The sequence below is a fragment of the Streptomyces sp. NPDC058198 genome (assembly GCF_042882605.1).
Classification (GTDB): domain Bacteria; phylum Actinomycetota; class Actinomycetes; order Streptomycetales; family Streptomycetaceae; genus Streptomyces.
Map to the genome: position 1 here is coordinate 56,055 of NZ_JBHVVP010000003.1, position 114,458 is coordinate 170,512.

Genomic DNA, 114,458 nt, shown 5'->3' on the forward strand with positions numbered 1-114,458 from the left:
GGTCGATGGTCTCCGCCCGGTAGACGACGACGTCCGGACGGCGGTTGGTGAGTGGAACGTCCTGAAGGCGGACGTCGAAGTCCGTGTCGGCGTTCCAGTCCGGGCCTGCGGCGGAGTCCAGGGCATTGGCCAGGATCCGGGCCAGCCGATTGTGCCGCTTGGACGCGCTCGGGCTCACGACGACCATCCCGTCCACGATCTCAATGCCGACACACTGCTCCTCGGACCAGGAGTCGTACTGTTCTGCGCTGATCTGCAAGTGCATCCATGCGGGTGCGACCATCTCGGCGGTCATGGCGTACCTCCTTCGAGGATGCTCGTCAGTTCCGGTGCCGCCCGGCTCAGCCTACTGTCCGGCGTGCCCGATTCGGGTGAGAGCGGAGGCCCCGTCTCTGCGCCAGTGCGCTGACAACCCGGTCGACCGGTGAGGGCACATTCTCTGGTTGAGGCCTGATCTACCAGGCTGCTGGGCGTCGCATGAGAGGGTGATTACCGTGAACCGCTTGGGTGGCACGACCTCGCCTTATCTGCTTCAGCATGCCGAGAATCCGGTCGACTGGTGGCCCTGGGGGCCGGAGGCTTTCGAGGAAGCGCGGCGGCGTGATGTACCCGTTCTGCTGTCGGTCGGCTACTCGGCGTGTCACTGGTGTCATGTCATGGCGGGCGAGAGCTTCGAGGACGAGGCGACCGCCGGCTATATGAACGAGCACTTCGTCAATATCAAGGTGGACCGCGAGGAGCGGCCGGATGTCGACGCCGTCTATATGGAGGCCGTGCAGGCCGCCACCGGGCAGGGTGGGTGGCCCATGACCGTGTTTCTGACGGCCGACGGCGAGCCCTTCTACTTCGGTACGTACTTCCCGCCCGCGCCCCGGCACGGCATGGCTTCCTTCCCGCAGGTTCTGGAAGGCGTGACCGCCGCGTGGACCGGGCGGCGCGAGGAGGTCGCGGAGGTTGCCGGGCGGATCGTACGGGAGCTGGCCGGGCGGTCGCTGGCGCACGGCGGGGGCGGGGTGCCCGGCGAGGAGGAGCTCGCGCAGGCGCTGCTGGGGCTGACCCGGGAGTACGACGCGCAGCGGGGCGGGTTCGGCGGGGCGCCCAAGTTCCCGTCGTCGATGGTGGTGGAGTTCCTGCTGCGCCATCACGCGCGTACCGGCGCCGAGGGTGCGCTCCAGATGGCCGCCGACACCTGCGAGGCGATGGCCCGCGGCGGGATCTACGACCAGCTCGGCGGCGGGTTCGCCCGCTACTCGGTGGACCGTGACTGGGTGGTGCCGCACTTCGAGAAGATGCTCTATGACAATGCTCTGCTGTGCCGGGTGTACGCGCATCTGTGGCGGGCCACCGGCTCCGATCTGGCGCGGCGGGTGGCGGTGGAGACCGCGGACTTCATGGTGCGGGAACTGCGCACACCCGAGGGCGGGTTCGCCTCGGCGTTGGACGCGGACAGTGATGACGGCGGCGGGAAGCATGTCGAGGGCGCCTTCTACGTGTGGACGCCGGAGCAACTGCGCGCGGTGCTGGGGGAGTCGGACGCGGAGTTCGCGGCTCAGTACTTCGGGGTGACCGAGGAGGGCACGTTCGAGGAGGGTGCCTCGGTGCTCCAACTCCCGCAGGACGGCGGGGTGGCGGATGCCGGGCGGGCCGAGTCGGTGCGGCGGCGGCTGCTCGCGGCGCGCGAGGAGCGGCCGCGGCCCGGCCGGGACGACAAGATCGTGGCCGCCTGGAACGGTCTCGCCATCGCCGCGCTTGCCGAGACCGGCGCGTACTTCGACCGGCCGGATCTGGTGGAGCGGGCCACGGAGGCCGCCGATCTGCTGGTGCGGGTGCACCTGGACGACGCGGCGCGGCTCGCCCGTACCTCGAAGGACGGCAGGGCCGGCGCCAACGCGGGTGTGCTGGAGGACTACGGCGATGTCGCGGAAGGATTCCTGGCGCTCGCGGGGGTCACCGGCGAGGGCGCGTGGCTGGAATTCGCCGGGTTCTTGCTGGACATTGTTCTCGACCGGTTCGTGGGGGAGGGCGGGGCGCTGTTCGACACCGCCGATGACGCCGAGCGGTTGATCCGCAGGCCGCAGGATCCGACGGACAATGCCACGCCGTCCGGCTGGACGGCCGCTGCCGGGGCGTTGCTCTCGTACGCCGCGCACACCGGCTCGGAGCGTCATCGCGACGCCGCCGAAGGGGCGTTGGGCGTGGTGAAGGCCCTGGGGCCGCGGGCGCCGCGCTTCATCGGCTGGGGGCTCGCGGTCGCCGAGGCGCTGCTGGACGGGCCGCGTGAGGTCGCCGTCGTGGGGCCGGCGGGCGACGCGGGGACGGCTGAGCTGCACCGTACGGCGCTGCTGGGTACGGCCCCCGGCGCGGTGGTCGCGGCCGGTGCGGCGGGCAGCGACGAATTCCCGCTGCTGACGGACCGTCCGCTCGTCGACGGGCGGCCCGCCGCCTATGTCTGCCGGCAGTTCGTGTGTGCGGCTCCGACGACCGAAGTCGGCGTACTGAGGGGCGAGTTGGCTGTTTTCGAGTAGGGCGTGGCCGGTTTCTGACCGGTGGAGAATCGGACTGAAACGCAGCATTCACCCAATCGGCCCTACGGTCGTCACAGGTCCCCCTTATTGTCTTCACAAGAGGCACAACGGGTGCGCATGGGGGACCTGCGCGCAGGGGGATGACGGGTGAGCCGGCGGCCGGGGGGCCTGCCGTCGGTTCGCCCTGGCCGAGGGGGGCCTTGTGTTCACGTCCGTGTTCATCGCTGCCGTTTCACTGGCGCTTTTCTGGATGGCCGCGTTCACGCTCTGGTGGCAGATGCACGCCTGGCGTACACCCGAGACGCTGGCCGCCACCAGATTCGACCGGCCCGACGGCGGCCGGGAGAGATCGTTCTCCCTGCTTCTGCCCGCCCGGCACGAACAGGCCGTGCTGGAGCACACCGTCGAACGGCTGCTGGAGTCCAGCCACACCGACTTCGAGATCATCGTCATCGTCGGACACGACGACCCGGAGACGGCGGCGGTCGCCGAGCGGGCCGCGGCCCGTGATCCCGGCCGGGTCAGGGTCGTCGTCGACACGCACGAGGCGAAGAACAAACCCAAGGCGCTCAACACCGCGCTGCCGTACTGCACGGGTGAGGTCGTCGGGGTCTTCGACGCCGAGGACCAGGTCCATCCCGAGCTGCTGACCCATGTCGACCACGCCTTCCGCTCCACCGGCGCCGATGTCGTCCAGGGCGGCGTCCAGCTGATCAACTTCCACACCAGCTGGTACAGCCTGCGCAACTGCCTGGAGTACTTCTTCTGGTTCCGCAGCCGGCTCCATCTGCACGCCCAGAAGGGCTTCATACCGCTCGGCGGCAACACCGTCTTCGTACGGACCGATGTCCTGCGCGAGGCCGGCGGCTGGGACCAGGACTGCCTGGCCGAGGACTGCGATCTGGGCGTACGGCTCTCCAGCACCGGCAAGAAGGTCGTCGTCGCCTACGACTCCGACATGGTGACCCGCGAGGAGACCCCGGGCTCACTGATGTCCCTGCTCAAACAGCGCACCCGCTGGAACCAGGGCTTCCTTCAGGTCTACCGCAAGAAGGACTGGCGCCAACTGCCCACGCGCGGACAGCGGATGCTCGCCCGCTACACCCTGATGACTCCGTTCCTGCAGGCGTTCACCGGTTTGATCATCCCGTTGAACGTGGGCATCGCGCTCTTCCTCGACGTACCGGTGACGATCGCGTTCGTGACGTTCCTGCCGCTGGTCACCGCCATGGTCACCTTCGTCTTCGAGATCGTCGGGCTCCATGACTTCGGCAGGCAGTACGGACTGCGGGTCCGGCTCACGCACTACCTCAAGCTCATCGTCGGCGGCCCCTTCTATCAGGTGCTTCTCGCCGGCGCGGCGATCCGTGCCGTCTGGCGTGAGCAGCGGGGACGCAGCGACTGGGAGCTGACCAGTCATGTCGGCGCGCATCTCATCCGAGAGGACGTCCACGCGTGACCTCCACCCTCCCCGCGGTGACGACGGAGCTCGAACCGGCCGTCACCGCGCGGCCCGGTCATGCTCGGGCCGGCCGGGTTCCCAGCGGCAGACACCTCACGGTCCGGCCGGTGGTGCGATTCCGGAGCTCACGCGCCGATCTGGTGCTGTGCGGGGTGCTCCTCGTCGCGATCCTGCTGGTCCAGGGCTGGAACATCCAGCACTATCCGACGCTCAGCGACGACGAGGGCACCTATCTCGCGCAGGCCTGGGCGGTGCGGGAAGGCAAGGGCCTCGCCCACTACACGTACTGGTACGACCATCCGCCGCTCGGCTGGATGCAGATCGCCTTTCTGACCTGGCTGCCGTCACTCTTCTCGCCCGAGTCGATGACCGTCGCCCCGATGCGGTTCTCGATGCTGCTGGTCAGCGCGGCCAGCGCGGTGCTCCTCTACGTGCTGGCCCGGCGGCTGTGGCTGCCGCGCTGGGCGGCCGGCCTGGCCATGGTCCTCTTCGGGCTCTCCCCACTGTCCGTGGTGCTCCAGCGGGAGATCTTCCTCGACAACATCGCCGTGATGTGGCTGCTGCTCGCGTTCTGCCTGGCGGCCTCGCCCAGCCGTCATCTCTGGCACCACTTCGCGGCCGGACTCGCGGCCGCCGTCGGGGTGCTGACCAAGGAGACCATGCTGGTCGTGCTGCCCGCGCTGCTGGTGACGATGTGGCGGTTCGGCCATCGGGACACCCGGAAATTCGCGCTCACCGGCGCGATCACCGCCTGCGCGCTGACCGGGCTCTTCTATCCGCTGTTCGCCCTGCTCAAGGGCGAGTTGCTGCCGGGCGCCGGACATGTGTCGCTCTGGGACGGGATCACGTACCAGATGAGCCGTCCCGGCTCCGGCTTCGTACTCGACCCCGGCAGCGGTTCGTACGGCGTCCTCCAGTCCTGGCTGTACTACGACCGGGTGCTGCTGCTGGGCGGTATCGCCGGAGCCGCCCTGCTGATGGTGACCTTCCGCTGGTCGGTCACCGCGCGGGCGCTGGCTGGCCCGGCGCTGGCCGTACTGATCCTCACCGCCGTCGCCCTGCGCCCGTCCGGCTATCTGCCCGCGATGTATGTCATCCAGGGACTGCCGTTCCTGGCGCTGGTGCTGGCGGGCGGCGCGGCGAGCGTCACCCACGCCGTACTGCGCAGACGGCGAGGCCCCCAGGAGGGGCGGACGCTGACCACCGTGCGCTGGACGGTCCTGGTGGCGCTGGCCGCCACCGCGGCCGTGTATGTGGCGCCGCGGTGGTACGACGGCAACCGCACCGCGCTGACCGCCGACGCCAACGCGCCCTACCGGGCGGCTGCTTCCTGGATGGCGAAGGAAGTGGCGGACCCGTCCCGGGCCCGGGTGCTCGTCGACGACGCGCTCTGGCTGGACCTGGTGCACTCCGGGTATGAACCGGGTCTCGGCGCGATCTGGTTCTACAAGGCCGACCTCGACCCGGCCGTGACGGAGACGATGCCGGGCGGCTGGCGCGACCTGGACTATGTGGTCGCCTCCCCGACCGTACGGCGCGACGCGCGCGACCTGCCCACAGTGCGGGACGCACTCAACCATTCGACCGCCGTCGCCGTCTTCGGCGAGGGTGCGGACCGGATCGAGATCCGGCAGATCGTGGGAGGCGAACGATGAGCATTCTTCCCCCCATCGGTGCCGGGGAGCTCGGCGATCCGGACCTCGAAGCGACCGCGGTGGCCGAGCCGGGAGCCGTCACCGTCATCATCCCGACCTTCAACGAGTCGGGAAACATACGGGAGTTGCTGCGGCAGCTGACCGACGCCGTACCGGCCAGGCTGCCCTGCGAGGTGCTCTTCGTCGACGACTCGACGGACGACACCCCCGAAGTGATCGCCGCTGCCGCGCAGGACTGCCCGTTCCCGGTCGGTGTGATCCACCGGGACACCCCGGAGGGCGGCCTCGGCGGGGCCGTCGTCGAGGGGCTCAGGGCCGCCGGATCCGACTGGATCGTCGTCATGGACGCCGACCTCCAGCATCCGCCCGCCCTCGTCCCTGACCTGGTCGCGGCCGGTGAGCGGGAATCCGCGGACCTCGTCGTCGCCAGCCGCTACCTCGCCGGCGGAAGCAGAGCCGGGCTGGCCGGCGGCTACCGCGTCGCGGTCTCGCGCGCCGCGACCTGGCTGACCAAGGGGATCTTCCCGGGGAGGCTGCGCGGGATCAGCGACCCGATGAGCGGCTTCTTCGCGATCCGGCGCTCCGCGGTCAGCTCGGAGGCGCTGCGCCCGCTCGGCTACAAGATCCTGCTGGAGCTGACGGTGCGCTGCCGGCCCGAGTCGCCGGCCGAGGTGCCGTTCGTCTTCCGCGACCGGTTCGCGGGCGAGTCCAAGTCGACGGCGCGGGAAGGGCTGCGGTTCCTGCGCCACTTGGTGGAGCTGCGCACGGCCGCGCCGCTCGCCCGGATGATCGCCTTCGGACTGATCGGGCTCACCGGCTTCGTACCGAATCTGCTCGCGCTGTACGGACTGACGGCGCTGGGCCTGCACTATCTGCCGGCCGAGGTGCTGGCCAACCAGTTCGGCGTGGGATGGAACTTCCTGCTGATCGAGGTGCTGCTCTTCCGCAGCCGGCGGGCGCACCGGCACTGGGCGGACCGGGTGGGCCGGTTCGCGCTGCTCGCCAACGCCGATCTGCTGCTGCGTATCCCGCTGATCGCGCTGTTCGTCTCCCAGTTCGGCATGGGGGTGCTGACGGCGACCGGGTGCGCGCTGCTGGCGACGTTCGTGCTGCGCTTCGTGGGGACGGAAGCGCTGGTCTATCTGCCGAAGCGGGGCCGTGAGCCCGGCCGGACGCGTGCCGGGGTGCGGCCGGGGAGCCCGGAGACAGGCGACCGTGGCGACCGTGTCGAGAAGGAGGTCAGCCGGTGAGACGCTTCCGTACATCACCTCTCCGTACGTCACCTTTCCGTGCCGCGCCTGCGCGGCGCCGGCGTCGTACCGCGCTGCTCGCCGTCGCCGCGCTGACCGGCGGGCTGCTGCTCAGCGCGCAGCAGCCGGCCGTGGCCGGGGCGAACCTCGTCAAGAACCCCGGCTTCGAGACGGCGGGCACCGACGGGATGCCGTACTGCTGGGAGCGGTCCGGATGGGGCGACAACGACTTCACCTTCGCCACCGTCGCCGACGCCCACTCCGGCGCCAAGGCGCTCAAGGTCGAGCTGACCCGCAGGACCGAGGGCGACCGCAAGGCGCTGATCACGGAGTCCGCGGCGTGCGCGCCCGGTGTGGTGGCCGAGCGGCAGTACGACCTGTCGCTCTGGTACCGGTCGACGACCCCGGACGCGGCGATCACGCTCTTCCGGCATGACACCACGACGGGCTGGCAGTACTGGACCGACCTCAAAACCCTGGACCTGAGCGCCGGTTACCAGCGGGCCGAGGTCCGCACCCCGGTCGTCCCGCCCGGCACCGACCGGATCAGCTGGGGCGTTTCGGTGTACGGCACGGGCAGTGTGACCACCGACGACTACGGCATGGAGGAGGTCGCCCCGCCGCCCGTCGAGCCCGAGTGCACCGGGACCACCGAGGAGTGCGCCGACGGAAAGTGGGAGGTCCTGCCGACGGAGAATCCCGTGCGCTCGATGCACTCGGTGGTGCTCCACAACGGCAAGGTGCTGCTGATCGCCGGCTCCGGCAACGACCCGGAGATGTTCGAGGCCGGTACATTCACCTCCGCGGTGTACGACCCCGAGGACGGTTCGTACCGTACGATCCCCACCCCCGACGACATGTTCTGCTCCGGCCATGTCCAGCTGTCCGACGGCCGGGTCCTGGTGATGAGCGGCAACAAGGGTTATCCGTCGGCGGACGGCACCCTCGGCTACCAGGGCTACAAGGACTCGTACCTCTTCGACCCCGCCACCGAGACGTACAGCAGGACCAATGACATGAACGACGGCCACTGGTACCCGTCGGCCACGATCATGGGCAATGGCGATGTGATGTCCTTCGGCGGGCTGCGCGAGGACTCCACCGGTTCGGTGACCGCCGACCGCTGGTCGGCCGCGCAGGACAAGTGGCTGCCCGCCTGGCAGGTCAACCAGACCTGGTCGTACTGGGGTCTGTATCCCGCGATGATCCTCTTGCAGGACGGCCGGCTGTTCTACACGGGCAGCCATTCCTTCGGCAACGGCACCCCGGGGACGGGGTCCTCGGTCTACGACTACGACGCCAACACGATCACCGATGTGCCGGGGCTGCGGAACAAGGACGAGCGCGACCAGTCGGCGAGCGTGCTGCTGCCGCCCGCGCAGGACCAGCGGGTGCTGACCATGGGCGGCGGCAACATCGACTCCAACCCGGAGGCGAACCGGCTCACCGACCTCATCGATCTCAAGGAGCCCAACCCCCGCTACACGCCGGGCCCGCCGCTGCCGCAGGGCACGGTCGACCTCGGCAACGGCCCGCAGCCGCAGACCGGGGAGCAGGGCAAGATGTACGGCTCGGCGGTGCTGCTGCCCGACGGCAAGGTGCTGGAGACCGGGGGCGGGCTGCACAACCGCGCCAACACCGTCTACGAGTCCTCGCTGTTCGACCCGCTGACGGACACGTTCGACCCGGTGGCGGTGGACCCCGAGGCGCGCGGCTACCACTCCTCGGCGTTCCTGCTGCCGGACGGCCGGGTGATGACGACGGGCGACAATCCGGGCAACGGCTCCTGGAACCACAAGGTGTCGCTCTACACCCCGCCGTATCTGCTCAAGGGGCCACGGCCGGAGATCACGTCGCTGTCCGGCAACCAGTGGCAGTACGGCGACACCCAGCGGATCACCGTCGACCGGCCCATCGCCAAGGCGGAGCTGATCCGGCCGGCCGCGGTGACCCACTCCTCCGACCCCAACCAGCGGTTCGTGGACCTGCCGCTCTCCGTCGACGGGAACACCGTCGATCTCAATGTGACGAGCAATCCCAACCTGGCGCCGCCCGGCTGGTACATGCTGTTCGCGGTCGACGCCAACGGCGTTCCCTCGGTGGCGCGGTGGGTGCACCTGGGCGGCCCAGCGGCGCTCGCCGGGCAGCCCGGGGAGTCGGGGCAGTCGGGGCAGTCGGGGGAGTCGGCGCATGTCCATGACTTCGCCGGGGACCTGGCGAAGACCCCGAGGAAGCCGCGCACGGAGCGGACGTCGGAGCCGGTGGGCCCGCAGGTCGCGGGCTGCGACCGGCACTACGGCCCGGCGGGCGTCTGCGTCCCCACGGTCTTCCCCGCGACGGTGAGGGCGACGACGAAGGCCCGCTGTGCGTGGCTCGCGGCGAACGACTACGGACGGCTGAAGCTCAACGGCAAGGACGATCCCCTCCGGCTCGACCCGGACCGGGACGGCACGGCCTGCGGGAAGGGGGACCTGAAGCGGGCCAAGGGTTGAGTGCCCCGACCGGACAGGAGTTGGTGTTCACGGCGGCCGCGGCTGACGCGGCGGTCGTGGACACCCGCACTTCATCGCGATGCCGGGTGCCGGTCATTTCTTCCGCTCCGGGTGTTCCCGGTCACCGCTCTACGATGCGATCGTGGTCGACAGCGCGATGGGGGGCGTTGATGTCCGACATGAATTCCGGTTCCGGTTCCGGTTCCGGCCGGCCCGGGCTGCGGGGTATGGAGCGGCTTTCGCGGGAGCTGCCGTACGGGGTGGAGCTCTTCCATCTCCGGCCCGAGGGCAGTGTGCTGTTCGCCGACCGCGACGGGGCGCGCGAGCTCGGGCCGCGGGAGGAGTTCCTCCGCTTCATCGACGAGGGGCAGTTCGCCCACTACCTCGTCGGTGACGCGCGGACCTCGCCCGAACGGCCGTCCAACGCCACCTTCAAGCTCGGGGTGGTGGGTCCGCGCAGCGCGTTCACCCCGCACGCGCACGGCGGCGAGCACATCGTGCTCAGCCTCGGCCACGCCGCCTGCGGTCTCTACGACGCCCCGCGCGGCCGGGTCACCGAGATCAGGCTCTTTCCCGGGGCGATGATCCGCATTCCCGAGATGATGCCCCACTCCTTCGCCAATCGCGGGGCGAAGCCGCTGAACATCCTCGCCGCCAACACCGGCTTCGGTATCGATCACGAGGACTACGCCATCACCGCCGAGGAGGCCGAGCGCCGCGCCGCGCCTGATGCCGTGGCCGACGGCCGCAGTGCTCTCGGCACCGTCGACCGCGTCGCCACCGACTACGGGCTGCTCGCCGCCGCGCTGCGCGACATCGAGCGGATCCAGCGCGTCAGGGGCGTCGGCGCCACCTCCGTGAAGGAGCGCCTCGCCGCCGGGCTGCGCCGCGTCGCGGCCGCACTGGAGGGCCCCCGATGATCTGTCCCCACTGCGAGCGGAATCTGCTCCTCAAGGAGCGGCCCGGCCGCGTCTGCTCCAAGTGCGGGCGGCGGTACGCCCTGGATCCCAAGACCAACTCACTGCGGCTCAGCGACGCACGGATCAAGCGGCTCGTCGAGAAGCTCACCGACGGCGGACAGCTGACGATCTCCGTCAACCAGCTCTGGGCGGCGGCGGCACGCACGACACAGAAGGCCGGGAAGTCGATCGCGGGGGGCATCGGCTGCACGGTGTTCGGGGTGCCGGTCGCCGTCGCCCTGATCGCCGCCGGAGTCTCCATCGGTGGGGCGGCCGTCGTGCTCGTCGTCCTCGGCGCCCTGCTCCTCGTGTCCGTCGTCGGCGCCGTGGTCTCGACCGTGAGCGACCGGCGCGCGCTGAACGAGAGCACGCTGAGCACCTTCCGCACCACCCTGCTGACCGACTGGAAGCAGATCTACGGTTCGCTGCCGCCCGGGGTCATCGAGCACTACACCGCCCCGGCCGTCCAGCAGCCGGAGGGCGCGCATGTCGCGCTGCTCTGCCACGACAAGTCCATCGCCGCCTGCCTGATCGCCAACGAGATCCCGCAGCGGTACGGAGTCGCCGTCGCCACCGAGATCCAGCAGCTCCCTGACGCCGTGCCCGTCATCGTCCTGCACGACGCGAGCCCGGCCGGCTGCCAGCTGCCGCTGCGGACCCGCGCGGCGCTGCCGGGCCGGAGAGTCGTCGACGCGGGGCTGCCGCCGCGCGCCGTGATGAACGCGAAGGGCGCGGTGGCGGTACGCCGTCCCAAGCCCGCGCCGGACCTCATCGGGCGGCTGCGCGACAGCGGCACGCTGACCGAGGCCGAACTCGCCTGGCTGGCCAAGGGCTGGACGGTCCTCCTCATCGCCGTGCCGCCCGTCAGGCTCATCGCCGCCGTCGTCAGGGCCGTCGAACGCGTCGGTGCCACGACCGACCCCGACCGGCGCAGGGCCGAGGCCGTCGGCTTTCTCACCTGGCCCGGAGAGAGCGGCCGATGACCGCGCGCACGACCGCCGGCCTCGGCGACCGTCTCCTCGGCCGCGCCCTCAGCATCGCCGTGGCCCGCGCGGGCGCGCCTGGCCGGATCCGGTTCACCGAGCGGCAGCTGTACTACGAGCTGTGCCGCGTCCTGCGCCCGCCGCACGCCGTGCCGCGCGCGGTTCCGCTCACGCCGGCCCCGCCCGTACGGTACGAGCGCTTCGCGGAGGCGCTGCGCCGGAAGGGGGAGGTGCCGGGGCTGCTGACGCCCGTTCCCGCCGGTACCACGGGTGCGCGGCGCGAGTCCCGGGCGCCTCAGGAGCCCGATCTCTACGACTACGGGCTGCCCCGGCTGCTCGTCTGCCAGAGCCGCTCCGTGGCCCGGATGCTCCTCGCGAACGATGTGCATCTGGAGGCCGCCTGCCCGGTGTTCGCCTCCGACGACCTGCCGCTCGACCCCCGGCTGGTGGCCGGGCTCGGCAGCGTCGAGGGCGCCACCGTGCACGTCCTGCACGACGCGAGCGTGGCCGGGATCGCCCTCACCGCGCGGGTGCGCGCCGACGTCCTGGGTGTCCCCGGCGTCCCCAGTGGCCCCGGTGTACGGGTCGCCTCGATGGGTCTCGTACCCCGGCACGCCGCCGCGCTGCACCTGATCTCGGTACGTGGCCCGGCACCGGAGGCCGGCCGGGACACCCTGCCGTCCGCGCTCGAACCGCGCGAGCTGGAATGGCTGGCCGGAGGGCGTTTCGCCGAGGTGGAATCCGTCCCCCCGGCGCGTCTGCTGCGCACCGTCCTGCGCCTGGTGCGTGGACCGAGGACACCCGGCCACTCCCGGTGGACCGGGCTCCGCGAGCTGCGTACGGCGGGATTCATGACATGGCCGACGAACCAACCAGGCGACAGAAGGACACGAGGCGATGAACCGGCCACGGTCGATCCCGTACCGAGATGAACTGCTCGCCGACGGCAGCGTGCACCGCAGGTACGAGGACGGGCACGAGGAGTGGCGGCGGCGCGACGGCGGCACCCGGGTGCACTGGCAGGACAACCGGGGCGCTTCCGGCACCGACGAAGCGCTCGGCCGGCGGATCATCAAGCGCCTGCACGCGGACGGCACCGCGACGTACGGCCGGGACATCGGCTACGGACGTACGCTCTGGGGCCAGGGCGAGACGGTGCTCGTCAACAGGACGTCGTTCGGCGGCCGCATGGGCGTGCTGCTGGGCGGACTCGGCCTGGTGACCCTCGCCGTCACAGTCGCCCAGTATCCGCCGGTCAGCCTCAGTCCCGAGGAAGAGGAGGAGCTGCGGCAGCAGGCGGCCCAGAGCTCCTCCTCCGGTGGTGACGGGGGCGGCGGGGACGCCGGCGGCGGTGATGGGGGCGGTGACTGGGACTCCGGTGACGGCTGGAACTCCGACGACGGCGGCGGCTGGAGCGACGACGACTTCGGATGAGCCGCGAGGAGTGAGCCGTACGGCGTACGACTGTTGATCGGCAGGAGGAGGGTGACCATGGCGCGGTTCAGCGCCTGCCTGGCGGCGGACCCCGAGCGGGCCAGGGACCAGCTGGCGGCGACGGGCGCCTCCGTACGCCCCGACGGCCCCGCGCTGGCGCTGATCGAGGACGAACCGGGCCACGCCACCGGGCCGTTCACCGCGTACGGACGCACCGCCGTCGGCGAGGTCACCCTGCACAACCGGCCCGAACTGCTCGCCGCGCTCGCCGGGGCCGGCGCCCCCGCCCCGCCCGACTGCCCGGACGGCGAACTGCTGCTGCGCTGCTGGGCGCGGCTCGGCCCGGCCGGGATCCGCGCGGCCGAGGGCATGTTCGCGCTCGCCGTGCGGGAGAACGACGAACTCGTCCTGATCCGCGACCATATGGGCGCCCGCACCCTCTTCTACGCCCGCGCCGAGGACTGCTGGGCCGCGTCGACCTCGCTCCGCGCCCTGCGCCGCTGGCCCGCGCTCGGGACAGGTCTGGAACTGGCCGCCGTACGCTCCTTCCTCACGTTCGCCTACCTCCCCGGCGAGGAGACGCTGCTGCGCGGAGTGCGCGAAGTGCTCCCCGGGCGCTGTCTGCGGCTCTCGGTGGACGGAGCCGTGGCGGAGGAGCACTACTGGGAGCCGGAGGAGCGGATCGAGGACGACGGAGCGCCGCCCGAGATCTACGCCCTGCGCCTGCGCGGGCTGCTGGAGGAGGCGACGGCGCGGCGGCTGCCGGCGGCCGAGGCGGTGGGCGTACTGCTCTCCGGCGGCGTCGACAGCTCGCTGGTGACCGCCCTCGCCGCCAAGCTGCACGCGCATCCCGTGCACACGTACTCGATCAGCTTCGGCGACGAACTCCCCAACGAACTGGGCTACTCGGGTCTCGTCGCCACGCACTGCCACACCCGGCACCGGGTGCTCACCGTGTCGGGCGCCGCCGTCGCCGCGCGCCTCGCGGAGGCGGCCGCGCTGCTCGACAGCCCCGTGGGCGATCCACTGACCGTGCCCAATCTGATGCTCGCCGAGGCCGTGGCGGGCGACGGGCTGCGCGTCGTGCTCAACGGGGAGGGCGGCGACCCGGTGTTCGGCGGGCCGAAGAACCTGCCCATGCTCGTCCAGGAGATGCACCGCGACGACGTGGCCGGCGGGGACGCCGACGACGCGCGCGAGACCGCGTATCTGCGCTCGTACCGCAAGTGCTTCACGGATCTGCCCGAACTGCTCACCGCCGAGGCGCTGGACGCCCTCGCCACCGCGCCGCGTCCGCAGCGGTTCGTCACCCCGTATCTGCGGCCCGGGGCCAGGGACGGCCGGATGGACCATCTCCTCAACCAGCTGCTGCACTGCAATCTGCGGACCAAGGGCGCCCACCACATCCTCACCAAGGTCGAACGGCTCACCGCCTCGCGGTCCATCCAGGGCCGCTCCCCGCTGTTCGACCGCCGGGTGGTGGACCACGCCTTCGCCACACCGCCACGGTGGAAGCTGAACGGCGCCGTGGAGAAGTGGGTGCTGAAGGAAGCCGTACGGGACCTGCTGCCCGGGACGGTCGTGGACCGGCCGAAGAGCGGGATGCGCGTACCGGTGCAGCAGTGGCTCGGCGGGCCGCTGCGCGAGCTGGCCGGCGATCTCCTACTGGGCCGGGAGGCACGCGCCCGCGGGCTCTTCCGGCAGGACACCGTGCGCTCGTGGATGCGCGGTGAGGGCGCGCTGCTGCCCAGGCAGGGCGGCAAACTGTGGCTCGTGCTCACCTTGGAACTGTGGCTGCGCGCCTACGACGTCAGCTGATGGAGGCCCCGTTGGACACCTCGCAGAACCCCTCTCCCGCGATGCCGTCGGACCGGCCGGCGGGCACCGTCCCGCTCATCGACCCCCGTACGGGCCGGGTGCGCGGCAGCTCCGCCGTCGCCCGGGAGCGGGAGGTCGGCGCCGTGGTCGGCGCGAGCCGCCGGGCCTTCCCCGGCTGGCGGGCCCTGACACCGAGGGAACGGTCCCGGCGGCTCGACCGCCTCGCCGCTCTGCTCGAGGAGCACGCCGCCGCGTACGCCGCCCTGGAGCGGGCGGGCACGGGCAAGCCGGCGGACGAGGCGGCCGGTGAGGTGGAGCAGGCGGCGGACCTGTTCCGCTTCTACGCCTGGGCGGCGCGCACCCAGTCGGCTCCGGCCGCGGGAAGCTTCGTCGCGGGCCATGAGAGCTGGGTGCGCTGGGAGCCGATCGGTGTCATCGGGGTGGTCGTCCCCTGGAACTACCCGCTGATGATGGCCACATGGCGCTGCGCGCCCGCCCTCGCCGCCGGGAACACGGTCGTGGCGAAACCGGCGGAGACGACCCCCGACTCGCTGCTGCTGTTCGCCGACCACGCGCGGGAGGCGCTGGGCGAGGACGTCGTACGGACGCTCCCCGGCGACCGGGAGACCGGGCGTCTACTGGTGGCGAGCGAGGTGGACATGGTCGCCTTCACCGGAAGCGCGGCGGCCGGAGCCGACGTGGCGGCCCGCGCGGGCACGAAGCGCGTCAGCCTGGAACTGGGCGGCAACAGCCCAGTCATTGTCCTGCCGGACGCGCCCGAGGACACCTGGACCGAGCTCGCGCGAGCGACCACGTACAACGCGGGGCAGAGTTGCGCCGTCCCCGCGCGGGTGATCACGCTCCGCGAGAACTACGACTCCGCCGTGGCCCTGCTCACCGACGCGATGCGCGAGCGCCGGGCGGGCCGGGACTTCGGCCCGCTCAACAACGCCGACCAGGCGGCGCGGTACGACCGGATCGTGGCGGCCTCCGCGGCGAAGGTGACGGCGACGGCCGAGATGACCCTCGGCGAGGGCGAGGAGGGCGGCTTCTGGCGCCCCGCGTGTGTGCTCGCGGATCTGCCGGACGACGATCCGGCGGTGGTGGGGGAGGTGTTCGGCCCGCTGCTGACGGTGCAGGCGGCCGAGAGCGTCGAGGACGCCGTCGCCCTGGCGAACGGGGTGCCGCAGGCGCTGGCCGCGAGCGTGTGGACGCGGGACGTGGCGGCGGGACTCGACCTCGCCGGGCGACTGAACGCGGGCGAGGCCTGGCTCAACTGCCATCTGGTCCAGACGGCGGAGCTTCCGCACGGCGGCCGGGGCTCCTCGGGCCATGGCACGGACCTCAGCACGCTGGCGCTGCACGAGTACCAGCGCCCGAAGACGATCACGGCGCGCGTGCGGCTCGCGCCCCGGTTCCGGTGACGCGGAGGCTGATCCGGCGCCCCCTCGGACCGTGCGGCCTCGGACCGTGCGGCCTCGGACCGTGCTGCCTCGGGCCGCACTGCCTCGGGGCGTGCCCCCTCAGACCGTGCTGATCGTGGCGAACGCGCCCCACAGCACGGGGGAATGCTCGACCGTACGCAGCTCACGCCAGGCGGTCAGGCGCTCCCGCTGCCAGTCGTTGTGGGCGAGCACGGCGTCCTCCCGCTCGTGCGCGGAGTCGATCGCGCAGACCGCGTCCTGGAGCGGGCGGGCCACCGGGTCGGCGCCCGCGAGCCGGTGGAAGGCCAGGTCGGTGGGGAGCGTCCAGCGGCCCGCGGTGACGGTCTCCGCGCCGCCGTGGATCATCGCGGTGGCCAGCCCGAGCGCCTCGCCGAACCGCAGATCCCCGCCGCTCTCACAGGCGATGAGAGCCACCCGGCTGGGAATCGGCCACCGGGTCCTGCCCGGCTCCGGGACGGCGTCGGGGTCGGCAACGTTCCGGTCGGTGTCGGCGTCGAGTCCGTAGGAGCCCAGCAGCAAGTCCTTTGCGGACAGCGGGCGGTGGGCCCGTACCGGCGCGGCGAAGCCGATCGTGTCCGCCGTGCAGGCCAGGTGCAGCTGGGCGTTCTCGCTCAGCCCCGTGCCGGGCGCCGCGGCGGTCACATGGCCGACGTACAGCAGCCGCGCCGCGCCCGCGCGAAGCGCCGAGCCCAGCCACTCCCGGTCCAGATCGGTGCGGCGGAACGCCTCGACCGGCTCCTGTACGGCGGGCCGCCAGCGTCCCTCGGCCGCGTACCCGGCGACCATCCGGGCGACCGGCGCGTCGGCCGCCATCCGCCCCAGCACCGAGCCGAGACCGGAGTCCGCCCGGAACCCCGGCACCCGCGGATCGAGGACGCCCACCACGGGCAGGTGCCGGGTCGCCGCCCAGGGACGGGACGGCCTGGCGGCGGCGTGCACGACGCTCACCGGCGCCAGGAGGCTGATGTCCGCGATCTCCACCAGCCGCACCTGCGGATCGGGTGCCAGCAGCTCCCACGGGACCTGCGCCACGCGCGGCGACGGCTGGATCCGCAGATGCGGGCGTACCCCGCTCCGGTACAGGTCGTACAGCTGCTTGGCCAGGCCGTACGGCAGGAAGGTCCGCGCCAGCCTTTCGGCCAGGGCGAGTTCACTCTCGTACGAGGCGAAGGCTCCGGCCGTCAGCGCGTGCCCGAGCGCCTCGCCGGGCAGCGCGTCGTCCAACGCGTTCAGTGTCTCGGTGAGTTGGGCCTGCGGGACGAGCCCGATGCCCGTCGCCGCCATGTCGTGGGTCCACCGCCAGGAGATGTAGAGGTCCCCGGCGTCCGCCATCCGGACCAGCGCCGTCGGCTGCGCCGCCACGCCCTCCTGCCGCCAGGACCGCCCCCGGGGGCTCGCCGCGCTCACCATGTCGGCACCACCCGGGTGTCCCGGACGCGGCCGCCGTACCGGGCCTCCGCCTGGGCGATGTACGGGTCAAGCGCCACCGCGCCGGCCGGGTTCAGCGCCAGCCGCGGCGGCGGGGAGACCCGCAGCCCCACGCTCGCCGCGACATCGGCGAGGGCCGCGCCGAGCTGGAACGTGTCCATGGAGTCCCCCTGCGCGTCAGTTCCGGGACCGGGGTCCGGGAAGGTCAACGGCCCCAGGAACTGCGGGGGTTCCAGTGTCGGGCCGCCCGCCGCGCCGTCGCCGGCGGAGGTGTCCATCAGCGGGGTTCCCGCGCACTGCGATTCGATCAGCTCGCCCACCAGCCCCGCGGCCCCGGCTCTGACGGCGAGCCGGAACGCCAGCCGCATGGCGGGCGCCGCGATCTCGCGGTTCCACCGCTCGCGCTGCGCGCCGTTGGCCAGGGTGAACCGCACCGCGTCGATGGCGAGCGCCGCCGGCACGGCCAGTCCGACGGCCCGGCCCAGCAGCCCGGGGTCGGGGGCGGAGCCCGTGGACAACCGGTCCTCCAGCAGCGTGGCGTGGAAGAAGTCCGCCTGGGCGCAGCGCAGTCCGGACCGGCTCGCGGCGAAAGCCGCCACGGCCTGCGCGAGTTGGGCCTCGCTCTCCTCGTAGCGGCCCTCGGCGTGCAGGACGGCCGCGAGCCGTACCCGCACCTCCGCGGCGGCGACCACCGCCCCGCACTCCTCGAACCGCGCCACGCCCTGGACGTACAACTCACCGGCCCCGGCCGGATCCCCGCGCAGCGCGGCCAGCAGCCCGAGCAGGTCGAGGCCGATGCCCGACTGGTGGCTCATCCCGGCCCGGTCGAAGAACGCCTGCCCGGCGGTGAGCAGCGGCTCCGCCTCATCGAGGCGGCCCGACCGCAGATAGATCTGGGCCAGGCTCTGCCGCGCCTCGGCGACCCCGGCCGGGGTGTCCGCCGCCTGGAACGCGGTGACCGCCTGGTGCGCGAAGTCCTCGGCGAGCTCAGGCCGGCCGGTCGCCAGGCCGATCGCCGACAGATTCATCAGCGGGCGCCCCGCCAGCTCGGGCTGATGCCTTAGGACCACATCCAGGGACTCGGTCGCCAGCTCGTTCGCCCTGGCCCACTGCTCGCGCTGGATCGTGAGGGCGGTGAGCGAGACCAAGCAGCTGATGAGCAGATCGGCGGTGTCCGGCCCCAGGAGCGTGGTCTCGTCCGCCGGGGAGGCCAGCAGGGCGCGGGCCTGCTCCAGCGCGGTGTGCGCCCCGTCGAAGTCCCCGCTGTGCAGCAGGGGGTGGGACAGGTTGACCAGTGCGGAGGCGCGGAGCACGGTGACGGCCGCGGTGACGGTGACATCACCGGCGACCACCTCGGCCAGCAGGTCGCACAGCCCGAGCGCCTCGCGGAACGAGGCGACCGCCGCCGGGTGATCGCCCAGCCGGTCGGCCGCGCTCGCCCGGTTGATCAGGGCCTGGGTCCGTACGTCGAGGGTACGGGCGAAGGGCGCGGCGGCCTCGACGGCCCGGTCGAACAGGCCGTGGGCGGCCGGGTATTCGCCACGGAGGAAGGCGTCGTTGCCCGCGTCGATGAGCGCGGACATCCGCGCGATCTCCTCGGGGCCAGGTTCGTCGCGGGAGGCGGAGGTCATCAGAAGTCCGTGTCGTCGGACGCCGCCGCGATCTCCGCGCGGAGCAGCGAGCCGGGGTAGTCGGCCGAGTCCCCGGCGCTGGTCCCGCTGGCCATGGCCCTGGCCCTGGCGAGTCGGCTCCGGGCGAGGTCCCGTACCCGCGCCCGTACCGCCTCCTGCGCCGCCGGGTCGTCGGGCGGTCCCGGCGTACCGAACCCCGGCAGGTAGATGTCGACGGCCAGCCCCGCGCCGCGGGGGTCGGGACCTCCTGTCCCCGCGTGGTCGAAGGGGGCGTCACCCAGCCAGGAGTCGGCCACCAGGCGCAGGCCGAAGTCGAGCTGATCGGCCGCCCCGCTGACGGCCGCCCGGGGCGTCAGCAGCGGGTGCGCCGGGGGCGGTCCGGGGGCGGCGACGACGGCGACGGTGACGGTCGTGCGCGCGTCGGCCCGTACGACCACCCAGGACACGGCCCGCTCGGAGGCGTCGACCAGCCCCGGCGGGTAGCGGCGCCAGTCGGAACCGCCCGTGCCACGGGCGAGCGTCAGGCCGCCTTCCGGGTCCGCCGTCGCGGACGCCGGGCCGGCGGCGAGCGCGTAGTCGGTCGCGCGGGGCGTGACGTCGGCATCAGCGTCCGCGTCGGCGTCGGCGTCCGCGCGGGTGTCGGCGTAGGACCGGACCGGCGGGTGCGAGTCGGTCGTCTCTTGTGCGGCGAAGAGCAGATCGCACTCCTCGGTCAGGTCGCCGATGTCCTGGTCGAGCAGCCGCTCGTCCAGCGCCGGGATGGAGTCGATCAGCGACGCCGGCCACCAGCGCGCCGCCCAGTGCGCGAACGCCAGCCGGCGGGCGCTCGCCACCAGCCCCGGCAGCGCGGGCGCCGCTTCCGCTTCCGCTTCCGCGACGGCCTGGGCGGGCGCCGCTTCCGTGACCGCCTCATTGGCGTCGGCCAGAGCCAGCGCGACCTGTTCGCCGTAGACGGCCCAGACCCACTCCTGGGCCAGGCCGACATCGTCGAGCACCGCCGCCGGGGCGGCCTCCAGGGCCAGAACGCTCCAGGTCAGATGCCCGCCGGCCACGTCCAGCACCGCCACGTCCACCCCCGGCGCGGAGTCCAGGACGTTCGGCGCCGATCCGCCGCCGCTCCCGTCCGGGGCCAGCGGGGTGATGACATGCAGCCGCCCGCCCTCGGCGCGCCCGATCCGTACGGCGCCGGCCATCAGCCCGTCCCCTCCTGGGCGAGGTGGACGCTGAGCGCGTGCCTGACCCGGCTCCGGTGGTCCAGGATCACCGAGCGGGCCACGCCGTCCAGGACGTCCCACAGTTCCTCGACAGGGCCCATCGATGCCTCCCGTACATCGCGTCCGTGCAGCCGCACCCACAGCCGCCGCAGATAGGCCCGCCAGGGCGTACGCAGGTCCTCCGCGATCCGCGCGAGGGGCTCGGCGACGGCGTCCCGGCCGGTACGGGCGCCCGGGTCAACGGCGAGCCGGCGGGCCTGGAGGACGTACGCCTCGCGGCGCCAGCGGCTGTTGACCGCCCGGTGCGCGCCCGTCCCGGCGTCGTCGCCTCCCGCCGCACCCGTGTCAGCGCCGGTTTCACCCAAGGGGCGCAGCCCCAGGGCGAGTTGGGCGCCCACGGTGGCGGCGACGCGCAGCGACTCGTCGGTCAGCGCCCAGGGGGCGCAGCTCCGGTGGATCTCCCGCCGGACGAGTTCGGGAACGGGCGCGAGGCCGGCCCGGTCGCTCGACGCCTGCAACACGGTGAAGACCCGCTCGTGGACCGTACGGTCGAACGGCAGCCCCAGGGCCGCTTTGGAGGCGGAGCCGCCCAGCCGGGGCATGACCGGTATTCGATGGGCCGTCAGACCCATCTCCCTGGCGGGTCGTTCGGGCTCCGGCGGCGTACCCCACAGGGCGCGCCCCGCCGCCGTACCGACGCGCTCGTCGACCAGCCGTACCAACGCCGCCTCGCCCCTGGCCCGGTGCTCTCCGAGGTCCCCGCCCTGGGTACGGGAACGGGGCCGCCCGGCCGGACAGGCGTCGAGGACGTCCCGTACCCCTGCCGGCGTTCCGCCCTCCAGCCGCCCAGGGGCGCGGTCGGACCACGCCGCCTCCAGGGCCGCGGTCAGCCCGGCGGTGTGCGCGGGGTCGGTGAGGTACTCCCTGAGCGCCCGCGTGGTACGGCCCTGGGCGGAGCCGTGCACCTCGCGCAGCGCGTCCTCGGCGGTCCGCCGGCCGGTCGCGGGCTCGGGCGGCCCCGCGGTGGCGGCGAGTTCGAAGCAGAGCTGGAAGTACAGGTCCTGCGGGTTTCCCTCGGTGATCCGCAGCCCCCTGCGCACCTGTTTGAGCAGAGTGAACCAGGCGGCCGTGGAGCGCAGCACGTCCGCCGCCGCGTGCGTCAGCGTGGCCAGCAGCGCCGCTCCCTCGGCGGTCACCAACGGGCCCGCGCACTGCGGGTGGAGGACGGGCCGGATCACCAGCGGATCGAGGATGAGCTTCACCGTCCGGCTGAGCGGCCCTCCCTGGGCCCCGCTCAGCGGGCCGACCCCGTCGAGCTCGCGCCACACCTCGTCCACCACCATCGCCCGGGGCCGTGCGCCACGCGCCCCGGAATCCGGCGTCCGCACCCCTGGATCGGGCGTGCGCGGACCGGCCGCTCCGTGCGCCTCCGGCGCCTCCACACCTCTCCGCATGGCCTCAGGCTAGGGGCGGGTGCTGGGAGTGCCAAACCTGGGATTGGTAGGCCCGGCGCGGTTCCTACTGTCCCCGTATCGGCCGGTCGGCGACGGCTACGGCCCCCAACGGGAAGGACGGACCATGAAGAAGCTCATCCGGATCGCGGCGCTGCTGTTCCTCTTCGGCTCGATCGGCTACTACCTCTGGCAGGGGTTCACCCGGCCCGTTGACGAGGGCTTGGAGTTTCTCGCCTGGGTCGGCCCGCAGATGATCGCGCCGATCATCGCCCTCACCGTGACGCCCATCGCGTTCGCCTTCACCGGCGACAGCGTGATGGCGGCGCTGTCCGGCCGGAACAGCGCGGCGTTCCGCAACGCCCTGGTCGGCGTCGGGACCGTCACCGCCACGCGTCCCACCGGGATGACGCTCAACGACCAGCCGGAGCTGCGGATCGACCTGATGGTGGAGGGCGCGGACGGCGGCGTGTTCCCCTCCTACGCCAGGGCGGTCGTGCCGATGACGGACGTGGCCATGATCAAGCCAGGCACGGTGCTGCCGGTGCGCTATCTGCCGGGCCGTACCGACCGGGTGGAGCTGGACCGCTCCGGCGACTTCGCCCAGGCGCAGGGCGCCCTGAACGAGGCGATGATCCGGCAGGGCGTCACCACCCGGGAGAACCTGGAGATCGCGCAGCGCGGGGTGGCCGCCCAGGCCGTGGTGCGCTCCCTGGAGGTTCCCGGCGAGATCCGCAACGGCAACCCGAGGCTCGTGGTCGGTCTGGGGGTCACCCGCCCCGACGGCTCCACGTTCACGGTCGAGGTGGTGAAGTACCTGCCGCCGCGCGCTGTTCAGCAGGTCCAGGTGGGCCGCGTCGTGAGCGTGCACTACCTCCCGGAGAACGAGTCCGCGCTGGTGTTCGCCCTTCCCGCCAACTCGTAAGTACGGTGTCCGGCCCGGGACTTCAGAGGCGCAGGCCGCCACCGGGACTTCAGAGGCGCAGGCCGCCTTCGAGGCTGTCCAGTGCCTGGTTGGCCAGGGCGAGCAGATCGTCCTGGCAGCCGCGCTCGCCCCAGTAGAGGGAGACCTCGCGCAGGGCGCCCAGCACGGCCGCGACGGAGATCCGCAGCCCCAGGTCACCGGCTTCCCTGCCGGTGCGCTCCGCGAGCACATCGGTGAGCAGCTTCGCCGTCACCGACATGGTCTCGGTCATCCTGGCGCGGACCGCCGGGATCTCGGCCATCAGCGTGGTGCGCTGGACCAGCTCGTCGTACTCGCCGGTCAGGAGGGCCTCCAGCGCCTCGACCAGGGTGAAGCGCAGAGCCGCCAGCGGAGGTTCGCCGGCCGGCCGGGACCGCAGTACGGACACCATGACCGGGCCGTACTCGTCGGTGAGGACGATGTCCTCCTTGGCCGGGAAGTAGCGGAAGACGGTGGAGGGGGAGACCTCCGCCGCCTCCGCGATCTGCTCGACGGTCGTCGCCTCGTACCCCTGCTCGGAGATCAGCCGGTAGGTGGCCCGGCGGATCGCGCTCCGGGTCTTGAGCTTCTTGCGCTCGCGCAGCCCCAGCTGGGGCCGCTGTTCCGCGAGAGGGAGATGAGAGAAGACGGCCATGGTTCTCATTGTCCGGTATTCGGCAGCGCCGGAACCACGCGGTTTCGGTCGCGGAACCGGCGGCCGCCAGGTCCTGTCCGGTCAGGAGTGCTGATAGGCGACGAGCGAGATGCCGACGAAGTGCACGACGAAGGCGGCCAGGGTGAAGGAGTGGAAGACCTCGTGGAAGCCGAACCACCGCGGTGACGGGTTGGGGCGCTTGAGGCCGTAGATCACGCCGCCGGCGCTGTAGAGCAGCCCGCCGACGACCACCAGCACGAGTACGGCGATTCCGCCACTGCGCAGGAAGTCGGGCAGGTAGAAGACGGCGGCCCAGCCCATCGCGATATAGCAGGGGGTGTAGAGCCAGCGCGGGGCGCCGACCCAGAACACCCGGAAAGCTATGCCCGCCGCGGCGGCCGCCCACACCGCCCACAGCAGCGTCCTGCCGGTCGTGTCGGGCAGCAGCAGCATGGTCAGCGGCGTGTAGGTGCCCGCGATGATCAGAAAGATATTGGCGTGGTCGAGCCGGCGCAGCACGGCCTCTCCGCGCGGGCCCCAGGTGCCGCGGTGGTACACGGCGCTGACTCCGAACAGCAGGCAGGCGGTCAGGACATAGATCCCGCAGGCGACCCGGGCGCGGGTGGAGTCGGTCAGCACGATCAGGGCCAGCCCCGCGATCAGCACAGCGGGGAACATCCCCGCGTGCAGCCAGCCGCGCAGCTTCGGTTTGACCGGGCTGGGCAGCTGGATCTCGACCGGTCCCCCTTCCGGCTGCGGGGAGTTCGCGAGCGAGTCGGATGCGGCATGCGTCATGTCTTCATGCTACCTACGGAACCGTAGGTAACGGTCCTGCGCAAATCGGCGCGCGCGGCGACGGTGTGCGGCGCGAAATGTCGCGTGAACGCCGTGTCTGTGCCTCCTGGATGACGCCTGCCCGCAGCCCGTGTGCGGCCGGAGTGGCGATGCTCACGTGTGAGGTCCTCTGGACATATGGGCGCAGGAGTCGGATGATCAAATGAGTGCGGTCGGCACCGGATGAGCGGGCTACGAAGCATCCGGGTCGCAGCCCCCAAGGGGCATAAAACCAAAAACCCCTCATCAAGGAGCAATCGTGGCGCGCGACATCGCGGCTCCCACCACCGTCCCCACCAACCACCAGGAGTTGATCTCCTGGGTAGACGAAATCGCAGCAATCACGCAGCCGGACAGGGTGGTCTGGTGCGACGGTTCCGAGAGCGAGTACGAGCGCCTGTGCGGGGAGCTCGTCGCCAAGGGAACGTTCAAGAAACTCGACCCCGTCAAGCGGCCGAACTCCTACTACGCCGCCTCCGACCCCTCCGATGTGGCGCGCGTCGAGGACCGCACCTTCATCTGCTCCGAGCAGGAGGAGGACGCGGGCCCGACCAACCACTGGAAAGCCCCGGCCGAGATGCGCGAGATCTTCACGGGTGACGACGGCGTCTTCCGTGGTGCGATGCGTGGGCGGACCATGTACGTGGTGCCCTTCTGCATGGGCCCCCTCGGCTCACCGCTCTCCGCGATCGGGGTCGAGATCACCGACTCCGCGTATGTCGCGGCCTCCATGCGCACGATGACCCGGATGGGACAGCCCGTCCTCGACGAGCTGGGCACCGACGGCTTCTTCGTCAAGGCCGTCCACACCCTCGGTGCGCCGCTGGCCCCGGGCGAGACCGACGTCCCGTGGCCCTGCAACTCCACGAAGTACATCTCGCACTTCCCGGAGTCCCGCGAGATCTGGTCGTACGGTTCCGGCTACGGCGGCAACGCCCTGCTGGGCAAGAAGTGCTACGCGCTGCGCATCGCGTCCGTCATGGCCCGTGACGAGGGCTGGCTCGCCGAGCACATGCTGATCCTCAAACTCACCCCGCCGCGGGGCGAGTCCAAGTACGTCGCGGCCGCCTTCCCGTCGGCCTGCGGCAAGACCAACCTCGCCATGCTGGAGCCGACCATCTCCGGCTGGACCGTGGAGACCATCGGCGACGACATCGCCTGGATGCGGTTCGGCGAGGACGGCCAGCTGTACGCGATCAACCCCGAGGCGGGCTTCTTCGGTGTCGCGCCGGGCACCGGCGAGCACACCAACGCCAATGCCATGAAGACCATGTGGGGCAACTCGGTCTTCACCAACGTGGCGCTCACCGACGACGGCGACGTCTGGTGGGAGGGCATGACCGAAGAACCGCCCGCGCACCTCACCGACTGGAAGGGCAACGACTGGACACCGGAGTCCGGTACGCCCGCCGCCCACCCCAACGCCCGTTTCACCGTCCCGGCCGGCCAGTGCCCGATCATCGCGCCCGAGTGGGAGGACCCCACGGGCGTGCCGATCTCGGCGATCCTCTTCGGCGGCCGCCGCGCCTCCGCCGTACCGCTGGTGACCGAGTCCTTCGACTGGCAGCACGGCGTCTTCCTCGGAGCCAATGTCGCCTCCGAGAAGACGGCGGCCGCCGAGGGCAAGGTCGGCGAGCTGCGCCGCGACCCGTTCGCCATGCTGCCGTTCTGCGGCTACAACATGGGCGACTACATGGGCCATTGGGTCAAGGTCGGCCAGGACAAGGACCAGTCGAAGCTGCCGAAGATCTACTACGTGAACTGGTTCCGCAAGAACGAGGCGGGGAAGTTCGTGTGGCCCGGCTTCGGCGAGAACAGCCGCGTACTGAAGTGGATCGTGGAGCGGCTGGAGGGCAAGGCCGAGGGCGTCGAGACCCCGATCGGCATCCTGCCGACCAAGGAAGCCCTGGACACGGACGGCTTGGCACTCTCCGGGGCCGAACTGGACTTCCTGCTCTCGGTCGACAAGGAGGTCTGGCGCGAGGAGGCTTCGCTCATCCCCGAGCACCTCAACACCTTCGGTGACCACGCGCCCAAGGAGCTGTGGGACGAGTACCACGCGCTCGTCCAGCGCCTGGGCTGATCCCGCGCCCCCGGAGCCGCGACGCACAACCCTCTTCGCGGCTCCGGGGGTTCGCTAGGCAGAATTGCTGTCGGTGCGAGCGAAAATGCCCTTCAGAAGCCCCGTGGACTGACCGACCTCGATCAGATGACCGTCGGGATCGCGCAGATAGCAGCGCACTTCGGCGATGCGGTCGATCGGCGGGGTCAGGAACTCGGCGCCCTTGGCGCTCCATTCGGTATAGCAGGCTTGGATGTCGGCGACCCGGAGGTTCATGAAGCTGGAGACGGTATTCAGGTCGTGGGGCGTGACCAGCGTGACGTCCGGCTTGTCCGGGGTGGGTCCGCCGCCCGGGTTCATGATGATCCAGCTGTTGGCGAGCTTGATGATGCAGGGATTCTCCGCGAGGACTACCTCGCCGCCGAGCACCTCGCTGTAGAAGTCCCGCGAACGCGCCACATCACCCACCGTCAGGAAATGCGTCAGCAGAATACCTTCGCTGGGTGCTGGAAGATCTTCCCTTTTCATGAATGCCTCTCTTCGCCGTCCGCGGTACCGATTCATTGTCGGTATTCGTGTGCGAAGAGATGAGGGGCACGCCGCTCGCCGGGGCGGGATATCCCCCGATGCCGATGCCGATGCCGATGCCGATGCCGGATGGGTGGCACCCGGTCCGCGCGCCTCCGCGGCCTGCGGACCGGGGCCGTCAGTGGGCGCCGACCAGTCGCTGGTCCCGGAGGTCCGGGAGTGCGGCGGTGTGCGCGTCCATGCGCTCGGCGGAGAGGATCGCGGCGGCCGTGTCGGCGCGTGAGGCGGCGACGACCAGGGCGCGGCCCGCGAGCGCGAGGGCGCGGCGGTGCAGGTCGGCCGGGGCGGCGCCGGTGAGTCCCGCGTGGCGCGCCGGCGGGGTGCCACGGAGCCTGGCTATCTGCCCGGCGATGCTCTCGGCGGCCTCGTCGAGCCCGAGCTCGTCCGTGACGGCGAGGAGCGCGGAGAGATGTCCGGCGAGCTGGATGTCCAGCTCTTCCTCGCGGCTGCGGTGCGGGAAATCGGCGTCGGCCATCGTGTGGAGCGACTTCGTGCGGATCGGCTCGTACATGGGATGGCCTCCTGGCGTCGTCAGGAGACCATCCTACATTGGATCCAGTCTAAAGTTGAGTGGAGTCGGGATTGGATTCCTCGCGGGGCCGGTGCGCGGCGCCGTTACGGCTGGGAGTAGCCGTCCAGGAAGTTGCCGATCCGGGTCACCGCGTCCGCGAGATCCTGCGCGGCGGGCAGCGTCACGATCCGGAAGTGATCCGGCTCCGGCCAGTTGAACCCCGTACCGTGCACGACCATGATCTTCTCGGACCGCAGCAGGTCGAGCACCATCTGCCGGTCGTCCTTGATCTTGAAGACCTTCGGATCGAGGCGCGGGAAGAGATAGAGCGCGCCCTTGGGCTTGACGCAGGTCACGCCCGGGATCTGGGTCAGCAGGTCGTACGCGGTGTTGCGCTGTTCCAGGATCCGGCCGCCGGGCAGCACCAGATCCTTGATCGACTGCCGGCCGCCGAGCGCGGTGGCCACCGCGTGCTGCGAGGGCATGTTCGCGCACAGCCGCATATTGGCCAGGATCGTCAGACCCTCGATGTACGAGGCGGCGTGCGCCTTCGGGCCGCAGACCGCCAGCCATCCGGAGCGGAACCCGGCCACCCGGTAGTTCTTGGAGAGCCCGTTGAAGGTGAGGGTGAGCAGATCGGGCGCGACGGCGGCGGTCGGGGTGTGCGTGGCGCCGTCGTACAGGATCCGGTCGTAGATCTCGTCGGAGCAGACGACCAGGTGGTGGCGGCGGGCGATCTCGGTGAGCGCGCCGAGCATCTCGTCGCCGTACACCGCACCCGTCGGATTGTTCGGGTTGATGATCACGATCGCCTTGGTCCGATCGGTGATCTTCCGCTCGATGTCCGCGAGGTCCGGCATCCAGTCGGCCTGCTCGTCGCACCGGTAGTGCACGGCCGTACCGCCCGCGAGCGAGACGGACGCGGTCCACAGCGGATAGTCGGGGGCGGGTACGAGCACCTCGTCGCCGTCGTCGAGCAGCGCCTGCATCGACATCTGGATCAGCTCGGAGACACCGTTGCCGAGGTAGATGTCCTCGACGTCCAGCTCGATGCCCTTGGTCTGGTAGTGCTGCATCACCGCGCGCCGCGCGGACAGCAGCCCCTTCGCGTCCCCGTAGCCGTGCGCGTCCCCGAGATTGCGGAGCACGTCCTCAAGGATCTCGGGCGGGCACTCGAAGCCGAAGGCCGCGGGGTTGCCGGTGTTGAGCTTGAGGATGCGATGGCCCGCTGCTTCCAGCCGCATCGCCTCATCGAGGACCGGGCCCCGGATTTCGTAACAGACGTTGGCGAGCTTCGTCGACTGGATGACCTGCATGGCGGCCACCTTACGGGGGCGCCACCGGCGCCGCGCGGTGTCTTCCGCCACGCGGACGCCCCGCCGGACAGGACCTACGCCGACCGGGGCATCCGGAGGTCAGCCCGCCACCGCGCGCAGGGCGCCGGGGCGGCGGCCGGTGAGGGTGTCCAGGGCCGCGGAGGTCGCGTCGTCGGCGGGGAGATGGACCACCAGGTGCTGGCCGTCGGCGTCGGGGAGGGAGAGCGTCTCGTGGATCAGCCGCAGCTCGCCCGCGCCGGGGTGGGCCAGCCGCCGGCTGCCCGCGTGGGCGAGGATCACGGGCGCGGCGGTCCAGCGGTCCGTGAAGGGGGTGCCGGCGGTGAGGGTCAGCTCCTGGACGAGCACCGCGAGGTGGGAGTCGTCGGGGACGGAGTCCGTCTTGAGGCGGGCGACCAGCTCATCGGCGTCGCGGGACCAGTCCGGATGGGCGGTGCGGGCGCGCGGGTCCGTGAACAGGTACCGGACGATGTTCGGCGTGGGGGAGTCCAGCAGACCGAGGGGGCCGACGAGCTGCTCGTACCCGGTGGTGAAGGCGAGCACATCGGTCAGCCGGTTCAGCAGAACGGCGGGCGTCGGCTCCAGCCGGTCGAGCAGGGCGCGCATGGTGGGCCGCACCACCCGCGCCGGCGGCCTGCCCGCGCCCGGGCACAGCTTGAGCGTGTCGTTGGTGGCCTTGACGGCGTGCAGCAGGGCGAAGCGTTCGTCGGCGGTCAGCCGCAGGGCGTCGGCGAGCGCGGCGAGCACCTGCGGGGACGGATTGCGGTCCCTGCCCTGTTCGAGCCGGGCCAGGTACTCGACGCTGATCCCGGCGAGCGTGGCCAGCTCGGAGCGGCGCAGACCCGGGGTACGGCGCCGGCTGCCGGACGGGAGCCCGGCCTCGGCCGGCGTCACGGCCTCGCGGCGGGTGCGCAGGAAGAGGCCCAGATCGTTGTCGCTCACCGTACGCAATGTACCGGCGTGTACCGGCCCGGGGCCCGCCGGATCATAGCCCTGCCACTACTAGCCTCGGCCCGGTCTTCCTCGGCGCGGACTTCCACGGCAGGTTGGGCCGGGGCTCACCGGCGATTTCTGCCTTTCCGCCGCTCGCGGCCCCTCTCCGCTCTTCCATGTACGTCCTCCGAGGGGTCTTCCGTGTTCATCGCCTACGCCGTTGTCGGCATCCTGCTCGCCGCTGCCCTGACGTTCTCCGCACTCGCCACCTTCACCCGGCAGGAGAAGGTCGTCGGCTCGATGTCCGCGCTGGGCGTGCCGGACACGTGGTTCCCCCGGCTCGCCACGCTCAAGGCGCTGGGCGCGGTGGGCCTCCTGGCCGGGCTCTGGGTGCCCCTGATCGGAGCGGCCGCCGCGATCGGCGTGATCCTCTACTTCATCGGCGCCGCGATCACGCACCTGCGCGCCAAGGACTACGCGATAGCCCCCGTCGTGGTCCTCGCTCTGCTGGGTGCGGCGGCACTGGTCCTGCGCCTCGCCTCCGCCTGACGGGCGGTCTCCGGCCCGCGCTCAGGCGCCGCGCCGGACCGACCGCCCGGCCAGGACATCCGTACGGCGGCCGTCCTCGATCACGAAGCGGCCGTCGATCAGTACATGCGGGATTCCCGTCGGCAGGGTGCGCGGGACGTCGAAGGTCGAGCCGGCCGCGACCGTGTCCGGGTCGAAGAGGACCAGGTCGGCGCGGTAGCCCTCACGGATCAGGCCGCGGTCGGTGAGGCGCAGGCGGGCGGCCGGGCGGGAGGTCAGGTGGGCCACGCACTCCTCCAGGGTGAGAACGCCCAACTCCCGTGCGTACCGCCCCAGATACTGCGGGAAGGTGCCGTAGGCGCGCGGGTGCGGCTTGGCGCCCTGGAGGATGCCGTCGCTGCCGCCCGTGTGGACGCGGTGGCGCATGATCTGCCGGACGTTCTCCTCGTGGCCGACATGCTGGAGGATCGTCGAGCCGAGCGCGTCGTCGATCAGCAGCCTGCGCGCGGTCACCCACGGAGCCTCACCGCGCCGCCGCGCCGATTCGGCCACCGTCCTGCCGATATGGTCCGCGAGGCCCGGGGCGGTCACCCCCGAGATCTCGATGGTGTCCCACTCGATGGGCACGCCGTGGCAGCCGTCCGCGCCGATGACCTCCATGTGGTGGCGGATCTTCTCGGCGGCGCTCTCGTCGCGGAGCCGCTCCAGGATCGCGTCGGGGCCGCCCTCGCTCGCCCAGCTGGGCAGCATCGCGACCAGCGTGGTGCAGCCCGGGGTGTACGGATAGGTGTCGAGGGAGATGTCCGCGCCCGCGTCCAGCGCCGTGTCGAGCAGCGCGAGCAGCTCGGGAGCCCTGCCCTTGTTCACGCCGAAGTTCATGGTGGCGTGGGCGAGATGGAGCGCGCAGCCCGCCCGCTGAGTGAGCGTCACCATCTCCTCGTATGCCTGGAGCGCCCCGGCGCCGTACGAGCGGTGGTGCGGGCAGTAGTAGCCGTCGTAGTCCGCCACCACCCGGCACAGCTCGGTCAGTTCGGAGTCGTTCGCGTACATCCCCGGCGTGTAGGTCAGCCCTGAGGACAGACCGACCGCGCCCTGTTCCATGGACTCGGCCACCAGCCGCTTCATGTGGGCCAGTTCGGCGTCCGTCGCGGGCCTGTCGTCCCAGCCGACCGCGTACATACGGACCGTGCCCTGCGGGATCAGATAGGCCGCGTTGACCGCGATGCCCCGGCCGTCGAAGCCGTGGTCGAGCCGGTCCAGATACTCGCCGACCGTGCGCCAGTCGAAGTCGATGCCGGACCCGTCGCCGTTCCAGCCGGTGATCGCCTGCCTGACCTGGGCGAGGGTCGCGTCGTCGACGGGCGCGTACGACAGGCCGTCCTGACCGATCACTTCGAGGGTCACGCCCTGCGCGGCCTTCGCCGAGTGGTCGGGGTCGCGCAGCAGCGCCAGATCGCTGTGCGCGTGCATGTCGATGAAGCCGGGGGCGAGGGCCAGCCCGGCGGCGTCGAGGACGCGGGCGCCGCTGAGGCGCGCGCCGCCGGCTTCCCGCCGTATCCCGGAGATACGGCCCGCCGTGACGCCGACATCGGCCCGGTACGACGCCCCGCCGGTGCCGTCGACGACGCGTACGTCGCGCAGGACGAGATCCATGGCCGGCCCCCTCAGAAGAACGTACGGACGAAGTCGATGACCGTGCCGTCCGCCTCCACCAGCGGGATCAGCTGCCACTTGTCGAACGACGTACACGGATGCGAAAGCCCCATCCCGACCCAGTCGCCGACCTCGAGATCCGCCTCGGGCGTGGTGGCGAGCCAGCCGTGCTGGTCGGACAGGCGCGTCACCGTGACACCGGCGGCCGGGCGGATCTCGCCGGTCCTGCCGTCCCGTACGACCTGGGCCTCGGGCAGATCCAGGTCGTACGCCGCGTCCCGCTTGCCGGCGTTGACGAACGCCTGGGCGTCGGAGGGGCGGGAGACGACCTGCGCCCAGAGCCGGAAGGCGGGCTGGAGGGAGCCCTCCTCGGGGACGCGGTTGAAGGGGGTGAGATGCCGGTAGTGGCCGTCGTCGTGCGAGACGTACGCGCCGGAGCGCAGCAGCTTCAGTACGGGACGGGACAGGGCGGGGATCTCGGCGAAGACGTCCGCCACCGCGTCGAACCAGGCGCTGCCGCCCGCGCTGATCACGATCTCGTCCTGCGCGTCCGTGAAGCGGCCCGCCGTGTCGAAGTCGGCCGCCAGCGCGGTGAGCCGGCGCAGCCAGGCGCGGACGGTGTCGCTGTCGGCGGCCGGCACCTCGCCCTCGTAGCCGGCCACTCCGGCCAGCCGCAGGGTGGGCGCGGCGGCGACCGCGTCCGCGACGGCGGCGCACTCGGCTTCCGTACGGGCTCCGGTACGGGCGCCCTCGCCCGCGCCCAGCTCGACCACGACCTCCACCGGGCGGGCGGCGCCCGCGGCCCTGAGCGCCTCGTCCATCAGCTCGACGCCGCGCACGGAGTCGACGTAACAGAGGAAGCGGAAGCCGGGGTCACTGTCCAGCTCGGTGGCGAGCCAGCGCAGCGCCGGCGCGTCGACCAGTTCGTTGGCGAGGAAGATCCGCTGGATCCCGAACGCGCGGTAGACGCGGGCCTGGTGGGGTACGGCTGCCGTGATGCCCCAGGCGCCGTACGCCAGTTGGCGGGCGAAGAGCTGCGGCGACATGGAGGTCTTGCCGTGCGGGGCGAAGGCGAGGCCGTGGCGCTCGGAATAGGTCTCCAGCAGGGCGAGATTGTGCTCGACCGACTCGGCGGACAGGGCGAGGACGGGGGTGGTGAAGCCGCCGGTGAAGAGGGAACGGCGCTCGGCGGCGAGCGCGCCGACCGTCAGGCCCTCGGCGTCCGGCGGGAGCGCCTTGAAGCGGTGATCGACGGTCTCGTCGGTCAGCCGCCGGTCGCGTCGCTCGTCCGTCCGTCGGTCCGCGGCCATGGGAGCCTCCCCTAGTCAGTGGCGTTGCAGCATTTGCAACGCCCATTGCGCATATCGCTCACCGCTGTCTAACATCCGAGCCGACACCGGGTCAATGGTGACCCTTTCCCCGATCGGCCGAGCGGCGAGGAGCCCCAGAGTGACCGGAACCGTAGACGTGGACGCCCACCCGCGCGTGGATGTCGTCTGCCTCGGTGAGTCCATGGTCACCTTCCTGCCCTCACGGCCCGGCCGCCTCGCCGACGTCCCCTCCTTCGCCCGTACGATCGGCGGCGCCGAATCCAATGTCGCCTGCGCGCTGGCGGCCGCCGGGCACACGGTGAAGTGGGTCAGCCGGGTCGGGGCCGACGGCTTCGGTGATCACCTGGTCGACGCGGTCGCCGCGTACGGCGTCGATACGTCGGGCGTCCGGCGGGATCCGGACCGGCCGACCGGTATCTATTTCCGTACGGCGACGGACCGCGCCACCGACGCCCATGAGGTCGCCTACTACCGGGCGGGCTCCGCCGCCTCCGCCATGTCCCCCGGGAACATGCCGAACGAGGACCTGTGGTCGGGGCGCGTCCTGCATGTGTCGGGCATCACCGCCGCGCTCTCGGACGACTGCCTCGCCCTGATGCGCGAGCTGACCCGACGCGGACCCGGCCGCCCGCCGGTCTCCTTCGACGTCAACCACCGCCCGGGGCTGTGGCGGGACGGGTCGGGCGCCGGCGTCCTGCTGGAGCTGGCCCGCGGCGCCGACCTGGTCTTCGTCGGCGAGGACGAGGCGGCGGAGGCCTGGGACCTGCACGGCGCGGACGCGATCCGCGCGGCGCTGCCCGAGCCGGAGACGCTCGTGGTCAAGCGCGGCAGCGCGGGCGCGACGCTGTACACGCGGGAGGCTCCGGCGGCGACGGACCGCGACCCCGTCAGCTCCGTGCCCGCGCCGCACGCCGCCACCGTCCCGTCCGTGCCCGCGCTCCGCATCGACACCGTCACGTCCGTGCCCGCGCTGCGCGTGGACGTCGTGGCACCCGTCGGCGCCGGCGACGCCTTCGCCGCCGGCTTCCTCTCCGCGACCCTGCGCGGCCTGCCCGCCGCCGCCCGGCTGCGGCACGGCCACCTGATGGCCGCCGCCGCCCTCACCGTCCCCGGTGACCTCGCAGCGCCGCCCTCCCGCGCCCACGCCGACCGCCTCGCGGACCTCGACGCCGACGCCTGGGGGACACTTCGTCTCGGCCCCGGCTGGACGGCGGCCACGGAGCAGGAGGTACGTACCCCATGAGCCAGACAGTCGACCGGGCGCTGAGCATCCTGCCGCTGCTCGCCCGGGGCCCCGCCGACCTCGGGCAGGTCGCCGACCGGCTCGGCGTCCACAAGTCCACCGCGCTCCGGCTGCTCCGTACGCTCCATGAGCACGGGCTCGTCTACCGCCAGCAGGACCATCGCTACCGCCTCGGCGCGCGACTGTTCGCGCTCGCCCAGGAGGCCGTCGAGAACCTCGACGTACGCGAGATCGCCCACCCCCATCTCGTGGCCCTCAACGGGCAGTGCGGCCACACCGTCCATCTCGCGGTGTACGAGGAGCACGAAGTCCTCTACATCGACAAGGTCGAGAGCCGCTACCCGGTCCGGATGTACTCCCGGATCGGCAAGCCGGTCGCGATCACCGTCGCCGCCGTCGCCAAGCTGCTGCTCGCCGACCTCCCCGAGGCCGAGCGCCGCGCCCTCGCCGAGCGGCTCGACTTCCCCCTGTACACGCCCCGTTCGATCCCGAACGCCGCCGCCTTCCTCACGGAGCTGGCGACCGTACGCGAACAGGGCTGGGCCGCCGATCTCGGCGGCCACGAGGAGTCCATCAACTGCGTCGCGGCCCCCATCCGCGGTGCGCAAGGACGGGTCGTCGCCGCCATGTCGGTCTCCGCGCCGAATGTCGTCGTCACCGCCGAGGAACTCCTCACCCTGCTCCCGCTGGTGCGCCGCACCGCCGACGCGATCAGCGGGGAGTACTCCGGAACCACCCACCCCAAGGAAGCTTCATGAGCGACAAGACCCCCAAGACCGCGCTGACCCCGGCCACGCACACCGCCCCGCCCGCGAAGTTCTCGCACGGCGTCCGCAAGGGCAACATCCTCCAGGTCGCCGGCCAGGTCGGCTTCCTCCCGGCCGTCGAGGGCCAGGCGCCCACCCCGGCGGGCCCGACCCTGCGTGAGCAGACCCTCCAGACCCTGGCCAACGTCAAGGCGATCCTCGAAGAGGGCGGCGCGAGCTGGGACGACGTCATGATGGTGCGCGTCTACCTCACCGACGTCGACCACTTCGCCGAGATGAACGCGATCTACAACACGTACTTCGAGGAGCAGGCGCTGAAGGAAGCGCCCTCCGCGCGTACGACGGTCTATGTCGGCCTGCCCAAGGGGCTGTTGATCGAGATCGACGCGCTGGCCGTCCTCGGCTGACCCCTCTCTCAGGGAACCCGCGGCGCTGAGTCTGATCATTTAGTCGACGATCTTCGAGCAGACGTAGCCTTCGCCCCCGTCGACCTCGTACCAGGAGTAGCGGGTGGTGTCGTTCTGGTACCGGCGGCAGGAGACATCGCTCTCGTCCGACGGCATCGCGTGGTAGCCCGTGATCTGCATGACGTACGAATATCCCTCGGGGACGGTGTCGGCGCCGCAGCTCCATACGGTCCGGAGATTGCCGTCGCCGGCCCCGTCGCTGTCGGCCTTGGCGATGAAGCACTGGCCGACCTCGTACCGGCGGGTGAGGCAGAGCGTGGTGACGACGCTGTCGTCGCCCACGTTGCTCCACATCTCCTCGTCGGCGTCCGTATCGCACTCCCAGTCGGAGTCCGAAGTGGCGAACGCGACGCGGTTGTAGGCGTCGGCGGCGTCGCAGTCGACGCGTTCCGGTGCGGGGTCGTTCCAGCCCAGGCGTCCGTCGTCGTGCGAGCTGAGACAGTCTCCGGTGTCCACGGCCAGGAAGGCGAGGTCCGTCTCGTTCGGGGTGGGTGCGGCCGGTGTGGGGGCGGGATCGGTGTAGGAGCTGTAGGAGGAACCCCCGCTGCTCGACGAGCCGCTGGTGGAGTCGTCGGCGTCCCAGGGCTGCCAGATGAACATGAGGACGGCCACGCCGACGAGGAGCCAACCCCAGCCCGAGGACGACTTCTCGGCGGTGGCCGCGGGCGTCGTCGGGCGGGGGTTGGCGGAGGCGGTCCGCCTGGTGGAAGAACCGGCGGTCTGCCCTGCGGAAGAACCGGCGGTCCGACCGGCGGAGGCACCGGCGGACGAACCGCTGGAAGAACCGGCAGCGGCGCGTGGTCCGGCGGCGGGACCGGGCCGCGCCTGCCCCTCCCGCTCGGCCCGTTTCCGCGCGGCGCTTTCCTGTTCGGCCCGCGCCTCGGCCCGCTCGCGGGCACGCCGCTCCCGCTCGGCCCGCCGCTCGGCGCGTTCCCGTTCCGCCCGGTCGTGCTCGCGGGCGGCCCGCTCCTGCTCCCGGGCGGCGCGCTCCTTCTCCTGTCGCTGTTTCTCTTCCTCTTCTTCCTGTCCGGCGGCGCGGGTGTACTGCCGGGTCGGTCCGGGGCCCCGTACCCCGCGCGTACGGTCGTCCGCGGCCGGGTCGTCCGCGTGCGCGCCCTCCGCGCCGGCGCCCGGCTCCGGGCCCTCCCGCAGCGTCCGCCCCTGCCGGTCGTACTCCTCGATCAGCGCCGTCCAGCGCGGTGGCAGCCATCTGCTGCCGCTCTCCGACACCGGAAGACCGACGAGGCCCGATTTGAACTGGGCCAGTACGTCCGCGGGTTGGGGCCTGCCGGCCGGGTCCGCCGCCAGGCAGGAGCGGATCAGCTGGTTCAGCTCGCGCGGCAGCCCGCTCAGGTCCAGCTCGCTCCGCGACACCCGGGCCAGCAGCCCCAGGGTGTCGCCGTCCGGGGCGTACGGCGGCCGGCCGACCGCCAGATGGAAGAGGGTCGCGCCCAGCGAGTAGATGTCGGAGGCAGCCGTGGACGGCTCGCCCCTGGCCTGCTCGGGGGAGGTGAAGGCGATGGTGCCGAGGGTGAGGCTGGTGCGGGTGAGGTCGCTGGCGTGCGAGATCCCGAAGTCGATGACGCGCGGGCCGTTCAGCGGGAGCAGTACGTTCGGCGGCTTGATGTCACGGTGGACGATGCCCTGGCCGTGCAGGGCGACCAGCGCGGCCGCCACCCCCGCGCCCACCCACCGCACCGCCGAGGCGGGCGGGTGACCGGCCGTCCGCACCAGTTCGTCGAGGGACGGCGCGGCGATGTATTCGATCGCCATCCACGGGCGGGCCGCTTCGGCGTCGGCGTCCAGCACCCGCGCCGTATAGCCGCTGTCCACCCGCTGGGCCAGCGCCACTTCGCGGGCGAACCGCCTGCGGTCGGTGTCACTGACGAGCCCTTCGGCGAGCAGGGTCTTGACCGCCACCAGCCGCCGGTCGGCGGAGCGCGCCAGATAGATCCGGCCCATTCCGCCCGAACCGAGCCTGCCGATGATCCGGTACGACCCCAGGGTCGCCGGATCGTCCTCGCCCAGCCGCATGATCTTTACCCCGGACATGCCCCAGCTCCCCCCGCCGTGCCCCTGCCCCCCGCTGCCCCGACGTGTCTCCCGACGTCGCGCCGCGGTCCCCTGGTGCCCTGAGCTTCCCACGGTCCCGCCGTGTTCGCCGCGCGATGGATAACACGCTCGGCGCCGCCGCCCCGTTCCCGCCGCGGATCCGGAATTCACGAGGCATGGTTGCCCGCTGCCCCGCATGCGTCAACAATGCGCATGACAAAAACGAAGGTACTTCGTTCACAGAGGGGATCCCCCACATGAAGAAGCCTCTCCTTGGTGCGCTTCTCGCCGTCCTGCTCCTCGGAGCGGGGGCGGCGCCCGCGGTGGCGACCAGTCACGACGCGGGCGCGCCGGCGCTCACCACCACGGCCGAGAGAGCCCCCCAAGTCAAGGTCAAGGCGGTCGACTTCGCCGGGACGGTGGCGCTCAGCAACTGTTCCGGCTCTGTCGTCCGTACCCCGGCGTCGCAGCCGAGCGACCCCGCGCTGGTCCTCTCCAACGGCCACTGCCTGGAGAGCGGCTTCCCCGCGGCCGGCGAGGTCATCGTCAACAAGCCGTCCTCCCGCACCTTCACCCTGCTGAACTCGGCGGGCACCGGCGTCGGAACCCTGCGCGCGAGCAAGGTCGCGTACGGGACGATGACCGACACCGACGTCTCGCTCTACCAGCTCACCACCACCTACGCCCAGATCCAGAGCACGTACGGGATAGCGGCGCTGGAGCTCAACGCCGCCCGCCCGGTGCAGGGCACCGCCATCAAGGTGGTCTCCGGCTACTGGAAGCGCATCTACAGCTGCAACATCGACGGTTTCGCCTACCAGTTGAAGGAGGGCGCGTGGACCTGGAAGGACTCGGTGCGCTACACCTCCTCCTGCAACACGATCGGCGGGACCTCGGGCTCGCCGGTGATCGACAACGCCACCGGCAAGGTCGTCGCCGTCAACAACACCGGTAACGAGAGCGGCGGGCGCTGCACGGACAACAACCCGTGCGAGGTCGACCAGAACGGCAATGTCACCGTGCGCCAGGGCATCAACTACGCCCAGGAGACCTACGGGATCGTGGCGTGCGTCGCCGCGGGCAACCAGATCGACCTGTCCCGCGCGGGCTGCACCCTGCCCAAGCCGTAACGGCCAGCAACCCGGACAGCGGCGCCGCCGGGAAGGCGGCGGCGCCGCGCGGTCATGGCACAGGCCGGTCACGGGGGTGGGCCTCGTCCATACTGGTCGGCGAAAGCGCCGACAGGGCGGCGAGCGAGGGCCGGGGAGGCCGCACATGGTGCACATGGACCGGAACAGCGGACGGGACAGCGACATACCGGCCCCGCCCCCTCAGCCGGGCTTCGGCCCGCCGCCCGCGGCCTACGCGCCGCAGCAGCCGCATCCCGCGTATGCCGCCCCGCAGCCTCACCCCGCGTACGCCGCCCCGCAGCAGCAGTCCTATCCGGGGTACGGCCCGCCGCAACCGCAGTACGGCGCCCCGCAGCCGCCCGCCGGGCCCGACTTCCTCGCGACCGACCGCCGCAACGCCGTGGTGGTCGACGCCGCCGGTGTGTCCTTCGAGGCCAACGGCGCGACCGCCGAATTCGCCTGGCATCAGATCCGTACCGTCCACCACAAGGCGGGCAACCACGGCTATGCCCTCATGGTGGCCGTGGTGCTTCCCGACGGCAGGTTCTACGAGTGCGTGGTGAACGCCCGTAGCCGGTCGAAGCTTCAGCAGTGGCTGGCGCAGCTCGGCCCCGTCCTCGCCATGTATCTCGCGCGCAGCGGACGGTAGCCACCCCGGCCCCGCCACCGAACCCTCACCGACGGCCCTCTTGCGCGATCACTGACACCGGGATTTGGTGACGTGAGTCACGTACGGGGACGAGCGGGAGGCGAAGAAACGCATGGCAGGAACTACGGACACCGGCATGGACGAGGCCGTCTCCCGTCCACGCAAGTCGAGTTGGACCTATATCGGCCCCGGCATCGTCGTCGCGGCGACCGGCGTCGGCGCGGGCGATCTGGTCGCGACGCTCATCGCGGGCAGCAAGTTCGGCTACACCCTGATGTGGGCCGCGGTCATCGGCTGTGTCGTCAAGATCTCTCTCGCCGAGGCGGCGGGCCGCTGGCATCTCGCCACCGGACGCACCCTCTTCGAGGGCTGGCGCAGCCTCGGCCGGTGGACCACCGGGTACTTCGCGGTGTACGTCCTCGTCTGGGGCTTCGTCTACGGCGCCACGGCCATGTCCTCCAGCGCCCTGCCGATCGTCGCGCTGTTCCCGGACGGCCCCGGCCTCAAGACCTGGGCGGTCATCACCGGTCTCATCGGCCTGGTCTTCGTCTGGTTCAACCAGTACGCCGTCTTCGAGAAGGTCATGACGGTCCTGATCGGCGTGATGTTCGTGGTGGTCGTGTATGTCGCGATCCGGGTCGCCCCTGACCTCGGCGCCGCCTTCGCGGGGCTCGCCCCGGTCCTGCCGGACGGCTCACTGCTCTACACGCTCGGTCTGATCGGCGGCGTGGGTGGCACGATCACCATGGCGGCGTACGGATACTGGGTCAACGCCAAGGGCTGGACCAACTCCGGCTGGATGAAGGTGATGCGCCTGGACAACCGGGTCGCGTACATCACCACCGGCCTCTTCGTCGTCGCCATGCTGATCATCGGCGCCGAGCTGCTGCACAGCTCTCATGTCGCCCTCACCACCGGCGACCGCGGCCTGATCGACCTCGGCACCATCCTGGAGGACCGCTTCGGCCCGGCCACCGCGAAGCTCTTCCTCGTCGGCTTCTTCGCCACGTCCTTCTCGTCGCTGATCGGCGTCTGGCACGGCGTGAGCCTGATGTTCGCGGACTTCGTGGAGCAGATCCGCAAGGAGCGCGTGGGGCTGGCGGCGGACGAGGGCACGGGGGCGGCGAAGGAGGTCGCGGCCGGCGAGCGGGAGCGCTCGGTGCCGTTCCGCGCGTATCTGCTCTGGCTGACCTTCCCCCCGATCTCGCTGCTCTTCCTCGACCAGCCCTTCGGTCTGGTCGTGGTCTACGGCGTGCTGGGGGCCTTCTTCATGCCGTTCCTGGCGCTCACCCTGGTCTGGCTGCTCAACTCCTCCCGTACGCCCGCCGAATGGCGCAACGGCATCCTGAGCAATGTGATGCTCACGGCGGCGGGACTGCTGTTCGTGGTGCTGTGTGTCCAGCAGGTACGGGACATCCCCTGGTAGAGGAAGAAGCTGGGGCAGACACACGGCAGCGCCGTCGGGTGGGGTTTCGACGGCGCTGCCGGCCCTGTGGGGGGCTTGTTCGACCGGCCGCTGTCCTGGCCGGTCGGGTCTGGTGCGTTCGTGCGGTGCGGTTGCTGCAGTGCGGGTTGGCTACGGAAGGCCGTGGACGTGCGCGCCCACGGCGTCGGACCAGGCGTTGCCCGCGGCCGCGTCCCAGTTGGTCGACCAGGTCATCGCGCCCCGCAGGCCCGGGTAGGTCTTGGCGGGCTTGAAGGAACCGCAGTTCGTGCCCCGCGTCAGACAGTCCAGGGCGTTGTTCACGACCGAGGGCGCCACATAACCGCTGCCCGCGCCGCTCGGCGAGGCCGGTACCCCGATGCCGACCTGCGACGGGTCGAGGCCGCCCTCCAGCTGGATACAGGCGAGCGCGGTGAGGAAGTCGACCGAGCCCTGCGAGTAGACCTGACCGTCACAGCCGAGCATCGAACCGCTGTTGTAGTACTGCATGTTGACGACGGTGAGGATGTCCTTGACGTTCAGCGCGGTCTTGAAGTACTCACCGGCCGTCGACTGCATGTCGATGGTCTGCGGCGCCATGGTGAGGACGAATCCCGGGCCCGCCTTTGACGCGAGCGACTCCAGCGCCTGCGTCAAATAGGTGGAGTTGAGGCCGTTCTCCAGGTCGATGTCGACGCCGTCGAAGCCGTACTCCTGCATCAGCGCGTACACCGAGTCGGCGAAGGCGGCGGCGGAGGCGGAGTCATTGATGGAGACTGTGCCCTTCTCGCCGCCGATGGAGATGATCACGGACTTGCCGGCGGCCTGCTTGGCGGCCACGTCGGACTTGAACTGGTCGACGCTGTAACCGCCGAGGCCGGCCGAGTCGAGAGCGAAGGTGACCTGGCCCGGTGTGCCGGTGGCGTCGGCGAAGGCGACCGCGATGATGTCGTACTGGTCCTGGACCTCGCCGAGCGTCTGGACGGTCGCGCCGTTGTTGAAGTTCTGCCAGTAGCCGGTGACGGCGTGAGCGGGTACGGCGGCGGGCGCGGCGGCCGCTGTGGGGGCGGGCCCGGTCACCGTGCCGGCCGCCTGGGCGGCGGGTATCGCGAGTCCGGCGGCGGTGAAGACGGCCGCGACGGCCAGAGCGGCTTTCAGCCTGCGGGGACGTACGTTCCTCTGCACTGCATGGCCTCCGTGGGGGGAGTGTGCACGCCGCACCGCGCAGTGACGCACTGCGTGGACGCACGGCGTGTGAGGGGGTTTCGGGACGGTGGCCACCGTTGGTCCTCCAAACTGGTCCAGACCATTGTTCTTGTCAAGGGCCCGCACGGGATCCCGGTGGATCCGCTCCCGTGACGGCCTGTCCGCCCCACCAGCGGTGCGTCGGGTTCCGCGGCAGCGCCGCCGGGGGAGCGGCGGCGCTGCCGGTATGAGGTGCCTGTTACGGCAGGCCGTGGACGTGCGGTCCGACGGCGTTGGACCAGGCGTTGCCCGCCGTCGCGTCCCAGTTGGTCGACCAGGTCATCGCGCCACGGATACCGGGGTAGGTCTTGGAGGGCTTGAAAGAACCGCAGTTGGTGCCCCTGGCGAGGCAGTCCAGCGCGTTGTTCACGACCGAGGGCGCCACATAACCGCTGCCCGCGCCCCGCGTGGAGGCGGGCACTCCGAGGCCGACCTGCGAGGGGGCGAGGCCGCCTTCGAGCTGGATGCAGGCGAGCGCGGTGAGGAAGTCGACGGAGCCCTGCGAGTAGACCTTGCCGTCACAGCCGAGCATCGAACCGCTGTTGTAGTACTGCATGTTGACGACGGTGAGGATGTCCTTGACGTTCAGCGCGGTCTTGAAGTACTCGCCGCCCGTCGACTGCATGTCGATGGTCTGCGGGGCCATCGTCAGCACCAGTCCCGCGCCGGCCTTGGCGGACAGCTGGCGCAGGGCCTTCGTCATGTACGTGGAGTTGAGGCCGTTCTCCAGGTCGATGTCGACACCGCTGAAGCCGTACTCCTGCATCAGCGCGTAGGCGCTGTTGGCGAAGGCGGTCGCGGAGGCGTCACTGTTGACCGCGACGCTGCCCTTCTCGCCGCCGACCGAGAGGATCACGGACTTGCCCGCGGTCTTCTTCGCGGCGATGTCCGCTTTGAAGTCGGCGACGGAACCGTAACCGACGGCCGGGTCGAGATTGAAGGTGAGCTGGCCGGGCGTGGCCGTCGCGTCGGCGAAGGACACGGCGATGATGTCGTACTGCGACTGGACGTCACGGAGCTTCTGGACGGCCGCGCCGTTGTTGAAGTTCTGCCAGTAGCCGGTCAGCGCGTGCTTCGGCACCGCGGGGTTGCCCGGGTTCCCGCCGCCGCTCTCGGCGGTCTTACCGGTCACCGCCGAGGACTTCGCGGACTCGCCGGCCGCGTTGGTGGCGCTCACCTGGAACTGGTACGAGGTGTTGGCCGCCAGCCCGGTCACGGTCGTGGAGGCGCCGCTCGCCGACTGGATCTTCGCGCCGCCCTGGTAGACGTTGTACCCGGTCGCCCCGGACACCGCGCTCCAGTTGAGCGTGACGGACGAGGAGGTCACGGACCCGACCGCGAGCCCGGCGGGCGTGCCGGGCACCTGGGGCTGCGGGTCGCCGCCGCCACCGCCGTCGGGGCCGAACACGGACACGTCATCGGCGTAGTACGCGCTCTGCCCGTACCACCCGTGCGTGTAGACGGTCACCGACCTGGTCGAGGCGCCGGTCCTGAAGCTGGTCGTGAGCTGCTTCCACCCGGAGCTGTCCGGCGTCCAGGCCGACACATCGGTCGTCCCGGTTCCTTCGGCCCCGAGATACGCGTACCCGCCCTGCACCCAGGCGCTCAGCGTGTACGTCGAGTTCGGCTGCACGGCCACGGCCTGTGTGCACTTGGCGTTGTCCTGCCCGGCGGGCGTGGCCCGCAGCGCGGCGGCTCCGCCGTGCACGGGCGAGCCGACCGTGGCGCCGCTGCCGGCGGAACAGGTCCAGCTGCCGAGCCCGGACTCGAAGCCCGCGTTCTTGGCCACGTTGATATCGGCGGCCTGCGCGGTCCCGACCAGCCCGGTCAGACTCAGCGCACCGGCGGCCACCACAGCCACCGCTCCGCCGATCCAGGTCCTTATGCGTCTTCTACCGCCTGGTGCACGTTCCACTTGCTGCCTCCGCTGGGGTTTCGGGGAAGGAGGTACTCGAGAGGGGGAACGGTGGCCACCGTCGGGCGTAAAACTGGTCCAGACCAATCGAGTTGTCAAGACCTGTGGCACAAGGCCGTATACGAGAAGGCGTCGCCGCCGCCTCACTCCTCCTGGAGCCGGTCCGCCGCGTAGCCCGCCACACAGCCCACTACCAGTACCGCGTTCGACATCAGCAGGCCCTCCGCCGCGAGGCCGTCCCACTGGAGCGACATGTTGAGGGCCTGGGCCGCCACCGGGACGGCGAAGGCCGCCGCCAGGTGCTGGAGCGGGGCGTCACGGAAGGGATCGCGGTGCAGGCGGCCGGCGGCCCAGGCCGCGAGCGCGATGCACACGGCGTTCGGGAGATGGATCAGCAGCAGCCGGCCGAGGAACGTCTCCAACCTGTCGTCCGAGGCCAGATAGTCGTAGACCAGCGTGGCCTGGAGATACTCCGTGAAGAGCAGGACGACGATGCCGGCCGCCCAGGCGCGCACGAGCGCGAACACCGCCGCCCCACGCCCCTCGTCCCGCTGGGCGGGCGCCCCCGGGTAGTCGTACCGCGTCATTGCCCCTGTCCTCCGATCAGATCGTTGTGTGTCAGGCCGGCGCGCGTCGCGTCGGCGCGCATCAGATCACCGTGAACGCGAACACCGCTGCGAAGCCGGCGGCCGCCAGCCCGCAGCCCGTCACCAGCAGCGCGTACTGCAGCACCGGTGACCAGCTGCCGCGGCCCGCGACCGTCGCCGTACGTTCGGGGTCGGCCGGGTCGTACGCCACCGTGACCTCGGAACCCACCCGTACCGAGCGGGTGGCCAGGTCCTCGAACTCGATCCTGCGTCCGTCCTGGGCGCTGAAGGTGAACACATGGCGCTGGGCGTCGGAGCGGTTGAACGGCTCGGTCTCGATCCGTACGCACACACCGGGCGCCCGGCCGCCCGCCCGCAGCGCCCGCGCCACCGCGGCCAGCCGGCGGGCGTAGTGGACCGCCAGCCAGCCGAACAGCAGGACCATGCCGACGAAGAAGACGTAGTCACCACCGGGAATCTCCATCGCGGCCGCCTACCTCACCGTGATCGAGTCGATGATCTTCTTCAGGTCGCCGTCGCTGAGCTTCCCCTTGGCCGCGTCGACCCGTACCGCGTACGCCTTCTCCGCGGAGTCGAGCCCAGCGATGATCACGCCCTTGATCCGGGAGCCCTTCTCGGTGAACTCGAAGTCGATGCGCCGGGCCTCCTCCGTGCCGTCGGGGCCTGCGACCTGGATGTCCCGCTGCTCCTGGAGCGTCGAGCCGAGAGCGATCCCCGCCTCGGCGCCGATCGCCGCCTCCTCCACCGAGTCGGCGTTGGTGAAATCGAGCTGGACCGTGATCATTCCGACGTCCTTGCCGCCCTCGGAGAGGGTCGCGGCCGCCGCGTTGTACTTACTGCGCCCGTCCGCGCTCTGCGGTGTGAAGGCCGGCGGGTGCGCGACCGTGACCGCCGAGGTCTTCAGCGTGCCCCAGCCCTCGGGCACCGTGCCGCCCGCGGAGTCCGCACCGCAGCCGGCCGTCAGCACGACGGCTGCGGAGGCGGCGGCCGAGGCCAGCCATCCGGTCATCTTCTTGCTGCTCATGGCGTGTGTGCTCCTGTCGCCCGGGTCAGTTCGCACAGTAGCTGTACGGAACGTAGCTGCGGCTGTCCCCGTGGGGGGCGCCCAGGAACTGCGCCTTGTCGAGGGTCTCTTCCTTCTTCTCCGTGGAGACCGAGAAGCCGAGGCTCAGTCCCAGGTTCAGCTCGAAGCCGTACTCCGCCGCGTCCGTCGCACCGGCGTAGTTCGTCCGGCTCGACAGGCCCTCGTCGAAGAGCAGCTGCCCGAACGGGTCGTCCGCGCCGGGCCGCTTCGTCGGCGCGTGGTCGTCGAACATGTAGGTGAAGGGCGCGGCGTTGTCGCCGCTGCCGTCCAGCCACTCCTGGGCGGTCCTGCGCTGCTGGTCGCCCGCCGCGCCTGGCGGGATGACCACGGAGTTGGTGACGACCTCGATGCCGGTGGACTGGTCGCCGCCCTTCACCCCGCCGCTGCCGCCGCGCTTGTCGTCGCCGCTCTTGCCGTTGTCGCCGCCGACCTTGACGCCGTCCTTCGTGGCGCCGGTCTCGACCGTACGGGTCATGTCGATACGCAGCAGCTCGCCGGTCTTCTTGTCGTGGGTGACCGTGATCGTGCCGGTCCGGGTGGTGGACGCGGACGACTCGCCGCTGAGGGGCCCGGCCTCGTAGCCGACCTTCGAGCCGTACTCGATGGCCGCGCTGTACGTGTACGCCTTGGTGCCCTTGAAGTCGTTGTCGGTCCAGGTCGCCTCGGGCGAGAACTTGAAGTTGCCGCCGAGCGTGGCGCTCAGCTTCTTCTCGTCGCCCGCCGACAGCTTGAGCCCGCCGGCCGCGCTGGCCTCAAGGCCGACCTTGCCGTAGCTGATGTGGCGGTTGCCGAGCTTGTCCTCGATGCGGTCCCGCAGCTTCTCCTCCTCGGCCATCGGGCCCTTGCCGAAGAGGTAGAGGATGCCGTTGCCGAGCCCGCCGCCCCGGGAGTTGGCGTGCCGGTTGGCCAGCTCGTACGTCTTCAGGTCCTCGATGTCGTCACGGAAGGACGCGGCCTCCTCCTCGCTGTCGAAGACCCAGGTGTCGCCGTTGGTGACCTTGATCCCGGCGCCGAGTTCGACCTTGTCGGCGCCGAACTTGCCTATCTTCGCGCCCGGTTTCCAGTCCTTCTTGGCGGCGACGGAAGCGGCGTCGGTGAAGGTCATCGTGACCTGCTGGTCGTTCTCGTCGACCTTGCCGTCCTTGTTGACGTCGGTCTTCGCCCTGAAGGTCTGCTGCTGGAAGCCGTATTCCTCGCCCCACTCGATGAAGAGGACCTTCGCCTTGGCGCCGGCCTTGTCGCTGATCGAGGAGATCTGGCAGAGGGGCGGCTCGAAGTCGGCGTCGGTTCTGGGGGCGGCCTCGTTCCCGGTCCCGCCGGAGCCGCAGCGGCCGCCGTCGATCACGCAGCGGATCTTCTGGCCGAGCGCATCACCGATGCCCGTCGTGCCCACCGCTCCGATGATCGCGACGACGACCACCACCATGCCGATGTACTCGGTGGCTGTGGTGCCCCGGTCCCGTCTCATCTGCTGTCCCCCTTGATGACCGCGTGCCTCTCGCACGCTCGATCGGAAGGGAGCGTACGGACAGGGCGGCCTCCCTCGCGTGGGCCCGTGGACCCAACCCGGACCCAAAGCGGCGTAGTTGTGTCAGGAGTCCCGCCCGATGAGTCATCAATTGAAACGTGAGTAAACAGCTGACTGCTTCGCCCGTTTTCGGTGGCGTCCTACCCGCGTGGACTGTTGCACTGAGAGCTGAAAGGTGTTCTCTGCACCGTAGGACGTGGATAAAGTGCGTGGGGCAGGTGCACGGAGCAGGAGAGATCTGCGGTCGCCGGGACTCCGGCGGCCGGAGCTGAACGGGGAACCAGCGTGCCGACCGCGATTGCTGTCACCAGCCCTGATCTGGTGTTACCACCGACGGATCAGCAGACGCCGACCGCGGCGCTGCTCCAGTCCCCGGACGCCCAGCCGTTGGAGGCCGCGCTCGCGGACATGCAGGTGCTTCTCGAACAGCACGGCTATGTCGTCGCCCTCTACCCGGCCAGCATCCCGGTGGCGCACCAGCGCCGGCTGCACACCATCCGGTCCGTCATGGAGAGCGACCGCATCGCACTGCTGAAGCTCGACCTGCCGCCCCTGGGTGTCGCCGTACTCGTGCGCCAGATGCGGCAGTTGTCCATCTGTGACTTCAGCCCGGGAGTCGTCGCCTCGGCGGCTCGCCTGCTCTCGCACTACATATACGCCGGAGCGCTGCTCAGCTCCGTCACCAAGCTCGACCGCGTTCCGGTCAGCCTCAAGACACATGCCAAGTCCTGGGTTCCCGGCTCCCAGTTCGCCGTACTGGCCAACCCCGTACCGCAGTTGGTCAAGATCGGCGGCGGAGAGCTCGCCGGTCCCGAGTTCGGTACGCAGCTGCTGATCGCCAAGGGGCAGTTGCAGTCGGAGTGGGTCAGCGAAACCCTGGCCCCCGCCTGGCGGGTGCAGGGCGTGCAGGAGGCGGCCCTGCCGGCCGGGTCGCCCCGTTGGTGGGGCACCAACAAGATGGTCGAGTTCGCCGCCTTCCTGCCGGACATCTCCGTCATCTACCAGCTGGTCTCGTCCGTGCGACGGGAATCGTGCTCGTGGTGCGGTATCGAACTCATAGGCGACCGCTGTGGGTTCTGCTCGGCCCCGCTCCACCCCGCCGAGAACCAAACCGACGCTCCAGGTGTCCTGAACCAGGGAGCCCCCATGCATCACGGCTCGTAAGCGACGACCGGTACCGCTCTCCGGACCGCTCACCCCGTCCGGACCGGCCGCCGCGGCTCAGGCACTTCGCACACCACGTTCCGATCTCTGTCCGCTCAGTCAACGCTTCTGAACGAGGTCTTCCCGCTCATGAATTCACGTCAGCGCCGTGGCGTCATACTTCTGCTCCTGTCAGTTCTCTGCGCCTTTGGTGTGTTCGCCGGCGTCCTGTCCGTGATCAGTGACGTGAACTCCAAGGTGGGTCCGGAGGTGACGGCGTACCGCATCAAGTCGGACGTGGCGCCGTACACGTCCCTGGACAAGGGCCAGTTCGAGAAGATCTCGATGCCGAAGCGCTGGCTGTCGGAGAACGCCGTCACGGACCTGTCAGTGGTGGAGGGCAAGATCGCCGTCAACCAGCTGAAGAAGGGATCCCTGCTCCAGGACGACATGGTCGTCCCCAGGCCGAAGATCGGGAATGACGAGCAGGAGATCGCCATCATGATCGACGCCGCGACGGGGGTCGCGGGCAAGATCAGGCCGGGTTCCTCGGTGAACATCTTCGCGACGTTCGCCGGCAGCAGGGAAGGGGAGGCGGACCAGTCGCGGATCATCGTCGCCAACGCCCGGGTCATCGATGTCGGCCGCCTCACCGCGCTGGAGCCCAACGAGGAAGACCGCGGTCAGCCCACCAACGCCGTACCGATCACCTTCGCGCTGAACACCACGGACGCCCAACGCGTCGCCTACGCCGAGTCCTTCGCCGAACACGTACGGCTGGCCCTGCTCTCCGACGGCAGCCCGACCACGCTGCGCCCGGGCGAGGGTACGTACGAGCTGAGCGAAGACAAGAACAAGTGAGGGCGGTATGACGACACGCATCCTCTCGGCCGTCGGTGACGCCGACGCGGCCCGGTCCATCACCACGCTGCTCAGCCAGCTGCCCGACGCCGAGCCCGCGAGCCCGGTGGGCGACTCGACGACGCTCCTCGACACCCTGGCCCGGCTGGCGGGCGAGTCGATCGACGAGCTGCCCGAGGTCGTGCTGGTGCACGAGCGGATCGGACCGGTTCCGGCGCTCGAGCTGATCCGCGAGGTGGCCCTGCGCTTCCCCGCGGTCGGGGTCGTACTCATCACCACGGACGCCAGTCCCGGGCTCTTCTCCGCCGCCATGGACTCGGGCGCGCGCGGGCTGATCGGGCTGCCGCTCAGTTACGAGGACCTGGTGACCCGGGTCCAGGCCGCGGCCAACTGGTCCATCGGGGTACGGCGCCATCTGGGCCAGGGCAGCGACGCCTTCACCGGCCCCGGCGGCACCGTGGTCGCCGTCGCCGGCGGCAAGGGCGGTGTCGGTACGACGGTGGTGGCGGTCCAACTGGCCCTGGCCGCCCACGCGTCGGGCCGGACCACCGCACTGGTCGACCTGGACCTCCAGTCCGGTGACATCGCCTCCTATCTGGATGTGCAGTTCCGCCGCTCCATCGTGGACCTGGCCTCCATCCAGGACATCTCACCCCGAGTGCTCCAGGACGCGGTCCACACCCACCCGACCGGGCTGGGACTGCTGCTCGCGCCGGGGGAGGGCGAGCGCGGCGAGGAGGTCACGGACCGGGTGGCCCGCCAGATCGTCAGTGCGCTGCGCCAGCGGTACCAGGTCGTGGTCATCGACTGCGGCGCCCTGATGAACAGCGCCAACGCCACGGCCGTCGAGATGGCGGACAAAGCGGTCCTGGTGACGACTCCGGACGTGGTGTCCGTCCGGGGCGCCAAACGCATGGTGCGGCTCTGGGACCGGCTGCAGATCCGTAAGGCGGAGGAGACGATCACCCTCGTCAACCGCTACTCGCGCAATACCGAGATCCAGCCGCCGCTGATCGAGCGAATCACCGGAACCCGCGTCGCGCGGGTGGTCGTCCCGGCGAATTTCAAGGAGCTCCAGGGCGTGGTCGACTCCGGCCGTATGCAGGACCTGGAGGCCAAGAGCACGGTCAAGCAGGCGCTGTGGGGTCTGGCCGCCGAACTCGGCCTGGTCACCGCCGCGGAGAACGAGGGCAAGGGCGGAAAGCTCGCGAACGACCGGGGCTCGGTCGCCTTCGGGCGGCGTTCGCGCGGCACCACATCCAGAGAAGGGAAGAGGGGGACAGGGGGATGAGAACCGTCAGGTTCACCAGGCTCAGGAACCTCACCAGGCTCAGGAACCTCACCAGGCTCAGGAACTTCACCAGGCTGGGCAGGGACCACGACCGAGGTCAGACGGCGGTCGAGTTCATCGGCATGCTGCCGATCATTCTCGGCACCTGCATCATGCTCTGGCAGGCCGTACTCATCGGCTACGCCTACACGCTGGCCGGAAACTCGGCGGACGTGGCCGCGCACGATGTCGGCATCATGCGCGCCGGCGACGGCTGGGCGGCGACGTGCACCGAGGGTGCGCGCAGGGGCCTCGCCGACCATGACTTCACCCTCGCCGACGCGGAGTGCGACCTGGACGAGGAGCACCGCTCGGTGCGAGCCAAGGTCGAGGTGTCCGTTCCGGTGCTGTTCCCCGGCTTCATCGACTTCCCGTTCAACGTGACCGGCGAAGCCAGTTCGCCGCAGGAGGGCTGACCCATGCTCGCAGCCGTCGAACGAGAACGGGGCCGTGGATGGGGCCGCGGAAGAGACCGCGGCAGGGGCAGGGACCGGGGCCAGACGGCCGTCGAGTACATCGGCTTCCTGCCGTTCCTGATCCTGATCGGGATCGTGGTCATCCAGCTGGGCATGGCGGCGTACGCGATCCAGCAGGCCGGCACGGCGTCCCGTACCGCCGCGCGCATCGCCTCGCACAACAACGCGGGCGACCCGGTGGCGGCGGGCAGGGCCGCGGTCAGTGACTGGATCCGCGACGGAACCCAGATCTCCATGGCGGGCGGTTCGTACGACGCGGCGAAGGCGACGGCGCGGGTGGAGATCCCGAAGATCATCCCGTGGATCGACTTCGCCCCGATCGAGCGGTCGGCGACGATGCCGCGCGACTGACCGACGTACGGATCGACGGAACAGCCGAGCACGGAATAAGGAGTTGGGACAGATGGGTCTTCTGGAGCGCAGGGGCGCCCCCGAGGAGAACGGGGGGAACCGTGAGGACGGCCATCTCGTCGCCAGCTACCGGTCGAAGCTGCTCCAGGAGATCGATCTCGCGGAGATGTCCGCGCTCGCGGCCGCCGAACGCAGGATCCGCCTGGAGCGGGTCCTCGGCCACATCATCAGCCGCGAGGGCCCGGTCCTCTCCACCGTCGAACGCGCCCAGCTCATCCGGCGGGTCGTCGACGAGGCTCTGGGCCTCGGCATTCTCGAACCCCTCCTCGAAGACGCCTCCGTCTCCGAGATCATGGTCAACGGCCCGGACCAGATCTTCGTGGAGCGCGGCGGCCGGGTGGAACTCCTGCCGATGCGGTTCGCCTCCAACGATCAGCTGATGCAGACCATCGAGCGCATCGTCTCCACGGTGAACCGCCGGGTGGACGAGGCGAACCCCATGGTCGACGCCCGTCTCCCGAGCGGCGAGCGTGTCAACGTGATCATCCCGCCGCTGTCCCTCACAGGCGCGACCCTCACGATCCGGCGCTTCCCCCGCGCCTTCACGCTCCGCGAGATGATCGGCCTCGGCTCGCTCGACGAGCACATGCTCTATCTGCTCTCCGGACTCATCCAGGCCAAGCTGAACGTCATCGTGTCGGGGGCCACCGGTACCGGAAAGACGACCTTGCTCAACGCCCTCTCCGGACTGATCCCGGAGGGCGAGCGCATCATCACCATCGAGGACTCGGCCGAACTCCAGCTCCAGCAGTCGCATGTCATCCGGCTGGAGACCCGCCCTCCGAATGTGGAGGGCAAGGGCGAGATCACCATCCGTGACCTGGTCCGCAACTCTCTGCGTATGCGCCCGGACCGCATCATCGTCGGTGAGGTCCGAGGCGGCGAAACGCTTGACATGCTCCAGGCAATGTCAACCGGTCACGACGGCTCGCTCGCCACCGTCCACGCCAACAGCGCGGAGGACGCGCTGATGCGACTGCAGACCCTGGCGTCCATGTCCGAGGTCGAAGTCCCCTTCGTGGCACTCCAGGACCAGATCAACAGCGCCCTGGACGTCATCGTCCAGCTGACCAGGCATGGCGACGGTTCCCGCCGGATCACCGAGATCGCCATCCTCGACTCGCACGGCCGCGAGCCCTTCAAGATCACCTCGGTGTGCCGCTTCGTCGCGCAGCCCATGGCGGCCGACGGAAAGATCTACGGAGAGTTCGAGTACTACCCGGTCCCGCGCAAGATCGCCGACCGCCTCTACATGGCGGGCCAGCCGATCCCGCAGGCCTTCGGTGTCGCCGCGTCCGACGCACAGCTCGCCACCCGCGAAGCCAAGTAGCCAGTAGGAAGACAGAAATGGATAACCTCGCTCAGCTGACGATCGGTGCCACGCTGGTCTTCTGCGTGCTCGCGGTCGCGGGCGTCCATGTATTCGTGTCGGGCAAGGCCCAGCGCGAGGCGCTCGTCCACCGCCTCTCGTCCACCCAGCAGATACCCGTGGTGGGGCGCCGCAGGCGCTTCCAGGGCGTGGACCGCAGGCTGAAGAAGACGGGTCTGGGGAAGAAGGTCGAGATCAAACTCTCGGCCACCGGACTCGATCTCACACCGGGTGAGTTCTTCGTCTACATGCTCGCCAGCATCGTCGGGTTCTGGTTGATCGCCACTTCCCTCCTGGCCTCCTTCTTCGGCCCGATCGCCGCCCTGATCGGCCTCTGGGCGGCCTTCGCGTTCCTCAACTGGCAACGCCAGAAGCGCATCGAGCGCTTCATCAACCAGTTGCCCGAGCTGTCCCGCATTCTCGCCAATGCCACCCAGGCCGGGCTTGCGCTCCGGATGGCCCTGACGATGGCGGCCGACGAACTGGAAGAGCCGGCCGGTGAGGAACTCGCCAAGGTCGCCAACGCGCTGGCCGTCGGCCACTCCCTCGACGACGCCCTCGGCGAGCTGGCCGAACGTCTGCCCTCCCGTGAGCTGGTTGTGCTCGTGACCACTCTGGTTCTCTCGAACCGCTCCGGTGGCACCATCGTCAGCTCGCTGCGCAACCTCACCGAGACGCTGGAGGAGCGCAAGGAAACACGGCGCGAGGTACGCACCCAGCTGTCCCAGATCATGATGACGGCCTACATCGTGCCCGCGATGGGCCTCGGCTGCCTGCTCTTCATCGACAACCTGTACCCCGGCGCCCTCGACAAGATCACCGGCTCCGCCTTCGGACAGGTCACTGTGCTGATGTCCCTGTCTCTCTACGGGCTCGGCTTCTTCCTTGTCCGCCGCCTTGCCAAGATCCAGATCTGAGAGGGACGGACACCATGGAACTCCTGCTCGCACTCGCCGCGGGACTGTGCACCGCGGGCGCCTTTTACGGTCTCAAGCTCTACCGCGCCGACGCCAAGCTCCCGGGAGACCTGGCCATCGCCCTGGAGGTCGGCTCCTCCCGCACCAGTGCCGTCGGTTCCGGTATCGACCGCCTCGGCATGCGCTACGCACCCTCGGTGCTGCGCTCGATGGGCCCCAAACGGGTCAACAAGCTCCGTGTGCGTCTCGACATGGCAGGCAATCCGGGCGGTCTGACCGTGGACCGGTACGCCGCACGCCGTGTCGTCTACGGTGTGATGGGCGCGCTGGGCGCATTCTTCATGCTCATCAACGGACACCCGATCTTCGCTCTGGCCTTCGTCGGCTTCGGCATCTGGTGGATCGAGATCGGCATCTGGTCGGCGATGCGGGAACGCAAGGCCTCCATCGAGCGCACACTCCCCGACTTCCTCGATGTCCTCGCGGTGGTCGTGTCGGCCGGGCTGGGCTTCCGCCAGGCCCTCGACCGCGTGTCACAGAAGTACGAGGGGCCCTGGTCCGACGAGCTCAAGATCACGCTGCGTCAGATGGACATGGGTGTCAGCCGGCGTGATGCCTTCGAGCAACTCCGCAAGCGCAACGAATCCGATCAGGTGGCCCAGTTCGTCACCGCGCTTCAGCAGGGCGAGGAGCTCGGCGCCCCCATTGTCGACACGCTGATCGCCATCGCCAACGACATGCGGCGCACCGACGCCCAGAACGCACGCCGCAAGGCGGCCAAGGCCGTTCCGCAGGCCACCGGCATCGTGACGATGCTGATGGTCCCCGCGACCATCCTGCTGATCGGCGTCGGCATGTTCCTGGGATCCGGAATGGGCCTCGGCTGAGCAGCCACCGATCACCGAGGAAGGAGGGGGAGGACCGTGGCAGTTGATCCGGCGTCGAGCGGCGTCCAGTCTCTGGTCGCTCAGGGCGGCGCTCTCGTGGGCGGAGCGGCGGTGACCGGCGATACGGCCGAGCCCGCCCTGAAGATCCAGCTCAGCGCGCTTCAGGCCATGTGCCGTCAGGTCTTCGGTTTCCGGCTCGCGATGATCGGACTGGCCACCCCTTTCGCGCTCTATCGCACCGCGCCCGGCTGGCCCACCTGGCTCGTGGGTCTGGCCATCCTGATCACCTTCATGGGCTCGTATGTGCTGTTCCGTGACTGGGAGCGCTTCGGACCGTTATTGCTGCGGCACCCCGCCCTGCTCGGAATCGATGCCTTCTTCGGCGCTCTGCTGCTGTTCACGGCCACCCCGGCGAGCCCCCTCAGCTATGTGACCATCTGTACGCCGCTGCTGGCCGGTCTCGTCTATGGCTGGCGGGGCGCGGGATTCTTCGCCTCACTCACCGTGCTGATCATGGCCCTTGCCTATGTGGCCAATGAACAACTCGACGTATCTCTCATCGATTCGAGTCTCTTCCCGGGGCTCTGCGTTGTCGTCGGCGCTGTCGGAGTCACCCTGCGCGGCATGATGCTGCGCTTCGGGACGGCGACGGAGGCGCTCAGCGAGGTCCGGGCCCGCCTGGCGGTCACCGAGGCCGTGGACGGCGAACGGGCCCGCCTCGCGCGGGAGATGCACGACTCGGTGGCCAAGACACTGCACGGCGTGGCCATGGCCGCCGACGGTCTCGCCAGTTCGGCCGGCCGGATGGATCCGCTCACCGTCAGGCATCAGGCCGAACTCGTCGCACGCTCCGCCCGGCGGGCCGCCGCGGAGTCCCGTGAACTTCTCTCCGACCTGCGCCGCAAGAGCGATCTCGGAGCCGAGGGGGTGGATGTGATGTCCGAACTGAACGCGCGCGTCGATGACTTCGCCCGCCGGAGCGGCATCCAGGCGTCCTGCCACCAGCTCGGTGACACTCCGGTCCCCGAGGTCCCGCACGCCGTCGCCCGACACCTGCTCACCATTGCCTCCGAGGCGATGGAGAACGCCCACCGCCATGGCCACCCGACCTATGTGGATGTGGGAGCCGGAGTGGTGGACGGAGCACTGCGCATCAGGGTCTACGACGACGGCCGCGGGCTTCCGGCGGGCACCTCGCTGGACGAGCTCAGGCGGGCGGGCCATTTCGGTCTCGTCGGCATGGTCGAACGGGCGGCCGGCATCGGCGCCCGTATCCGGATCGGAAAAGGGCGCGCGGCCAAAGGCACCGAGGTCCGTCTCGAGTTCCCCCTCGGGGCCCTGCGACCGGCCTGGCAGCACGCACCGGCACCAACGCTCGAGAAGTAGTCAGTTCACCCGCACTCTCCACCCCACACCCCGAGAGGAGGCCGCATCATGCCGGACGACATGTCTTTCGCATCAGGGCAGCAGAACACGCCCTCGTCGCATGTCTCCCAGCACTCGTCGTCGCACAGCACTCCGATCCGTTCGGAGCACACACCCGCGCAGGTACCGATCCCTCAGCCGGCCGCAGCATCCGAAGGCTTCCCCGCTCTGCCCGCCCTTGAGTCCCAGCCATTGAGGGTGGTGATCGCGGACGACAACCCGGTCGTCCGGGCAGGGCTTCAGGTCCTGCTCTCGGGGCGTGATGACATCACGGTGGTCGCCGAGGCGGCCGACGGACGCCAGGCCTATGAAGCAACCCAGCAGCACCGTCCGGATGTCGTACTGCTCGACGTCCGCATGCCGGGCGTGGACGGCATTTCCGCGCTGCCGCACCTGGTGCCCATCGCGCCCGTGATGATGCTGACGTACAGCCGCGAGAGCGAGATCGTGCAGGAGGCGCTGCGCCTCGGAGCCGGCGGCTACTTGGTCCACGGGGAGTTCACCGCGGACCAACTCGTCGGAGCCGTCAAGGACATCAAGGAGGGCAGGGCCCACTTCACGGCGTCGGCGGCCAACGCTCTGCTGGCCCACATGCGTGGAGGCGCGCAGCCGGCGACCCCGCAGCAGCTTCCCGAAGGTCTCGGCGCTGTGTTCACCACCGGAGTGCCCTTCGGGACGGGACAGGCGGCCCCCACACCGCAGGGCGGTGCGACTGCACACGGTTTTCCGTTGCACGATGCACCCACATGGGGCCCCGATTCAGGCCATGGAGCGGGCAGTCAGGTACCGATTGCATTGCGAGGACCTCAAGGGTCTTCGCATGTGCAATCAAATGTGAGACAGTCGGTACCTGCGCAACAGCCACGTTCCAAGGAAGACTTCGGACTGAGTTCCAGGGAGGTGGAAGTGATGGACCTGATCTCGGCCGGAATGACCAATCAGCAGATCGCCGCCACCTGCTTCATCAGTGAGAAGACCGTCAAGAATCACATCAACCGCATCTTCGCCAAGCTCGGCAGCGCCAGCCGCAGTGAAGCCATCGCGATGTGGCTCGGCACGGCTCGCGGACGGGGCGACGGCGGCGGTACGGGGAGGGGTGCGGCAAACCATGGCTGAACGGGGGGCGGCGGGTCCGAGCCATGAGGCCCGGACCGTGAACAGGGGGGCCCAATCTTCGCTTTGGGCCTTGGATTGGGCCCTGGGGCCCTCTTCCGGAACCCCCGACGCGTCGTACATTTCTCGTGTCGAAAGCGGCACCGGCCAGGAGGAAGCCGGAACCGACGGAGACACCGAAGAGACTTACGAGTCGGCCGGCACACGGTCGGCCGAACGCGGAGGGGAACATCATGTCGAACATCGTTCTGAAGGCTGCCGTCGACACCAAGGTCCGTGTCAGTGGCTGGGCGAACACGACCGTCGAGGCGATGCAGCGCAAGGGCGACAAGGGCCAGACCGCGGTCGAGTACATCGGCATGCTGGTCGCGGTCATTGCGATCATCGCGATGGTCGCCACCATGACGGACATCGGCACCACGATCGGCAACAAGATCAAGGAAGTTGTCGGAACGGCCGGCTGACGATCGCCGTTACACGGAAGTACCGCGAGGCAGGGCAGGCTTTCCCCATCTACATCACGGTGGTGGCGAGTCTGCTCTTTCTCGCGTTTGCGTACTTTGTGGTCGGCAAGGTCGCCGACAAGCGCAACGATGCGCAGGGGGCAGCCGACGCCGCCGCGCTGGCAGCCGCGCAACAGGCTCGGGATCAGATCGGACGGGACCTTCTCGGTTCCATCCTCGACCCGGTCGACTGGAAAGATCTGCTCGATGGCCGAGGATTCGGCACCGGCAGTTCGTGTGCCGAGGCAGGACGGTTCGCGACGAGCAACGAATCCAGACTGACCGCTTGTGACCCGTACTTCGGCGCACGCTGGGGATTCACCGTCAAGGTCGAGACTCGGGACACCGTGGGCCGGTCGGTGATTCCCGGCACGGCGAACAAGAGGGGGAAAGCGACGGCCAGGGCGATTATCGAGCCCCGCTGCAGCTTCGAAGTGAAGCCCGCGCCTGACGACGGTGACGATCCGGGCAGCGGTGAGGAAGACGACAAGCCCGTGTTCCCTGGCGTGGTGCGCTGCGACTCGGGAGACTTGCCGATCGACCCGGAGAGTCATGACCCCCTGCCAGATCTGGCGGACCTCTTCAAGGTTCGCCTCGTCGAGTCCGATTGACCGAGTGAATGACTAACAGAGGAAGAGCAGAGATGAGCATGCGGAAGATTTCGCAGGCCCGACGGGCGGCGGCGGCCGTCATTGCGGCGTCGGCCCTCACTTTCACATTGGCTGCCTGTGGAGGAGACGACGGCAAGCCGAGCGAGTCCTCCAAGTCGAAGTCGGACTCGGCCACAGGTGATGCGCCGAAGGGTCAGGTCAGCGCCTCGCAGGAGCCGGAGACGGTGATCGTGACCCTCAAGGGCGACAAGGGGATCCTTCTCGACATCACTTCGGTCGTCCGTGACTCCGGTGGCTTCGTCACCGTCAAGGGATTCATCAGGAACCCCACGGACAAGGAGTATTTCGAGACCGCTTCCTGGACGGGCCCCGAACTCGAACTGATGAAGGGCGCCGGAGGCGGCTCGCTCGGCGGAGCCACGCTGGTGGACAAGACGGAGAAGAAGCGCTACTACATCCTGCGCGACACGGAGAACCGTCCTCTGGCCACCACCGGAATCCCGACCATCAAGCCCAACGCCAAGACGCCCGCCTTCATGCAATTCCCGGCCCCGCCGGACAGCACCACCGAGGTGGATTTCCAGATTCCGACCTTCCAGTCCGTCACCCTCAAGTTCTCGGGTGCGTGAGTCGATGTCGAAGCATCTCCCGAGGAGGAGCCTGGCCTTTGCCGGCTCACTCACTCTTGCCCTGACGATTTTCACGGGTCCGGCGGCCCTCGCCGATGGGCCCGACCCCACCCCTTCCTCGGTGGCCGGGACCGAGGTCGATCAGAGCGACCCTGATCTGGTCATGGTCGACGGTGCGACGCTCGCTCCGCCCAAGGTCCTCGAGATCAAGTCGGTCGTGGGTGACGAAGGCGGAAACGAGCAGCGTGAGGACTCGAACTCCAACGTCAAGTTCAATCTCCAGGCCGAGGTTCTCTTCGGAAAGGACAGCGCGAAGCTGAGCCCTGCCGCGAGCTCGCGTATCCAGGAGATCGCCGACGAGATCAAGAAGCAGAACACCACAAAGGTCCGGGTCTTCGGCTTCACGGACAACCTCGGCTCCTCGGCACACGGCGATGTGCTGTCCAAGCAGCGTGCCGATGCCGTTCAGGGTGAGCTGGTGAAGGCGCTCGGGGCTTCGGACATCACGTTCGAGATCCGCGGCTACGGCGAGCAGTATCCGATCGCCGACAACAACAAAGAAGAAGGCCGTAAGAAGAACCGGCGCGTGGAAGTTTCCTTCCCGCGCCTCACGGGTTGATCCGACGCACCCATGAAGTGGGTCTGTAGGGTCTCAAAAGTCGCTGCATAATCTCAGTGAGAACTGCACGGCGGCGGCATTTATGTCGCCGCCGTGAGACTCGCAGGTCGGGGCGTCACCTATTCGAGTGACGAGAACAGTGATCCATCCCGCTGGCGTTCGCCGCGCTGGCGCCTTGGCTGCACAGGAAGTTGATGTGTGGCTGGAGGTGTGCGGTGGGGGAATTCGCTACGTCTGTGAGCGTCCGTCCCGAGGGGCGTGCGGTGGTGGAGGACCGGGCCTGGAGCGAGGTGTCCGTCGAGCTCTTGGCGTCGGCGGTGCCGTGGCGAACGTTCCGCTGGTTCAAGGGGCAGAAGCACTACTCGGGTATCTACTGAAAGTTTCCACCTACCCCACCCTCGGCGCGGCAGCCCGTGACATGGGCGTCAACGGGCCCACCCTCGGCACTCAGATCAACCGCCTGGCCCGCGAACTGAGCCGAACGGGGTCGCCCCATGAAACTCACGCCACTAGGCAAGCGGGTCGTCAGGGCCGCAACGGGCTGGCTATCCGCACCGTGACTCCGATGAGACTCGGAACGCAGGGTCGGCTCGGCCTCCACCGTGATCTGGAGTGGAGGCCGTCCACCCCAACAGGAGCCGTTGTCAGCCCCAACTGGCAGAGTGCCCAACCATGGACACCTCTGAGTTCTGGACCATCATCGAGGCCGCCCGCTCGGCTGACGGGCCAGACAGGCCTTTCGTCGAAGCCCTGGTTGATGAGCTGGCCGCCCTCACCAAGGACGGCATCCTCCGCTACCAGGAACGCTTCGACGAGGTGCATGACGCGGTGCACCGATGGGACGTGTGGGCTGCCGCCTACCTCATCGGCGGCGGCTGCTCGGACGACAGCTTCATGGACTTCCGCGCCGGCCTGATCGCGCTGGGCCGCGACTGGTACGAGAAGGCAGCGGCTTGTCCAGACAGTCTTGCTGAGCACCCGGCAGTGATCGCCGCCACAGAGGCGCACCGTGACGAGGCTCTCTTCTACGAGGAGGTCAACTACGCCGCCAGCGAGGCGTTCAAGCGCATCACCGGCGATGGAGAGGACTTCTACGAGGCATGGGACGAGTACAGAGCCTCACGGGACAGTTCCGAACAAGACTCCGAAGGCATGGGCGAGGACTTCGACTTCGATGACCTCGATGAGATGCGACGTCGACTCCCGCGGCTCGCCGCCCTCTACCTCCGTGACACTCCATGACAGACCTCGCCAAGCGGCGACTCCGCATTGCGATGTCCGCCCTTTCCGGCGCTATTCCTCACGACCTCCACCGCCCTCCCCTTGGCTGGACCGGTGTTCGGGCATGGGAAGCCGAACATGTCCTTGAACTGCCTGAGCCATACCGCGCGTTCGTCGCGGAGATCTCCAACGGCACTCGGGGAGGTCCATCCGCTCCGCATGGGCTTCTCCCACTGGGACAACTCCCCGAGAGCTGGCAGAGCTGGGAAGCCGAGTGCTGGCTGAGCCCCGAACCATTCGATGGCACCGCGCTGCGGAAGCCTGCGGCGTCATTCCCCCTCGAGGAGGAATGGCAGTGGGAGTACGACTACTACGACCACGGCCAGCACTCGCCCCTACTGCATGGCATCTATCAGCACGGATCGATCCTCCTGGGCAGCAACCGCGGCCGTGAGTTCTGGATACTCGTCGTAACTGGACCTCAACGCGGCCGGGTGTGGTGGCTGGGGGACGGATGCGCGGCCCCCTACGCCGATGCGGGAGAAGAAGCAGAACCGGAAGTCGACTTCGTGTCCTGGCTACAGGACTGGCAGGCTGATCGAGGGTGGTGGTCTCAGGACCCGGAAGACCTGGACTGATCAGGAGCCGGGTTTGTCCTGGCCGGCGGAGATCGCTTGCCGGTGCGAGAGGGTGATGCGGCGCTGGGCCGGGTCGATGTTCAGGATCTTCACGGGGAGCGCGTCGCCGACGTGGACGGCCAACTGCGGATGGTCCGGGTGTCCGTCGCCCAATTCGGTGTTGTGCACCAGCCCCTCGAAGCCGTTCTCTTTCTCTTCGATGCGTACGAACACGCCGAACGGTACGAGCTTGGTGACGCGGCCGACGATGGTCTGGCCGATCAGCCCGGCGAGCAGTGGCATCGGGTCTTCGTGCAGGGCCTTGAGTGACAGTGACACCCGTTCGCGGATCGGGTCGACGTCGAGAATTTCGGCGCTGATCTCCTGGCCGACGGCAACGACGTCGGAGGGGTGGTTGAAGGGACGCCATGACAGCTCGGGGATATTGATCATCGCTTCGAAGTCACCGATGTCCACAAAAGTGACCCAGAAATCCGCGATCCGGGTCACCCGGCCGGTGACGATCGCACCTCGGTGAAGAGACTTGAGCAAGGCCCATTTCCGGGTGCTCGGGGTGGGGTCGATCTCCCAGCGGGCCCGTACCATTCCGTCGCTGTCGGGCAGGACGGCGGCGAGCAGCGGGACGCGTTCGTCGGCGTACATGGGCAGGATCATCGCGGCGGAAGCGTCGGAGAGACGGGCGGGCAGCTCCGGAAACTCGTCCTCGTCGGCGCTGGCGCTGTGCATCCGCCCAGCCCTGTCCTGCCAGACACACTCGACGTAGCCCTCGGCGGGGAGCGTGGTGAGGACCGCGTCGATGTCGGAGGACAGGTCCGGCCATACGGCCAGCCGGGCTCGGGGAGCGAGCCCGGCGCGGACCGTGTCGATGTTGTCGGGGGCGAGGCGGTGCCATCGCGTGGAGTTGTGGGCGTACTGCTCTTCGAGGATTCTGGAGTTGCTCCACTGCATCGACCAGCGCAGATGGGCCCAGAATTCGTCGTCGGCCGGCCTCTGGGGGCCTTCGTCCTCGGCTTCGAAGTCGTACGGAGAGGCGTCGGTCCGCTCCGGGAACAACCCGAGCGCGCGGGTCCGGGCCACTGCGGTTTCGCAGGGCCGACTGCTGCCGATGTACATGTACTGGTCCCAGCCCACGTGCACGGCGAAGGTGTCCTCCACCTCCAGCCGACACCAGGCGCCACCGTCGCGCAGCATGACCCGTACAAGACCCATCGCGGTACCGACCGATACCTCCGCACCATCGTGGAAACCATCCGGCCCGGTCGGGAAGAAAGCGTTCAGCCCGAAGCCGTCCATCGGTGACTCCAGCCCGAAGCTCACGCATGGCACCGGGAGATGAGGCTCGCGCACGGCCAGGCGCTCGATGCCCGTGTCTGAGGCGAACGCCTCGATCGCTTGAAGATAGGCACCCTCGACCTGGCCGTGGTCGCTGACCGTGTCCTCGGGACCGGTGTAGTGGCCGTGCTCATCACGGTCGGCGGGGGCGTACTTGGTAACGCGATAGACGTAGGGCAGCACGCCCCCATCTTCCAGCATGGTTCGGACGCGGCCCCGCGCAATGCCACTACGCACTGAGTGACCAAGCACTCAGATCTCGAATTCCGAGCCGATGTTGTTCCACATGAACTCGCCCCTCCAGTCCGCCTTGCCGACAGCCCATCCGAGCAGGGCGGTCAGGACCTTCTCCTGGGAGATGGTCCGCGTCTGATAGTGCTCGGCCGCTACGCCATCCCGGAACTCGAGTTGGTACGTGTTGTCGTCGCGCAGCAGTACCTGGATGTACCAGCTGCCCTCGATGCCCTCCTCCACGCTCTCAAGGATCAGATGAGCGTTCCCACGACGGAGGTTTGCCAACATCCTGCCTATCGTCGGCTTCGAAGGCTTCTCCTTCACGAGCCCAGCCGCATCGGTTGCAATCAGCATGGCGTGATCCTCCACCATGGCGCTGACAGCACCTCGGTGAGCAGGGAGAGCACTCCCTGGGACCATTGGTTGGTGACCACATGGATGCGCTGCTACTGGGACGAGGAGGACACCTGGTTCTACTTCGAGGTCGGTGCCGCAGGCTGGGTGATCCGACAGATCGAGCTCGAAGGGCCTGAACTGACCCCGATCGCTGCGGCCTCCCTCAAGGAATGGCAGCGCGCCTACGACGCAGGCCGTCTCGACGAGTACGACAACAGGTTCGGGATCACCGCCGAACTGCCCGTCTCCGAGTGGGAAGGCCACGACCCGCTGTCGCTCGCCTCCGAGGAATTCGAAGAGGTCTGGAAGACCGCCCGCCAGGACATCGCCGCCCGTCCGTCATGAGCGCCAAAGCGGTCGTGAGGAAATGCCACTTGTCCTGAGACAAGAGCCCCGGCCACTGCGTGAGACAACCTGAGAAACAGCTGGTCAGCGCGACGCCCTATGACGTGTGCCGCGAGACCCTACAGGGTCGTGTAAGGCCTCAAGGCTCGCTGCCTCATCGCAGCGCGAGCCGCGTGGCGGCGGCATTTGTGCCGCCGCCATGCGGACTCGCAGGTCGGAGCGTTACGGTGACGATCTCTGGAAGGCAACTACTTTCCACGACAGGGGAGTTAGGTCGGGCATGGCACGTACGGCGGCGGCCCGGTGGGCGGCGTGGACGGCGGGGGTACTCATCGTTGCGCTGCTGGCGGCGTGGACCTGGTGGCGGGAGAGCGACAGTGCGGCCCGCTGGCGCTTCGAGGAGGCCATGGAGACCTACTGCGGGGGTGTGCTGGCCCACGAGAAGGGCCCGCTGTTCGAGGGCCTGTGGCCCCGTACGGAGCTGATGAGCGATCTTGCCCTCGGTCCGGACGCGTACTCCTGCCTGCTCGGTGAAGCGCGGACGGAGGTGACCGTAGCGCTGCTTCGCGCCGAGGATTACCAGGACCGGGACTTGGAGCGGCTGCTGCCGCCCTTCAGTGGCAGCCTGCTGCCCGTACCGCTGACCGGCGGCTGGCGCGGTGCAGCCGACGGCGATTCGGTCCGGGTCCTGGTCAGCTGCCGGGGGGATGAGGATCTCGTCTCAGTGACGGTCGGCTCGTACCTCTCCCAGACCGCCTCCGAGGCGAAGGAGGCGCGGCAGGAGCAGGAGAGCGGCTGGCTCGACAGCGACCTGTACTGGGCCCGGTTCGCTGCCGCGACGGCCGTCAAGGCCTCGGCGCACTGGGGCTGCAAGGCCGAGGAGGGGAAAGCCCTGCGGGCGCTGCCCGCGGTCACCGGGCCCGAGCCGATCGCGGACGCGGACGGCACCTGCGGGGGCCTCCCCTTCGCCCGCGACGAGCGCCTGGACACGGTCGAGGAGACCGCGGCCGGTGGCAGCGCCCTGTACGAGATCTGTGAGGTCGGGGCCTCGCATTACTTCGACGAAACGTATGTCTTCTCTGCCCGTTTCGGCCCGTACGCGTCGCGCAAGCGGGGCCATGACACCACGCAGGCGGAGGCCGGAGCTGACGGCGGCACACTGTGGGCGAGCGCCCGCTGCCCCGACGACGCCGATCGCGCCCTGTTCACCGGGTCCGTGCCACCCGAGGCAGCCACCGTGTGGCTCCCCGGAGAGAAGGGCAGGGAGACCTTCGGACTGCCCGCCTTCCGGGAGTTCGCGGAACGGTCGGCCCAGCGGCACGGCTGCACGGACCTACGCCTGCCGACAGCCGGCTGAAGCCCTCAGTGGCCACCCCATGCCGGTACCGATTCGTCGCGGTCGGCGGGGTCGTATTTGGTGACGCGATAGACGTTGGGCGGCACGTCCCCATCTTTCAGCATGGGCTGCTGCCGGCCCGAGAAAATGCCATGGGGCCCGGGACTCAGACGCAGGAAGTGCCTTGAGGCACATGAGGGCATCGCCGTGAGATTTGCGAGGGTCGGGAGCATCTCAACCGGGCGAGCGCATCACAACCGGCTCTTGTCGAGCTGGCGTTATGGCCCACCATGGTCGCGTGACGACGTGGATGCGCTGCTACTGGGACGAAGAAGACATCTGGTTCTACTTCGAGGTCGATGCAGAAGGCTGGGTGATCCGGCAGGCCGAGCTCCAAGGGCCCGCGCTCACCCCGCTGGCTGCGGCGTCCCTCGACGAATGGCAGCGAGCCTATGACGCCGGCCGCCTTGAGGAGTACGACAACAGGTTCGGTCTCACCTCTGAGCTTCCCGTCCCGGAGTGGGAGGGCCACGATCCCGAGCAGCTGACCTCCGACGCCTTCGAGGAGGTCTGGGATGCCGCCCGGCGGCAGATCGCCGGCGCTGCTGGGCGATCGACGGCACCTGGGTGCGGGTCCTCACCGCGCTGCTGACCACAACAGTCACCGGGGCAGACCACCCGCGACTCGCGCCGAAGCGGGCCCCGCTTCTCCACACTGGTTACGACGACCTGGACCCACCATCCGCCCGGCGTAGCTCCCCAGCCGCAAGGACGACCTGCGCGGCCCCGGCCAAGCGCAAGGCTGGGATCGCGAACATGCTGCGCTGATCGCTCTCGAGGACGGCCACGTACTGGCTCTCCGTTCGACCGAGCCGCGTAGTGCGTCGGAACAGAGGCCCTGGCTTGGGCCCCAGGGCCCATGCCAGGGTGCCAATCAGCGGCTAACGTCCCGAAACATGTCGCGTACGGGGGTAGTTCGACGTCGGGTTGGCCATTGGCTGCTGAAGCGTTGGCCGCTGAAGCGTGGGCCGCGTACGGATGCGCGTCTGTTGGGGCTGCGCAGGGGGCAGTCGGGGCAGACAGCCGTCGAGTACGTGGGTCTGCTCGCGGTGGTGATCGCGATTGTCGGCGCGCTGGTGGCGACCGGCATCGGTCCGACGCTGGCGGACGGCATCAGAACGCAGGTGTGCCGGGTCGCCGGCGGGAGTGACTGCGGCGGCGGCAACGACACCGAAGCCGCCGGGGACCAGGGCGGTCAGGGAGCCGCCGACCCCGCCGCGGACACAGGTGGCACCGGAGGCACCGACGGCGCCGGCGGGGAGAAGACCCAGGCACAGCTGGACTACGAGAAGGCGCTGAAAGACCTTCAGGACGCCCAGGCCGCCGAGAAGTCGGACTCCGACAAGGCGAAGGAGGCCGCGAAGGAGCTGGCGAAGATCCTGGCGGACGAGCTGGGGATCACCGACGCCCTGGACTGCATCACCAAGGGCGACATGGGGGCGTGCACCGAGACGCTGATCAATGTGCTGCTCAGCGTCGTCGGCGGTGCGGTCGGCAAGCTCGCGGCGAAGTACGGGGCGCCGTGGAAGTGGAAGAAGGCCGTTCAGCTCGTCAAGAACCTCAAGAAGCACGGCGGGGATCTGTACGACGGTCTGACGGGGCTGATCAAGAACCGTAAGAAGGTCAAGGAAGCGGAGGGGAAACTCGCCGACGCCCGCAAGAAGCTGGACGGCGAGAAGAAGGACCCTCCGAAAAAGGACCCCGCGAAAGAGGAAGACCCCAAGAAGAACCCGCCCTGCACCAAGCACAGCTTCCTGCCCGGCACCCCGGTGCTGCTCGCCGACGGCAGCCGCGTCCCGATCGAGACCGTCAGCGTCGGTACGAAGGTCACGGCCACGGATCCCGCCAGCGGTCTGACGGCCACACGCGCGGTGACCGACACCATCACGACCTACAGCGACCGGGACTTCACCCGGCTCCAGGTCGTGGTCGACGGCCGGGCGGTTCCTCTCACGGCCACCGACACGCACCCGTTCTGGCTCACCGGCCGGGCCCGCTGGGTCGACGCCGGTGACATCCGGCCCGGCGACCGGCTGCGCACGCCGAGCGGAGCATCCCTCCGGGTCGCGTCGGTCTTCCGCTACACCGAGCGGCAGACCACCCATGACCTCACCGTCAGCGGCATCCACACCTACTACGTCGGCGTCGCCGCGCAGAACGCCCTCGTGCACAACTGCGACGAGTGGACCAGCAAGGGCAACCTCGACGAGCACTACGAGAAGCACGGCGACGAGATGGGGTACGAGTCGCAGCGCGAGTACGAGGAGGCCGCCAAGGACCTCTTGTGCGACTGTGACGGCGGTCGGCCGGGCGTCCTGGTCAAGGAGGCCTCGGAGGACGGCTCCATCCGCTACTTCGACCCCGCCACCGGGGAGTACGGCATGAAGAGCAAGAAGGGGATCATCAGCTTCTATAAGCTGGACGGCGGTCTGGCGGCGTTCAAGGGCATGCCGGGCACCATGCGGCCCAGGCGGCGGAGGATGCGGCGTGAGCGTGAATGACCATGACCGGGGCGGCCCCCCGTACCCCTGCGTCTGCTGCGGCCACACGGTCTTCGAGGACCCGCCCGGGTCCTCGATGATCTGCCCGGTCTGCAAGTGGGAGGACGACATCTCCCAGCTCCGCTGGCCGACGATGGAGCGCGGCGCCAACCGCGTCTCCCTCGTCGAGGCCCAGCGGAACTACCTCGCCTCGGAGGTGTCCGAGCTTCGCTTCGCGCACCGGGCCCGTCCCGCGGCCACGGGTGAGGAGCGCCCCCCGGGCTGGCGGCCCATCTCCGCCGACGAGGACTCCTTCGAGGACCCCCTCGTACAGGAACAGCCGTGGCCTGCCGACTGGACGGTGCTGTACTGGTGGACGGACCGCTTCTGGCGGCGCACCGCCTGAACGGGCCAGCGCTGCCGTTGGACGCGCCGCCGTTGGACCCGCTGCCGTTGGACGGGCTGCCGCCCGACGCCGGGCTGTCACAGCTAAGAGGAGGGGCGGGGGAGTAGTGGACGTGCCCTTTGGGGAGGAACTGCGGGCGGCGCTGGGCGCGCCACGGGGGGCACGGCGGCTGGGGAGCAGTCCGCGCTCGCTGGTGTGGCGGGTCGAGCTGGCGGACGGGACGCCCGCCGTCGTCAAACAACTCGTCGAAGGCCCCGGTGACGACGAGCGGTACGCCCGCGAGGTCGCCGCGCTGCGGCTCGCGGGGCGGGTGCGACCAGCCGTCGTACCGCGGCTGCTCGGTACGGACGAGCGTGCGCGAGTGCTGGTTCTGGAGCACGTGGAGCATCTGACCCCGGCCGAGGGGTGGCAGGTCGAGTACGCGGCGGCCCTGGCCCGGCTGCACGCGGCCGGCAGCGCGGCGGAGGCGGATGTGCTGCCCCGCTGGGCGGGGCCAACGGGTGACGACATCGACTCCTTCCTCGCCCTCGCCGGCGCGCTCGGTGTCCCCGTCCGGCCCCAGGTGCGCGACGAACTGGAGCAACTGACGCAGCGGCTCGGCCGGTTGCCCGGCCGGGTCGCCCTGCTGCACGGCGATCCGTGCCCCGGAAACGATCTGCACACCGCCGACGGGATCCGCTTCATCGACTTCGAGCAGGCGTCCCTCGGCAACGGGCTGATGGAACTCGCCTACCTACGGATCGGCTTCCCGACCTGCTGGTGCGTCACCGCCGCCCCGGAACCGCTGCTCCACGCGGCGGAAGCCGCCTACCGCTCCGCCTGGCGCGACGCGACCGGCGCCGAGCCGGAAGGCGATCTGGCCGACGCGTGCGCCGGGTGGCTGATCCGTGGCGACGCCCTCGTGCAACGCGCCCACCGGGGTACGGCCGACCAGTTGGCCAGGCTTCCGCGCCGGGACTGGACGTGGGGTACGGCCTCCGCCAGGCAGCGGCTACTGCACCGTCTCGGCGTGGTCGGACGGATGACCGCGAACGACGGCGACGCTGGTGACGGTGGTGACTGCCGTGACGGACGTGACTGCCGTGACGGCGCCACTCTGACCGGCCTGGGACGGCTCAGTACGGAGATGGCCGACCGGATGCGTACCCGCTGGCCCAGGCTGGGCCCGGTCCCGGTACGACGCCCGGACTGAGGGGTCCGAGGTTGGGTCCGGGGGCCCATGCGTGGCTGTGAAAGCCGTTGTTAGCTTGCGGAACAGCCACAGCCACAGCCACGGTCAGCCATGGTCAGCGGCGCCGTGCGGCGAGCGAGATGGGGTACGGGATGAGGAAGCGCACCGCGAGCATGGCACGGCGCATCACTCTGGCCGCGGCGGGCACCGCGCTCGCGCTGGGACTCGCGGGCGCCTGTGGGGGCGAGGCGAAGACCGACGGCCGGAGCGCGGCGGACCAGCCGGAGAAACAGGCAGACGCCGGTATCTCGACCCCGCCCAGCCGGTCGTCCCAGCCGCCACGGCCGTCCCAGCCGCAGCCGGATGTCACCGGCGCCGGTGCCAGTGGCGGCCGGGTGCTGACCCAGGCCGAGCTGGACCAGGCGATCCTCGCGGCCGGGGACGTGGCGGAGTTCGGCGTCGGCCCCATGGACGCACCACCCCCGCAGGGCGAGACCGCCGACCGGCCCGAGTGCCTGCCCCTCACCGCGCTGATCAACGGCAAGCCGGAGCCGCTCGCGAAGGCCGCCGCGTACCGGCAGCTCGTCGGTACGAAAGACGGCCGGCCCGCCGTCTCCGAGTTCCTCACCACGCACGGTGCGCAGGGCGCGAGCACTCTGCTCAGCCGGTTGCGCGCCGCCGTCACCGCCTGCGCGGACGGCTTCACCGCGACCGGCGGCGACGGGCCGTCCACGTACACGGATGTGAAGCGGCTGAGCGCGCCCGAGGCCGGGGACGACACGCTCGCCTATCAGGTGACGGGCGACTTCGAGGGCGATTCGGTCCCGCTGGTCTTCCATGTCGTACGGGTCGGCGGCACGGTGGCCACCTTCTACACCGCCAACTTCGAGGACGCCAGGACTCCACAGGTCCCGCCTGTCCTGCTGCTGACCCAGGCCGCCAAGCTCACCTAGGGTCCGGCGCCCTGCCGTACCCGCAAACCGCTATACGTCCAGGCTGACGCGGACACCCGGCCGCAGGCCCCACCGCGCCATCGCCCCGGCCTCCGCCTCCAGCACATGGCGCGCTCGCCACCGTGGCAGCGGCAGCCGTCCCGGCCGCAGCGTATGGACGTCGAGGACCTTCAACTCCTTGTCCAGGTAGGCCACATCGATCGCGAAGCGCATCCGGAAGGTGTGCACGCTGTTGCACGGGGTGATCAGCAGCGCGCCCTCGATCCCCTCGCGCCCGAGCAGGCCGCGCCGTCGCGCTCCGTAGGAGGCGGCGACCTCCAGATCCACCGAGCCGCTCACCGAGCCGTCCTGAGATCCGTCCACCGAGCCGTCCTGCCCCGCGACCGTCAACTGTCCACTGCCGTTACGCCATTTGCCCATGGCCGTAGACCGTAGCGCCCGGCGTACGGCCCTGAGTCCCGGACGGCACAGTCATACGGCGGACTCTGGGTCCTGGAGGGCCGCCAGTGGGCCCCTGGACCCATGACCGGGGCCCGGGCGCGGCTCTAGGGTCAGTGATGTGTACGCCACGCTGATCGCCGTCGCCCTTGTCTGGGGTGGAGCCACCGGACTGCTGCTGCCGCGCGCCGCGTACCGGCTCTCCGTCGAGCCGGAGGACACGTGGCGGGACAGCTGTCCGGCCGGACACCCGATCATCGGGCCCGCGCGCGGGTGGCTCGGCGGCGCCCGGTGCGCGACCTGTGACGCGGCCGTGCCGTCCCGTACGGCGGGAAGCCTCGGCGGCGATACGGCAACCCCCGATACGGCAACCCCTGACACGGCAACCCCCGACACGGGAACCCCCGACACCGGAAGCCAACACGCCCCGGTTACCGACGCCCCCTCCGTCCTCGTCCCGCTCATCACCGCCCTCGCCTGCGCGGCCCTCGCCGCCGCCACCGGCCCCCGCCCGGAGCTCGCCGTATGGCTGCTGCTCGCGCCCTTCGCCGTACTCCTCGCCCTCGTCGACCGCAATGTCCACCGGCTCCCGGACCAGCTGACGCTGCCCCTCGCCGCCGCGGCCGCCGTGCTGCTCGGCCCGGCCGCCCTGCTCCCCGGCGCCGCCGGCTCCTGGCCGACGGCGCTGCTCGGTGGACTCGTCCTCGGCGGGTGCTACTTCGTGCTGTTCCTGATCAATCCGAACGGCATGGGCTTCGGCGACGTCAAGCTCGCCCTCTCGCTCGGGGTCGTCCTCGGCTGGTACGGCTGGCTGGTGCTGTTCGTCGGGGCCTTCGCCGGGTTCCTGCTGGGGTCGCTGTACGGACTCGGGCTGATGCTGCTGCGCCGGGCGGGCCGCAAGTCGGCGATCCCCTTCGGCCCCTTCATGATCACCGGCGCCCTGCTCGGACTCGTCCTCGGCGGCCTCGCCGCCGCGTGACGTTCCGGTCGCGTGACGTTCTGTACGTTCCGTAGGGCGGCCTGAAAAGCGTTCGCCCGCGCCGGAACCGTCCTGCCACGATCGCTCCATGCCGCGCCCCCGTCCCCGTCCCCGTTCCTTCGAAGAGCTGATCGCCGAGGCCGAGGCGGTGTCCGTCGACGGCTGGGACTTCTCCTGGCTGGACGGGCGAGCCACCGAGGAGCGCCCCTCCTGGGGCTATGCCCGGTCGATGGCCGAGCGGATGTCCCGCGCCACCGCCGCCCTCGACATCCAGACCGGCGGCGGTGAAGTCCTCGCGTCCGTACCGGCGTTGCCGCCGCTCACCGTGGCCACCGAGTCCTGGCCGCCGAACATCGCGCGCGCCACCGCCCTGCTGCATCCGCTCGGCGCCGCGGTCGTCGCCGATCCGGACGAGCCGCCGCTGCCCTTCGCGGACGACGCCTTCGACCTGGTGGTCAGCCGCCATCCCGTACGCGCGTGGTGGGAGGAGATCGCCCGGGTCCTGCGGCCGGGCGGCACGTACTTTTCCCAGGAGGTCGGCCCGGCCAGCGTCTTCGAGCTGGTCGAATACTTCCTGGGACCGCAGCCGCCCGAGGCACGGGGGCACCGCGACCCCGAGCGGGCCAGGCACGAGGCCGACGCGGCCGGTCTCGACGTCATCAATCTGCGTACGGCGACGCTGCGCACCGAGTTCCTCGACATCGGCGCCGTCGTCTATTTCCTGCGGAAGGTGATCTGGATGGTGCCCGGCTTCACGGTCGAGGAGTACCGCGACCGGCTGGAGGCGCTGCACCGCCGCATCGAGAGCGAAGGCCCGTTCGTGGCGACGACGACACGCTTCCTGATCGAGGCGGTCAAGCCCGGCCGAGGACCGAAGCCCGACGCCTGAGGCCTGACGCTCCCACCGTCCCGCCGCCCGTCCCGCCGCGCTCAGGCGTGCGGTCCGACCATGACCTTTCCGACTGTCAGTTCCGGCTTCCCCTCAAGGATCTCGCCGGTCCGCTCCACCTGGGTCTCCAGCTCCCGCCGCTGCCCGGCGGTCAGCGTGCCCAGCGGTTCCACCGTCACCTCGATCCGCCGCCCGGAGCGGCGCTGGTGCCACACCCCGGCGACCGCGCCGTCCACGAGCAGTACGGGGAAGTTGCCGGCCTGCCCGCCCGCGAGAGCGCGTGCGTACGCCTCGCCGGCGAAGAGCCGCTCGCGGGGCTGCGCGGCGATGGAGTACGCGTCGAAGTAGGGGAGCAGCCGCACGCCCCGTACCGGTTCCGCCGGGAACGCGGTGTCGCCCGCCACCACCCACGCGCGGCCGTCCTCGAAGCCGGTCTCCTCGATGTCCCCCTCGGCGGCGAGCCCCGCGAACAGCTTCCCGGCCCAGGTCTTCGGCATGGCGAGCCAGCCGGCGAAGTGCCGCGGGGTGGCAGGCCCGTACGCGTACAGATAGCGGCGTACGAGCCCGGCGAGCGCGGCCGGTCCTGCCATCGGGGTGAAGCCGGGCAGCAGCCGGTGCGGATGGGTGTAGGTGACCTTGCGGCCGCGGTTGGGTCCGAAGCACAGCGCACCCCGGTACGCGGCCCGGTGCGTGATCTGACGCCAGCGCGGCCACTTCGTCTGGAAGGCGTCCATGACCCGGTCGCCGGCCCAGGACCCGGTGCGCGCGACGATCGCCTCGGTCAGCTCGTCCACGGTGAGCGCGGTGTCCGCCAGCGCGTCGGCGATGGCGGCGACGACGGCCTCCGACTGCTCCGGCGTCATCCTCACGTGCGCGGGCATCGGATCACGGCCCGTCGGCAGCGCGCCCAGCGCACCCGTCCACAGGGGCAGATCAGCCGAGGGCAGCAGATGGACGGTGCCGCGGGGGCCGAAGGTCTTCACCACACTGCCGTTCGTCCAGAGCGCGGTGCGTACGTCCGCGCGGGACGCGCCGTCCAGCCGGAGCGCGACGGAGAGCTCGGCCGCGGACAGTACTTGCGCGTGCGCTCCGAGCATGGCGCCGGCCACCGTCGCGGGGGAGGCGTTCTCGGCCGGGGCCAGCAGGCCCTGGCGCGCGAGCCGTCGGGCGCTCGCTTCGGTCCAGGTCACATCACGCGTCGTCATGGGGCGACCGTAGGAGCCGTACAGGTCAGTTTCTGTCCGCGTGTGTGCAGGGGGCGCCCCGGGTCGGGGTCGTTCCTCAGGGTTACGGCGCGGCGTGGCGTCTTCTCGCCACGCCGGGACGCGGAGCCCGTGAAAAGCCCGGAATTCCGGGCTTTTCACGGGCTGGACGGGTCTTCCGGAGCGTCATTCCGGCCTGTCCTGGCACGCGTCACCACTTACGAAGGGTTATGGTGGAAACCCCCCCTCGGGCCGGTCCGTATCCCCCCCACGGACCGGCCCGTTTTTTGTGCCGACGCGCAGCCGCACCGACGCGCAGCCGCACCGATGCACCGAGCCGACGCACCGAGCGCCCACGCACCGAGGTGCGCACGCGCCGTGGAGCGTCAGCCCCGGCCGGCCCAGATGTTCGTCCCGGCGGTGTCCACCGCGAAGCTGTCGATCTCCTTGAGCTCCTCGGCCGAGAGCTCCGCCCCGGCCAGCGCCGCGACATTCTCGTCCAGCTGCTTCACGCTGGACGCGCCGATCAGCGCTGATGTCATCCGCGGGTCGCGCAGGACCCACTTCAGCGCCAGCTGCGCCAGGGACTGACCACGCCGCCGCGCGATCTCGTTCAGCCCGTTCAGCCGCCGCGTGACCTCCTCCGACAGCAGATCCGGGTTCAGGGACTTGCCCTGTGTGGCCCGCGACCCCTCCGGAATCCCCTTCAGGTACTTGTTCGTCAGCAGCCCCTGTGCCAGCGGCACGAAGGAGATACAGCCCATCCCGGCCGTCTCCAGGGTGTCCAGCAGCCCGTCGTCCTCGATCCAGCGGTTGATCATCGAATAGGACGGCTGGTGGATGAGTGCCGGAACACCCATCTTCTTGAGCAGCCTGGCCGCCTCCGCGGTCTGCTCCGCGGTGTACGACGACACACCGACGTACAGGGCCTTGCCCTGCTGTACGGCGGACGCCAGCGCCCCCATCGTCTCCTCGAGAGGAGTGTCGGGGTCGAAGCGGTGGGAGTAGAAGATGTCGACGTGGTCGAGCCCCATCCGCTCCAGGGACGCGTCCAGTGAGGACAGCAGGTACTTGCGCGAGCCCCATTCGCCGTAGGGGCCGGGATGCATCAGATAGCCCGCCTTGGTCGAAATGATGAGTTCATCCCGATAGGCGGAGAAATCCTGTGCGAAGATCTTGCCGAAATTCAGCTCGGCGGATCCGGGCGGCGGACCGTAGTTGTTCGCCAGATCGAAGTGCGTGACGCCGAGATCGAAGGCGCGGCGCAGGATCGCGCGCTGCGAATCGAGGGTGCGGTCATCACCGAAGTTGTGCCAGAGGCCGAGGGAGACAGCGGGCAGTTTGAGGCCGCTGCGTCCACTGCGCCGGTACTCCATGGAGTCGTACCGGTCGTCGGCTGCGAGGTAAGCGGGGAAATCAGTCACGGTTCCTTCCCTATCACGGTCCTGTGACAGGCCGGGTTGGGAGACTGCGGGGCCCGCGCAGTAATGTGACGGCTTCGGGGTCCTTGGGCCGGCCCCAGGATCCCGCCAGCGGACGCGCCGGTCCCCATGGAATCGAGAGGTGGACGTAGTGAACGTGCGCGACCTGGTGTATCGGCTCTACGCACGCCGGGTGGAAGGCCGCCTCGATCACGCCCAGGTGCCCAAGCACATCGGTGTCATCCTCGACGGCAACCGTCGCTGGGCCAAGGCGTCCGGCGGTACGACCGAGCAAGGACACAAGGCCGGCGCCAGCAAGATCCAGGAACTGCTCGGCTGGTGCTCCGAGACCAATGTCGAGGTCGTCACCCTCTGGATGCTCTCGACGGACAACTTCGACCGTCCCGAGGAAGAGCTGACTCCCCTCCTCGGCATCATCGAGAGCGCGGTCCGCGCCCTGGCGGCCGACGGCCGCTGGCGGGTGCACCACGTCGGCACGCTCGACCTGCTGCCGTCCCGCACCCAGACCGTGATCAAGGAAGCCGAACAGGCCACCATCGGCAACAAGGGAATACTCGTCAATGTCGCCGTCGGTTACGGCGGCCGGCAGGAGATCGCGGACGCCGTCCGCTCCCTGCTGATGGATCACGCGAGCAAGGGCACCTCCTTCGAGGACCTCGCCGAGATCGTCGACACCGACCTGATCTCCTCGCACCTCTACACGCGCGGCCAGCCCGACCCCGACCTGGTCATCCGCACCAGCGGCGAGCAGCGCCTCTCCGGCTTCATGCTCTGGCAGAGCGCCCATTCGGAGTACTACTTCTGCGAAGTCTTCTGGCCGGCGTTCCGAAAAGTCGATTTTCTGCGTGCCCTGCGTGACTACGCGGCGCGTGGCCGACGCTACGGATCCTGACCTCTCCCCTTCTCCGGCAAGGCCTCCGAGAGTCTTCCGCCCCGCGCCCGCCTGACGTCACCCAGGCACCGGCCGGGCTCTTCACCCGAGGTTCATCCACCGTCCGTCATATGCCATGGCATGGCGGCGCGTGTTCGAGGGCATACCTCCTCCAGGTCGACGTCCGAAAAGTTCTGTCAGTGGATGTCGCATCTCAGCGGACGGCATGGGGCCGTCCGCCCGGGAGGCCCTTTGCACCAGGACGACCGTGCGGTGAGACGTACGGGCGACATGGAGGGCCGGAGCTCGGCCCGCGCATGGGGCCTGAGCCCGGCCCACCCGCCCGCGACGCCGTCGCACCCCGACCTCATCCGAGGGGGTACGTCCTTCCGTGGTGACCAGCACAAAGCGCCGCATGCCCGACAGGCGCACCTACGTTCTCGACACCAGCGTCCTGCTGGCCGATCCGAACGCCATGTCCCGGTTCGACGAGCACGAGGTCGTGCTCCCGATCGTGGTGATTACGGAGTTGGAGGCCAAGAGGCACCATCCGGAGCTCGGGTACTTCGCCCGGCAGGCCCTGCGCCTGCTGGACGACTTCCGTCTCCGGTTCGGCCGTCTCGATGCCCCCATCCCCCTGGGCGACCTGGGCGGCACGCTGCGCGTCGAGCTCAACCACTCTGATCCCGGCATCCTGCCCGCCGGCTTCCGATTGGGGGACAACGACTCACGGATTCTCGCGGTCGCGCGCAATCTGCAGGCCGAGGGGTACGACGTCACCGTCGTCTCCAAGGATCTGCCGCTGCGCATCAAGGCGTCATCGGTCGGACTTCTCGCCGAGGAGTACCGCGCCGAGCTCGCCATCACCGATTCCGGCTGGACGGGGATGAGCGAGCTGTCGCTCGCCGCCGATCAGGTGGATCTCCTGTACTCGGAGGAGACGGTCTACGCCCCCGAGGCGAGCGAGCTGCCCGTGCACACCGGACTGGTGCTCCAGTCCGAGCGCGGCAAGGCGCTCGGGCGGGTCACCGCCGAGGGCAATATCCGGCTCGTCCGCGGCGACCGTGAGGCCTTCGGGATCCACGGCCGCAGCGCCGAGCAGCGGATCGCCCTCGATCTCCTCCTCGACCCGGACATCGGCATCGTGTCGATGGGCGGCCGGGCCGGCACCGGCAAGTCGGCCCTGGCCCTCTGCGCCGGCCTGGAAGCGGTCCTGGAGCGCCGGCAGCATCAGAAGGTGATGGTCTTCAGGCCGCTGTACGCGGTCGGCGGCCAGGAGCTCGGCTATCTGCCCGGCACCGAGGCCGAGAAGATGAGCCCCTGGGCGCAGGCGGTCTTCGACACCCTCTCCGCGGTCGCAGGCCGTGAGGTGATCGAGGAAGTGCTCGGGCGCGGCATGCTCGAAGTGCTGCCGCTCACGCATATCCGCGGCCGCTCCCTGCACGACGCTTTCGTCATCGTCGACGAGGCCCAGTCCCTGGAGCGGAACGTTCTGCTGACGGTTCTGTCCCGTATCGGGGCGAACTCCCGGGTGGTGCTCACGCATGACGTGGCGCAGCGCGACAACCTGCGGGTGGGGCGGTACGACGGAATCGTCGCCGTCGTCGAGAAGCTCAAGGGACATCCGCTCTTCGCGCATGTCACCCTCACCCGCTCCGAGCGCTCGCAGATCGCCGCACTCGTGACCGAAATGTTGGAGGACGGTCAGATCTAGCCCCGTATCACCACAGTTGGCGCCGCCCGGCGAAGCCCGAAAGCTTAGCCGGGCGGCGCTATGCTGTACCGCCATTTCCGTGAATCCGGTGCGGCAAACGGGGTGTGAGCTTTAACACGCAAGGAAGAATTGCCTCGCGGCGTTGCCTTCCGGCAGAGTCTTGCTTCCGTCAGGCCCCGCATGCGGCAACACGCGCACCTTCAGAGGTGCAGCACCACACAACTCAACAACTGCCGCCGCATGCCGCCCGCGCACCACGCGGCAGTCCCCGCAGGGGGGTTGCCCACCGGGCCCGTGTCTCCCCGTGACCCAGTAATGCGGAGACCAGTGCCAGGGGCACGATCGCGTCCGCGAGGTCACGTATGCGGGCGATGCTGGAAGGACACCGTGTGAGCCGGATCTCGGTCCGGGGATTCGCCGTGGCATCGGCCACTGCGGTCACCACCGTCGGCGCCGTCGTGGGTGTCGCCTCGGGCGACCCCCAGGTCTCGGGCGACAATTTCGAGGCGACCGCAGCGGACATGACGCTCCTCGCAGACATCCCCGCAGGCCAGCAGGCGCAGGTGCAGACCGCGTCGCTGACACAGCAGGCCGACGCGCAGGCAGCAGCCGCCGACGCGACCGCGAAGAAGTCAGCCGAGGAATCGGCCCGGATTCAGGCCGCCAAGGACGCGAAGGCGAAGAAGGAAGCCGCTGACGACAAGGTCGAGCGCGAGCGCGCGGCCAAGGAAGCGGAGGAGCGCGCGAGCCGCGACGAGGTGCGTTCCGCCTCCGCTTTCGCCCCGCAGAGCTCCTACAGCGTCTCCCAGGTCCAGGCCATCGCCCGGCAGATGGTCTCGGCCGACCAGTTCCAGTGCTTCAGCAACATCGTGGACCACGAGTCCGGCTGGAACTACAAGGCTCAGAACCCGTCGTCCGGCGCGTACGGCCTCATGCAGGCGCTCCCCGGCTCCAAGATGTCCTCGGCCGGGGCCGACTGGCAGACCAACCCCGCGACGCAGATCAAGTGGGGCCTGAGCTACATGAACTCCGACCGCTACGGCAGCCCCTGTGCCGCCTGGGCGTACTGGCAGGCGAACGGCTGGTACTAGAACCACCCCGGCACGACCGGCGCTCAACCTTCCGAAGCCCCCCACCGTCCTACGGTGGGGGGCTTCGCACGTGTACGGTCGATTCGAACGGCTCCGGGGGAGTGAGTGGAGAGACCGCCTGGGGGAAGAGGGAACGTCATGTCCAAGGTGCCAGCGTGGCTCGGTCGGGTGGGTGCGGAACTGACCCGCATGGGGGAGCGCTTGGACGAGCGCCGGGCCGAGGCCGAGGCCGACGACGGTCCGGCCCCCCGTTCCGCGCCGGAGAGCATCCCGGCGCCGCCCGCGTACGCCCCCGCCGTCGCGGCCAAGCCCGATCCCGTCGCCGCCATCCCCTGGGGGATCCGGGTCGCGGGTGAGGTCGCCTGGCGGCTGCTGGTCCTGGCGGGCATGCTCTATGTACTGATGCGGGTCATCAGCGCCGTACAGCTGGTCGTGCTGGCCTTCGTCGCCGCCCTGCTCATCACGGCGCTGCTCCAGCCCACCGTCGCCCGGCTCAAGGGCCGTGGCGTGCCGCGCGCCCTGGCCACCGCCCTCACCGCCATCGCCGGGTTCGTCCTCATGGGACTGGTCGGCTGGTTCGTCGTGTGGCAGGTCATGGAGAACATCGACGACCTCTCCAACCGGGTCAGGGACGGCATCGACGAGCTGAAGCGCTGGCTGCTGAACAGCCCGTTCCATGTGACCGAAGATCAGATCAACGACATAGCGAAGAGCCTGAGCGACGCCGTCGGCACCAACACCGAGGAGATCACGTCCGCGGGCCTCCAGGGCGTGACCGTGATGGTCGAGCTGCTGACCGGTATGTTCCTCGCGATGTTCTCGACGCTCTTCCTGCTGTACGACGGCAGGAAGATCTGGCACTGGACGCTCAAACTCGTCCCGGCCCAGGCCCGCGAGGGCGTCGCCGGAGCCGGGCCGCGCGCCTGGCGCACGCTCACCGCCTATGTGCGCGGCACGGTGCTGGTGGCTCTGATCGACGCGATCTTCATCGGTCTCGGGCTCTACTTCCTCGATGTCCCGCTGGCGGTCCCGCTGGCCGTCTTCATCTTCCTCGGCGCCTTCATCCCGCTGGTCGGCGCGGTGATCTCGGGCGCCCTGGCCGTGGTCGTGGCACTGGTCACGCAGGACGTGTTCACCGCGTTGATAGTCCTGCTCGTCGTCCTCGCCGTACAGCAGATCGAGGGGCATGTGCTGCAGCCCTTCATCCTGGGCCGCGCGGTACGGGTGCATCCGCTCGCCGTCGTCCTGTCCGTCGCGGCCGGCGGACTGGTCGCGGGCATCGGCGGCGCGGTGGTGGCGGTGCCGCTGGTGGCGGTGACCAATACCGTCGTCGGCTATCTCCGCGCGTACAGCCAGGAACAGGACCTGCGGAACTCGCCCCGGCCGCACGGCGCGACGGCGCTCGACACGGCGCCGACCCCCGCGCCCGTGCCGAAGCCCGTCCCGGTGGCCGCGGCCGCGACCCCCTCGGCCACGCCCGCACCTGCGGAGGCGGCGAACGGCAAGGAGTGATCCCCGGTCCGGCCCCGCCGGCCCCGCCGGCCCCGCTCACGGGATGACCGGCCATACGTAAAGGCCCCGTGGACCTGGTGTCCACGGGGCCTTTGCGTATGTGTGGCGCTACTCGGCGGGAACGGCCTCGGCGAGGACAGCTTCGGCGTCGAGCGTCGTGCCCACCGCCTGGATCACCGAGGCGATCTTGAAGGCTTCCTGGATTGTCTCGCGGTCCACGCCCGCCTTGCGGAGCACCTGCTCGTGCGAGTCGAGGCACTGGCCGCAGCCGTTGACGGCGGAGACGGCGAGCGACCACAGCTCGAAGTCGACCTTCTCCACGCCCGGGTTTCCGATGACGTTCATCCGCAGTCCGGCGCGCAGCGTCCCGTACTCGGGGTCGGACAGCAGATGCCGGGTCCGGTAGAAGACGTTGTTCATCGCCATGATCGCGGCGGCGGACTTGGCGGCGGTGTACGCCTCGGCGCTCAGGTTCGCCCTGGCCTCCGGCTCCAGCTCGCGCAGTACCTTCGCCGAGCGGGAGGCGATGGCGCAGGCCAGCACCGTGCCCCAGAGCTGCTGCCCCGGCAGCTCGCTGTTGCCGATGACCGAGCCGAGGTTCAGTCGCAGATCCTTGGCGTAGTCCGGCAGAGCCGACTTCAGTTCGTCGAGTGCCATCGCCGGATCACTCGCCCGACAGGAGCTTGACCGGGTCGAGAGTCGTCTCGCCCTTGGTCCAGTTGCACGGGCACAGCTCGTCGGTCTGCAGCGCGTCCAGCACCCGCAGGACCTCCTTGGGGTTACGGCCCACGGAACCGGCGGTCACCATCGTGAACTGGATCTCGTTGTTCGGGTCGACGATGAAGACCGCGCGCTGCGCGAAGCCGTCCTCGCCCTCGATGCCCAGGTCGCGCATCAGCTCGTGCTTGGAGTCGGCCAGCATCGGGAAGGGCAGGTCGCGCAGGTCGGGGTGGTCCTTGCGCCAGGCGTGGTGCACGAACTCGGAGTCGCCGGAGAAGCCGAGGATCTGGGCGTCACGGTCGGCGAAGTCCTCGTTCAGCCGGCCGAAGGCCGCGATCTCCGTCGGACACACGAAGGTGAAGTCCTTGGGCCACGCGAAGACGACCTTCCACTTGCCCTCGTAGGTCTTGTGGTTGATCTCCTCGAACTCCTTGCCGCTCTCCAGCGAGACACAGGCGGTCAGTTCGAACGAGGGGAACTTGTCACCAACGGTGAGCACACGCACTCCTTGCGAGGGGAGGAAGTACCTTTTGGGGGCTTCCGGGGGGTGGGACGCATCACTGATGGTGGCACAGAGAACATTGATCATAGAAATAGCTAGACTCGGCTGTCGTGATCGGAGGTACCTATCAGTGGCGTCGATACCAGCCGCGCACCACGTCAGACAGCCCGGCCAGCGAGGCAAACAGCCCAGCCTGTCCCAGCTGCGCGCCTTCATGGCCGTGGCCGAGCATCTGCACTTCCGGGACGCGGCCGCCGCGATCGGGATGAGCCAGCCCGCGCTCTCCGGCGCTGTCTCGGCGTTGGAGGAGGTGCTCGGCGTGCAGCTCGTGGAGCGTACGACCCGGAAGGTGCTGCTCTCCCCGGCCGGTGAACGGCTCACGGTCCGGGCGAAGGCCGTGCTGGACGCGGTCGGCGCGCTGCTGGACGAGGCCGAGGCGGTACGGGCCCCCTTCACCGGACTCCTCAGGCTCGGGGTGATCCCGACGGTGGCGCCGTATCTGCTGCCGACCGTGCTCCGGCTGGTGCACGAGCGCTATCCGGAGCTGGATCTCCAGGTGCACGAGGAGCAGACGTCCTCCCTGCTGGAGGGCCTGGCGGCGGGCCGGCTGGATCTGCTGCTTCTCGCCGTGCCGCTCGGCCGGCCGGGGATCACCGAACTGCCGCTGTTCGAAGAGGACTTCGTACTGGTCGCGCCGGACGGCCACGAGCTGGGCGGGCGGCGGGACCTGCCGCGCGAGGCGCTGCGGGAACTGCCGCTGCTGCTGCTCGACGAGGGGCACTGTCTGCGGGACCAGGCGCTGGACATCTGCCGGGAGGCGGGCCGGGCCGGCGGTGTGCCCGTGACGACCACCGCCGCGGGGCTGTCCACGCTGGTCCAGCTGGTCGCCGGCGGTCTGGGGGTCACGCTGCTGCCGCGTACGGCGGTGCAGGTCGAGACCGGACGCAACGACCAGCTGTCGACGGGGTACTTCGCGGACCCCGCGCCGTCCCGCAGGATCGCGCTGGCGATGCGTACGGGAGCGGCGCGGGGCGGCGAGTTCGAGGCGTTCGCGGACGCCCTGCGGGAGGCACTGAGGGCGCTCCCGGTACGAGTGCTTCCCGCCAGGGCGTCCACGCCTGTCCAGGTCCTGTCCCGCGAAGATCCGCCGGACAGGACCTGGCTCTGAGCGCCGGTCAGGCGGCCTTCTGGCGTCGCTCCAGGGCCTTGGCGGCGCGGCGCCGCTCAGAGGCGGTGGCGTCGATGGAACCGGCGCCCTCGCCCGGCGCCCGGCCCCAGGCGGCGATCTTCCGCGCGGTCCGGGCCAGCCGGGCGTCCCCGGGCTTCACCGCGATCTCGAAGTGGCCTTCCTTCGGGACCTTCTCGTCGCCGCCCCAGCGGACGACGCCCTCGCAGTCCGCGAGGATGTCCCGGATGACGGTCAGCTCGTTCGGGAAGAATCCGCCCTTGGCGCCAACGGGATACATACCGGGCAGGATCGCGACCGCCGTTCCCGAGCGGTAGTTGCTCTCGTAGGGCTCCGTGATCTTCTGGCTGGTAATGGTGTGTCCGGTCACCTCGCCCTTGTCGAGTGTGGTGATCTCGTAGTGGAACCGTCGGAGCACATGCAGGAGCACCGTGGCGACGTCGCCGTCCAGCACCGGGACGGTCAGGGAGCCGGCCCCTTCGACGCGGTGCGACTCCGGTCTTTCGACGACCGGCCAGCCGTTGTCGGTGACGGCCGCGGCGGACTCGGGCGACTCGGCGCTTTCGGCGGCGGTGGCGAGGCCGCTCATGCCGCTCGCCCACAAGGTCGCGCCACCGGCGACGCCCAGTCCCGTGACGAGCACGCGGCGGCGGTCGACGGGGGGAGCCGGGGATACGGGGTCAGTCATGGACAAGCTCCTTCTTCTGCTTGACGGCTGCACGGAGGGCCATGGCGGCGCAGACAACGGCGGCTGCCGCGCACACGAAGAGCACCGGGCCGATCCAGGACGGCACGAGATCGACGGACGTTCCGTCGTTCCACCCGCAGACCGTGGACGGGGGGAAAAGGTCCTGTGTTATCGAATCCGGCCGGTTCGACGGTCCTTTTCCGGACTCCACCCCGCAGATTTTCGCCGCTTGCGTGAAACCGGCGAAAGCCCCCATGAGGTAGACGGGAACAGCGACGCTGATGCTGAGCGCCAAGCCCTTCACCCAGGTCGAGGGCTCCGCGCGGCCGCGGCGGGCTGCGGGGGCGTTGCTCATGTGGAGTCGCCCAGGCTCTCTTTCTGACGGGCGAGATAGCGTGCCTTCATCCGGGATTCCTGACTGGCGCGGTCCTTCAGGGTGTCGGCGAATCCCTGGCAGAATTCGGTGAGCTTGTCCGAGGGCAGCATCCACGGCATGAGTACGGAGCCGTTGCCGCCCGCGTTCTTGCTGATGAGGTACTCGCGCCCCAGCGCGATGGTGGGGTCGATTTCCATGGTCAGCATATAGCGCGTCAAGTTGGTTGCCGTTCCCGTGGACCCACTGAAACGCTTGGTGTAGTAGTCCTGGAAGCGCCGCACGCCGCCGCTGCCCGCGTAGTGATCGCGTATCGCCGTGACGATGTTCTTGCCGCTGCGGACCTGCTCGGCGATCAGATAGCCGTCCGCGTCCTCCACCAGGTCGTTGAACCCGAATGTGGAGTCCACGCCGATCTTTCCGAGCCTGTCCTGACAGTAGGTGTATCCGTTCGGATAGCTGCCGTTGTCGCGCCGCCACTCTCCGTAGAAAGTGAAGATGTCGCCTGCCCAGCCGCCCACATCTCCCGCACCGCCCCGGTCACTGCTGGAGGGCTGCTCCTTGACGTAGTGGGCGTTGGCGGTCGCCATCAAGTGCTCGGCGCCGATGAGGTGTCCCGTGAAGGGATCCGTGAATTCGTCATAGACGAACGCGCCGTGCTCGTTGGCGTAGGAGATGAAGCCTTCGTCCGGGTCGCCGATGAGTGCCCACCACGAGAGGTCTCCGTACTCGCGGTGCCGGACGTACTCCATGACGAGCTGGTCCGGGTCGCCCTTCCCGTAGTCGATGGCCAGCCCGTGCAGCATCTCGATGTAGGAAATGAACGGACCGGCGGGTGAGGCCTGTTTGTTCACACTGTTCTGGCCCTCGTCGGTGCCGGGCCTGTGAGCGTCCTTGTCGAGGTCGTAGGGGCCGTCGGCCGACGGGATATTGCTGATCTCCTTGATCTGTGTGAAGGACCAGTTCGTCGGCATGGGGAAGCCCAGGTTCCCGGAGAACCCCCAGGACATTCCGGAGATGAAGGAATACCGGGCATAGGTCTCCTTCGTGACCTTCGAGCACACGTTCCGCGATCCGTAGACGCCGTGTATGTAGCGCTTCCCCTTGCTGCTCAGCGCGGCCGACACGCCATGGAAATAGGGGATGATATTGGATGCGATCTCTTCGCTGGTCGCGTCGTAGTCCACCGCGAAATATATGACGGTGGAGCGGTTGAAGCCGTAGAAGGAGGCACGCTCGTGCGCCAGCAGCCCGTGCTGATAGCCCTTCGGATAATCGAAGTCCGAGAGGAGACGTCCGTTGTCCTGGAAGATGGGGAATACGTTCAGACCGGCCTTGAAGATATTGTCCAGCTCGCCGGGCTTGATGTACTTGTCTATGCTGTTCGGCGGCTGGTAGAGATAGCGTCCGACATAACGATGGCCCCCGTCGTAGAGATCACTGCCGATGGCGGGGGTGATGGTGAAGCGGGTGTCGCACCCGGGGACCACGCGGTCCGGGTCACCCGTCGACACCAGCAGCTGGGCCCAGGTCGCGAAGTTGCCGCGTTCCGACACCGCCAGGCTCGAGAACTTCTGGAACTCTTTGACGAATGTGCGAAGGGAGGAGTCGAACGTGCTCTTGAACGACGTGATGTAGCTCGTGGAACCGGTGTAGACAGGCTCGTTGAAGACGCAGGCGGCGGAGAAGATCTGGACGAAGACGCCGGAGTCTCCCTCGGCCACGGTGTGGTTCTTCAAGCCCGCCTTGGTCCCTTCTCCGAAGTTTCCGGTGACCTGGTCCTCGGGGATGCCGAGCTCGTACTGGATGGCCTTCATGAGCGCGGTCTGGACGTCACGCGAATAGATGCCGTCGCAGGGGCCCACATAGAACGTCGACTTGCTGAAGTATCTGCCGTTGAGCCAGCGCTGGATCTCCCGGACCTTTTCCGAGCCGCTCGTCAGGAGGACATAGGCGTCCATGGAGAGCAGGGCCTTGAAGACCTTGGGCTGTACCAAGCCGTTCGTGTCGTCGAGGCCGGCATTGCGCTTGAGCGAGGCGACCGACAGCATCACGTCGATGTTGTACGTCCCCTCGCCGTCACCGCCCCAGTAGCCTTTGCAGAACAGGGCGTGCTGGACGATCTTCCTGATGTTGGCATTCGGCTCGTCGAAGCCGATGTCGCCGCGAGCGGCCAGCTTCGACAGTGTGGTGGGGCCGAAGCTGTCGGAGAGGGTGGTGATTCCCAATTCGTGCTGCAGCGCGCGGGTCAGGGAGTACATCGTCGCCCAGCCGGTGGTGCCGGTCTCCGGGCACAGGGAGTACTGCGGAACCTTTCCGTAATACGTGGCGTTGACCCACTTCTGCGCGGCAAGGACCTTCTCGTCCACTTCAGGGTCTCCTTCGAGGTGTCTGGTTCGCAGAGCACGGCCCGGGCGGGACAGCCCTTAGTTGCAGGCGGTCGCTCCCCGGATTGCGTTGATGAGCGAGGTCGAGGAGGAAGAGGTGTTCTTCATGATCGCGGTAATGTCGCCGCACATCGCGTTGGTGAGGTGGACGGGGCCGGCGTACTGACTGAAATTGCCCTCGTCCTGAGCACACGCGCCACCGACGGTGTTGGGGCATATCTTGAGCTTCATGTACTTGGTGGCGCCGGTGTTGTTGTCGAAAATGGCACAGGCGTCCCACCGCGAGCCGGTCATCTTGGTGTAGCTGAAGAGAGTGCCCAGTCGGTTCTCGGCGGTGGGCAGCCGCTCCGCGTAACGGAGTTCATAACCGGTTCCGCACTCGACCGCTGCCGCCTGTGCGGCCTGCGGGTCCGCCGCCGCGACGGCTCTGGTATCGGCATTCGCCCCGGCGTTGAGCTTGACGCCGGCTGACGGGCCATTGATCGCCACGGCCTGAGGAGTTGTCAGAGCGAGGCATCCGACGACCGCCACGAGGAGGGCGAGGGTCGAACGCAGAAGGAGCTTGATTTCTTTGGTCATCCGAATATCACCTGTCGTTACGTTGAATTGGCCGAATCACGTACAGGTGGCGCGAAAACTCAGCAAGAACGGATTTACTCCCGCACGCCAGAGAGAGCTTAAGAGTGCACCGACGGGGCGTCAGGTGGTTTTTTCGCGTGCTCGTTCATGATGGAGATGTGAGGAAGCTGTGCGTAGTTGCCGTGCGCGTTCCGTATGGTCATCTCTGGTGATCAAGCGGGCGCCCGCGTTATGCGTTCGTGACTGTCCGTCGCGAGGCGAGTGCGAGGTGTGAAGCCAGTCACATGCGGGGGCCTGAGCCCCGGAGGCCGGAATGGCGGCGGGTGCCGGGCTGGAATCTTCGGCCCGGCACCCGCGTTACGTCACTCCGCCGTCAGATCGCCCGGCCGTCGGGTCACTCCGACCGCAGGCCCTCCGGCCGCATCATCCGCCACAGCGGCGGCATGCTGGCCGCCGTCACCAGCAGGATCACCGCGACGCCCGTGCCCGCGAAGGGAAGGAAGATCCATGGGTCGGTGACCTGTTTGGCGATCATGTGCAGTAGTACGGCTCCGAGGGTCAGCCCGCCCGCGACAGCCAGCGCCGTGCCGAGCACGACCGGTACGGCGGTCTGCCACAGCACCGACCAGACGAGCGTCGACCGGCGCGTGCCGAAGGCCACCAGCACCGACAGCAGGCGCTTGCGCTCCCGCAGTTGCTCGATCTGGGAGACGAGCATGCTCGCGGCGATCAGCGCCACAGTGGCCGTGCCGCCGATCAGCAGCCCGGTCTGCACGCTGGCGTACTGCTTGTCCCGCTCGACGTCCTTGACCGTGCGCACCCGCATCGTCGGGTCGAGCCGGGCCGCGGTGTTGCGTACGTACTCCTCGGCGTCCGGCACCCGGTCGTCGACCCGGAGTGTGGCGGTGGTCGAGGCCAGGGGCATCCGCCTCGGGTCGAGCGCCCCCGGGGTGGCGAAGATGCCGTCGATCTCGCGGCCCACGGGGTCCGTCCTGGCCTCGACCGTCCGGGCCGAAGCGGGCAGCGTCCACCGCACCGGCTTCGAACCGTCGTCCACGGAGCGGGTGTTGAGATCGACAGGCTTTCCGGGGCGGGCCGTCTCGTCCACCCAGTCGTTGCCCTCCTTCTGCCCGCGGATATGGGACACGAAGGCGTCCCCGTCCCGGCAGGACGGCAGCGCGGCGAGTTCCCGCAGGGTGGCGCAGGTGCCGATGGTCAGGGTGGTGGTGGGCTGGATCTCGTACGGGCCCACGGCGCCCGGCCGGGTCACATAGCTCTCGACCGTGCCGATGACCGCCGTGACCCCCTTGGTGCCGCGGAAGTCGTCGATCATCCGCTGGGCCAGCTTCCCGTCACCGGCCGAGGCGGAGACGGTGATGTTCGCCCGTGTCGGGTCCTGGCCGGTGGGCCTGAGGAAGTCCTCGTGCATCCCGGCGAACATCATCTGCAGGGCGATGGCGCCCGCCACCGCCACGGTGATACCGCTGACCGCGCGCGTCGCGGAGCCGCTGCTCAGCTGGAGCCTGCGGGCGGCGAGCTGCCAGGGCACGGGCCCGCCGCGCAGCAGCGACACGACCGCCTCGACCAGCCAGGGCAGCAGTGTGGTCAGCCCGACCAGTACCAGGATCGCGCCGGCCGCGATGGGGTACGGATCGGCCACGTTCCCCTCCCGGACCGTCCCGATCATGGCCAGGACCGCGATCCCGGAGAGGGGCATCAGCAGCCGCCACCACAGCCGGCGGCGCCGGGGCCGGATGTTCCGTACGACACCCAGCGGCTCGATGGCGACCGAGCGCAGCGCGACCAGCGTCACCACTACGGCCGCGACCGGTACGGACAGCACGATCAGCGTGGCGAGCGCCGGGACCGGGACCAGATCGGCCGGGAAGGCGCTCAGATTCCACAGTTGTACCCCGCCCGCCAGCGGCCGCGCCGCCAGGAAGACCCCGAGCCCGACGACGAGTCCCAGCACCGCGCCGAAGAGGGCCTCTCCGGCGGCGATGCGCCGGGTCATCGCGATGTCGGTGCCCACCAGCCGCAGCGCGGCGAGCCTGCGATCCCTGCGGTCGCCGCCGAAGCGGACGGCGGTGGCGATGAAGATGGCCACCGGCACCAGCAGGACGACACAGATCATGACGACCAGGACCACCAGGAGCGGGTGCAGCGGCTCGCGTGCGTCGTCGGAGCCGTAACCGGCCGTCCGGTTGCCGCCCATGGCGGGGGTCAGGGTGTCGCTGCCCGCGTAGTAGAAGAGCTCCTCCGGGCCGAGCAGGCCCTCGTCGGCGATGGTGCCGACGACGCGGTGGCCGAGCCGCTCCTTGAGCAGGGCGCCGTCAGGTGAGCCGAGCAGATCCCGCAGGGCGGGGGAGACCACCATCGCGCCGGGGCCCGGCAGTTGCGCGACGCCGGGCGGCAGCGGTGGCCTCGCACCGTCCGGACGCAGCAGCTGACCGCCGACGGTGTCGCCGCGGTACTCGGTCCCGGCGTCGATCCACACGAGGGTCGTGTCCGAGGGCCGCACCCACGCCTCGGACATCGCGTTGGGGGTGGTGCGGGCGCTGACCCGCTCGCTCCGGGCGTCGATCACCTGCGGTACGGACGCGGCGAAGAAGAGCAGCGCGACGCCGAGGCCGACCCCCAGGCCCGTCAGCAGCGTACGGACCCAGCCCTCGCGTCCACCGGCCGCGGCGAACCGTATGCCGAGCCCGAGGTCACGGATCCGGCCGCCGAAGCCGCGGCGCGCGCGGTCCGACGGGGCGCCGGGCGGGGGGCCGGGCGCGGGTGCTTTCCGGTGACCGAGGAGCGTCATAGGGCGTACTCCGGGTCGCGGGATTTTCCGTCGCGTACGACGACCTCGCGATCCGAGTAGGCGGCGACCCGCGCCTCATGGGTCACCAGCACGACGGCGGTGTTGGCGGACCTGGCCGCGTCGGTGAGCAGCTCCATCACCCGCTCACCGTTGAGGGAGTCGAGGGCGCCGGTCGGCTCGTCGGCGAAGATGACGCGCGGGGAGGTGACCAGCGAACGGGCGACCGCGACGCGCTGGCCCTGTCCGCCGGAGACCTCGCCGGGGCGCTTGGACCCCAGGTCGGCGACCTCCAGCCGCTCCATCCACTCCAGGGCGGAGCGCTCGGCGTCCCTGCGACGGGTGCCGGTGAGCCGCAGGGGCAGTGCCACGTTCTCCACGCAGGTCAGTTCGGGCACGAGCTGACCGAACTGGAAGACGAAGCCGAATTCGGTACGGCGCAGGGTGCTGCGCTCGGTGTCCGTCATCTCGGTCAGCGAGCGGTCGCGGTAGGCGATGGCGCCCGAGTCGGGACGGACGATCCCCGCCAGGCAGTGCAGCAGGGTCGACTTGCCCGACCCCGACGGGCCCATGACCGCGACGACCTCGCCGGGGTGGATGGAGAACGAGGCGCCGTCGAGCGCGGGGGTCGGGCCGTAGGTCTTGTGCAGATCGTGGGCCACGAGCAGCGAGCCGGCGGGCGTCATGAACGCACCTCCTCGGCGAGCTTGTCCAGCCGGGCGGCGGCCAGCTCCAGCCAGCGCAGATCCGCCTCCAGATGGAACAGCGCGTGGTCGCAGATCAGCTGATCCGCGAGATCGCCCTTGCGCTTACGGTCCGTCAGGACGCGCATCAGCCGCAGATGCTCGGCGCGCTGGCTGTCGAGCAGGTCGGCGGCGCTGCGGCCGGTGAGCAGCGCGAGGACGACCTTCGTGTAGAGGGTCGACTGGAGGTACGGCTCCGGCTTCTCCGGCTGGGTGAGCCACTGGGCGACATCGGTGACACCGGCCTCGGTGATCGCGTACCGCTTGCGCTCGGGGCCGCCGCCGGCCTCTACTCCGTCGACCTCGACGAGTCCGTTCTTCAGCAGCCGGGACATGGTCGAGTAGACCTGCCCGTAGTGGAGGGGACGGTCGTGGCCGAATCGTTCGTCGAAGGCCCGCTTGAGGTCGTAGCCGTGACGCGGTCCGGACTCCAGGAGCCCAAGGAGGGTGTGCCCGATTGACATGCCGCCGACTATACAACGTGTTTATAGTGGAGGCCGGGGCTCGGGCCCCGGCCCCGCGGCCGCCTCGCGCTCAGCCTTCCACGGCGTCCGGTGTTGGCTCGGGGGGTTTTCGGGGGCGGCCGCGGCGGGGGATCGGGGCCGCGTTGCCGGGGAGGCGGCCCGCCTCCGCCAGGGCCCGGCGGAGCAGGAACTCGATCTGTGCGTTGGCGCTGCGCAGCTCGTCGGACGCCCAGCGGGCCAGGGCGTCGTACACCGCCGGATCCAGTCGCAGGAGAACCTGCTTGCGTTCGGTCACTGGTAGAGAGTGCCTGTGTTCACGACCGGCTGTGCGGCGCGGTCCCCGCAGAGCACGACCAGCAGATTGCTCACCATCGCGGCCTTGCGCTCCGAATCCAGCTCGACGATGTCCTGCTCGGTGAGCCGGGTGAGGGCCGCCTCGACCATGCCGACCGCGCCGTCCACGATCAGCCGGCGGGCCGCGACGACGGCGCCCGCCTGCTGGCGCTGGAGCATCGCGGACGCGATCTCGGGGGCGTACGCGAGATGCGTGAAGCGGGACTCGATGATGTGGACACCGGCCGCCTCGACGCGGGCGTGCAGCTCGACGGCCAGCTTCTCGGTGATCTCCTCGGCGTTGCCGCGCAGCGAGAGCCCGTCCTCGTCATGGGCGTCGTACGGGTACTCGATGGCGATGTGGCGCACCGCGGCCTCGGTCTGGGTGGAGACGAACTCCAGGAAGTCGTCCACCTCGAACATGGCCTGCGCGGTGTCCTCGACCCGCCAGACCACCACCGCGGCCAGCTCGATCGGGTTGCCGTAGGCATCGTTGACCTTGAGGACCGCGGTCTCGTGGTTCCGTACCCGCGTCGAGATCTTGGCGCGCGAGGTGAGCGGGTTCACCCAGCGCAGCCCGTCGGTCCGGATCGTGCCGCGGTAGCGGCCGAAGAGCTGGACGACCCTGGCCTCGCCCGGCGCCACCATGTTCAGTCCGCACATCGCGAAGAACGCGGCGATCCCTATCAGTACGCCGATCACGATCAGCGCCGCCTTCGGACCGGCCGAGGCGAGCGTGGCGCCGAATACGACCAGGCCGACGCCGGCGACGAGGCCGAGCAGTCCGAGCAGCAGGGCGAGGCCGCCGCCGATGTTGTGGGCGGAGAATTCCCGGACCCGTGGTGCGGGCATCTCGGGCAGGTCGTCCGGCGTGGTGGTGCTGGTGGAAGGCATGGTCGTTCCCCGTTCCGCTCACTGTTCCGCCGTCCGGCGGTAGCTAGCATTGTGATTACACATTAACGGATGCCGCAACCCTCCGGCCCTCTCGTGAGTCGGTTCCAGTGAAGGGGGTGCTGATTGTCACGACCCAAAAGACCGGATCGGCGCCCTTTGTCATAGCGAGCGGTGTTAGCTTTCTGAGCTGATTCCGATGGGTGAGAGCTGCGAACGAGTCCTGACGACGAGAACGAGTCCTGACGACGAGACCTGAGAGCGGAGCGACACGGCGATGGGCCGAGCTGAAGCCAGAGAGGCCCGGCAGCGCGGAACGCGCCGGGCGCCGAAAGAGGGCGGCATACGCCGCTTCTTCACGCCGAAGAAGCTGCTGGGCACCTTCTTCGGCCTCTGCCTGCTCGCCATGGGCGGCTTCTTCGTGATCTACCTGGTGGTCCCCGTCCCGACCGCCAACGCGCAGGCCGAGATGCAGAGCAACGTCTACAAGTTCAGCGATGGCAAGATCCTCGCCCGTACCGGCAAGATCAACCGCGAGATCGTCGGCCTCGAACAGATACCCAAGGAAGTCCAGCGGTCCTTCGTCGCCGCCGAGAACAAGACCTTCTACAAGGACTCGGGCGTCGACATCAAGGGCACGACCCGCGGTCTGATGAACACGCTCTCCGGCAAGGGCAAGCAGGGTGGTTCGACCATCACCCAGCAGTACGTCAAGAACTACTACCTGAATCAGGACCAGACGGTCACCCGCAAGCTCAAGGAGCTGGTGATCTCCCTGAAGGTGGACCGGAAGATGAGCAAGAACGAGATCCTCGCCGGGTACATCAACACCAGCTATTACGGGCGCGGTGCGTACGGCATCCAGGCGGCGGCCCAGGCCTACTACGGCATCGACGCCGCCAAGCTGAACGCCGCGCAGGGCGCGTATCTCGCCGCGCTGCTCCAGGCCCCCAGCCAGTACGACTGGGCTGCGGCCACCGACACCGGCAAGAGGCTGGTCACCGAGCGCTGGAACTATGTCCTCGACAACATGGTCGAGCAGCACTGGCTGGACGCCTCGGTCCGCCAGGGCCTGAAGTTCCCCGTACCGCACGCGCCCAAGGCCGCCCCCGGTATGGAGGGCCAGACCGGCTATCTCGTCGAGGCCGCCAATGACGAACTCGCCCGCCAGGGCGTCGACAAGGCGGACATCGACGCCGGCGGCTGGACGATCACCCTCAACATCGACGAGAAGCGGCAGAAGGCGCTCGTCTCCTCGGTCGAAAAGCAGCTCGAAGACAAGATCGACCGCAAGAAGAACAAGACAGATGCCACGGTGCAGGCCGGTGCGACCTCCGTCGACCCGAAGACCGGACGGGTGGTCGCGCTCTACGGCGGCGTGGGCGCCACCCAGCACTGGATCTCCAACGCCACCCGCTCCGACTACCAGCCCGCCTCGACCTTCAAGCCGGTCGTGCTCGCCTCCGCGCTGGAGAACGGCTCCGAGACGCAGGACGGCCGGAAGATCGACACCGGCACGGTGTACGACGGCACCAGCAAGCGGCCGGTCGTGGGCAGCGACACCCCCTTCAACCCGATGAACGAGGACGACCGCGACTACGGCGACGTCGATGTCAGCACCGCGATGAACCGGTCCATCAACTCCGTCTTCGCGCAGATGGTCGTCGACGTCGGCCCCGGCAAGGTGAAGCGGACCGCGCTGGACCTCGGGATGCGGGACAAGAACTTCCCCGAGCGTCCCGCCATCACGCTCGGCACGATGAACGCCTCCACCTGGGACATGGCGGGGGTCTACGCGACCCTCGACAACCACGGCAGGAAGATCACGCCGACGATTCTGAAGTCCGCCGAGCACAAGGACCGTACGGTCGAACTGCCCGATCCGGTGGGCAAGCAGGTGGTCAGCCGGCAGACGGCAGACACCGTGACCCATGTCCTGCAGGGCGTCGTCGACAACGGTTCGGGCGCCGAGGCCGATTCCTCCGCCTACGACGCGGCGGGCAAGACCGGTACCTCGGAGAACAACAAATCCGCGTGGTTCGCCGGCTACACCCCGGAGCTCACCACGGTCGTCGCGCTGTTCGGCGAGTCGACCAAGGAGGGCGGCGGTCAGGTCACCCTGACCGGCACCGCCAACTCGGGCCGCGCCAACGGCGGTGGCTTCCCCGCCAGGATCTGGGCGAACTACACGCTGGGCGCGCTGAACGGCGGCTCCGACGCGCGGTTCGACCTGGACGTCGCGGAGCCCGTACGCAAGGCGCCGACGACGACGCCGAGCGAGACCGCACCGGAGCAGACGCCGAGCGAGACGCCGTCGGAGACCGCCCCGTCGCAGGAGCCCGACCCCACCGAGAGCCCGAGCGAGTCGGCGCCCGAGACGCCCCAGGAGACACCGCCTGTCACGCCGCCCACCGAGCCGGACGACGGCGGGATCCCGGACGGCACCGGAGGCCCCGGCGGCGCGGAGAGCGGCGGGCCCCCGGGCGCCGACGGCCTGCCCCGCCGTGACTCGGCGCCACTGCTCGGCTGAGACCGGGACGCGCTGAGACCGGGACGCGCTGAGACCGGGACGCAGCGCCGGCCCCGGTGGACGCACACGCGTCCGCCGGGGCCGGCGTCGTACAGCGGGGCAGGTCAGCCGCCGTTCGCCCGCTTGGCGATCCGGTCGCCGATCACCTTGTCGATGTTCCGCCAGTACTGGAGCGCCCGGTCCAGGACCGGCCGGGACACGCCCTGCGCCAGATGGCCCGCGACGTTCGACACCAGCCGGTCGCGCTGCGCGTCGTCCAGTACCTGGCGGACCTGTGTGCCCGCCTGGCCCCAGTCGTCGTCCTCGCGGTGCAGCCGGTACGCCTCGCGCACCATCTCGCCCGCCGCCGCCCAGCCCGCCGGGTCGCCGAACCTCTCCACGTCGGCCGCGGGGCCGCCGTACGAGTTCGGTGCGTACGGCATCGCCGTGTTCGACGGCTCGTACCGCATCGGACCGTCCTTGGCGTACGAGTTCACCTGCGTACGCGCCCTGTTGGGCGGCAGCTGGGTGTAGTTCGGGCCGATCCGGTAGCGGTGCGTGTCCGGGTACGAGAAGAGCCGGCCGAGCAGCATCTTGTCCGGGGACGGGCCGATGCCCGGCACCAGGTTCGACGGCTCGAAGGCGGCCTGCTCGATATGGACGAAGAAGTTGTCCGGGTTCTGGTTGAGGGTCATCCGCCCGACGTCGATCAGGGGATAGTCGCTGTGCGGCCACACCTTGGTCAGATCGAACGGATTGAAGCGGTAGTCGGCCGCGGCCTCGAACGGCATGATCTGGACCTTCAGGCTCCAGGTCGGCGCGTTCCCGGACTCGATGGACTCGTACAGGTCCCGGCGGTGGTGGTCACCGTCCGAGCCGGCCATCTCATCGGCGTCGGCCTGGGCGAGATAGCCGATGCCCTGATCGGTCTTGAAGTGGTATTTCACCCAGAACCGCTCGCCGCCGCCGTTCACCCACATATAGGTGTGCGAGCTGTAGCCGTTCATATGCCGGAAGGAGCTGGGGATGCCACGGTCGCCCATCAGCCACGTCACCTGGTGCGCGGACTCGGGCGAGAGGGTCCAGAAGTCCCACTGCATGTCGTTGCTGCGCAGCCCGGTGGCCGGGTGGCGCTTCTGGGAGCGGATGAAGTCCTGGAATTTGATCGGGTCGCGTACGAAGAAGACCGGCGTGTTGTTGCCGACCATGTCGTAGTTGCCATGTTCTGTGTAGAACTTGAGTGCGAAGCCACGAGGGTCACGCCAGGTGTCCGGGGAGCCGAGCTCACCGGCGACCGTCGAGAAACGGGCCAGCATATCGGTGCGTTTGCCCGGCTGGAAAAGGTCGGCCTTGGTGAACTGGCTGACGTCGTTCGTCACTTCGAAGACGCCGTAAGCGCCCGCGCCCTTGGCGTGGACCACTCGCTCGGGAACCCGTTCGCGGTTGAACTGGGCCATTTTCTCGATGAGGTAGTGGTCCTGCATCAGGATCGGGCCGTCGGGGCTGATGGTGAGCGAGTGTTCGTCGCTCTCCACCGGGATGCCGACGTTATTCGTCGTGTACGGAGTCTTGGGGGGTGACTCGGTCACGAGGTCCTCCCGTCGATAGAGGGCCCGGGCAACCGGGGGCAACCCGGGGGACGACAGTGGTCATATCGGTCGCATGCCCCAGTGAACCTCTACGACACCCCGTCGGCAACATTTGGATCAGGGCCAACTCTGTCCCGGTGCGCGGTCCGGACTATGTCCGGGTCGAGACCTCGAACCAGACGACCTTGCCGGTGGAGAGCCGGGTCGCTCCCCATCGCCGCGCCAGCCGGTTGACCAGGAACAATCCCCGTCCGCCCTCGTCCGTGTCACGGGCCCGCCGCTGCCTGGGCAGCTGCGGCGAATCGTCTCCGACCTCGCAGCGCAGTACGTCCGTACGGAGCAGCCGCAGCGTCACCGGACGCTCCGCGTACCGCACGGCATTGGTCACGACCTCGCTGATCAGCAGCTCGACCGAGTCGCTCAGCTCCTCCAGGTCCCAGCGGGCCAGCGCCCGCCTGGCCAGTCGCCTGGCCCGGCCCGGCGCCGCGTCCTCCGGCTCCAGGAACCAGTACGCCACGTCGCTCGGCGCGATCCCGTCGAAGCGGGCCGCGAGCAGCGCGATGTCGTCGTCACGGTCGCCGGGGCCGAGGACATCGAGGACGTCGTCGCAGAGCGCCTCCAGCGGCGGAGAGTGATCGGGACCAGTCAGCTGCGCGGTGGCCGCGAGCCGCTCCCGCAGCTGCTCTATCCCCGTCCACACATCACGCAGCCGCGACTCGACGAGCCCGTCCGTATAGAGGAGCAGGGTCGCTCCGGCGGGCGCGTCCAGCTCGACGGCCTCGAAGTCCACCCCGCCGACCCCGATCGGCGCCCCGGGCGGCACCCGGAGCACCTCGGCGCGGCCGCCCAGATGCAGAAGTATGGGCGGCGGATGGCCGGCGTTGGCGATGGTGATCCGGTGCGATACGGGGTCGTACACCGCGTAGAGACAGGTCGCCATCCGGTCGGTGCCGAGCCGCTGGGCCTGCTCGTCCAGGTGGTGCAGCACCTCCTGCGGCGGCAGATCGAGACCGGCGAGGGTCTGCGCGGTCGTGCGCAGCTGACCCATGATCGCCGCGGAGGTCATGGAGTGGCCCATGACATCGCCGACGACCAGGGCGACGCGGCTGCCCGGCAGCGGGATCGCGTCGTACCAGTCGCCGCCGACCCGGGCGGTCTCGGCCGCCGGCAGATAGCGGGAGGCGAGCCGCACCCCCGTCGGCTGGGGGAGGTTCTCCGGCAGCATCGTGCGCTGCAGTTCGTCGGCGATGTACGCCTCGCGTCCGTACAGCACCGCCTTGTCGATCCCCAGCGCCGTGTGCGTCGCCAGCTGCGCCGCGACCAGCAGATCGTTCGGCTCGAAGGCGGCCCGGTCGGGCCTGCGCAGGAAGACCGCCGCGCCGATGACCCGCCGCCGGCCGCGCAGCGGCGCGAGGATCGCGCGATGCCCGGTCGGTACGGTGCGGTCGGCGCCCAGCAGCTCGGGCAGCGCGGCGCGGGCCGCGGCCGAGTCCCCGAAGACGGGGCGCACGCCTCGCAGCACCTCGGACAGCGCACCGCCCGCGTGCACCTGGCACAGCTCGGCGGCCGGCATCACATCGGACTGCGGGTCGAGGATCGGCAGCCGGGCCCCGTCGGCGATCCGCAGCGGGATACCGCCGCCGTTCTCGGGATCCTCGTCGGTCAGCCGCAGCCGGTCCGTGCGCCGCAGCCGCAGGACGAACGGCGCCACCGGCCGCTCGTCGCCGACGGGCAGCGGGTCACGGAGATAGACGAGTATCGCGTCGGAGAACGTCGGGACGGTCGCCCGGCACAGCCCGAGCACGATCTCGTCCAGGTCTATGCCGCGCGCGATACGGCGGGTGGCGGCTCCCACGAAGCGCAGCCGGTCACCCTCGCGCCGCGCGGTCGCCGCGGGATCGGGCGCGGGCGCCGGCACCGAGGGCTGGGCGACGGCGGAGGCGGACCCGTCCTGCCGCGGCCGCGTGCGTTCCTGCGACCGGGCAACCAGGGGCTGCCGGCCTTCGTGGGAGGGGGGATGCTCCGTCACGCGTGGGATTCCGTCCGTCCGGGCCGGTGGTGCGATGCGAGCGCTTCGACAGGGTGGCAGTCTTCCCGCACTGCCCCACCCCCCTCGTTGTGGCTCACGGTCGTTGTGTCCTGCGGTCGTAGCGGCTAACGGTGTGACGTGGTGTGACTGATGGTCAGGCCGGGCGCTGCGCCCACCCGTTGACCGGCCGCGGTGTTCCGGAGGTCGATCCTACGTTTGCACCCTGGGGGCGCATCAAGGGTCTCATGACGTCGGCGTCGGCGCCCCTGTGATCACGGCGTTGGTCAGCACACATCAGGCCGGGGCCCCGGTCCACGAGGGGGCGCTGTCCCAGCCGTCCGGCAGCTGCGGCACCGTCCAGTGCGGCTCGGGCCGCCACTGCTCCCAGCCGTCGCGGAACGGAGCGCCCCAGGCGTCGATCACCTCGATCGCCCTGCGCCCGGCGTCCCTGACCAGCCGCGCCTGCTCCCGCCCCATCAGGCCGTCCTGCTGCGCCTGGGCGAACTCGTCCTCGTCGCGCCACCGCCAGCTGCGGTCCGGGTAGACGTCGATGTCGAGGAAGTGATCCTCGGAGTCGATCCCCCCTGACCAGCGGGTGTGCGGTTCTTCCAGGTTCACGTACCAGCTCTGGAACCGCCAGCCCCGCTCCCACCACAGCCACACCGACCAGGGCTCGCCGGGCCGCGCCAGCTTCAGCACACCCATGCCGTACCACCGGTCGCGCACCACGGTGCGCGGCTTGGTGTAGCGGGTGGCCAGCGGCTCGTGATGGACCGGTGTGCCGTCCGCGAGGACCGGCTTCACACACGGTGTGTCCGGCGCCAGCCACGCCGCGAGCAGTTCGTCGGTGTCCTGTACGACCGTGACGGGACGGCAGATGTGCACACGGTCTCCGGCATTTTCCCGGTACCGCCACAGAATCTGTGTGCCGGGCGCCCAGTGCCCGTTCGCTGCCGTCTCTGTCATGCGCAGATCCTAGGCCCTGGGCGGGTGGGGCCACCGGACCGCTGCGAATCACGTCGCGCATTTACGGCCTCGTCATCCGGAGCACATCCAGCGCCTCGTCGAGCTGCTCCAGGGTGAGATCCCCGCGCTCCACATAACCTGAGGCCAGGACCACCTCACGGATCGTCCGCCGCTCGGCCAGGGACGTCTTGGCGACCTTCGCGGCCTCTTCGTACCCGAGGTACTTGTTCAGCGGCGTGACGACGGACGGCGACGACTCGGCGTACTCACGGGCCCGCTCGACGTGGGCCGTGACGCCGTCGACCGTACGGTCCGCGAGCAGCCGGGAGACATTGGCCAGAAGTCGTACGGACTCCAGGAGGTTCTTGGCGATCACCGGGAGCATGACGTTCAGCTCGAAATTCCCGGCGGCGCCGGCCGTGGCGACCGTGGCGTCATTGCCGATGACCTGGGCCGCGACCATCAGCACGGCCTCCGGGATCACCGGATTGACCTTGCCGGGCATGATCGAGGAGCCCGGCTGCAGATCGGGGAGGCTGATCTCCGCCAGTCCCGTGCGCGGTCCCGAGGCCATCCAGCGCAGATCGTTGGAGATCTTGGTGAGGGAGACGGCGAGGGTACGGAGCTGGCCCGAGGTCTCCACGAGTCCGTCGCGGGCGCCCTGCGCCTCGAAGTGGTTACGGGCCTCGGTCAGCGGCAGCCCGGTCGCACGGGCGACCTCGGCGATCACGGCGGCCGAGAAGCCGGGCGGGGTATTGATGCCGGTGCCCACCGCCGTACCGCCGAGGGGAAGCTCGGCGAGGCGGGGCAGCGAGGCGGTCAGCCGCTCCGTGGCGTAGCGGATCTGCGCGGCATAGCCGCCGAACTCCTGCCCCAGCGTGACGGGGGTGGCGTCCATGAGGTGCGTACGGCCCGACTTCACGACCTCGCTGAACTCCTCGGCCTTGCGCTCCAGGGAGGCGGCGAGATGGTCCAGGGCCGGCATCAGCTCGCCGGTGACGGCGGCGGTCGCGGCGATGTGAATGCTTGAGGGGAAGACGTCGTTGGAGCTCTGCGAGGCGTTCACATGATCGTTCGGGTGGACGTCACGGCCGAGACGCTCGGTGGCCAGGGTGGCGATCACCTCGTTGGTGTTCATGTTGGAGGAGGTGCCGGAGCCGGTCTGGAAGACATCGACCGGGAAGTGCTCGTCCCAGCGGCCGTCCGCGACCTCGGCGGCCGCGTCCTGGATGGCGTCCGCGATGTCCTCGCCGATCACGCCGAGATCGGCGTTGACCTTCGCGGCGGCCGACTTGATCCGGGCCAGGGCCTCGATGTGGGTGCGCTCCAGACGCTGTCCCGAGACGGGGAAGTTCTCCACCGCGCGCTGGGTCTGGGCACGCCACTTGGCGTGCGCGGGGACCTGTACCTCGCCCATGGAGTCGTGCTCGGTCCGGTACTGGTTCTCGTCGGTCGTCATCGTGGTCGTACCTCCTGGCAACGTGAGCGTTCGGCCGGTCTCCGGTGTTCCCGGCGGAGCTGATCCCCAGTGTTCCCGTGAACGGGGGCGCCCTCCCCGGAGGAAGGCCGGGGAGGGCGCGTCGGCGGGGCCGGTCAGCCCAGGCCGGGGCCGCGGACCGGGATGCTGGTGAAGGTCGGGGCGGCGGCCGGCTCGGTGAAGAAGTCGTTGCCCTTGTCGTCCACGACGATGAACGCGGGGAAGTCCTCCACCTGGATCTTCCAGACCGCCTCCATGCCCAGCTCCTCGTACTCGACGACCTCGACCTTCTTGATGCAGTCCTGCGCGAGCCGGGCGGCGGGACCGCCGATCGAGCCGAGGTAGAAGCCGCCGTGCGCGCCACAGGCGTCGGTGACCTGCTGCGAGCGGTTGCCCTTGGCGAGCATCACCTTCGAGCCGCCGGCCGCCTGGAACTGCGCCACGTACGAGTCCATCCGGCCGGCCGTCGTCGGGCCGAAGGAGCCGGAGGCGTACCCCTCGGGGGTCTTCGCCGGGCCCGCGTAGTAGACCGGGTGGTCCTTCAAGTACTGCGGCATCTCCTCGCCCGCGTCCAGCCGCTCCTTGATCTTGGCGTGCGCGATGTCGCGGGCCACGACCAGCGGTCCGGTGAGCGAGAGCCGGGTCTTGACCGGGTACTTGGTCAGCTCGGCGAGGACAACGTCCATCGGACGGTTGAGGTCGATCTTCACGACCTGCCCCTCGTCCAGATGCTCGTCGGTGGTGTCGGGGAGGAAGCGCGCCGGGTCCTTCTCCAGCTGCTCCAGGAAGACGCCCTCGGCGGTGATCTTCGCGACCGCCTGACGGTCCGCCGAGCAGGAGACGGCGATGGCCACCGGCAGCGACGCCCCGTGGCGCGGCAGCCGGACCACCCGTACGTCGTGGCAGAAGTACTTGCCGCCGAACTGCGCGCCGATACCGATCTTCTGCGTCAGTTCGAAGACCTTCTCCTCCAGCTCCTTGTCACGGAAGCCGTGACCGGTGGCGGAGCCTTCGGACGGCAGCTCGTCCAAGTAGTGCGCGGAGGCGTACTTCGCGGTCTTGAGCGCGAACTCGGCCGAGGTGCCGCCGACGACGATCGCCAGGTGGTACGGCGGGCACGCGGCCGTACCCAGCGAACGGATCTTCTCCTCCAGGAACTTCATCATGGAGGTCTCGTTGAGGACCGCCTTGGTTTCCTGGTAGAGGAACGACTTGTTGGCGGAGCCGCCGCCCTTCGCCATGAAGAGGAACTTGTACGCGCCGCCGTCGGTCGCGTACAGCTCGATCTGCGCGGGCAGGTTCGAGCCGGTGTTCTTCTCCTCCCACATGGTGAGGGGGGCCATCTGCGAGTAGCGCAGATTGAGCTTCGTGTACGCGTCGTAGACCCCGCGCGAGAGGGCCTCCTCGTCGGACCCCCGCGTCAGCACGTTCTGACCGCGCTTGCCCATCACGATCGCCGTACCGGTGTCCTGGCACATGGGGAGCACGCCCGCGGCCGCGATATTGGCGTTCTTCAGCAGGTCGAGCGCCACGAACTTGTCGTTCGAGGACGCCTCGGGGTCGTCCACGATCCTGCGCAGCTGGGTGAGATGGGCCGGGCGCAGATAGTGCGAGATGTCGTGCATCGCCTCGGCGGCGAGCGTGCGCAGCGCCTCCGGCTCGACCGTGAGGAACGTACGGCCGTCGGCCTCGAAGGTGGAGACACCTTCGGCGGTCACCAGCCGGTAGGGCGTGGTGTCCTCTCCGAGCGGGAGCAGATCGGAGTACGCAAACTCTGGCATTACGGCCATTCCTCACTCGACAGACGGCGGCACGGCCTCCATTGGCGGCGCGGCTTCCAGCGTAGGGCGCCCCGGTCGCACCGCCCCTGTGAGGTAAGGCTCAGTTGTGCCGTTGTGGGACACGCTCGCGGGCCTGCTACTAGTCGCGATCTATCGCGTTTCGCTACCCTGGCTCCGTGGACCTCGAAAAGCACCCTCAGAAGCCGGTCGCACCGGTGGAGCCCGCGGGCATCCGGGCCTCCGACGCCGACCGAGACCGGATCGCGGACATCCTCCGGGAGGCCCTGGCGGAGGGCCGGCTGGACGCGGAGGAGCACGGAGAGCGGATCGACGCCGTCTACCGGGCGAAGACCGTCGGTGAACTGGAGCCACTGGTGCGGGACTTGCCGGCCGTCGGCGCCGGCGCGCGCCCCGCCGGGTCCTCGTCCGCGTCGTCGGCGTACGGATACGGCCCCGAGGACCCCATGGCCCCCGCCGAGAACCTGATCGCCGTCTTCAGCAGCACGACCCGCAGGGGCCGCTGGCGCATCGGCCGCAGGACCAACGCCTTCTCGCTCTTCGGCAATGTCGAGATCGATCTCACCGAAGCGCTCTTCGGCCAGCGGACCAGCGTGATCAACGCGACATCCATTTTCGGCAATGTCGAGATCCGCGTCCCCGAGAACATCTCGCTGCGCGGCAACGGCACCGGCATCTTCGGCAACTTCGAGGTCCGCTCGCTGGAGGCCGCGGAACCGGACGCGCCGGTCGTCGTCGTGAACGGCTACTCGGTGTTCGGCAATGTCGAGGCCAAGCCGAAGCGCGGCACGTGGGTCGCGGATCTGCACGACCGGCTGCGCAAGCACCTCGGTTCCTGACGTCTCCCGCAGGGCTGCCGCGCGGCGGCTGTCCTACGGCTGCCCTATGCCCGTCCACCGCTTCCGGCTGTTTCCGGCCAAAGCTGTCCTGTTGTGGTTAGGCGTCCGGAATACCGCACGGCGTTCCGGACTCCGGAACTGAGTGCCACTCAGTGCATAGGCGTGCGTACAGCGGGTAGGGAGAGCTGCATCGTCTCTCGCTCGCGAAGCCGTCGTCAGGAGTAGACCGTGCTGCATCCGCCGCATCAGCCCTTGCAGGTCGCCGCCGTTCCACCCCAGCGGAGTCCCGCTCGGGAGGATCAGGCCGGCCCCTGGCATTCGGAGGCGGTGTGCCGCCGGGACGAAGCCGGATTGTTCTTCGCCCCTTCCAAGGAGCCGACAGCCGCGAGGCTGGCGCGCGAGGAGGCCGCGAAGCGGGTCTGTGCCCGTTGTCCGGTCATGGTCGAATGCCAGGAGCACGCGTTGCTCCAGCCCGAGCCGTACGGAGTGTGGGGCGGGATGACCGCGGCCGAGCGCCGGGTGGCCCTGGCCCGCCGCAGGCGGCGCGAGGTGGAGCTGCGGAAGGCGGCCTCGGCGGGCGACCGGATCGCCGCCGCCGGCTGACCCGCGTCTCCGGCCGACCCGCCTCTCTTCTCGTACGCCACCACCCCTGCGCGCACACGGAAAGGGCGCCCCGCCGCACCATGGGGGCGCCCCTTCCGTACGCGCGACAGGCCGGACGGCCCTGGCCCGGTGGCTACTTGGCGCGGTCGAAGTCGATCGTGCTGTAGGCGCGGAGCTTCGACAGCCGGTGGGTCGAGTCGATCTGCCGGATCGTGCCCGACTTGGAGCGCATGACCAGGGACTGGGTGGTCGCGGTCTCCGAGCGGTACCGCACCCCGCGCAGCAGCTCCCCGTCCGTGATGCCGGTGGCGACGAAGAACACGTTGTCGCCACTGACCAGGTCGTCGGTGGACAGGACGCGGTCCAGGTCGTGTCCGGCGCCGATCGCGCGCTCCCGCTCCTCGTCGTCCTTGGGCCACAGCTTGCCCTGGATGACACCGCCGAGGCACTTTATGGCGCACGCCGAGATAATGCCCTCGGGGGTGCCGCCGATGCCCATCAGCAGGTCGACGCCGGTGCCTTCACGCGCGGCCATGATCGAACCGGCCACGTCGCCGTCGGAGATGAACTTGATCCGGGCGCCGGTCTCCCGGATCTCCTTGACGATGCCGTCGTGGCGGGGGCGGTCGAGGATGACGACGGTGACGTCGTCGGGGGAGGACCGCTTGGCCTTGGCGACCCGGCGGATGTTCACGGAGACGGGGGCGTTGATGTCGACGAAGTCGGCGGCCTCGGGGCCCGTGACCAGCTTGTCCATGTAGAAGACCGCGGACGGGTCGAACATGGTGCCCCGGTCGGCGGCGGCCAGGACGGCGATGGCGTTGGGCATGCCCTTGGCGTTCAGAGTGGTGCCGTCGATGGGGTCCACGGCGATGTCGACCTCGGCGCCCGTGCCGTCGCCGACGTGCTCGCCGTTGAACAGCATCGGGGCTTCGTCCTTCTCGCCCTCACCGATGACGACGACGCCGTTCATCGAGACCGTGGAGACGAGGGTCCGCATGGCGTTCACCGCGGCGCCGTCCGCGCCGTTCTTGTCGCCGCGCCCGACCCACCGGCCGGCCGCCATGGCGGCGGCCTCGGTGACCCGGACCAGCTCCAGGGCGAGGTTGCGGTCAGGAGCCTCGGGAGAGACCTCGAGCGGGGCCGGAAGTTGATGCTCGGTCATCGGAGCGCACCTTTCTGTACGACGACGGCCGGAAAAGAGGGTGATACGGACTCTATCTGTACATCGACAAATTGAGCAGAGGGGCCCACGTTTGAGCGCGGTGCCTTGATGCGACGATGGTGCGGTGGCAGGTATGCGAGGCAGACAGACGGTGCGGGACATGTTCCTGTCGATGGCGGTCATCGGGGCCGTCGTCGCCGGGATCTACGTGTTCATTCCGCATGACGAGAACGCCGACCCGGTGAAGGCGGTCGACTACCGGGTCGAGCTGGTGACCGCGCGGCGCGCGGCGCCGTATCCGGTCGTGGCGCCGACGGGGCTGACGGGGAAGTGGAAGCCGACGTCGGTCTCGTACCAGGGGCAGCGGGACGACGCGTGGCACCTCGGCTATCTCGATCCGGACGGCCAGTACGTCGCGGTCGAGCAGTCCACCGCGCCCGCGAAGAAGTACGTGGCGGAGGTCACCCTGCGGGCCGCCGACACGGGCAGGACGCAGCAGGTGGCGGGCGAGGCCTGGCAGCGCTGGGAGGGGCCGAAGTACGACGCGCTGGTCCGCACGGACGACGGGGGTGCGACGACCGTGGTCACGGGTACCGCGTCCTACGAGCGGCTCGCGGAGATGGCGGCCGCGCTGGAGTCCGAGAAGAAGTCCTGAGAAGAAGTCCTGAACCGCGCAGTCCGGTGAGCGCGCACGCGACGAGGCCGCCGCCCCGGGGAAAGGGGGCGGCGGCCTCGTCGTACGCGGGCTCGTGGGCCGGGCTCCATGGCTCGGGGCGCAGGGCGCGGGCCGCACGGCTCGGGGCGCGCGGCTCAGACGGTGGTGACGGCCTCGTCGAAGGAGAGGCGCGGGGAGCGGGGGAACGACGCGTCCTCACCGGGCTTGCCGATGTTGACGATCATCAGCGGGGTGTGGTCGTCGTCCAGGAACTCCTTCTGGACGCCGGCGAAGTCGAAGCCGGTCATGGGGCCCGCGGCGAGGCCGGCGGCCCGGACGCCGAGGATGAAGTAGCCGGCCTGGAGGGCGGCGTTCACCGAGGCGGACCGCTCGCGGACCGGGCGCTCGCCGAAGAAGGCGTCCTTGGCCTGCGGGAAGTGCGGGAAGAGCTGGGGGAGCTCCTCGTGGAACTCGTTGTCGGCGGCCAGGATCGCGACGAGCGGCGCGGTGGCGGTCTTGGGCCGGTTGCCCTCGGCCATGAGCGGGACGAGGCGCTCGCGGGCCTCGGCGGACCGGACCAGGACGACCCGCAGCGGCGACTGGTTGAAGGCGGTGGGGCCGTACTTGACCAGGTCGTAGATGGCCTGCACCTGCTCCTCGGTCACCGCCTCGTCGGTGAACGTGTTGGCGGTATGGGCCTCCCGGAAGAGGAGGTCCTGGGCGGCGGGGTCAAGAACGAGGGACATGGGGGTACCTTCCGAACGCGCACGTGATGAGCAATCGCGTTCACGGTACAAGTGGATAGGTTAACTTTCAACAAAAACCGGATTCAGGTGATCCGATTCACAGCCGCCCCGACGTCTTGTTTCGCCTCGCCCCCGCCCCGCCCCGCCCCGCTCCGTCTCGCCCAGCCCAGCCCCCGTCTCGCTACGCGTGCGGGTCCGCGGGGGAGTCCGGGGATCTGGCCGGGTCCGGATCCGCCAGGGAAGCGTCCAGTCGCGCCCGGGCGCCCTCCAGCCAGCGGCGGCACACCTTCGCCAGCTCCTCACCCCGCTCCCAGAGCGCGAGCGAGTCCTCCAGTGATGTGCCGCCCGCCTCCAGCCGGCGTACGACGTCGATCAACTCGTCCCGGGCCTGCTCGTAGCCGAGCGTGTCCGGGGTCGCCGCCGCTGTCCCGCTGTCCGTCCTGGCCATGTGATCCACCTTATGTACGCGCCTGAGTACGCGGTCCGACAACGATTGCGCGGTGGTGCGGGAGGCGGCTCACTCCGCGACCCGCACCGTGAACTCACCCTCCGCCACCCGGGCCCGCAGCTCCTCGGCCGCCGTGACGTCCGCCGGGGACCGTACGACCGCGCCGTCCGGCCGCTGCAACACCGCGTAGCCACGCTCCAGCGTCGCCGCGGGCGACAGCGCGACCACCCGCGCCCGGGTGTGCGACAGCTCCGAGTCCGCGCGGTCCAGCAGATGCCGCAGCACCCGCCGGCTCCGGTCGGCCAGCGCGTCCACCTCGGCCTCGCGCTCGTCCACCATCCGGTGCGGCCGCTCCATCGCGGGCCGGGCCAGCGCGTGGGCGAGACCGCGCTCCTCCCGGTCGAGCAGCCCCCGTACGGTCCGCAGCGCCCGGTCCCGCAGCCCCTGGACGCGGTCCAGCTCCTCGCCGACGTCCGGCACGGTCTTCTTCGCCGCGTCCGTCGGTGTCGAGGCCCGCACGTCCGCCACGAGATCCAGCAACGGCGCGTCCGGTTCGTGCCCGATCGCGGAGACGACCGGCGTGCGGCAGGCGGCCACCGCCCGTACCAACTGCTCGTCGGAGAACGGCAGCAGATCCTCCACGCTGCCACCGCCGCGCGCCACGATGATCACGTCCACCTCGGGCAGCCCGTCCAGTTCCTTCACCGCCTGGACGACCTGGGCCACCGCGCTGACCCCCTGCACCGCCGTGTTGCGGACCTCGAAGCGCACCGCGGGCCACCGCCGGCGCGCGTTCTCCAGCACATCGCGCTCGGCCGCCGACGCCCGCCCGCACACCAGCCCGATCAGCTGCGGCAGAAAGGGCAGCGGCTTCTTGCGGTCGGCGGCGAACAGCCCCTCCGCGCCCAGGGACTTCTTCAACTGCTCCAGCCGTACGAGCAGTTCACCGATGCCGACGGGCTTTATCTCGGTGGCCCGCAGCGACAGCTGCCCACGCGGCGCGTACCACTCCGGCTTGGCCCGCACCACGACCCGCGCGCCCTCGGAGACCACATCGGCGATGGCGTCGAAGACCTGCCGGTAGCAGGTCACGCTCACCGAGATGTCGTACGAGGGGTCGCGCAGCGTCAGAAAGACGACCCCCGCACCCGGCCTGCGCGAGAGCTGCGTGATCTGACCCTCGACCCAGAGGGAACCGAGCCGGTCGATCCACCCGCCGATGAGCCGCGACACCTCACCGACGGGCAGCGGGGCGTCCGGGGATGTATGGAGAGCCATACCCAGGAGCGTATCCGCCGCCTGTGACATCACTCCGAAAACGCCTCGACGACGCCCGGGGTGGTGAGGCCCGGGGCGGCGACGGCCGGAGCGGCGGCGCTACGGAGCGGGCTCGGGCCGCCCGTCCGGTGTCCGGCGCCCGCCCCGTCCCCGCTGGACCAGCAGCACCACCAGCCCCACCGCCAGCCAGCCCGCGCCCACCAGCTGCGCCGTGCCGGCGGCCTCCACGATCACCGCGATCAGGATCGCCGCGCCGGTCACCGGCAGCACCACCTGCGTGAACCAGCGCGGCGGCCCCTCCCCACGCCGCACCGCGAACCAGCCCACCACCGACGCGTGCAGCAGGACGAACGCCGTCAGCGCCCCGATGTCCACCACCGAGACCAGCCGGTCCAGGCCGTCGGGGCGCCGCGCCGCCCACACCGCCGCCACCAGCGTCACCACCGAGGCCAGCAGCAGGGCCACCCGCGGCACGCCCGAGTCCGTACGCGACAGCGCGTACGGCAGCCGGCGCTCGCGGCCCATCGCGAAGAGCAGCCGTCCCGCCGCCGCCTGCCCGGCCAGCGCCGCGAACGCCGCGCCGATCGCCTTGCTGACCGCCACCAGGTCATGCAGCCAGGTCCCGACCGAGGTGTCCACCGCGTCGTAGAACGCCGTGCCCTGCTCGGCCGGGTTCGCGGCCAGCTCCGCCGAGGTCATCGGCTCCAGCAGCGCCACCAGATAGGTCTGCGCGATGAACAGCACGCCCGCCAGCGCCAGACAGAACAGCACGGCCCGCGCCACCTGCCGCGAACCGCCCGTCACTTCCTCGGCGAACGAGGCGACGGCGTCGAAGCCCAGATACGACAGCACCGCGACCGACACCGCGCCGAGCACCGCCGTCAGGGAGAAGCCCGTGTCGCTCGTGAACGGCGTGGACCAGCCACGCTCGGCGCCGTTCCGCGCGAGCACCACGACGGCCGACACCACGAACACGAGCAGCACCACGATCTCCATCGCGAGCACCGCGAAGCCGACCCGGGCCGCCGCCCGCACGCCCCACAGGTTGAGCAGTGTGGTGATCACCACGGCGACAGCGGTCCACACCCACCGGTCGACGGAGGGCACCAGCGCCTCCATCGCGATTCCGGCGAAGAGATAGGCCACGGCCGGGATCAGCAGATAGTCGAGCATCGCCATCCACCCGGCGATGAACCCGGGCCCCTCGCCGAGCCCCTTGCGCGCGTACGCGAAGACGGAGCCGGCCTGCGGGGCGACCCGGACCATCTGCGCGTAACTGAAGGCGGTGAACGCCATCGCGACGGTCGCCACCACATAGACCAGCGCCACCGATCCGTGCGACCGGGCGTCGAGCGTGCCGAAGACACCGACGGGCGCCATGGGGGCGATGAAGAGCAGCCCGTAGACGACAAGGTCGCGGAAGCCCAGCGTCCGCCGCAGAGCGCCCCCGTCCGCCGTCCGGCCGTCCGCGCTCCGGCTGTCCGCCCCCCGGCCGTCCGCTGACTCTCCGTCCGCACCGGTGCCGGTGTCGGCCATCGCAGCCCTCCGTCGATCGCGTACGCCCCAGTGTCGACAGGACGGCTGAACTTTCGCCTCTTCCGGACGGCCTTACGATGGGACGCATGACTGCTACGTCCCGCCCGTCGCCCGCCGCCACCATCAGTGGAGACGCCGCGCGCCGCGCCGGCAAACGCGTCCTGCTCGCCGCTCCCCGTGGTTATTGCGCGGGGGTGGACCGCGCCGTGATCGCCGTCGAAAAGGCTCTGGAGCAATACGGCGCCCCGATCTACGTCCGCCATGAGATCGTCCACAACAAGTACGTCGTGCGGACCCTGGAGAAGAAGGGTGCGATCTTCGTCGAGGAGACGGCGGAGGTCCCCGAGGGATCCATCGTCATGTTCTCCGCGCACGGCGTCGCGCCGGTCGTCCACGAGGAGGCGGCCGGGCGCAGGCTCGCCACCATCGACGCGACCTGCCCCCTGGTCACCAAGGTCCACAAGGAAGCCGTCCGCTTCGCCGGCGAGGACTACGACATCCTGCTGATCGGCCACGACGGCCATGAAGAGGTCATCGGTACGTCCGGCGAGGCGCCGGACCACATCACCCTGGTCGACGGCCCGGACGATGTCGCGAGCGTCGAGGTCCGCGACGAGTCGAAGGTCGTCTGGCTCTCGCAGACCACGCTCTCCGTGGACGAGACCATGGAGACGGTCGACAAGCTCAAGGAGAAGTTCCCGCAGCTGATCTCGCCGCCGAGCGACGACATCTGCTACGCCACGCAGAACCGTCAGATCGCGGTCAAGCAGATGGGCGCCGACGCGGACCTGGTGATCGTCGTCGGCTCCAAGAACTCCTCCAATTCGGTCCGGCTGGTCGAGGTCGCCCTCGGCGCGGGCGCGCGCGACTCCCATCTGGTGGACGCCGCCGACGAGATCGACGAAGCCTGGCTGGAGGGCGTCGCCACGGTCGGCGTCACGTCCGGCGCGTCCGTCCCGGAGATTCTGGTCGAAGGCGTTCTCGAGTGGCTCGCGCAGCGCGGCTTCGAGGACGTCGAGATCGTCAAGGCGGCCGAGGAGTCGATCACGTTCTCGTTGCCCAAGGAGCTGCGCCGCGATCTGCGCGCCGAGGCGGCAGCACTCGCCAGGAAGTGAGGAACTGACGGGGAATTGGTGCGGACGCGTCATGGAAGTGGGCGTCCGCACCACGGAAGTCCGCGTCCCGGAAGTCGCTGTCGGCGTCTGGCCGTAACGTTGTGTCCATGAACGTTTTCGGAGTGGACATCGGCGGTTCGGGAATCAAGGGCGCGCCCGTGGACCTGGAGCGTGGCGACCTCGTGGAACCGCGGCACAAAGTACTCACCCCGCACCCGGCAACACCCGAGAGCGTCGCCGACGGCGTGGTCGAGGTCGTGCGGCACTTCGGCTGGTCGGGCCCGGTCGGCATCACCTTCCCCGGCGTGGTCACGGGTTCCGTGATCCGTACGGCCGCCAATGTCGACAAGGCATGGATCGACGTGGACGCGGGGCAGGTGCTCGGCGACCGGCTGGGCCTGCGGGCCACGGTCCTCAACGACGCCGACGCGGCGGGCGTGGCGGAGATGGCCTTCGGCGCGGGGCGCGGCCGCAAGGGCGCGGTGTTCCTGCTGACCTTCGGTACGGGCATCGGCAGCGCGCTCTTCATAGACGGCAAGCTCGTTCCCAACACCGAGCTGGGCCATCTGGAGCTGCACGGCCATGACGCGGAGAAGCGCGCCTCCACGAAGGCCAAGGAGGACGAGGACCTGAGCTGGCAGCACTGGGCGCACCGCGTCCAGAAGTATCTGGCGCATGTGGAGATGCTCTTCTCGCCCGAGCTGTTCATCATCGGCGGCGGTGTGAGCCGCAAGGCCGACAAGTTCATCCCGCTGATCGAGGGGATCAGGGCCGAGATCCTCCCGGCCGAGCTGCAGAACAACGCGGGCATCGTGGGCGCCGCGATGGCGGCGGCGGGACGGTGAGGTAGCGGGCGACGGTGACGCAGCGGGCGACGGTGACGTAGCGGGCCCGGGGCGGCCCGTGAAGACCGGCCGGGACAGGACCCGCACCCGCGTCAGCCGCGCCGCACGGCCCGGGACGCGGTGGCCCCGGTCCTGGCCGTGCCGGCGCCGGTCCTGGCCGCGCCGGCTCCGGTCCTGGTGGTGGCCGCGTCCCGGGCGACCTGCCGCCGCCCCATCTGCCGGATCTTCCGTACGGACGCGATGAGCCCGGCGACGAGTGTGCCGCCGTACAGCCAGCCGGCGTGCACGGCCAGCGTGGTGACGACGGCCATCGTGTGCCCGCCGAAGCCCCCGGTCCCGCCGGAGATCGGAAGCGTGCCGACCGCGAAGGCGATCGGCACGCTGATCGGGGCGCTCACCAGGTCGGCGGTACGCACCCAGAGCGCGGTCAGCGCGCTGACCGGCAGGAACAGCAGCCCGTAGACCAGCGGCGCACCGTCGAAGAGCAGCTGGTCCAGGAAGCCGAAGGCCAGCATCGTCGCGACGGCGAACAGGCCCGCACCAAGTCCGGTGAGCCGGGGATTGGGCAGTCTGCGCAGACGGAGCAGGACGGGCGGCACCCGTCGCCGGGGCGCCGCCGGCTCCGGGTGGACACCGGCGGGTCCGGCGACGGCGCCCTGCGGTGCGAGGGGGGTCCGCGGCCGCTGTCCGCGCCGGGGCTGACGTGTCCTGTGCTGCTCCACCCGGACAACGTAGGTGGCGGAGGGGGATGAATCAGGGGTTGGACACGCCCTTTGGGTGACCTTGCCGTTGAGTTCGAGGCGTCCGGCCAGGTCGCGGGGCGCCCGGCACCCGTCGTCGGCCGCCGCGCCCCGCCCGTAAACTGGGGGATCGGCCCGCCCGGGCCACACAGGCCATCAGCCAGTCCTCACTTCAGGAAGTCGCCAACGTGTCGCTCACGATCGGAATCGTCGGCCTGCCGAATGTCGGCAAGTCGACCCTGTTCAACGCCCTGACCAAGAACGACGTGCTGGCGGCCAACTACCCGTTCGCCACCATCGAGCCCAACGTCGGCGTGGTCGGTGTGCCGGACCCGCGGCTGAACAAGCTCGCCGAGGTCTTCGGCTCCCAGCGGATCCTCCCGGCCACGGTCGACTTCGTCGACATCGCCGGCATCGTGCGCGGCGCCTCGGAGGGTGAGGGCCTGGGCAACAAGTTCCTGGCGAACATCCGTGAGTCCGACGCGATCTGCCAGGTCATCCGGGCCTTCAAGGACGAGAACGTCGTCCATGTCGACGGCAAGGTCTCGCCCAAGGACGACATCGAGACGATCAACACCGAGCTGATCCTCGCCGACCTCCAGACGATCGAGAAGGTCCTCCCGCGCCTCCAGCGGGAGTCGCGCATCAAGAAGGACGTACTCCCCAAGGTCAAGGCCATCGAAGAGGCCCAGGCCATCCTGGAGACGGGCGAGACCCTCTTCTCGGCGGGCATCGTCCAGGGCACCGAGAAGTCCGAGCCGCTGCACGATCTGCATCTGCTCACCACCAAGCCCTTCCTCTACGTCTTCAACGTCGACGAGGACGAGCTGACGGACGACACCTTCAAGGACGAGCAGCGCGCCCTGGTCGCCCCCGGCGAGGCGATCTTCCTCAACGCCAAGCTGGAGTCGGACCTCGCCGAGCTGGACGACGAAGAGGCGCTGGAGCTTCTCCAGTCGGTCGGCCAGGAGGAACCGGGCCTGGCCACCCTCGCCCACGTCGGCTTCCGCACCCTGGGTCTCCAGACCTACCTGACGGCCGGCCCCAAGGAGTCCCGCGCCTGGACGATCAAGAAGGGCGCCACGGCCCCCGAGGCGGCCGGTGTGATCCACACCGACTTCCAGAAGGGCTTCATCAAGGCCGAGGTCATCTCCTTCGCCGACCTGGTCGAAACGGGCTCGGTGGCCGAAGCCCGCTCCGCGGGCAAGGCCCGTATGGAGGGCAAGGAGTACGTCATGCAGGACGGCGACGTAGTCGAATTCCGCTTCAACGTGTAGCGGGCGCTGTCTCACCACGGCGCTGATCTGGCAAACATGCAGGTCATGAGGGGTCCGACCTTTCGAGGTCGGGCCCTTCATTATTTCCCGTGCTGGGACGGCGCGCACTAGGCCGCATGAAATGAAGTAAGATTCAATCTACGTAAGAATCTATCTACGTTAATGGCCCAGGGGTGCGTCGTGGAGTTCCAAGGCCGGGTCGGGGATCTTGAGCTGCTGGCTGAGCAGTACCGGGCAGTGGCAGAGGGCGCTGGAGCCACCCCGGGGCGGGCTGTGATCATGACGGGCCGGCGCCGAGTAGGGAAGTCGCGACTGGTCCAGGAGTTCTGCGACCGCTCGGGAGCGCCGTACGTGGTGTTCCAGGCCACCCGGGGGCGCAACCCTGTGACGGAACGTGCCGACTTTGCCGCGACCCTCGCGCAGTCGCTGTTGCCGGGGGCGGAACTGGTCGCCGGCCTTCAGTCGCAGGACTGGAACCAGGCCCTGCGCTCGCTGGCGCTTGCGGTACCCGATGGCTCTCCCAGTATTGCGGTGATTGACGAGGTGCCCTGGCTGGTCGAGCAGGATCAGGAATTCGAGGGCGGACTCCAGACTGTCTGGGACCGTCACTTGTCTTCCAAGCCCGTACTTCTGCTGTTGGTTGGCAGCGATACATCGGTGATGGAGGCACTGCAGTCGTACGGGCGTCCTTTTTTCGGCCGTGCGGCGAAAATGACCGTCCGTCCCCTGAACCTGGCCGACGTGCAGGACATGACTGAACTCGACGCCGCGGCGGCCGTCGACGCCCAGTTGATCACTGGCGGATTCCCTGAGATCGTGCAGTCGTGGAGGCCGGGAATGGATCGCACGGCTTTCTTGCAGGCGTCGGTTGCCAATCCTCTCTCGCCCTTGCTGGTGGCCGGTGAGTTGTCCCTGCTGGGTGAATTCCCCGAGGCT

The 114,458-nt window shown here is 69.8% G+C and carries 106 protein-coding genes (2 of these 106 cut by a window edge); 59 read left to right on the forward strand and 47 right to left on the reverse strand.

All coding sequences use genetic code 11. The features are described from left to right. Positions 1–295, reverse strand: partial view of a Uma2 family endonuclease gene (locus ACFVWW_RS12510; protein WP_386878469.1) — the 5' portion only. Its footprint begins 272 nt before the window's first position; the window shows 295 of its 567 coding nt (coding positions 1–295); the start codon lies at positions 293–295; its stop codon lies off the left edge, out of view. Between the two features lie 199 nt (positions 296–494). On the opposite strand from ACFVWW_RS12510, the gene ACFVWW_RS12515 reads away from it, so the two are divergent. The 11 genes from ACFVWW_RS12515 to ACFVWW_RS12565 all read left to right on the forward strand — a co-directional run bounded on the left by ACFVWW_RS12515 (position 495) and on the right by ACFVWW_RS12565 (position 16,002). Next, entirely contained in the window at positions 495–2,525 is a 2,031-nt protein-coding gene (locus ACFVWW_RS12515) for a thioredoxin domain-containing protein (protein WP_386878468.1), read from the forward strand. 202 nt (positions 2,526–2,727) lie between these two features. Next, complete coding sequence (locus ACFVWW_RS12520; RefSeq protein WP_384180947.1) at positions 2,728–3,984, forward strand: glycosyltransferase; 1,257 nt, start codon at positions 2,728–2,730, stop codon at positions 3,982–3,984. Further along, positions 3,981–5,642 carry an ArnT family glycosyltransferase gene (locus ACFVWW_RS12525; RefSeq protein ID WP_384180949.1) on the forward strand — a complete coding sequence of 554 codons (1,662 nt, stop codon included), beginning with the start codon at positions 3,981–3,983 and terminating at the stop codon, positions 5,640–5,642. Before ACFVWW_RS12520 ends, ACFVWW_RS12525 begins: the two co-directional genes overlap by 4 nt. Further along, on the forward strand, positions 5,639–6,892 hold the full coding sequence (locus tag ACFVWW_RS12530; protein WP_386878467.1) for a glycosyltransferase: 1,254 nt from the start codon (positions 5,639–5,641) through the stop codon (positions 6,890–6,892). Before ACFVWW_RS12525 ends, ACFVWW_RS12530 begins: the two co-directional genes overlap by 4 nt. Positions 6,893–6,984: 92 nt before the next feature. Continuing rightward, positions 6,985–9,384 carry a galactose oxidase-like domain-containing protein gene (locus ACFVWW_RS12535; RefSeq protein WP_384181187.1) on the forward strand — a complete coding sequence of 800 codons (2,400 nt, stop codon included), beginning with the start codon at positions 6,985–6,987 and terminating at the stop codon, positions 9,382–9,384. Between the two features lie 170 nt (positions 9,385–9,554). Continuing rightward, positions 9,555–10,304 (forward strand): cupin domain-containing protein, encoded by a 750-nt coding sequence (locus ACFVWW_RS12540; protein ID WP_384180954.1) that lies wholly within the window; start codon positions 9,555–9,557, stop codon positions 10,302–10,304. Then, positions 10,301–11,326: a hypothetical protein gene (locus tag ACFVWW_RS12545; protein WP_386878466.1), complete on the forward strand. Its 1,026-nt coding sequence runs from the start codon at positions 10,301–10,303 to the stop codon at positions 11,324–11,326. The genes ACFVWW_RS12540 and ACFVWW_RS12545 overlap by 4 nt, the downstream gene beginning before the upstream one ends. Then, on the forward strand, positions 11,323–12,258 hold the full coding sequence (locus ACFVWW_RS12550; RefSeq protein ID WP_386878465.1) for a hypothetical protein: 936 nt from the start codon (positions 11,323–11,325) through the stop codon (positions 12,256–12,258). The genes ACFVWW_RS12545 and ACFVWW_RS12550 overlap by 4 nt, the downstream gene beginning before the upstream one ends. Next, positions 12,224–12,760, forward strand: coding sequence for a hypothetical protein (locus ACFVWW_RS12555; protein ID WP_384180960.1), 537 nt, complete (start codon positions 12,224–12,226; stop codon positions 12,758–12,760). Before ACFVWW_RS12550 ends, ACFVWW_RS12555 begins: the two co-directional genes overlap by 35 nt. A 57-nt stretch (positions 12,761–12,817) precedes the next feature. Continuing rightward, positions 12,818–14,578 carry an asparagine synthetase B family protein gene (locus ACFVWW_RS12560; RefSeq protein WP_386878464.1) on the forward strand — a complete coding sequence of 587 codons (1,761 nt, stop codon included), beginning with the start codon at positions 12,818–12,820 and terminating at the stop codon, positions 14,576–14,578. An 11-nt stretch (positions 14,579–14,589) separates the two neighbouring features. Then, positions 14,590–16,002 (forward strand): aldehyde dehydrogenase family protein, encoded by a 1,413-nt coding sequence (locus tag ACFVWW_RS12565; protein ID WP_386878463.1) that lies wholly within the window; start codon positions 14,590–14,592, stop codon positions 16,000–16,002. A gap of 99 nt (positions 16,003–16,101) precedes the next feature. Here the strand turns inward: ACFVWW_RS12565 and ACFVWW_RS12570 are convergent, their stop codons facing one another. From ACFVWW_RS12570 to ACFVWW_RS12585, 4 genes are read right to left on the reverse strand one after another with little or no spacing between them, the layout of a single operon-like run. Continuing rightward, the gene (locus ACFVWW_RS12570) at positions 16,102–17,433 is read right to left on the reverse strand and encodes a CHAT domain-containing protein (protein WP_386878462.1); all 1,332 of its coding nucleotides are present in this window, start codon (positions 17,431–17,433) and stop codon (positions 16,102–16,104) included. Then, entirely contained in the window at positions 17,427–19,082 is a 1,656-nt protein-coding gene (locus ACFVWW_RS12575) for a hypothetical protein (protein WP_386878461.1), read from the reverse strand. The genes ACFVWW_RS12570 and ACFVWW_RS12575 overlap by 7 nt, the downstream gene beginning before the upstream one ends. Next, entirely contained in the window at positions 19,082–20,275 is a 1,194-nt protein-coding gene (locus tag ACFVWW_RS12580) for a hypothetical protein (RefSeq protein ID WP_386878460.1), read from the reverse strand. The genes ACFVWW_RS12575 and ACFVWW_RS12580 overlap by 1 nt, the downstream gene beginning before the upstream one ends. After that, complete coding sequence (locus tag ACFVWW_RS12585) at positions 20,275–21,750, reverse strand: hypothetical protein (RefSeq protein ID WP_386878459.1); 1,476 nt, start codon at positions 21,748–21,750, stop codon at positions 20,275–20,277. Before ACFVWW_RS12585 ends, ACFVWW_RS12580 begins: the two co-directional genes overlap by 1 nt. A gap of 124 nt (positions 21,751–21,874) precedes the next feature. Between ACFVWW_RS12585 and ACFVWW_RS12590 the strand changes: the two genes are divergently transcribed. Next, entirely contained in the window at positions 21,875–22,672 is a 798-nt protein-coding gene (locus ACFVWW_RS12590) for a hypothetical protein (protein ID WP_384180974.1), read from the forward strand. Between the two features lie 49 nt (positions 22,673–22,721). Here ACFVWW_RS12590 and ACFVWW_RS12595 read toward each other — a convergent pair whose 3' ends face one another. Together ACFVWW_RS12595 and ACFVWW_RS12600 are read right to left on the reverse strand one after the other, a co-directional pair. Then, complete coding sequence (locus ACFVWW_RS12595) at positions 22,722–23,345, reverse strand: TetR/AcrR family transcriptional regulator (protein WP_386878458.1); 624 nt, start codon at positions 23,343–23,345, stop codon at positions 22,722–22,724. Positions 23,346–23,426: 81 nt separating this feature from the next. Next, entirely contained in the window at positions 23,427–24,140 is a 714-nt protein-coding gene (locus ACFVWW_RS12600) for a hemolysin III family protein (protein ID WP_384180978.1), read from the reverse strand. A 298-nt stretch (positions 24,141–24,438) separates the two neighbouring features. On the opposite strand from ACFVWW_RS12600, the gene ACFVWW_RS12605 reads away from it, so the two are divergent. Further along, positions 24,439–26,262: a phosphoenolpyruvate carboxykinase (GTP) gene (locus ACFVWW_RS12605; RefSeq protein WP_384336193.1), complete on the forward strand. Its 1,824-nt coding sequence runs from the start codon at positions 24,439–24,441 to the stop codon at positions 26,260–26,262. A 54-nt stretch (positions 26,263–26,316) separates the two neighbouring features. Here ACFVWW_RS12605 and ACFVWW_RS12610 read toward each other — a convergent pair whose 3' ends face one another. The 4 genes from ACFVWW_RS12610 to ACFVWW_RS12625 form a co-directional block, all read right to left on the reverse strand. After that, a complete protein-coding gene (locus tag ACFVWW_RS12610) occupies positions 26,317–26,769 on the reverse strand; it encodes a VOC family protein (RefSeq protein ID WP_386878457.1) in 453 nt (150 codons plus the stop codon). 178 nt (positions 26,770–26,947) lie between these two features. Further along, the gene (locus ACFVWW_RS12615) at positions 26,948–27,340 is read right to left on the reverse strand and encodes a hypothetical protein (protein ID WP_386878456.1); all 393 of its coding nucleotides are present in this window, start codon (positions 27,338–27,340) and stop codon (positions 26,948–26,950) included. A gap of 104 nt (positions 27,341–27,444) precedes the next feature. Further along, positions 27,445–28,656, reverse strand: a complete 1,212-nt coding sequence (locus tag ACFVWW_RS12620) for a pyridoxal phosphate-dependent aminotransferase (RefSeq protein ID WP_384180985.1) — start codon at positions 28,654–28,656, stop codon at positions 27,445–27,447. Between the two features lie 99 nt (positions 28,657–28,755). Then, the gene (locus tag ACFVWW_RS12625) at positions 28,756–29,616 is read right to left on the reverse strand and encodes a helix-turn-helix domain-containing protein (protein WP_384180987.1); all 861 of its coding nucleotides are present in this window, start codon (positions 29,614–29,616) and stop codon (positions 28,756–28,758) included. Between the two features lie 192 nt (positions 29,617–29,808). Here ACFVWW_RS12625 and ACFVWW_RS12630 point away from each other — a divergent pair, with 192 nt between their 5' ends. Then, positions 29,809–30,156 carry a DoxX family protein gene (locus ACFVWW_RS12630; protein WP_384180989.1) on the forward strand — a complete coding sequence of 116 codons (348 nt, stop codon included), beginning with the start codon at positions 29,809–29,811 and terminating at the stop codon, positions 30,154–30,156. 21 nt (positions 30,157–30,177) lie between these two features. On the opposite strand, the gene ACFVWW_RS12635 is transcribed toward ACFVWW_RS12630, so the two are convergent. Beyond that, positions 30,178–31,788 (reverse strand): amidohydrolase family protein, encoded by a 1,611-nt coding sequence (locus ACFVWW_RS12635; RefSeq protein ID WP_386878455.1) that lies wholly within the window; start codon positions 31,786–31,788, stop codon positions 30,178–30,180. An 11-nt stretch (positions 31,789–31,799) separates the two neighbouring features. Further along, positions 31,800–33,098, reverse strand: a complete 1,299-nt coding sequence (locus tag ACFVWW_RS12640) for an alanine racemase (RefSeq protein WP_384336201.1) — start codon at positions 33,096–33,098, stop codon at positions 31,800–31,802. Positions 33,099–33,300: 202 nt separating this feature from the next. Between ACFVWW_RS12640 and ACFVWW_RS12645 the strand changes: the two genes are divergently transcribed. The 3 genes from ACFVWW_RS12645 to ACFVWW_RS12655 are packed head-to-tail and all read left to right on the forward strand — an operon-like array spanning position 33,301 to position 35,536. Further along, entirely contained in the window at positions 33,301–34,362 is a 1,062-nt protein-coding gene (locus tag ACFVWW_RS12645; protein WP_386878505.1) for a sugar kinase, read from the forward strand. Then, entirely contained in the window at positions 34,359–35,120 is a 762-nt protein-coding gene (locus ACFVWW_RS12650) for an IclR family transcriptional regulator (protein WP_384180995.1), read from the forward strand. Before ACFVWW_RS12645 ends, ACFVWW_RS12650 begins: the two co-directional genes overlap by 4 nt. Continuing rightward, positions 35,117–35,536 carry a RidA family protein gene (locus ACFVWW_RS12655; RefSeq protein ID WP_384180997.1) on the forward strand — a complete coding sequence of 140 codons (420 nt, stop codon included), beginning with the start codon at positions 35,117–35,119 and terminating at the stop codon, positions 35,534–35,536. Before ACFVWW_RS12650 ends, ACFVWW_RS12655 begins: the two co-directional genes overlap by 4 nt. 39 nt (positions 35,537–35,575) lie before the next feature. On the opposite strand, the gene ACFVWW_RS12660 is transcribed toward ACFVWW_RS12655, so the two are convergent. Beyond that, a complete protein-coding gene (locus tag ACFVWW_RS12660) occupies positions 35,576–37,648 on the reverse strand; it encodes a serine/threonine-protein kinase (RefSeq protein ID WP_386878454.1) in 2,073 nt (690 codons plus the stop codon). A gap of 257 nt (positions 37,649–37,905) precedes the next feature. On the opposite strand from ACFVWW_RS12660, the gene ACFVWW_RS12665 reads away from it, so the two are divergent. The 3 genes from ACFVWW_RS12665 to ACFVWW_RS12675 all read left to right on the forward strand — a co-directional run bounded on the left by ACFVWW_RS12665 (position 37,906) and on the right by ACFVWW_RS12675 (position 40,853). Further along, complete coding sequence (locus tag ACFVWW_RS12665) at positions 37,906–38,778, forward strand: trypsin-like serine peptidase (protein WP_386878453.1); 873 nt, start codon at positions 37,906–37,908, stop codon at positions 38,776–38,778. Positions 38,779–38,923: 145 nt separating this feature from the next. Next, positions 38,924–39,427, forward strand: coding sequence for a hypothetical protein (locus tag ACFVWW_RS12670; protein ID WP_386878452.1), 504 nt, complete (start codon positions 38,924–38,926; stop codon positions 39,425–39,427). Positions 39,428–39,539: 112 nt separating this feature from the next. Next, positions 39,540–40,853, forward strand: coding sequence for an Nramp family divalent metal transporter (locus ACFVWW_RS12675; protein ID WP_384181005.1), 1,314 nt, complete (start codon positions 39,540–39,542; stop codon positions 40,851–40,853). A 150-nt stretch (positions 40,854–41,003) separates the two neighbouring features. On the opposite strand, the gene ACFVWW_RS12680 is transcribed toward ACFVWW_RS12675, so the two are convergent. From ACFVWW_RS12680 to ACFVWW_RS12705, 6 genes are all read right to left on the reverse strand, one after another. After that, the gene (locus tag ACFVWW_RS12680) at positions 41,004–42,035 is read right to left on the reverse strand and encodes a chitinase (RefSeq protein ID WP_386878451.1); all 1,032 of its coding nucleotides are present in this window, start codon (positions 42,033–42,035) and stop codon (positions 41,004–41,006) included. Positions 42,036–42,294: 259 nt separating this feature from the next. Then, complete coding sequence (locus ACFVWW_RS12685) at positions 42,295–44,010, reverse strand: chitinase (protein WP_384181009.1); 1,716 nt, start codon at positions 44,008–44,010, stop codon at positions 42,295–42,297. Positions 44,011–44,153: 143 nt separating this feature from the next. Then, positions 44,154–44,597 carry a hypothetical protein gene (locus ACFVWW_RS12690; protein WP_386878450.1) on the reverse strand — a complete coding sequence of 148 codons (444 nt, stop codon included), beginning with the start codon at positions 44,595–44,597 and terminating at the stop codon, positions 44,154–44,156. 61 nt (positions 44,598–44,658) lie between these two features. Continuing rightward, on the reverse strand, positions 44,659–45,081 hold the full coding sequence (locus ACFVWW_RS12695) for a DUF3592 domain-containing protein (RefSeq protein WP_386878449.1): 423 nt from the start codon (positions 45,079–45,081) through the stop codon (positions 44,659–44,661). A 9-nt stretch (positions 45,082–45,090) separates the two neighbouring features. Then, positions 45,091–45,642 carry a hypothetical protein gene (locus ACFVWW_RS12700; protein WP_386878448.1) on the reverse strand — a complete coding sequence of 184 codons (552 nt, stop codon included), beginning with the start codon at positions 45,640–45,642 and terminating at the stop codon, positions 45,091–45,093. 25 nt (positions 45,643–45,667) lie between these two features. Next, positions 45,668–47,170 carry a hypothetical protein gene (locus tag ACFVWW_RS12705; RefSeq protein WP_384336215.1) on the reverse strand — a complete coding sequence of 501 codons (1,503 nt, stop codon included), beginning with the start codon at positions 47,168–47,170 and terminating at the stop codon, positions 45,668–45,670. A 345-nt stretch (positions 47,171–47,515) separates the two neighbouring features. Between ACFVWW_RS12705 and ACFVWW_RS12710 the strand changes: the two genes are divergently transcribed. From ACFVWW_RS12710 to ACFVWW_RS12790, 17 genes are all read left to right on the forward strand, one after another. Continuing rightward, positions 47,516–48,394 (forward strand): hypothetical protein, encoded by an 879-nt coding sequence (locus tag ACFVWW_RS12710; protein ID WP_384336217.1) that lies wholly within the window; start codon positions 47,516–47,518, stop codon positions 48,392–48,394. A gap of 129 nt (positions 48,395–48,523) precedes the next feature. Continuing rightward, a complete protein-coding gene (gene cpaB / locus ACFVWW_RS12715) occupies positions 48,524–49,234 on the forward strand; it encodes a Flp pilus assembly protein CpaB (RefSeq protein ID WP_384181021.1) in 711 nt (236 codons plus the stop codon). 7 nt (positions 49,235–49,241) lie between these two features. Further along, positions 49,242–50,525 (forward strand): AAA family ATPase, encoded by a 1,284-nt coding sequence (locus tag ACFVWW_RS12720; protein ID WP_384336219.1) that lies wholly within the window; start codon positions 49,242–49,244, stop codon positions 50,523–50,525. After that, a complete protein-coding gene (locus ACFVWW_RS12725) occupies positions 50,522–50,980 on the forward strand; it encodes a TadE/TadG family type IV pilus assembly protein (protein WP_386878447.1) in 459 nt (152 codons plus the stop codon). Before ACFVWW_RS12720 ends, ACFVWW_RS12725 begins: the two co-directional genes overlap by 4 nt. A 3-nt stretch (positions 50,981–50,983) precedes the next feature. After that, positions 50,984–51,391, forward strand: a complete 408-nt coding sequence (locus ACFVWW_RS12730; protein WP_384181026.1) for a TadE family protein — start codon at positions 50,984–50,986, stop codon at positions 51,389–51,391. Positions 51,392–51,443: 52 nt separating this feature from the next. Next, on the forward strand, positions 51,444–52,781 hold the full coding sequence (locus ACFVWW_RS12735; RefSeq protein ID WP_384181028.1) for a CpaF family protein: 1,338 nt from the start codon (positions 51,444–51,446) through the stop codon (positions 52,779–52,781). A 17-nt stretch (positions 52,782–52,798) separates the two neighbouring features. Further along, on the forward strand, positions 52,799–53,737 hold the full coding sequence (locus ACFVWW_RS12740; protein WP_384181030.1) for a type II secretion system F family protein: 939 nt from the start codon (positions 52,799–52,801) through the stop codon (positions 53,735–53,737). Between the two features lie 14 nt (positions 53,738–53,751). Next, a complete protein-coding gene (locus ACFVWW_RS12745; RefSeq protein ID WP_384181032.1) occupies positions 53,752–54,624 on the forward strand; it encodes a DUF5936 domain-containing protein in 873 nt (290 codons plus the stop codon). Positions 54,625–54,696: 72 nt separating this feature from the next. Further along, complete coding sequence (locus ACFVWW_RS12750) at positions 54,697–56,010, forward strand: sensor histidine kinase (protein ID WP_384336243.1); 1,314 nt, start codon at positions 54,697–54,699, stop codon at positions 56,008–56,010. Between the two features lie 48 nt (positions 56,011–56,058). After that, positions 56,059–57,165 carry a response regulator gene (locus tag ACFVWW_RS12755; protein ID WP_386878446.1) on the forward strand — a complete coding sequence of 369 codons (1,107 nt, stop codon included), beginning with the start codon at positions 56,059–56,061 and terminating at the stop codon, positions 57,163–57,165. 230 nt (positions 57,166–57,395) lie between these two features. Then, positions 57,396–57,626: a hypothetical protein gene (locus ACFVWW_RS12760; protein WP_384181038.1), complete on the forward strand. Its 231-nt coding sequence runs from the start codon at positions 57,396–57,398 to the stop codon at positions 57,624–57,626. A gap of 62 nt (positions 57,627–57,688) precedes the next feature. Further along, positions 57,689–58,276 (forward strand): pilus assembly protein TadG-related protein, encoded by a 588-nt coding sequence (locus ACFVWW_RS12765; RefSeq protein ID WP_384181040.1) that lies wholly within the window; start codon positions 57,689–57,691, stop codon positions 58,274–58,276. Between the two features lie 32 nt (positions 58,277–58,308). Continuing rightward, positions 58,309–58,905 (forward strand): hypothetical protein, encoded by a 597-nt coding sequence (locus ACFVWW_RS12770; protein WP_384181042.1) that lies wholly within the window; start codon positions 58,309–58,311, stop codon positions 58,903–58,905. 4 nt (positions 58,906–58,909) lie between these two features. Next, positions 58,910–59,524, forward strand: a complete 615-nt coding sequence (locus ACFVWW_RS12775; protein WP_384181044.1) for an OmpA family protein — start codon at positions 58,910–58,912, stop codon at positions 59,522–59,524. Between the two features lie 236 nt (positions 59,525–59,760). After that, positions 59,761–59,901, forward strand: coding sequence for a hypothetical protein (locus ACFVWW_RS12780; RefSeq protein ID WP_384336229.1), 141 nt, complete (start codon positions 59,761–59,763; stop codon positions 59,899–59,901). Positions 59,902–60,196: 295 nt separating this feature from the next. Further along, a complete protein-coding gene (locus tag ACFVWW_RS12785) occupies positions 60,197–60,766 on the forward strand; it encodes a DUF4240 domain-containing protein (protein ID WP_386878445.1) in 570 nt (189 codons plus the stop codon). Next, the gene (locus ACFVWW_RS12790) at positions 60,763–61,383 is read left to right on the forward strand and encodes an SMI1/KNR4 family protein (RefSeq protein WP_386878444.1); all 621 of its coding nucleotides are present in this window, start codon (positions 60,763–60,765) and stop codon (positions 61,381–61,383) included. Before ACFVWW_RS12785 ends, ACFVWW_RS12790 begins: the two co-directional genes overlap by 4 nt. On the opposite strand, the gene ACFVWW_RS12795 is transcribed toward ACFVWW_RS12790, so the two are convergent. Together ACFVWW_RS12795 and ACFVWW_RS12800 are read right to left on the reverse strand one after the other, a co-directional pair. Next, complete coding sequence (locus tag ACFVWW_RS12795) at positions 61,384–62,916, reverse strand: S1 RNA-binding domain-containing protein (RefSeq protein ID WP_386878443.1); 1,533 nt, start codon at positions 62,914–62,916, stop codon at positions 61,384–61,386. A gap of 51 nt (positions 62,917–62,967) precedes the next feature. Next, positions 62,968–63,303 (reverse strand): hypothetical protein, encoded by a 336-nt coding sequence (locus ACFVWW_RS12800; protein WP_384336237.1) that lies wholly within the window; start codon positions 63,301–63,303, stop codon positions 62,968–62,970. 84 nt (positions 63,304–63,387) lie between these two features. Between ACFVWW_RS12800 and ACFVWW_RS12805 the strand changes: the two genes are divergently transcribed. From ACFVWW_RS12805 to ACFVWW_RS12835, 7 genes are all read left to right on the forward strand, one after another. Further along, the gene (locus ACFVWW_RS12805; protein WP_386878504.1) at positions 63,388–63,690 is read left to right on the forward strand and encodes a hypothetical protein; all 303 of its coding nucleotides are present in this window, start codon (positions 63,388–63,390) and stop codon (positions 63,688–63,690) included. A 280-nt stretch (positions 63,691–63,970) separates the two neighbouring features. Next, complete coding sequence (locus ACFVWW_RS12810) at positions 63,971–65,047, forward strand: hypothetical protein (RefSeq protein ID WP_386878442.1); 1,077 nt, start codon at positions 63,971–63,973, stop codon at positions 65,045–65,047. A gap of 289 nt (positions 65,048–65,336) precedes the next feature. Further along, entirely contained in the window at positions 65,337–65,678 is a 342-nt protein-coding gene (locus ACFVWW_RS12815) for a hypothetical protein (protein ID WP_386878503.1), read from the forward strand. Between the two features lie 397 nt (positions 65,679–66,075). Next, a complete protein-coding gene (locus tag ACFVWW_RS12820; protein ID WP_386878441.1) occupies positions 66,076–67,587 on the forward strand; it encodes a polymorphic toxin-type HINT domain-containing protein in 1,512 nt (503 codons plus the stop codon). After that, entirely contained in the window at positions 67,574–67,972 is a 399-nt protein-coding gene (locus ACFVWW_RS12825) for a CPCC family cysteine-rich protein (RefSeq protein WP_384181051.1), read from the forward strand. The genes ACFVWW_RS12820 and ACFVWW_RS12825 overlap by 14 nt, the downstream gene beginning before the upstream one ends. A 106-nt stretch (positions 67,973–68,078) precedes the next feature. Then, the gene (locus ACFVWW_RS12830) at positions 68,079–69,164 is read left to right on the forward strand and encodes a phosphotransferase family protein (protein WP_386878440.1); all 1,086 of its coding nucleotides are present in this window, start codon (positions 68,079–68,081) and stop codon (positions 69,162–69,164) included. A 131-nt stretch (positions 69,165–69,295) separates the two neighbouring features. After that, entirely contained in the window at positions 69,296–70,096 is an 801-nt protein-coding gene (locus tag ACFVWW_RS12835) for a hypothetical protein (protein WP_386878439.1), read from the forward strand. A 30-nt stretch (positions 70,097–70,126) separates the two neighbouring features. On the opposite strand, the gene ACFVWW_RS12840 is transcribed toward ACFVWW_RS12835, so the two are convergent. Continuing rightward, positions 70,127–70,516, reverse strand: coding sequence for a DUF192 domain-containing protein (locus tag ACFVWW_RS12840; RefSeq protein ID WP_386878438.1), 390 nt, complete (start codon positions 70,514–70,516; stop codon positions 70,127–70,129). Positions 70,517–70,655: 139 nt separating this feature from the next. Here ACFVWW_RS12840 and ACFVWW_RS12845 point away from each other — a divergent pair, with 139 nt between their 5' ends. Together ACFVWW_RS12845 and ACFVWW_RS12850 are read left to right on the forward strand one after the other, a co-directional pair. Continuing rightward, entirely contained in the window at positions 70,656–71,513 is an 858-nt protein-coding gene (locus tag ACFVWW_RS12845) for a prepilin peptidase (protein WP_386878437.1), read from the forward strand. An 88-nt stretch (positions 71,514–71,601) separates the two neighbouring features. Then, positions 71,602–72,402, forward strand: coding sequence for a class I SAM-dependent methyltransferase (locus tag ACFVWW_RS12850; protein ID WP_386878436.1), 801 nt, complete (start codon positions 71,602–71,604; stop codon positions 72,400–72,402). Between the two features lie 41 nt (positions 72,403–72,443). Here the strand turns inward: ACFVWW_RS12850 and ACFVWW_RS12855 are convergent, their stop codons facing one another. After that, a complete protein-coding gene (locus tag ACFVWW_RS12855) occupies positions 72,444–73,607 on the reverse strand; it encodes a winged helix DNA-binding domain-containing protein (RefSeq protein WP_386878435.1) in 1,164 nt (387 codons plus the stop codon). Between the two features lie 383 nt (positions 73,608–73,990). After that, the gene (mgrA, locus tag ACFVWW_RS12860; protein WP_386878434.1) at positions 73,991–75,028 is read right to left on the reverse strand and encodes an L-glyceraldehyde 3-phosphate reductase; all 1,038 of its coding nucleotides are present in this window, start codon (positions 75,026–75,028) and stop codon (positions 73,991–73,993) included. Positions 75,029–75,176: 148 nt separating this feature from the next. Here mgrA and ACFVWW_RS12865 point away from each other — a divergent pair, with 148 nt between their 5' ends. The 4 genes from ACFVWW_RS12865 to ACFVWW_RS12880 all read left to right on the forward strand — a co-directional run bounded on the left by ACFVWW_RS12865 (position 75,177) and on the right by ACFVWW_RS12880 (position 80,234). Further along, positions 75,177–75,938, forward strand: coding sequence for an isoprenyl transferase (locus ACFVWW_RS12865; protein ID WP_384181193.1), 762 nt, complete (start codon positions 75,177–75,179; stop codon positions 75,936–75,938). Positions 75,939–76,308: 370 nt separating this feature from the next. Next, positions 76,309–77,631 carry a PhoH family protein gene (locus tag ACFVWW_RS12870; RefSeq protein ID WP_384181067.1) on the forward strand — a complete coding sequence of 441 codons (1,323 nt, stop codon included), beginning with the start codon at positions 76,309–76,311 and terminating at the stop codon, positions 77,629–77,631. Positions 77,632–78,020: 389 nt separating this feature from the next. Then, positions 78,021–78,722: a transglycosylase SLT domain-containing protein gene (locus ACFVWW_RS12875; RefSeq protein WP_384181069.1), complete on the forward strand. Its 702-nt coding sequence runs from the start codon at positions 78,021–78,023 to the stop codon at positions 78,720–78,722. A 138-nt stretch (positions 78,723–78,860) separates the two neighbouring features. Continuing rightward, positions 78,861–80,234, forward strand: coding sequence for an AI-2E family transporter (locus ACFVWW_RS12880; protein ID WP_386878433.1), 1,374 nt, complete (start codon positions 78,861–78,863; stop codon positions 80,232–80,234). Positions 80,235–80,342: 108 nt separating this feature from the next. Here the strand turns inward: ACFVWW_RS12880 and ACFVWW_RS12885 are convergent, their stop codons facing one another. Next, a complete protein-coding gene (locus tag ACFVWW_RS12885; protein WP_386878432.1) occupies positions 80,343–80,891 on the reverse strand; it encodes an alkyl hydroperoxide reductase in 549 nt (182 codons plus the stop codon). Positions 80,892–80,898: 7 nt separating this feature from the next. After that, on the reverse strand, positions 80,899–81,453 hold the full coding sequence (locus ACFVWW_RS12890; protein WP_384181075.1) for a peroxiredoxin: 555 nt from the start codon (positions 81,451–81,453) through the stop codon (positions 80,899–80,901). Positions 81,454–81,670: 217 nt separating this feature from the next. Here ACFVWW_RS12890 and ACFVWW_RS12895 point away from each other — a divergent pair, with 217 nt between their 5' ends. Further along, positions 81,671–82,624 (forward strand): hydrogen peroxide-inducible genes activator, encoded by a 954-nt coding sequence (locus ACFVWW_RS12895; RefSeq protein WP_386878502.1) that lies wholly within the window; start codon positions 81,671–81,673, stop codon positions 82,622–82,624. A 7-nt stretch (positions 82,625–82,631) separates the two neighbouring features. Here ACFVWW_RS12895 and ACFVWW_RS12900 read toward each other — a convergent pair whose 3' ends face one another. The 9 genes from ACFVWW_RS12900 to ACFVWW_RS12940 all read right to left on the reverse strand — a co-directional run bounded on the left by ACFVWW_RS12900 (position 82,632) and on the right by ACFVWW_RS12940 (position 91,909). Continuing rightward, positions 82,632–83,330 carry a hypothetical protein gene (locus tag ACFVWW_RS12900; RefSeq protein ID WP_386878431.1) on the reverse strand — a complete coding sequence of 233 codons (699 nt, stop codon included), beginning with the start codon at positions 83,328–83,330 and terminating at the stop codon, positions 82,632–82,634. Continuing rightward, a complete protein-coding gene (locus ACFVWW_RS12905) occupies positions 83,323–83,625 on the reverse strand; it encodes a hypothetical protein (RefSeq protein ID WP_386878430.1) in 303 nt (100 codons plus the stop codon). The genes ACFVWW_RS12900 and ACFVWW_RS12905 overlap by 8 nt, the downstream gene beginning before the upstream one ends. A 56-nt stretch (positions 83,626–83,681) precedes the next feature. Beyond that, complete coding sequence (locus ACFVWW_RS12910) at positions 83,682–86,072, reverse strand: glycoside hydrolase domain-containing protein (RefSeq protein WP_386878429.1); 2,391 nt, start codon at positions 86,070–86,072, stop codon at positions 83,682–83,684. A 57-nt stretch (positions 86,073–86,129) separates the two neighbouring features. Further along, positions 86,130–86,669: a hypothetical protein gene (locus tag ACFVWW_RS12915; protein WP_386878428.1), complete on the reverse strand. Its 540-nt coding sequence runs from the start codon at positions 86,667–86,669 to the stop codon at positions 86,130–86,132. 394 nt (positions 86,670–87,063) lie between these two features. Continuing rightward, positions 87,064–89,478 (reverse strand): FtsX-like permease family protein, encoded by a 2,415-nt coding sequence (locus tag ACFVWW_RS12920; protein WP_386878427.1) that lies wholly within the window; start codon positions 89,476–89,478, stop codon positions 87,064–87,066. Then, on the reverse strand, positions 89,475–90,161 hold the full coding sequence (locus ACFVWW_RS12925; protein WP_386878426.1) for an ABC transporter ATP-binding protein: 687 nt from the start codon (positions 90,159–90,161) through the stop codon (positions 89,475–89,477). Before ACFVWW_RS12925 ends, ACFVWW_RS12920 begins: the two co-directional genes overlap by 4 nt. Continuing rightward, the gene (locus tag ACFVWW_RS12930) at positions 90,158–90,682 is read right to left on the reverse strand and encodes a PadR family transcriptional regulator (protein ID WP_384181089.1); all 525 of its coding nucleotides are present in this window, start codon (positions 90,680–90,682) and stop codon (positions 90,158–90,160) included. The genes ACFVWW_RS12925 and ACFVWW_RS12930 overlap by 4 nt, the downstream gene beginning before the upstream one ends. A gap of 70 nt (positions 90,683–90,752) precedes the next feature. After that, complete coding sequence (locus ACFVWW_RS12935) at positions 90,753–91,028, reverse strand: hypothetical protein (protein WP_386878501.1); 276 nt, start codon at positions 91,026–91,028, stop codon at positions 90,753–90,755. After that, positions 90,974–91,909, reverse strand: a complete 936-nt coding sequence (locus ACFVWW_RS12940) for an SPFH domain-containing protein (RefSeq protein ID WP_384181091.1) — start codon at positions 91,907–91,909, stop codon at positions 90,974–90,976. Before ACFVWW_RS12940 ends, ACFVWW_RS12935 begins: the two co-directional genes overlap by 55 nt. Before the next feature lie 274 nt (positions 91,910–92,183). Here ACFVWW_RS12940 and ACFVWW_RS12945 point away from each other — a divergent pair, with 274 nt between their 5' ends. Then, on the forward strand, positions 92,184–94,436 hold the full coding sequence (locus ACFVWW_RS12945; RefSeq protein WP_386878425.1) for a transglycosylase domain-containing protein: 2,253 nt from the start codon (positions 92,184–92,186) through the stop codon (positions 94,434–94,436). A gap of 104 nt (positions 94,437–94,540) precedes the next feature. On the opposite strand, the gene ACFVWW_RS12950 is transcribed toward ACFVWW_RS12945, so the two are convergent. The 5 genes from ACFVWW_RS12950 to ACFVWW_RS12970 form a co-directional block, all read right to left on the reverse strand. Further along, positions 94,541–96,004: a catalase gene (locus tag ACFVWW_RS12950; RefSeq protein ID WP_384181095.1), complete on the reverse strand. Its 1,464-nt coding sequence runs from the start codon at positions 96,002–96,004 to the stop codon at positions 94,541–94,543. 151 nt (positions 96,005–96,155) lie between these two features. Further along, a complete protein-coding gene (locus ACFVWW_RS12955) occupies positions 96,156–98,033 on the reverse strand; it encodes a SpoIIE family protein phosphatase (RefSeq protein ID WP_384181097.1) in 1,878 nt (625 codons plus the stop codon). Between the two features lie 294 nt (positions 98,034–98,327). Beyond that, the gene (locus tag ACFVWW_RS12960) at positions 98,328–98,999 is read right to left on the reverse strand and encodes a DUF402 domain-containing protein (protein WP_384181099.1); all 672 of its coding nucleotides are present in this window, start codon (positions 98,997–98,999) and stop codon (positions 98,328–98,330) included. 61 nt (positions 99,000–99,060) lie between these two features. Continuing rightward, positions 99,061–100,458, reverse strand: a complete 1,398-nt coding sequence (locus ACFVWW_RS12965; RefSeq protein WP_384181101.1) for a class II fumarate hydratase — start codon at positions 100,456–100,458, stop codon at positions 99,061–99,063. A 134-nt stretch (positions 100,459–100,592) separates the two neighbouring features. Then, positions 100,593–102,257: a fumarate hydratase gene (locus ACFVWW_RS12970; protein ID WP_386878424.1), complete on the reverse strand. Its 1,665-nt coding sequence runs from the start codon at positions 102,255–102,257 to the stop codon at positions 100,593–100,595. A gap of 176 nt (positions 102,258–102,433) precedes the next feature. Here ACFVWW_RS12970 and ACFVWW_RS12975 point away from each other — a divergent pair, with 176 nt between their 5' ends. Both ACFVWW_RS12975 and ACFVWW_RS12980 read left to right on the forward strand, forming a co-directional pair. Beyond that, positions 102,434–103,114 (forward strand): DUF1707 domain-containing protein, encoded by a 681-nt coding sequence (locus ACFVWW_RS12975; RefSeq protein WP_384181105.1) that lies wholly within the window; start codon positions 102,434–102,436, stop codon positions 103,112–103,114. 228 nt (positions 103,115–103,342) lie between these two features. After that, on the forward strand, positions 103,343–103,717 hold the full coding sequence (locus ACFVWW_RS12980; protein WP_384181107.1) for a WhiB family transcriptional regulator: 375 nt from the start codon (positions 103,343–103,345) through the stop codon (positions 103,715–103,717). Between the two features lie 133 nt (positions 103,718–103,850). Here ACFVWW_RS12980 and glpX read toward each other — a convergent pair whose 3' ends face one another. Next, positions 103,851–104,882: a class II fructose-bisphosphatase gene (gene glpX / locus ACFVWW_RS12985; RefSeq protein WP_384181109.1), complete on the reverse strand. Its 1,032-nt coding sequence runs from the start codon at positions 104,880–104,882 to the stop codon at positions 103,851–103,853. 124 nt (positions 104,883–105,006) lie between these two features. Here glpX and ACFVWW_RS12990 point away from each other — a divergent pair, with 124 nt between their 5' ends. Beyond that, entirely contained in the window at positions 105,007–105,537 is a 531-nt protein-coding gene (locus ACFVWW_RS12990) for a DUF4245 domain-containing protein (RefSeq protein WP_386878423.1), read from the forward strand. 155 nt (positions 105,538–105,692) lie between these two features. Here ACFVWW_RS12990 and ACFVWW_RS12995 read toward each other — a convergent pair whose 3' ends face one another. The 4 genes from ACFVWW_RS12995 to ACFVWW_RS13010 form a co-directional block, all read right to left on the reverse strand. Then, positions 105,693–106,283, reverse strand: coding sequence for a malonic semialdehyde reductase (locus ACFVWW_RS12995; RefSeq protein ID WP_384181111.1), 591 nt, complete (start codon positions 106,281–106,283; stop codon positions 105,693–105,695). 181 nt (positions 106,284–106,464) lie between these two features. Beyond that, complete coding sequence (locus tag ACFVWW_RS13000; protein WP_386878422.1) at positions 106,465–106,731, reverse strand: exodeoxyribonuclease VII small subunit; 267 nt, start codon at positions 106,729–106,731, stop codon at positions 106,465–106,467. A gap of 69 nt (positions 106,732–106,800) precedes the next feature. Beyond that, the gene (xseA, locus tag ACFVWW_RS13005; protein ID WP_384181115.1) at positions 106,801–108,009 is read right to left on the reverse strand and encodes an exodeoxyribonuclease VII large subunit; all 1,209 of its coding nucleotides are present in this window, start codon (positions 108,007–108,009) and stop codon (positions 106,801–106,803) included. Between the two features lie 99 nt (positions 108,010–108,108). Beyond that, positions 108,109–109,545 carry an APC family permease gene (locus tag ACFVWW_RS13010; protein WP_386878421.1) on the reverse strand — a complete coding sequence of 479 codons (1,437 nt, stop codon included), beginning with the start codon at positions 109,543–109,545 and terminating at the stop codon, positions 108,109–108,111. 86 nt (positions 109,546–109,631) lie between these two features. Between ACFVWW_RS13010 and ACFVWW_RS13015 the strand changes: the two genes are divergently transcribed. Beyond that, positions 109,632–110,660 (forward strand): 4-hydroxy-3-methylbut-2-enyl diphosphate reductase, encoded by a 1,029-nt coding sequence (locus ACFVWW_RS13015; RefSeq protein ID WP_386878420.1) that lies wholly within the window; start codon positions 109,632–109,634, stop codon positions 110,658–110,660. Between the two features lie 107 nt (positions 110,661–110,767). Next, positions 110,768–111,505, forward strand: coding sequence for a polyphosphate--glucose phosphotransferase (ppgK, locus tag ACFVWW_RS13020; protein ID WP_384336466.1), 738 nt, complete (start codon positions 110,768–110,770; stop codon positions 111,503–111,505). 92 nt (positions 111,506–111,597) lie between these two features. On the opposite strand, the gene ACFVWW_RS13025 is transcribed toward ppgK, so the two are convergent. Continuing rightward, complete coding sequence (locus ACFVWW_RS13025) at positions 111,598–112,227, reverse strand: DUF6542 domain-containing protein (protein WP_386878419.1); 630 nt, start codon at positions 112,225–112,227, stop codon at positions 111,598–111,600. Positions 112,228–112,433: 206 nt separating this feature from the next. Between ACFVWW_RS13025 and ychF the strand changes: the two genes are divergently transcribed. Both ychF and ACFVWW_RS13035 read left to right on the forward strand, forming a co-directional pair. Continuing rightward, positions 112,434–113,522 (forward strand): redox-regulated ATPase YchF, encoded by a 1,089-nt coding sequence (ychF, locus tag ACFVWW_RS13030; RefSeq protein WP_384181124.1) that lies wholly within the window; start codon positions 112,434–112,436, stop codon positions 113,520–113,522. A gap of 180 nt (positions 113,523–113,702) precedes the next feature. Next, positions 113,703–114,458, forward strand: partial view of an ATP-binding protein gene (locus ACFVWW_RS13035; RefSeq protein ID WP_386878418.1) — the 5' portion only. It continues 684 nt past the right edge of the window; 756 of the gene's 1,440 nt are visible here — the first part of the coding sequence; it begins with the start codon at positions 113,703–113,705; the stop codon falls past the right edge of the window.

Coding starts and splice junctions, on each gene's coding strand:
- ACFVWW_RS12690 (WP_386878450.1), bottom strand. CDS start 44,597: ATGACGCGGTACGACTACCCGGGGGCGCCCGCCCAGCGGGACGAGGGG.
- ACFVWW_RS12595 (WP_386878458.1), bottom strand. CDS start 23,345: ATGGCCGTCTTCTCTCATCTCCCTCTCGCGGAACAGCGGCCCCAGCTG.
- ACFVWW_RS12585 (WP_386878459.1), bottom strand. CDS start 21,750: ATGCGGAGAGGTGTGGAGGCGCCGGAGGCGCACGGAGCGGCCGGTCCG.
- ACFVWW_RS12610 (WP_386878457.1), bottom strand. CDS start 26,769: ATGAAAAGGGAAGATCTTCCAGCACCCAGCGAAGGTATTCTGCTGACG.
- ACFVWW_RS12840 (WP_386878438.1), bottom strand. CDS start 70,516: ATGGGCAAATGGCGTAACGGCAGTGGACAGTTGACGGTCGCGGGGCAG.
- ACFVWW_RS12575 (WP_386878461.1), bottom strand. CDS start 19,082: ATGACCTCCGCCTCCCGCGACGAACCTGGCCCCGAGGAGATCGCGCGG.
- ACFVWW_RS12700 (WP_386878448.1), bottom strand. CDS start 45,642: ATGAGCAGCAAGAAGATGACCGGATGGCTGGCCTCGGCCGCCGCCTCC.
- ACFVWW_RS12730 (WP_384181026.1), top strand. CDS start 50,984: ATGCTCGCAGCCGTCGAACGAGAACGGGGCCGTGGATGGGGCCGCGGA.
- ACFVWW_RS12655 (WP_384180997.1), top strand. CDS start 35,117: ATGAGCGACAAGACCCCCAAGACCGCGCTGACCCCGGCCACGCACACC.
- ACFVWW_RS12635 (WP_386878455.1), bottom strand. CDS start 31,788: ATGGATCTCGTCCTGCGCGACGTACGCGTCGTCGACGGCACCGGCGGG.
- ACFVWW_RS12600 (WP_384180978.1), bottom strand. CDS start 24,140: ATGACGCATGCCGCATCCGACTCGCTCGCGAACTCCCCGCAGCCGGAA.
- ACFVWW_RS12755 (WP_386878446.1), top strand. CDS start 56,059: ATGCCGGACGACATGTCTTTCGCATCAGGGCAGCAGAACACGCCCTCG.
- ACFVWW_RS12555 (WP_384180960.1), top strand. CDS start 12,224: ATGAACCGGCCACGGTCGATCCCGTACCGAGATGAACTGCTCGCCGAC.
- ACFVWW_RS12560 (WP_386878464.1), top strand. CDS start 12,818: ATGGCGCGGTTCAGCGCCTGCCTGGCGGCGGACCCCGAGCGGGCCAGG.
- ACFVWW_RS12735 (WP_384181028.1), top strand. CDS start 51,444: ATGGGTCTTCTGGAGCGCAGGGGCGCCCCCGAGGAGAACGGGGGGAAC.
- ACFVWW_RS12705 (WP_384336215.1), bottom strand. CDS start 47,170: ATGAGACGGGACCGGGGCACCACAGCCACCGAGTACATCGGCATGGTG.
- ACFVWW_RS12965 (WP_384181101.1), bottom strand. CDS start 100,458: ATGACGACCGACGAGAACCAGTACCGGACCGAGCACGACTCCATGGGC.
- ACFVWW_RS12640 (WP_384336201.1), bottom strand. CDS start 33,098: ATGGCCGCGGACCGACGGACGGACGAGCGACGCGACCGGCGGCTGACC.
- ACFVWW_RS12900 (WP_386878431.1), bottom strand. CDS start 83,330: ATGACTGACCCCGTATCCCCGGCTCCCCCCGTCGACCGCCGCCGCGTG.
- ACFVWW_RS13015 (WP_386878420.1), top strand. CDS start 109,632: ATGACTGCTACGTCCCGCCCGTCGCCCGCCGCCACCATCAGTGGAGAC.
- ACFVWW_RS12895 (WP_386878502.1), top strand. CDS start 81,671: ATGGCCGTGGCCGAGCATCTGCACTTCCGGGACGCGGCCGCCGCGATC.
- ACFVWW_RS12745 (WP_384181032.1), top strand. CDS start 53,752: ATGGAACTCCTGCTCGCACTCGCCGCGGGACTGTGCACCGCGGGCGCC.
- ACFVWW_RS12785 (WP_386878445.1), top strand. CDS start 60,197: ATGGACACCTCTGAGTTCTGGACCATCATCGAGGCCGCCCGCTCGGCT.
- ACFVWW_RS12815 (WP_386878503.1), top strand. CDS start 65,337: ATGCGCTGCTACTGGGACGAAGAAGACATCTGGTTCTACTTCGAGGTC.
- ACFVWW_RS12545 (WP_386878466.1), top strand. CDS start 10,301: ATGATCTGTCCCCACTGCGAGCGGAATCTGCTCCTCAAGGAGCGGCCC.
- ACFVWW_RS12615 (WP_386878456.1), bottom strand. CDS start 27,340: ATGTACGAGCCGATCCGCACGAAGTCGCTCCACACGATGGCCGACGCC.
- ACFVWW_RS12835 (WP_386878439.1), top strand. CDS start 69,296: ATGAGGAAGCGCACCGCGAGCATGGCACGGCGCATCACTCTGGCCGCG.
- ACFVWW_RS12620 (WP_384180985.1), bottom strand. CDS start 28,656: ATGCAGGTCATCCAGTCGACGAAGCTCGCCAACGTCTGTTACGAAATC.
- ACFVWW_RS12945 (WP_386878425.1), top strand. CDS start 92,184: ATGGGCCGAGCTGAAGCCAGAGAGGCCCGGCAGCGCGGAACGCGCCGG.
- ACFVWW_RS12960 (WP_384181099.1), bottom strand. CDS start 98,999: ATGACAGAGACGGCAGCGAACGGGCACTGGGCGCCCGGCACACAGATT.
- ACFVWW_RS12660 (WP_386878454.1), bottom strand. CDS start 37,648: ATGTCCGGGGTAAAGATCATGCGGCTGGGCGAGGACGATCCGGCGACC.
- ACFVWW_RS13000 (WP_386878422.1), bottom strand. CDS start 106,731: ATGGCCAGGACGGACAGCGGGACAGCGGCGGCGACCCCGGACACGCTC.
- ACFVWW_RS12650 (WP_384180995.1), top strand. CDS start 34,359: ATGAGCCAGACAGTCGACCGGGCGCTGAGCATCCTGCCGCTGCTCGCC.
- ACFVWW_RS12925 (WP_386878426.1), bottom strand. CDS start 90,161: ATGACGCCCGCCGGCTCGCTGCTCGTGGCCCACGATCTGCACAAGACC.
- ACFVWW_RS12645 (WP_386878505.1), top strand. CDS start 33,301: ATGGTCACCTTCCTGCCCTCACGGCCCGGCCGCCTCGCCGACGTCCCC.
- ACFVWW_RS12725 (WP_386878447.1), top strand. CDS start 50,522: ATGAGAACCGTCAGGTTCACCAGGCTCAGGAACCTCACCAGGCTCAGG.
- ACFVWW_RS12720 (WP_384336219.1), top strand. CDS start 49,242: ATGACGACACGCATCCTCTCGGCCGTCGGTGACGCCGACGCGGCCCGG.
- ACFVWW_RS12920 (WP_386878427.1), bottom strand. CDS start 89,478: ATGACGCTCCTCGGTCACCGGAAAGCACCCGCGCCCGGCCCCCCGCCC.
- ACFVWW_RS12880 (WP_386878433.1), top strand. CDS start 78,861: ATGTCCAAGGTGCCAGCGTGGCTCGGTCGGGTGGGTGCGGAACTGACC.
- ACFVWW_RS12855 (WP_386878435.1), bottom strand. CDS start 73,607: ATGACGACGCGTGATGTGACCTGGACCGAAGCGAGCGCCCGACGGCTC.
- ACFVWW_RS12915 (WP_386878428.1), bottom strand. CDS start 86,669: ATGACCAAAGAAATCAAGCTCCTTCTGCGTTCGACCCTCGCCCTCCTC.
- cpaB (WP_384181021.1), top strand. CDS start 48,524: ATGAATTCACGTCAGCGCCGTGGCGTCATACTTCTGCTCCTGTCAGTT.
- ACFVWW_RS12770 (WP_384181042.1), top strand. CDS start 58,309: ATGAGCATGCGGAAGATTTCGCAGGCCCGACGGGCGGCGGCGGCCGTC.
- ACFVWW_RS12810 (WP_386878442.1), top strand. CDS start 63,971: ATGGCACGTACGGCGGCGGCCCGGTGGGCGGCGTGGACGGCGGGGGTA.
- ACFVWW_RS12670 (WP_386878452.1), top strand. CDS start 38,924: ATGGTGCACATGGACCGGAACAGCGGACGGGACAGCGACATACCGGCC.
- ACFVWW_RS12930 (WP_384181089.1), bottom strand. CDS start 90,682: ATGTCAATCGGGCACACCCTCCTTGGGCTCCTGGAGTCCGGACCGCGT.
- ACFVWW_RS12760 (WP_384181038.1), top strand. CDS start 57,396: ATGTCGAACATCGTTCTGAAGGCTGCCGTCGACACCAAGGTCCGTGTC.
- ACFVWW_RS12800 (WP_384336237.1), bottom strand. CDS start 63,303: ATGCTGATTGCAACCGATGCGGCTGGGCTCGTGAAGGAGAAGCCTTCG.
- ACFVWW_RS12740 (WP_384181030.1), top strand. CDS start 52,799: ATGGATAACCTCGCTCAGCTGACGATCGGTGCCACGCTGGTCTTCTGC.
- ACFVWW_RS12580 (WP_386878460.1), bottom strand. CDS start 20,275: ATGGCCGGCGCCGTACGGATCGGGCGCGCCGAGGGCGGGCGGCTGCAT.
- ACFVWW_RS12805 (WP_386878504.1), top strand. CDS start 63,388: ATGCGCTGCTACTGGGACGAGGAGGACACCTGGTTCTACTTCGAGGTC.
- ACFVWW_RS12675 (WP_384181005.1), top strand. CDS start 39,540: ATGGCAGGAACTACGGACACCGGCATGGACGAGGCCGTCTCCCGTCCA.
- ACFVWW_RS12995 (WP_384181111.1), bottom strand. CDS start 106,283: ATGTCCCTCGTTCTTGACCCCGCCGCCCAGGACCTCCTCTTCCGGGAG.
- ACFVWW_RS12530 (WP_386878467.1), top strand. CDS start 5,639: ATGAGCATTCTTCCCCCCATCGGTGCCGGGGAGCTCGGCGATCCGGAC.
- ACFVWW_RS12885 (WP_386878432.1), bottom strand. CDS start 80,891: ATGGCACTCGACGAACTGAAGTCGGCTCTGCCGGACTACGCCAAGGAT.
- ACFVWW_RS12665 (WP_386878453.1), top strand. CDS start 37,906: ATGAAGAAGCCTCTCCTTGGTGCGCTTCTCGCCGTCCTGCTCCTCGGA.
- ACFVWW_RS12590 (WP_384180974.1), top strand. CDS start 21,875: ATGAAGAAGCTCATCCGGATCGCGGCGCTGCTGTTCCTCTTCGGCTCG.
- ACFVWW_RS12850 (WP_386878436.1), top strand. CDS start 71,602: ATGCCGCGCCCCCGTCCCCGTCCCCGTTCCTTCGAAGAGCTGATCGCC.
- ACFVWW_RS12795 (WP_386878443.1), bottom strand. CDS start 62,916: ATGCTGGAAGATGGGGGCGTGCTGCCCTACGTCTATCGCGTTACCAAG.
- ACFVWW_RS12970 (WP_386878424.1), bottom strand. CDS start 102,257: ATGCCAGAGTTTGCGTACTCCGATCTGCTCCCGCTCGGAGAGGACACC.
- ACFVWW_RS12695 (WP_386878449.1), bottom strand. CDS start 45,081: ATGGAGATTCCCGGTGGTGACTACGTCTTCTTCGTCGGCATGGTCCTG.
- ACFVWW_RS12775 (WP_384181044.1), top strand. CDS start 58,910: ATGTCGAAGCATCTCCCGAGGAGGAGCCTGGCCTTTGCCGGCTCACTC.
- ACFVWW_RS13010 (WP_386878421.1), bottom strand. CDS start 109,545: ATGGCCGACACCGGCACCGGTGCGGACGGAGAGTCAGCGGACGGCCGG.
- ACFVWW_RS12940 (WP_384181091.1), bottom strand. CDS start 91,909: ATGCCTTCCACCAGCACCACCACGCCGGACGACCTGCCCGAGATGCCC.
- ACFVWW_RS12570 (WP_386878462.1), bottom strand. CDS start 17,433: ATGGTGAGCGCGGCGAGCCCCCGGGGGCGGTCCTGGCGGCAGGAGGGC.
- ACFVWW_RS12540 (WP_384180954.1), top strand. CDS start 9,555: ATGTCCGACATGAATTCCGGTTCCGGTTCCGGTTCCGGCCGGCCCGGG.
- ACFVWW_RS12790 (WP_386878444.1), top strand. CDS start 60,763: ATGACAGACCTCGCCAAGCGGCGACTCCGCATTGCGATGTCCGCCCTT.
- ACFVWW_RS12550 (WP_386878465.1), top strand. CDS start 11,323: ATGACCGCGCGCACGACCGCCGGCCTCGGCGACCGTCTCCTCGGCCGC.
- ppgK (WP_384336466.1), top strand. CDS start 110,768: ATGAACGTTTTCGGAGTGGACATCGGCGGTTCGGGAATCAAGGGCGCG.
- xseA (WP_384181115.1), bottom strand. CDS start 108,009: ATGGCTCTCCATACATCCCCGGACGCCCCGCTGCCCGTCGGTGAGGTG.
- glpX (WP_384181109.1), bottom strand. CDS start 104,882: ATGACCGAGCATCAACTTCCGGCCCCGCTCGAGGTCTCTCCCGAGGCT.